Source organism: Streptomyces sp. NPDC057877 (assembly GCF_042796855.1).
In the GTDB taxonomy this organism is placed as follows: domain Bacteria; phylum Actinomycetota; class Actinomycetes; order Streptomycetales; family Streptomycetaceae; genus Streptomyces.
On sequence record NZ_JBHVMS010000005.1, the window covers coordinates 224593 to 339935 of the forward strand.

Here is a 115343-nt window from a genome sequence, read left to right on the forward strand (position 1 = left end):
ATGTCGAGGATGAGACCACCCTTGACGACCTCGATGACGGTACCGGTGACGATCCCGTCCTCTTCCTTGATCTTCTCGATGGTGCCCCAGGCACGCTCGTACTGGGCGCGCTTCTTCGAGAGGATCAGGCGGCCTTCCTTGTCCTCCTTCTGGAGAACAAGGGCCTCGATCTCGTCACCGACGGCGACGACCTCGTTGGGGTCGACGTCGTGCTTGATCGAGAGCTCGCGGCTCGGGATAACGCCTTCGGTCTTGTAACCGATGTCGAGCAGGACCTCGTCCCGGTCGACCTTCACGATGACGCCGTCGACGATGTCGCCGTCGTTGAAGTACTTGATCGTCTCGTCGATCGCGGCGAGGAAAGCTTCCTCGTTACCGATGTCGTTGACCGCTACCTGCGGGGTGGTGGCGGTGGTCTCGGTGCTGCTCGTCATGTGGGAAAGGGCTCCGGTACGGACATTGAAGTCGTAGGTACTGCTTGCGCCGGGAGCCCGTTTCGCTCTGATGAAGCCGGACAGCCAAGGAAGCGCCTCACCAGAAACTAGTGATGGCGCCTCGACAACCGAGGGGACATACAACAGATGCGAGCGCAGCCTGCTACGTCTGAGGTGCGCAGGCCCGCAGCGCAACTTGTAGCATACGGGGGCGGCCGGGCAGGGTCAATGCGCGAAGCCGCCCACCCGGGGCGGATCGCCGCATAACCGGCACGAGAGCCGTCCACCGAGGCCACGCGGGCCGCACTGCGCCCCGCTGGGTCCCCCGCGTGACACCGCCGGAACGGGCTGGACGGAAGAGTACGACGAGGGAGCCGATCATCCAAGAGTCCGTGACGTCCAAGACAGCGACCGGCACCGCGGCGGAGACCGCCGCCGAGCCGGAGGCCACCCGGCGTGCCGCGGGTGTCGCGGAGAGTTCCCGCGCCAACCGCGGCTGGTGGGACCGCAACGCGGACGAGTACCAGATCGAGCACGGCACGTTCCTCGGCGACGACCGCTTCGTATGGGGCCCCGAAGGGCTCGACGAGGTGGAGGCGGAGCTGCTCGGCCCGGCGCAGGAGCTGGCGGGCAAGGCGGTCCTGGAGATCGGCTCCGGCGCGGCGCAGTGCTCGCGCTGGCTGGCCGCGCAGGGTGCCCGTCCGGTCGCCCTCGACCTCTCCCACCGCCAGCTCCAGCACGCGCTGCGCATCGGCGGAACGTTCCCGCTGGTGTGCGCCGACGCCACCGCCCTGCCCTTCGCGGACGCCTCCTTCGACCTGGCCTGCTCGGCCTACGGCGCGCTGCCCTTCGTGGCCGACCCGGTGCTGGTGCTGCGCGAGGTGCGACGGGTACTGCGGCCGGGCGGGCGGTTCGTGTTCTCGGTGACGCATCCGATCCGCTGGGCGTTCCCGGACGAGCCGGGTCCGGAGGGCCTGTCCGTCTCCGCCTCCTACTTCGACCGCACGCCCTACGTCGAGCAGGACGAGGCGGGCCGCGCGGTGTACGTCGAACACCACCGGACGATCGGCGACCGCGTCCGGGACGTCGTGGCCGGGGGCTTCCATCTGGTGGACCTGGTGGAGCCGGAGTGGCCCGCGTGGAACTCCTCGGAGTGGGGCGGCTGGTCCCCGCTGCGCGGGAATCTGATCCCGGGGACGGCGATCTTCGTGTGCGTACGAGACTGAGTGCGTGATCCGCTACGACGCTCTGCACGCCCTTCCCGTACGGGCCGCCCTGCCCGGTCTGACCGACGCCCTGGACGGCCCCGGCACCGCCGTGCTCGTCGCGCCGCCGGGCACCGGCAAGACCACGCTGGTGCCGCTGGCGCTGGCCGGGCTGCTGGGCGAGGGGCCCGCGCGGCGGGTGGTGGTGGCCGAGCCACGGCGGATCGCGGCGCGGGCGGCGGCGCGGCGGATGGCGTGGCTGCTGGGCGAGAAGGTCGGCGAGAGCGTCGGCTACACGGTGCGCGGGGAGCGGGTCGTCGGGCGCCACGCGCGCGTGGAGGTCGTCACGACGGGTGTGCTGCTCCAGCGGATCCAACGGGACCAGGAGCTGGCCGGGGTCGACGTGGTGGTGCTCGACGAGTGCCACGAGCGGCATCTGGACGCGGACACCGTGGCGGCCTTCCTGTGGGACGTACGGCAGACGCTGCGGCCGGAGCTGCGGCTGGTGGCGGCGTCGGCGACGACCGACGCGCAGGGCTGGGCGCGGCTGCTGGGGGACGCTCCGGTGGTCGAGGCCGAGGGGGTCTCGCACCCGGTGGAGGTGGTGTGGGCGCCGCCCGCGCGTGCGGTGCGGCCGCCGCACGGCATGCGGGTCGATCCGGCGCTGCTGGCGCATGTGGCGTCGGTGGTGCGGCGGGCGCTGGCCGAGCGGCCGGGGGACGTCCTGTGCTTCCTGCCGGGCGTGGGCGAGATCGCGCGGGTCGCCGGGCGGCTCGGCGGTCTGGACGGGGTGGACGTCCTCCAGGTGCACGGGCGGGCTCCGGCCTCCGTGCAGGACGCGGTGCTGGCGCCGGGGGCCCGGCGCCGGGTGGTGCTGGCGACCGCGGTCGCGGAGTCGTCGCTGACCGTTCCGGGCGTGCGGGTGGTCGTCGACTCGGGGCTGGCGCGTGAGCCGCGCGTGGACCACGCGCGCGGGCTGAGCGCGCTGACGACGGTACGGGCCTCACAGGCGGCGGGGCGGCAGCGGGCCGGGCGGGCGGGGCGTGAGGCGCCGGGGGCGGTGTACCGGTGCTGGGCTGAGGCTGAGGACGCGCGTCTGCCGCGGTTTCCCGCGCCGGAGATCGAAGTGGCCGACCTGACGGCGTTCGCGCTCCAGGCGGCCTGCTGGGGCGATCCCGAGGCCTCCGGGCTGGCACTCCTGGACCCGCCCCCGGGCGGCGCGATGGCGGCGGCGCGGGCCGCCCTCACGGCGGTGGGCGCGGTGGACCCCGCCGGGCGGGCCACGGAGCGGGGCGCGCGGCTGGCGCGACTGGGACTGCACCCCCGGCTGGGCCGGGCCCTGCTGGACGCGGCTCCCCTGGTGGGCGCCGAGCGGACTGCCGAGGTCGTGGCCCTGCTGAGTGAGGAGCCGCCCCGCGAGTACGGCGACGACCTCGCCGCCGCGTTGCGCGCCGCCCGGCGCGGGGGTGACGCCTACGCGGCGCGGTGGCGGGCGGAGGTACGTCGGCTGCGGGCCGCCGCCGAGGGGGCCTCCGGCGGGAATGAGGGGGCCTCCGGCGGGAATGCGGGCGGCCCGTCGCCGGTGGCTGCCGTGGACTCCGCGCACACGCCCGCTGCGGCGGCGGACGCCGGTGAGGACGGTCGCGTCGGGATCGTCGTCGCTCTGGCCTTTCCCGAGCGGGTGGCCCGGATGGACGGCGGTTCCTATCTGATGGTCTCCGGTACTCGCGCCGAGGTCGGGGAGGGCACCGGGCTGCGGAGTGCGTCCTGGGTCGCGGTCGCCGTGGCCGACCGGCCGCTGGGGAAGGCGCACGCGCGTGTGCGGCTCGCCGCCGTGGTGGACGAGGAGGTCGCCCGGTACGCGGCCGGGGCCCTGCTGGACGAGCGGGACGAGGTGCGCTGGGCCGGAGGGGACGTCGTCGCGCGGCGCGTGGAGCGGCTCGGGGCGGTGGAGCTGGCGGTGCGACCGTTGCGGGACGCCGATCCTGTCCTCGTACGCGAGGCGCTCCTCGAAGGGCTGCGGCGGGAAGGGTTCGGTCTGTTGCGGTGGTCGGCTGAGGCGGGTTTGCTGCGGCAGCGGCTCGCCTTTCTGCGGCGGCACCTCGGGGCGCCCTGGCCGGATGTCTCCGATGACGTGCTGCACGCGCGCGTGGCGGAGTGGTTGGAGCCGGAGTTGGGGCGGGCTCGGCGGCGGGCGGATCTTGGGCGGATCGATGCCGGGGAGGGGCTGGCGCGGTTGCTGCCGTGGGCGACGGGGGAAGCGGCGCGGCTCGATGAACTCGCTCCCGAGCGGATCACCGTACCGAGTGGGTCCAGAATCCGGATCGACTACTCCCATCCCGAACAGCCGGTCCTCGCGGTGAAGTTGCAGGAGATGTTCGGGCTCCAGCGGTCGCCCGTCGTGGCGGGGGTGCCGGTGCTCGTCCATCTGCTGTCCCCGGCCGGGCGTCCGGCGGCTGTCACGGCTGACCTGGCGTCGTTCTGGCGGGAGGGCTACAAGGGCGTACGGGCGGAGCTGCGGGGCCGGTACCCGAAGCATCCGTGGCCGGAGGACCCGGCCACCGCCGAGCCGACCCGGCACACCAACGCGCGGCTCAGGCGGTGACGGGTTCCGGTTCCGCGGGCTGCCGGGCGGGCGGTTCGCCGGGGTGGCGGCCCCGCGCCTCCAGGTAGAGGGAGAGGGCCAGCAGCACGACGCCCAGGGTCAGCAGGCCCCAGGGGAGGTAGGACGTCATCAGCAGGACCAGGGTGCGGTTGGACTTGACCAGGTCCACGGTGTGCCGGATGTAGTCCTCGCGCATCTTCACATGGCCGGAGAACGCGGTGACCTTCTCCCGGCCGCCGAGGAGGGTGCCGCCGCGCAGTTCCTCCTTGTGGATCTCCTCGCCGTAGACGGGCGCGCCGGTGAGCGGTTCGACCCAGAACCTGCGGACGGTGGTGTACCAGCGGGTGGTGCCGGTCTCGGCGACGGACTCGGGAGTGATCCCGTCGACGGGCATCTCCTTGGGGAAGGGCACCTTGGTCCAGGGGATGGTCTGCTCGAAGTAGTAGACCTCGACGCCGCGGAAGTCCTGGGTGCCCCGGTAGTGGATGGGGGCCGTGACGCGGGCCTGGGCGTCGAAGTACTCGTAGTCCCGTTTCTCCGTCAGGAACGGCCACTTGAACTCGATGCCCTCGCGGCGGACCGGGTCGCCGTCGACCATCTCGCCGGTGGCGTGGACGGGCTCCTGGGTGTGGGCGTCGAAGATGTAGCGCTCGGGAATCTTGGAGACCATCTTGCCGTCGGGGCCCTGGACGTAGGACAGGCCGTCCCAGACGACGACGTCCCGGCCCGCCGTCCGTTCGATCCGCTCGGAGGCCTCCACGTCACCGCGCAGTGTCTGCACGATGGTGACCTTGGGGACCTCGCGGGCGCGCATGGTGCCGTAGTCGAGGAGGGTGGCGTTCCGGGCCTCCAGGACCATGTCCTGGTACTGGCTGGGCGGGATCTTGGCGAGGCGCGGGAAGGCGTACCAGCGCAGCAGGGGGGACAGCGCCGCGCAGAACACGGCGAGGGCGAGCAGGATCAGGGCGGTCTTGCGGCGCATCTCCGCCTCCCTCCCAGGGTGGTCACGGATGTGCGGGCACCGTCGTCAGCAAGGGCTTGGGGGATGTCTCGCCCGTGGGTGAGCCAAGGGCGGTGAGGGTGAGGACCAGGGCGAACGCGAGGGCGAGGCCGGTGGCGGCGGCGATCAGGGCGCGCATACGGGACTCCCCACGGACGTCAGCTGACACATCGTCAGGTCTTCGGCACCGTAGCAACGGGCGGGCGAGATGAGAACACGTCGTGCGCACGGCGAAGGGCGCCCGTCCGCTCGGCGGAGGGGCGCCCCGTGCCGGGTGCTCGGCGGGGTTACGCGGTCGGTGAGGCCGAGGGGCTGGCCGACGCGCTGGTGGACTCGCTCGGCGTCGGGGACGGCTCGGGGGCCGTCACGGTCAGTTCGAGGGTCAGCGTCGCGCCGCCGGTGGTGGTGATGCGCAGCAGATAGGTGCCCGCGGTGTCGTCCGCGTACAGCGTCGGCAGCGTCAGCAGTCCGTTGGCGTCGGTCTTCAGGCCGCTCAGGGCGCGTACGGCGGTGCCGTCGGCGTTCTTGAAGTAGGGGCCCTTGTCGTTGGCCGTCGAGTCGTCCGCCGACTTGATCAGGGTCGCGGTGGCCGCCACCCCGTCCGCGACGGCGCCGTTGTACGCGGCCTTCACCTGCACCTGCTCGGCGAACTCGCCGCCCGTCACGCAGGTCAGCGCGGTCTCGCCGACGCGGGTGAGGGTGTCGGCGGCGCGGGCGGTGACGGTGGCGGTGTAGTCGAGGCCGGGGAGCGTCCGGCCGACGACGGCGGCGCGGACGGTGAAGTCGCCGGTCTCCTCGCCCGCCTGGAGCGCGGGGGCGACGGCGACACCGGCGCTGCTGGTGACGACCGTGGCGACGGTCTCGCCGGTGGAGAAGGTGGCGTCGGTGGAGCCGGTGATCGTGAAGCGGACCCGGACCTTGCCGACGGCGGTGCCGTCCTTGGTCTCCGTGCGGGTGCGTATCCGCTCGCCGAAGGGGTCGCCCGCCATGGCGGTGAGCTTCGCGGTGCCCGCGTCCTCCAGGTGGTGGACGGTGTCGGTGGGCGTCGGCGGAGTGGTCGGCGGGGTGGTGCTGGGCGGCGGGGTCGTCGGGGGCGGGGTCGAGCCGCCGCCGGAGGGGGGTGTGCTGGGCTTCGGCGACTCGCTCCCGCGGTCCGGCGAGGACGGGGGCGGGGTGGGGGTGGGGCTGGCCCCGGCCGGGTCGTCGCTGCGGTTGGCGGGCAGGGTGCCGGTGCCGTCCGGGACCTCGTGGGTGCCCTTGCGGTAGTACTCCAGCCACGACAGGACCGTGTTCAGGTAGTCCCGTGAGTTGTTGTAGCTGAGGATCGCGCTGTCGAGGTCGGCCCGCGTGGACAGGTCCCAGCCGAACCGGCACAGGTAGTGCCCGGCGGCGAGTGCGGCGTCGTAGACGTTGTTGGGGTCCTCGACCCCGTCGCCGTTGCCGTCGCGGCCCGCCCACGCCCAGGTGGACGGGATGAACTGCATGGGGCCCACCGCGCGGTCGTACGCGCTGTCGCCGTCGTAGAGGCCGTTGTCGGTGTCGCTGATGTTCGCGAAGCCGTTGCCGTTGAGCTGCGGGCCGAGGATGGGGCTGAGGGTGGTGCCGTTCGCGGCGACGTTGCCGCCGCGGGCGTGTCCGGACTCCACCTTGCCGATGGCGGCGAGCAGTTCCCAGGGCATGTTGCAGCCGGGCTTCGCGTCGCGCAGCTTGGCGGCGGCCTTCTTGTAGGCGTCGAGGACGGTCGCGGGTATGCCCGCCTCGGACTCACCCGTGACGGGCGGGGTGGTGCCGTTGCTCGGCGACGGGGTGGGGCTGTTCAGCGGCGGAAGGTCGGTGTAGTACGGCGAGTTGCCGGTCGCGCTGTCCTCCGCGTAGCCGTCCGGGGTGGGCTGCGCGCCGGTGGTGGACTGTCTGCCGTCCCCGTCGGTGGTCACTCCCGGAGCCTGGGATGCGGACAGTGCGGCGACCGCTGCGGCGGCGACGGCGGTCGTCGCCGCCGTCTTGCGCAGCCTCCTGCCGAATTGCGGCCCCATAGAGTGAACCCCTCCCCTGGACGTCCGAGCGCCCGTTCGTCTGTGATCGCCCAGTGGCTTCTGCCCGGTAGCTCTTGTCGACCCAGGCGACCCTACGACAACTTCCCGCGCGCCGGGAGGCGTTCACGTCCGGTTTTCACCGGTTGGCCACATCCCGTTGGGGCGGCGGTGCCGGGTCAGTTCGCGGGGTCCGGCGTGACCGGGTTTGTCGCCACGAAGACGGTGACGGTGGGGGTGGTGGCATGGGGCCTCGGCAGCAGGGTGAGGAGGAGGGCGAGGTAGCCGCGGGCCAGATCGGCCCAGGGCCGCCGGGGTGGTACGGGGGGCCTGTCCCCTTCTTCCCGCACTTTCCGTACTTTCCGTGCTTGCTGCGCTTGCCGTTCTTGCCGTTCTTGCCGTTCTCGTCGTTCTTGTCGTACGTCCCGCGCCTCCCGGCCGGTGCGGTGCGCGAGCCGGTGCCAGAGATCCGGCGCGGTGTGGCGGAAGGCCGTGGCCGCATCGGTGGGGATGCGGGCGGTGCTCGCGCCGACCGCGCAGGCCGGTACCGGCGGAAGCGGCGCGGGGGCCGCCTTGCGGCTGAGCATGCGTATACCCATGGCGGCATCCTTACGGGCCCGGGGCGGCGGGGGCCCGTCCGCGGGGGCCACCTGAGTGACGCCCTTTCGGGGGCCGGAGGGGTGCCGGACGCCCGGGCGGGGGCCTCGCGCGGATACGCGAGGCCCCTTGGCCACCGGCGTCAGTGCGCCGCCGACTCCCAGTCCGGGCCCACGCCCACCGAGACATCCAGCGGGGCGCGCAGCCGCACCGCCGTGGCCATCTCGTGGCGGACGAGTTCCTCCGCGGCCTCGCGTTCGCCGGGGGCGATCTCCAGGACGATTTCGTCGTGCACCTGAAGGAGCATGCGGGACTTCAGCTTCGCCTCGCGCAGCGCCAGGTCGACATTGAGCATGGCGATCTTGACGATGTCGGCCGCGGTGCCCTGGATGGGCGCGTTGAGTGCCATCCGCTCGGCGGCCTCGCGGCGCTGGCGGTTGTCGCTGTTGAGGTCCGGGAGGTAGCGGCGGCGCCCGAACAGGGTCGCCGTGTACCCCGTCGCCCGCGCCTCGTCGACCGCCCGGCGCAGATAGTCCCGTACGCCGCCGAAGCGCTCGAAGTAGGCGTCCATCAGGGCGCGGGCCTCAGCCGCCTCGATGCTCAGCTGCTGGGACAGGCCGAAGGCCGACAGCCCGTACGCCAGGCCGTACGACATCGCCTTGATCTTGCGGCGCATCTCCGCGTCGACCGCGGCGGGCGCCACGGAGAACACCTGGGCGGCGGCGGTGGTGTGCAGGTCCTCACCGGAGGTGAACGCCTCGATCAGGCCCGCGTCCTCGGACAGGTGGGCCATCACCCGCAGCTCGATCTGGCTGTAGTCGGCGGTCATCAGCGACTCGAAGCCCTCACCGACGACGAAGCCGCGGCGGATCGCCCGGCCCTCGTCCGTGCGCACCGGGATGTTCTGCAGGTTCGGGTCGGTGGACGACAGGCGGCCGGTCGCGGCGACCGTCTGGTTGAACGTGGTGTGGATGCGGCCGTCCGCGGCGACCGTCTTGATCAGGCCCTCGACGGTGACGCGCAGCTTCGCCTGCTCACGGTGGCGGAGCATGATCACCGGCAGCTCGTTGTCGGTCTGCGTGGCGAGCCAGGCGAGCGCGTCGGCGTCGGTGGTGTATCCGGTCTTGGTCTTCTTGGTCTTGGGCAGCGCCAGTTCACCGAAGAGGACCTCCTGGAGCTGCTTGGGCGAGCCCAGGTTGAACTCGTGCCCGGCCGCCGCGTGGGCCTCCTTCACCGCCTGCTGGACGGCGCCCGCGAACATCTGCTCCATGGCCTCCAGGTGCGCCCGGTCGGCCGCGATGCCGTGCCGCTCCATCCGGGCCAGCAGCGCCGAGGTGGGCAGCTCCATGTCGCGCAGCAGATCGGCGGCGCCGACCTCCTCGAGGCGGCCCTCGAATGCCTGGCCCAGGTCGAGGATCGCGCGGGCCTGCACCATCAGCGCCTCGGCCTCGGCGCCGTCGTCCGTGCCGAAGGCGAGCTGGCCGTCGGCCGCGGCGGCAGGCGCCAGCTCGCGGTGCAGGTACTCCAGGGACAGCGCGTCCAGGTCGAAGGAGCGGCGGCCCGGCTTGACGAGGTAGGCGGCGAGCGCGGTGTCCATGGTGACGCCCTCGACCGTCCAGCCGTGCTCGGGGAAGACCCGCATCGCGCCCTTGGCGTTGTGGAAGACCTTCGGGCGGCCCGCGTCGGCCAGCCAGGCGGCCCAGGCCCGCTCGTCGGCCTCGTCCAGCTGGGCCGGGTCGAACCAGGCGGCGGCACCGCCCGCGGCGGCCAGCGCCACCTCGGCCACGGAGCCGTTGCCGAGCGCCCAGGTGTCGACGGTGGCGACGCCGAGGGCCTCCGCGCCGTGCTCGGTCAGCCAGGGGGCCAGCTCGCCGGTGCCGAGCACTCTGCCGTCCAGCTCGACGCCGTCCGCGGCGACCGGCGTCGGCTCGGCCTCCTCCGCGCCGGGGTCGACGGCGAACAGGCGCTCGCGCAGCGAGGGGTTCCTGATCTCCAGGGTGTCCAGGATCATCGCGACGGCCTTGCGGTCGTACGGCGCCCTGCCCAGGTCGGTGACGCCCCGGTCCAGCTCCACCTGCCGCTCCAGCTCGGTGAGGCGGCGGTTGAGCTTGACCGACTCCAGGTGGTCGCGCAGGTTCTGCCCGGCCTTGCCCTTGACCTCCTCGGCCCGCTCGACCAGCTCGGCGAACGAACCGAACTGGTTGATCCACTTCGCGGCCGTCTTCTCCCCGACGCCGGGGATGCCGGGCAGGTTGTCGGAGGGGTCACCGCGCAGGGCGGCGAAGTCGGGGTACTGCGTGGGCGTCAAGCCGTACTTCTCGAGAACCTTTTCCGGGGTGAACCGGGTCAGCTCCGAGACGCCCTTCGTGGGATACAGCACGGTCGTGTGCTCGCTGACCAGCTGGAAGGAGTCCCGGTCGCCGGTGACGATCAGCACCTCGAAACCGGCGGCCTCGGCCTGGGTGGCGAGGGTGGCGATCACGTCGTCGGCCTCGAAGCCGTCGACCGCGAAGCGCTGCGCGTGCATCGCGTCGAGCAGCTCGCAGATCAGCTCGACCTGGCCCTTGAACTCGTCGGGGGTCTTGGAGCGGTTCGCCTTGTACTCGGTGAACTCCTCCGAGCGCCACGTCTTGCGGGAGACGTCGAAGGCCACCGCGAAGTGCGTCGGAGCCTCGTCACGCAGGGTGTTGGCGAGCATCGACGCGAAGCCGTAGATCGCGTTCGTCGGCTGGCCCGTCGCGGTCGTGAAGTTCTCCGCGGGCAGCGCGAAGAACGCGCGGTACGCCAGCGAGTGCCCGTCCATGAGCATCAGCCGGGGACGCTCACCGCCGGAGGTGTTGTCGGTCTTCTTCGATGCTGTCTCTGCCACGTCCCCGATCCTGCCACGCCCCACTGACAGTCGGCCCCACCCGCACCCCGGCCCGGCGGCACCCGCAAGCTTTGCTGGCGCCGGGCGTGCGTCCCGGCCGGTCCCGCTGTCGGTCCGCCGTGCGAGGATCGGAGACGTACCTCACAGATGCAGTACACGCAGTCACGTGCCGTGCACACAGCCGCGCAGTCAAAGGAGAGCGTGCGATGGCCACGAAGCCGCCCCAGGGTGATCCCGTCCAGGACGCGCCGGAGGTCAGTGCCCCCCGGCACGCGGTGGCCGGGGCCACGGCCATCGGGCACTCCCTGCGCGTCGCCCAGCGGCAGATGGGCGTGAAGCGCACGGCGCTGACCCTGCTGCGGGTCAACCAGAAGGAAGGCTTCGACTGCCCCGGCTGCGCCTGGCCGGAGGGCGACCACCGGCACACGTTCGAGTTCTGTGAGAACGGCGCGAAGGCGGTCGCGGAGGAGGCCACCCTGCGCCGGGTCACCCCGGAGTTCTTCGCCGCGCACCCCGTCGCCGACCTCGCGGACCGCAGCGGCTACTGGCTCGGCCAGCAGGGCAGGCTGACGCACCCCATGTACCTCCCCGAAGGGGGTGACCACTACGAGCCGGTCTCCTGGGCGCGCGCCTTCGACATCATCGCCGAGGAGATCACCGCCCTCGGCTCCCCCGACGAGGCCGTCTTCTACACCTCGGGCCGCACCAGCAACGAGGCGGCGTTCCTTTACCAGCTTTTCGCCCGCGAACTGGGCACCAACAACCTGCCGGACTGCTCCAACATGTGCCACGAGTCGTCGGGCTCGGCACTGACGGAGACCATCGGCATCGGCAAGGGCAGCGTCCTGCTGGAGGACCTCCACCAGGCGGACCTGATCATCGTCGCCGGTCAGAACCCGGGCACCAACCACCCCCGCATGCTCGCCGCCCTGGAGCGGGCCAAGGCCAACGGCGCCAGGATCATCACCGTCAACCCGCTGCCCGAGGCGGGCCTGGAACGCTTCAAGAACCCGCAGACCGCCAAGGGCCTCACCACCGGGGCCGCGCTCACCGACCTCTTCCTCCAGATCCGCATCGGCGGCGACCAGGCCCTCTTCCGCCTCCTCAACAAGCTGATCCTCGACACCGAGGGCGCCGTCGACGAGGACTTCGTCCGCGAACACACCCATGGCTACGAGGAGTTCACCGAGGCCGCCCGCGCCGCCGACTGGGAGGCGACCCGCACCGCCACCGGCCTGACCGAGCAGGAGATCCGCCGCGCCCTGGACATGGTCCTCGCCTCGGAGCGCACGATCGTGTGCTGGGCCATGGGCCTCACCCAGCACAAGCACGCCGTGCCCACCATCCGCGAGGTGGTCAACTTCCTGCTGCTGCGCGGCAACATCGGCCGCCCCGGCGCCGGGGTCTGCCCGGTGCGCGGCCACTCGAACGTGCAGGGCGACCGCACCATGGGCATCTTCGAACGCCCCGCCCCCGCCTTCCTCGACGCCCTGGAGCGGGAGTTCGGCTTCACTCCCCCACGCGAGCACGGCTACGACGTCGTACGCGCGATCCGCGCCCTGCGCGACGGCGAGGCGAAGGTCTTCTTCGCCATGGGCGGCAACTTCGTCTCCGCCTCCCCCGACACCGACGTCACCGAGGCCGCCATGCGGCGCGCGCGGCTGACCGTGCACGTGTCGACGAAGCTCAACCGCAGCCACGCCGTCACCGGCGCGCGCGCCCTGATCCTGCCCACCCTGGGCCGCACCGAGCGCGACCTCCAGGGCGGCGGCGAGCAGTTCGTCACCGTCGAGGACTCCATGGGCATGGTGCACGCCTCCCGCGGCCGACTGGACCCGGCGGGCCCGCACCTGCTGTCGGAACCGGCGATCGTGTGCCGCCTGGCCCGCCGGGTGCTCGGCGCGGACAGCGTCGTCCCCTGGGAGGAGTTCGAGAAGGACTACGCGACCATCCGGGACCGCATCGCGCGCGTGGTCCCCGGTTTCGAGGACTTCAACGCGCGCGTGGCCCGGCCCGGCGGCTTCGTCCTGCCGCACGCCGCCCGCGACGAGCGCCGCTTCCCGACCGCCACCGGCAAGGCCAACTTCACGGCCGCGCCCGTCGAGTACCCCGAACTGCCCGAGGGGCGGCTGCTGTTGCAGACGCTGCGCTCGCACGACCAGTACAACACCACCATCTACGGCCTCGACGACCGCTACCGCGGCATCACCGGCGGCCGTCGGGTGGTGCTGGTCAACCCGGAGGACGCCCACGCCCTGAAGATCGCCGACGGGTCGTACGTCGACCTGGTCAGCGAGTGGCGCGACGGCGTCGAGCGCCGGGCGCCCGGATTCCGGGTCGTGCACTACCCGACCGCCCGGGGCTGCGCCGCCGCCTACTACCCCGAAACCAACGTCCTGGTCCCGCTGGACGCCACCGCGGACACCAGCAACACCCCGGCCAGCAAATCCGTCGTGGTCCGTCTGGAACAATCGGCCACCGACTGAGCGTTTGCTCAGCAGGGTGAGTCACCCGACCCGACAGACGACGAACGGAGCGCGGCCCCATGGGCGAGCAGCAGCACGTGAAGTTCCCGAAGGAAGTCATCGACGAATACGCCGCGCTCGGCGTCGACCTCCAGGCCCTCTTCTCGGCCGGTCACCTCGGCACCCGGATGGGCGTGCAGATCCTGGAGGCCTCGGCGGACCGTGTCGTCGGCACCATGCCGGTGGAGGGCAACACCCAGCCGTACGGCCTGCTGCACGGCGGCGCCTCCGCCGTGCTCGCCGAGACCCTCGGGTCCATCGGGTCCATGCTGCACGGCGGCACCTCGAAGATCGCCGTCGGCGTCGACCTGAACTGCACCCACCACCGCGGCGCCCGCTCCGGCCTGGTGACCGGCGTGGCCACGCCCCTGCACCGGGGCCGCTCCACGGCGACGTACGAGATCGTGATCAGCGACGAGGAGGGGCGCCGGGTGTGCAGCGCCCGGCTGACCTGCATGCTGCGCGACGTCAACCGCGGCGACACGGAACGCTTCAGCGGCGGCACGGCCACCTGAGCCCACCCAAAGAGACCACCCCCACCCAAAGAGACCACCCCCGCCCACGAAGAACACCCCGCCCCAAGAGGCCACCCCCACCCAAGGAGACCACCCCGCCCCAAGAGACCGCCCCCGCCCGGCAACCACCCCGACCCCTGGCCCAACTCCCCCTGTACGCCGTAGCGTCGGGGCATGGCAACGGAAGGGGCCCTCCGGACGGGGGCGGCGGCGCTGTTACTGACCCTGCTGTCCACGGGATGCGGCACCGCTGACTCACCGCCGACGTCGGCGGGCACCAGCGCCGCACCGTCCCCCACCCCCACACCCCCCGAAGACCTGTGCACCCGCCTCGTCTCCCACTGGTCCCGCGAGGTCCTGGACAGCGGAACCTACGGCGACTACCAGTCCATGGGCCTGTCGAACGGGCAGTACGAGATCCTGCGCGAGGTCGTGGACGCCGCCCGCGCCGAGAAGCGGCGCCACGGCGCGCAGGCCGCCGACGCGCTGATCGAGCGCCGGGCCCGCGCGGGCTGCGTGGACTGGTACCGCACCGGCGGCCCGAGCGACGGCCCGTGGCAGTGAGCGGCGTCGGCCCCGTCGAGCCCGGCGAGGGCACCCACGTACAAGAACCCGCCCCGCCGCGGCCACGGCGGCCGTCGGCACTGCAGCGGCTGCCCGACCGGCGCCGCCGCGCCCTCCTCGCGGCCCTGACCGCCGCCGCGCTGCTCGCGGGCGGCGGCTACCTCCACGCCACCCGGCCACAGCCGTCGCCCACCCCCGCGCTCCCCTCCCCCGCACCTCTCGTGACCGCCCCGCCGTACCCGTCCCAGGTCGTCGACCTGGTCTATCTGAACGAGACGACCACCGAGGGCACCGACCCGTCGGCGGGCTTCCGCTTCGAGGTGGTGGTGAGCGTGCTGTCCGGCCCGCCGGTCACCGTGACCCGGATCGACCAGCCGTACGCCGGTCTCGCCGTGACCTCGATACCCCGGGCACCTTTTCGGACAGAAGCCGGTTCGTCCCGCAAGATCGCTATCACGATGCGGGTGACGGAATGCGAAAAAGTACCGAGGAACGCCGGACTCCCTTTCCTGGATGTAACTCTACGTAATACGCGTGCAATACAAACCCACAGTTTCATCCTGGGAGCACGCTACGCACAGCACCTCTCGGAGGCCCTGGAGGTAGCCTGCAGCAACAGTTCTCGGTAATCACCAAAACCGCCGAGACCCCTGAACTTCCCCGGCGGGGCCTGGGAGTTCTCACTATTCGGACAGGGCGAATCGGCCGGAATTCCGCGGTTCCACCCACTCAGTACCGCTCTGCATTACGTCGTGTCATAACAAGAGCGTCACAGCCTTGGTCAGGTACTCCTCCACGTTCCCCTCACACGCTTAGAGTCACCGCCAGTCACCGCGCCGTCGGATTGTCACTTCGGCCCAGCGCTCGACTCGGTCGCTTCCAGGGGGAAGGGCCGTGCCAGGGAAAGGACTGACTGATCGTGCGTCAACGTTCGCTCATCGCCATCACCGCCGCGCTGGCGGCGGGAGCACTCACCCTCACCGCCTGCGGCTCGCGCGACGACGACGGCGGCTCGGACTCCGGCAGCGGCGGCACCAAGGTCATCATCGGCGTCGACGCCCCGCTGACCGGCGACCTCTCCGCGCTGGGCCTGGGCATCAAGAACTCCGTCGACCTCGCGGCCAAGACGGCCAACAAGGAGAAGTACGTCGAGGGCGTCACCTTCGAGATACAGGCGCTCGACGACCAGGCACAGCCGGCCTCCGGCCAGCAGAACGCCACCAAGCTGGTCGCCAACGACGACGTCCTCGGCGTCGTCGGCCCGCTGAACTCCTCCGTCGCCGAGTCCATGCAGAAGGTCTTCGACGACGCCAAGCTGGTCCAGGTCTCGCCCGCCAACACCAACCCCGCCCTCACCCAGGGCCAGGACTGGCAGACCAACAAGGCCCGCACCTACAAGTCGTACTTCCGCACCGCGACCACGGACGCCATCCAGGGCCCGTTCGCCGCGCAGTACGTCTTCAACGACGCCAAGAAGAAGAAGGTCTTCGTCATCGACGACAAGAAGACCTACGGCGCCGGCCTCGCCGCCACCTTCTCCGCCGAGTTCGAGAAGCTCGGCGGCAAGATCGTCGGCACCGAGCACATCGACCCCGAGACGAAGGACTTCTCCTCCGTCGCCACCAAGGTCAAGAGCTCCGGCGCCGACGTCGTCTACTACGGCGGCGAGTACCCGCAGGCCGGCCCGCTCAGCAAGCAGATCAAGGCCGCGGGCGCCAAGATCCCGCTCGTCGGCGGTGACGGCATCTACAGCGCCGACTTCATCAAGCTCGCCGGCGCCAGCGGCACCGGCGACCTCGCCACCTCCGTCGGCGCCCCCGTCGAGGAACTGCCCTCCGCCCAGGAGTTCGTCTCCAACTACAAGACCGAGGGCTACAAGGAGGCCTACGAGGCCTACGGCGGCTACTCCTACGACTCGGCCTGGGCGATCATCGAGGCCGTCAAGAAGGTCGTCGACGACAACAACGGCGAACTCCCCGACGACGCCCGCGAAAAGATCACCGCCGCCATGCAGAACGTCTCGTTCGACGGTGTGACCGGCAAGGTCTCCTTCGACGAGTTCGGTGACGCCACCAACAAGCAGCTCACCGTCTACTCCGTCGAAGGCGGCGACTGGAAGGCCGCCAAGTCCGGCACCTACGAAGGCTGAGCCCAGCCGCACCCATCCCCTGAGCCGCGCGGGGCGCTGCACCACTGGCGCCCCGCGCGCACTCACATCCGGCCACTTCCGTCGAATCATCGACACGTCTCGGAGGACATGCGGTGAACGAACTGCCGCAGCAGCTGGTCAACGGCCTGCTACTGGGATCCATGTACGGGCTGGTCGCCATCGGCTACACGATGGTCTATGGTATCGTCCAGCTCATCAACTTCGCCCACGGCGAGATCTTCATGGTGGGCGGCTTCGGCGCGCTCACCGTCTACCTGTATGTACTGCCCGACGGCACGTCCATGTGGGTCGCACTCCCCCTCATGCTCATCGGAGGCGTCATCGTCTCCGTCCTCGTCGCCGTGGGAGCGGAACGGTTCGCCTACCGCCCCCTACGAGGCGCACCACGCCTCGCCCCCCTCATCACCGCCATCGGCCTCTCCCTGGCACTCCAGCAGGCCGTATGGGTCTGGTACCCCGACGCCCGATCCGCGATCACCTTCCCGCACATCGACGGCGGACCCTTCGAGATCGGCAACGTCACCATCCAGACCGGCGACATCTTCCTGATCGTCGCCGCCCCCATCAGCATGGCCTTCCTCGCCTACTTCGTCATGAAGACCCGCACCGGCCGCGGCATGCAGGCCACCGCGCAGGACCCCGACACCGCCAAACTGATGGGCATCAACACCGACCGCATCATCGTGGTCGCCTTCGCCCTCGGCGCCGTCTTCGCCGCCGTCGGCGCCGTCGCCTACGGACTCAAGTACGGCGAAGTGCAATTCCGCATGGGCTTCATCCTCGGTCTGAAGGCCTTCACCGCAGCCGTCCTCGGCGGCATCGGCAACATCTACGGAGCCATGCTCGGCGGCCTCGTCCTCGGCGTCGCCGAGTCCCTCTCCACCGCCTACATCTCCGACATCCCCGGCATGGACCAGTTCGGCAGCCAGTCCTGGGCCAACGTCTGGGCCTTCGTACTCCTCATCCTTGTGCTCCTCCTGCGGCCCCAAGGCCTGCTGGGTGAGCGCGTCGCGGACAGGGCGTGAGACCGATGACCACACAGACCACACCACCGCAGACCCCGCACAAGACCGACACCGGCCGGAACACGGGACTCATCGCCCTCCCGCCACACATCGGCCGCGCCCTGGCCGTCGGCGCCAGCGCCCTGACGATCATCTCCACCTTCCTCGCCTGGACCTGGACCTCCGAATTCCCCGGCGACCTCACCGTCTACGGCTACCCCGGCGGACTCCAGGTCCTCGTCCTCATCGGCGGCCTGCTCACCACCGTGTTCGGCCTCGCCTCCTACGACGTCCGCGGCCTGCGCTGGCTCGTCCCCGCCGGTGCCGACAGCGCCCTCAAACTCACCGCGCTCGGCACCTTCGCCACCGCCTGGTACACCGTCCTGGCCATCACCATCGACCTCGGCGGAACCGTCAACCTCGAACCCGGCGGCTACGTCGTCGCGGCCAGCACCCTCGCCGCCGTCCTCGGCGCACTGGCACTGCCCTACGAGCGGCCCGCCCCCGAACCGTCCGACCCCGACGACACCGCCTGGGAACAGTTCCGGCACACCACCCGGCAGAACCTCAACAGCCTGCGCGCCGCCTTCGCCACCGGACCCACCACGGCACCCACGCGCACACTGCCCCCCTACGCCGAGATCCTCGTCATCGTCGCCACCCTGGCCATCGGCCTCACCGTCTTCACCTACGGCATCGGCACCGAATACGACGAACTCTTCGTCGGCTTCCTCATCACCGCGGGCTTCGGCTTCGCCGCCATCGCCAAGGCCGGACTCCTCAGCCGCATCTCGGCCATCACCGCCAAGCACCGCAACGTGACGATGATCGGCGCCTTCGTCGCAGCCGCCGCCTTCCCGTTCACCCAGTCCGACGACCAGTACGCCACCATCGGCGTCTACATCCTCATCTTCGCCACCGTCGCCCTGGGCCTGAACATCGTCGTCGGCCTCGCCGGACTCCTCGACCTCGGCTACGTCGCCTTCCTCGGCGTCGGCGCCTACACCGCCGCCATGGTCTCCGGCTCACCATCCTCACCCTTCGACGTGCACCTGCCGTTCTGGCTCTCCGCACTCCTCGGCGCCGCCGTCGCCATGATCTTCGGCGTCGTCATCGGCGCGCCCACCCTGCGACTGCGCGGCGACTACCTCGCCATCGTCACCCTCGGCTTCGGTGAGATCTTCCGCATCACCGTCCTCAACATGGACGGCACCTCCGGACCCGACATCACCAACGGCTCCAACGGCATCTCCTCAATCCCCAACCTCAACATCCTGGGCTTCGACTTCGGCGCCGAACACAGCATCGCGGGCTTCACCATCGCCCGCTTCGCCAACTACTTCCTGCTGATGCTGCTGATCACCCTCGTCGTGGTGATCGTCTTCCGACGCAGCGCCGACTCCCGCATCGGCCGCGCCTGGGTCGCCATCCGCGAGGACGAGACCGCCGCCGAAGCCATGGGCATCAACGGCTTCCGCGTCAAACTCATCGCCTTCGCCCTCGGCGCCGCCCTCGCCGGACTCGCCGGAACCGTCCAGGCCCACGTCACCTACACCGTGACACCCGAGCAGTACCAGTTCGCCCACGTGGTCCCGCCCAACTCGGCCTTCCTCCTCGCAGCGGTCGTCCTCGGCGGCATGGGCACCATCAGCGGCCCCCTCGTCGGCGCCGCCCTGCTCTACCTGATCCCCGCCAAGCTCCAGTTCCTCGGCGACTTCCAGCTCTTCGCCTTCGGTCTCACGCTCGTCCTGCTGATGCGCTTCCGACCGGAGGGCCTCATCCCCAACCGGCGCCGCCAGCTCGAATTCCACGAAGAGGCCGAGCCGCCCACAGTCCTCAGCAAGGCAGGGGCCTGACCACCATGACAACCGACACCACCACCCAGACCACCCCCGGCGCCACCACCCCCGGCACCCCCGTCCTCGACGCACGCGGCGTCACCATGCGCTTCGGCGGCCTCACCGCCGTACGCAACGTCGACCTCACCGTCAACAGCGGCGAGATCGTCGGACTCATCGGACCCAACGGCGCCGGCAAGACCACCTTCTTCAACTGCCTCACCGGCCTCTACATCCCCACCGAGGGAGAGGTCCGCTACAAAGGCAACATCCTGCCGCCCAAGTCCTTCAAGGTCACCGCCGCGGGCATCGCCCGCACCTTCCAGAACATCCGGCTCTTCGCCAACATGACCGTCCTGGAAAACGTCCTCGTCGGCCGCCACACCCGCACCAAGGAAGGCCTCTGGTCCGCCCTCCTACGCGGCCCCGGCTTCCACAAGGCGGAAGCCGCCTCCCGCGAACGCGGCATGGAACTCCTCGAATTCGTCGGCCTCGCCAGCAAGGCCGACCACCTCGCCCGCAACCTGCCCTACGGCGAACAACGCAAGCTCGAAATCGCCCGCGCCCTCGCCAGCGAGCCCGGCCTCCTCCTCCTCGACGAACCCACCGCGGGCATGAACCCCCAGGAGACCCGCACCACCGAGGAACTCGTCTTCGCCATCCGCGACAAGGGCATCGCCGTCCTCGTCATCGAGCACGACATGCGGTTCATCTTCAACCTCTGCGACCGCGTCGCCGTACTCGTCCAAGGCGAAAAGCTCGTCGAAGGCGACCCCGCCACCGTGCAGGGCGACGAACGCGTGGTCGCCGCCTACCTCGGAGAACCCTACGAGGACGCCCCCGGCGCCTCCGAGGTCGCCGAAGTGGAAGCCGCCGAAGCCAACGCCGACGCCACCACGGACGCCGCGCCCGGCAAGGAGAACGACCGATGACCGCACTGCTCGAAGTCGAGGACCTCCGCGTCGCCTACGGCAAGATCGAAGCCGTCAAAGGCATCTCCTTCAGCGTCGAAGAAGGCCAGGTCGTCACCCTCATCGGCACCAACGGCGCCGGCAAGACCACAACCCTGCGCACCCTGTCCGGCCTGCTGAAGCCGGTCGGCGGCCAGATCCGCTTCAACGGCAAGTCGCTGAAGAAGACCCCCGCCCACCGGATCGTCTCCCTGGGGCTCGCCCACTCCCCCGAGGGGCGGCACATCTTCCCCCGCATGACGATCGAGGACAACCTCCGCCTCGGCGCCTTCCTCCGCAACGACAAACCCAGCATCGAAAAGGACATCCAGCGCGCCTACGACCTCTTCCCCATCCTCGGCGAACGCAGGAAGCAGGCCGCGGGCACCCTCTCCGGCGGCGAACAGCAGATGCTCGCGATGGGCCGCGCCCTGATGTCCCAGCCCAAACTGCTCATGCTCGACGAGCCCTCCATGGGCCTCTCCCCGATCATGATGCAGAAGATCATGGCCACCATCGCCGAACTGAAGTCCCAGGGCACCACCATCCTGCTCGTCGAACAGAACGCCCAGGCCGCCCTCTCCCTCGCCGACCACGGCCACGTCATGGAGATCGGCAAGGTCGTCCTCTCCGGCACCGGCCAGGACCTCCTCCACGACGAGTCGGTCCGCAAGGCCTACCTCGGCGAGGACTGACACCCACGCCGGTACGACGACGAGGCCCGCGCCTCCCGACCACTCGGGGGGACGCGGGCCTCGCCGTATACGACGACGTCAGTCCTTGGCGGCCTTCTTCTCCTCGGCGTCCTGAATGACCGCCTCCGCCACCTGCTGCATCGACATCCGCCGGTCCATCGACGTCTTCTGGATCCACCGGAACGCGGCGGGCTCCGTCAGCCCGTACTCCGTCTGGAGAATCGACTTCGCCCGGTCCACCAGCTTCCGCGTCTCCAGCCGCTGGCTGAGGTCCGCGACCTCCTTCTCCAGCTCCTTCAGCTGCGTGTACCGCGAGACGGCCATCTCGATCGCCGGTACGACATCACTCTTGCTGAACGGCTTCACCAGGTACGCCATCGCCCCCGCGTCCCGCGCCCGCTCCACCAGGTCACGCTGCGAGAACGCCGTCAGCATCAGCACCGGGGCGATCGACTCCTCGGCGATCTTCTCCGCGGCGGAGATACCGTCCAGCTTCGGCATCTTCACATCCAGGATCACCAGATCCGGCCGGTGCTCCCGCGCCAGCTCCACGGCCTCCTCACCATCACCGGCCTCACCGACGACGGTGTATCCCTCTTCCTCGAGCATCTCTTTCAGATCGAGCCGAATCAGCGCCTCGTCCTCGGCAATGACGACACGGGTCGTCAGCGGAGGCACGTGCGACTTGTCGTCTTCGGGCACGTCTACGGGCTGGGGCGACTCGGGGGCGGTCACTGGGGCGCTCCTTGTTCCGGGGCAGGCAGGTACTGCTCCCAAGAGCCTACCTAGCTGCGGTAAGGTAGTTGGCACAGAGTCGAAGTGAACCTTCGATTCCTTGGGCCCCGGTAGTCCAATTGGCAGCAGACGATGGTCTCAAACACCATACAGTGTGGGTTCGAGTCCCACCCGGGGCACTTTTCCTTCAGATCCAAGGTTGACGCCGACCAAGCGGATGCTTACGTTCTCGTGAACATCCGCTTTTCGCTGCGTGCCGTCACGATCAGTAACACACAGTGGGTGCATGTACGACGTCAGCACACGCGAGCGAGCATTGATGCTGGTCGCCGCTGGGCGCAGCTTGAACTCGGTCAGCAAGGAGACGGGCATATCCCGGGCAGCGATTCGCTCCTGGCGGACCCGTATCGAACCTCGCCGACGTGCAGGTCGCCCCTGCCCCAGATGCCAGGAGACACCCAGCCCGCCTGAGGACCCAGCAGCATACGCCTATCTGCTGGGCCTCTATCTCGGTGACGGCTGCATCAGCGCTCACCGCCGGGGCGTCTACTTCCTGCGAATCGTGTTGGACAACACCTGGCCAGGCATCATCGACGCCTGCGAGGCCGCGATGCGCTCCGTCCGCCCGGATAACAGTGTGTGTCGCGTCAAGAAGCAGGGCTGCGTCGCCGTTACAGGCTCCAGCAAGCACTGGCCCTGCCTCTTCCCACAGCACGGCCCCGGCATGAAGCACCACCGCAAGATCACCCTAGAACCCTGGCAGCAAGCCATCGTCGACGCTCACCCTTGGGAGTTCATCCGCGGCCTCATCCACTCCGACGGCTGCCGCATCACCAATTGGACGACCCGCACAGTCGCTGGCGAACGCAAGCGCTATGAATACCCGCGCTACTTCTTCACCAACAAGTCGGACGACATCCGGAACCTCTTCACCGGCACCCTCGACAACCTCGGCATCGAGTGGACGTCCTGCACGCTCAACGTATCCGTCGCCCGCAAAGCCTCCGTAGCCCTCATGGACGCCCACGTCGGGCCCAAGTACTGACCCCCTACACCGTCTCCTCGCCGATGTGATGCACCCGCACCATGTTTGTCGTCCCCGACATCCCCGGCGGCGAGCCCGCCGTGATGATGACCGTGTCGTTCTGCTCGCAGCGGGCGTACTTGGTCAGCAGTTCGTCGACCTGGTCCACCATGGCGTCCGTGGAGTCGACGTGTGGGCCGAGGAAGGTCTCGACGCCCCAGGTGAGGCTGAGTTGGGAGCGGGTCGCCGGGTCGGGGGTGAAGGCGAGGAGGGGGATCGGGGAGCGGTAGCGGGACAGGCGGCGGGCCGTGTCGCCGGACTGGGTGAAGGCGACGAGGAAGCGGGCGCCGAGGAAGTCGCCCATTTCCGCTGCCGCCCTGGCGACCGCGCCGCCCTGGGTGCGGGGCTTGTTGCTTTCGGTCAGCGGGGGCAGGCCCTTGGCCAGCATGTCCTCTTCCGCGGCCTCGACGATGCGGGCCATGGTGCGGACCGTCTCCACGGGGTATTTGCCGACGCTCGTCTCGCCGGAGAGCATCACCGCGTCCGTGCCGTCGATGACCGCGTTGGCGACGTCGCTGGCCTCGGCCCGGGTGGGCCGGGAGTTGTCGATCATGGAGTCGAGCATCTGGGTGGCGACGATGACTGGTTTGGCGTTGCGGCGGGCCAGTTTGATGGCGCGTTTCTGGACAATCGGCACCTGTTCGAGGGGCATTTCGACGCCGAGGTCACCGCGGGCGACCATGATGCCGTCGAAGGCGGCGACGATGTCGTCGAGGTGGTCGACGGCCTGGGGCTTCTCGACCTTGGCGATGACGGGGAGGCGGCGGCCTTCCTCGGCCATGATGCGGTGGACGTCCTCGGCGTCGCGTCCGCTGCGGACGAAGGACAGGGCGATGACGTCGAAGCCGGTGCGCAGGGCCCAGCGGAGGTCGGCTTCGTCCTTGTCGGAGAGGGCGGGGACGGAGACGGCGACGCCGGGGAGGTTGAGGCCCTTGTTGTCGGAGACCATGCCGCCTTCGAGGACGGTGGTGTGGACGTGGGGGCCGTCTACGGCGGTGACTTCGAGGCATACTTTGCCGTCGTCGACGAGGATGCGCTCACCGGGGGTGACGTCGGCGGCGAGGCCTTTGTAGGTGGTTCCGCAGGTGGTGCGGTCGCCTTGGGTGTTGTCCTCGACGGTGATGGTGAAGGTGTCGCCGCGTTCAAGGAGTACGGGGCCTTCGGCGAAGCGGCCGAGCCGGATCTTCGGACCCTGAAGGTCGGCGAGGATTCCGACGCTGCGGCCGGTTTCGTCGGCAGCCTTGCGCACGCGCTGGTAGCGCTCCTCGTGGTCGGCGTAGCTGCCGTGGCTGAGGTTGAATCGGGCGACGTCCATTCCGGCTTCGACCAGGGCCTTGATCTGGTCGTATGAGTCGGTGGCGGGCCCCAGGGTGCAGACGATCTTCGCTCGGCGCATGTTTCGAGCCTAGGCCTTACCGGTGGGTAGAGAATTGGTGCGGCATGACTACTCAACAACCTTTCAGTGAAGGGGTGTTGACAAGTGTTGAATTGTGCGCCCGGGCGCTCTGATGAGCATGCGATCAGTAATGCGCTCCGGTATTGCGATCCGGTGATGTGGCGCAGTGAGGAAAGGCTTGCAGAGTGTGAGCGAATTCGGCTGCTTTTTCGATGCAGTACGGCTAGAGGGTGGGCGGCGCCATGGTGAAGCGGGCGTGGACGGCGGCGTGGACGTGTTGGCGTTGGGGTTGGAGGTCGAGGGGGGCGGCGGCGGCGTCCTCGGCGGCGGCCGCGTAGGCCATGGAGCGCATACCGGTGGCGACGGGGTGGTAGTGGTCGGGGTTCTCGGCGCCGAGGTCGGCGAGTTCGACGAGGGCGGCGAGGGTGGTGCCGAGGGCTTCGGCGTATGCGCGGGCGCGTTGGACGGCGTCGGTGACGGCCTGTTGGTGGGCGTGCCGGTGGGCGGGTGAGTCGGGGCGCAGGGCCCACCAGGGGCCGTCGACGCGGGTGAGGTCGAGGTCGGCGAGGCGGGTGGTGAGTTCGCCGAGGGCGGTGAAGTCGGTGAGTTCGGCGGTGATGTGGACGGTGCCGTGGTAGGTGCGGAGGCGTTCGCCGCGGCCGTGTTTGGTGAGTTCGGGGGTGATGGAGAAGGTGCCGGTTTCCAGGCGTTCGACGGCGTCGCCGTAGGTCTTGACGAGGTCGAGGGCGGTGGTGTTGCGGTGGGTGAGGTCGTCGAGGGCGCTGCGGCGGTCGCGGCCTCGGGCGTGGACGGTGATGGCGATGCGGGCTGTTTCGGGGTCGACTTCGAGGTGGGCTTCGCCGCGGACGGCGAGGCGGGGGGCTTCGGGGGTGCCGTAGGGCTGGGCGGTGGGTGTGGTCATACGTCCCACTGTGTCAGGGGTGGTTCACAGGTGGGGTCATCAGATCGAAACGTGGTGGGCCTGTTGCTGTTGGTTGTGGGCGGGTCAGAATCTACGCGCGTTATCTACGCGCGTCGTTGGGACCACGCTCCAAGGAGTACGAGCCATGCCGTTGAACCGCCGGAAGTTTCTGAAGAGGTCTGCTGTGACGGGAGCGGGGGTGGCGGTCGCGGGCGCGGCGGCGGCTCCGGCGGCGCAGGCCGCCGCGCGGGGTGGGAGGCCCGGTAAGCGGTACTCGCTGTCGGTGCTGGGCACGACCGATCTGCACGGCCGGGTCTTCAACTGGGACTATTTCAAGGACGCCGACTACGCGGACGCGGCGGGCAACACCCAGGGTCTGGCGCGGATCTCGACCTTGGTGGACCAGGTTCGTGCGGAGAAGGGCCGTCGTAACACGCTGCTGCTGGACGCGGGTGACACGATTCAGGGCACCCCGTTGACGTATTACTACGCGAAGGTCGATCCGATCACCGCCGAGGGCGGGCCGGTGCATCCGATGGCGCGGGCGATGAACGCGATCGGCTATGACGCGGTGGCGCTGGGGAACCACGAGTTCAACTACGGCATCGAGACGCTGCGGAAGTTCGAGGAGCAGTGCGACTTCCCGTTGCTCGGTGCGAACGCGGTGGACGCGAAGACGCTGCGGCCCGCCTTCCCGCCGTACTTCATGAAGACGTTCCGGGTGCCGGGGGCGAGGCCGGTGAAGGTGGCGGTGCTGGGGCTGACGAATCCGGGCATCGCGATCTGGGACAAGGCGTATGTGCAGGGCAAGCTGGCGTTCCCGGGGCTGGAGGAGCAGGCCGCGAAGTGGGTGCCGAAGCTGAAGTCGATGGGCGCGGACGTGGTGGTCGTGTCGGCGCACTCGGGTTCGTCCGGTACGTCGTCGTACGGTGACCAGTTGCCGTATGTGGAGAACGCGGCGGCGAACGTGGCGCGGCAGGTGCCGGACATCGACGCGATCCTGGTCGGGCACGCCCACGTGGAGATCCCGGAGCTGAAGGTCACCAACGACAGGACCGGGAGGACGGTGGTGCTGTCGGAGCCGCTGGCGTATGCGCAGCGGCTGTCGGTGTTCGACTTCGAGCTGGTGTTCTCGAGGGGCCGTTGGAGTGTGGAGTCCGTTTCGGCGAAGGTGCTGAACTCGAACGCGGTCGCCGATGACCCGAAGATCACCAAGCTGTTGTCGGACGAGCACGCGAAGGTCGTCGAGTACGTCAACCAGGTTGTCGGTACGGCGACTCAGACCCTGACGACGGTGGACGCCCGGTACAAGGACGCCCCGATCATCGACCTGATCACCAGGGTTCAGGAGGATGTCGTCAGGGAGGCGTTGGCGGGCACGGAGTACGCGGCGCTGCCGGTGATCGCGCAGGCGTCGCCGTTCTCCCGTACGTCGGAGATCCCGGCTGGTGAGGTGACCATCCGTGATCTGTCGAGTCTGTACGTGTATGACAACACGCTGGTGGCGAAGCTGATGACGGGTGCGCAGTTGCGCGCGTACCTGGAGTATTCGGCGGAGTATTTCGTGCAGACGGCCGCCGACGCGCCGGTGGACGTCGCGAAGCTGACCAACGCGAGCAACCGTCCGGACTACAACTACGACTACGTCTCGGGTCTGTCGTACGACATCGACATCGCGCGGGCGGCGGGTTCGCGTATCAGGAACCTCATGTACGGCGGTGCCGCTCTCGATGACGCGCGGCAGTTCGTGTTCGCGGTGAACAACTACCGCGCGAATGGTGGTGGCGCGTTCCCGCATGTGGCGTCGGTGAAGGAGCTGTGGTCGGAGTCGACGGAGATCCGTACCCGGATCGCGGAGTGGGTGACCGTGAAGGGTGTGCTGGACCCGGCGGACTTCGCGTCGGTGGACTGGAGGCTGACGCGGGACGGTACGCCGGTGTTCTAGTCGGCGGTCGGGTGGGGGCAGCCTCAGATTCCGTCCCTCAGGGGGGTGAGTGTTCTCGCCTCGTACTGGCGTGCGGCCGGGATCTGGGGCTGTCGCTGTTCCAGGCCGAAGGTGGTGAAGGCGGTGCGGTGCGGGAGGGGGTAGGGCTCCTTGCCGGTGAGGGCGTTGAGGATGGTGGCGCTGCGCCAGGCGGCGAGGCCGAGGTCGGGGGTGCCGACGCCGTGGGTGTGGCGTTCGGCGTTCTGGACGTAGAGGTGGCAGCCGGCGGCGGTGATGGCGGGGTCGAGGGCGAGGCGGTGGTGTTCGTCGATGCGGGGGCGGTGGTGGCTGTCGCGGCGTAGGTAGGGGTCGAGGGCGGCGAGGAGGCGGGTGAGGGGGCGTTCGCGGTGGCCGGTGGCGAGGACGACGGCGTCGGTGGTGAGGCGGCTGCGGGTGCTCTGGTGGATGTCTTCGAGGTGGAGTTCGATTTTGGTGGTGGCGATGCGTCCGGCGGTGCGGACGCGGACGCCGGGGGTGAGGACGGCGTCGGGCCAGCCGCCGTGCAGGGTGCGGCGGTACAGCTCGTCGTGGATGGCGGTGATGGTGTCGGTGTCGATGCCCCGGTGGAGTTGCCACTGGCTGGTGAGGAGGTGGTCGCGGACGGGTTCGGGGAGGGCGTGGAAGTAGCGGGTGTAGTCGGGGGTGAAGTGTTCGAGGCCGAGTTTGGAGTACTCCATGGGGGCGAAGGCGGGGGTGCGGCCGAGCCAGTGGAGGCGTTCGCGGCCTGCCGGGCGGTGGCGGAGCAGGTCGAGGAAGATCTCGGCGCCCGACTGTCCTGAGCCGATGACGGTGATGTGGTCGGCGGTGAGCAGGGTGGCGCGGTGGTCGAGGTAGTCGGCGGAGTGGATGACGGGGACGCCGGGTGCGTCGGTGAGGGGGCGCAGCGGGTCGGGGATGTGGGGTTCGGTGCCGATGCCGAGGACGACGTTGCGGGTGTAGGTGCGGCCGAGTGTCTCGGCCTGGCCGCTGGGGTCGAGTTGGGTGTGGTCGACCTCGAAGATGTCGCGTTCGGGGTTCCAGCGGACGGCGTCGACCTGGTGGCGGAAGTGGAGTCCGGGGAGGCTGCTGGCGACCCAGCGGCAGTAGGCGTCGTACTCGGTGCGCTGGATGTGGAAGCGCTCGGCGAAGTAGAAGGGGAAGAGCCGGTCGCGGGCCTTGAGGTAGTTGAGGAAGGTCCACGGGCTGGCGGGGTCGGCGAGGGTGACGAGGTCGGCGAGGAAGGGCACTTGGACGCGGGCGCCGTCGAGGAGCAGGCCGGGGTGCCAGGTGAAGGTGGGTCGTTGCTCGTAGAAGACGGCGTCGAGTTCGGCGAGGGGGTGGGCGAGGGCGGCCAGGGAGAGGTTGAAGGGGCCGATCCCGATGCCGACGAGGTCGCGGGGGGTGTCGGGGGTGGTGGCGGGGCCGGGGGTGGGTTTCATCGGGGGGTGGTTCCTTTTTCGGGTGTCGCTTCTACGAGCGTCGCTTCTACGAGTTGCAGGAGTGCGGCCAGGTCGTCGGGCCCGGTGTGGGGGTTGAGGAAGGTGGCCTTGAGCCAGAGGCGGCCGTGGGCCGGGCGGGCGCGGCCGAGGACGGCGTGGCCGTCGGTGATGAGTTGGCGGCGCAGGGCGGCCACGGTGGTGTCGGGGGCGCCGGTGGGGCGGAACAGGACGGTGCTGATGGTGGGTGGGGCGTGGAGTTCGAGGGCGGGGTGGGCGTCGACGAGCGCGGCGAAGTCGTGTGCGCGGGCGCACACTTGGTCGATGAGTGCCCCGAGGCCGGTGCGGCCGAGTGTCTTGAGGGTGACGGCGATCTTGAGGATGTCGGGGCGGCGGCTGGTGCGCGGGGAGCGGCCGAGCAGGTCGGGCAGGCCCGCTTCGGTGTCGTCGGCGGGGTTGAGGTAGTCGGCGCGGTGGTGCAGGGCGGTGAGGTCGCCGGGGTTCTTGAGGGTGAGCAGGCCCGCGGCGATCGGTTGCCAGCCGAGTTTGTGCAGGTCGAGGGCGAGGGTGTGGGCGCTGTCCAGGCCGGTGAGCAGGTGGCGGTGCTGGTCGCTGAACAGCAGGGGTCCGCCGTAGGCGGCGTCGATGTGGAGTCGGGCGCCGTGTGCTCGGCAGCGGGCGGCGATGGCGGGCAGGGGGTCGATGAGTCCGGCGTCGGTGGTGCCCGCGGTGGCGGCGACGAGGTGGGGGCCGGGGTGTGCGGTGAGGGTGTCGTCGAGTGCGGTGGGGTCGAGGGTGCCGGTGGGGGTGGGGATGGCGACGGGTTCGGGAAGGCCGAGGAGCCAGGCGGCGCGTGGGAGGGAGTGGTGGGCGTTGGCGCCGTGGACGAGCCGTACGGTGCGCCGGGGGTGTGTCTCGCGGGCGAGGAGCAGGGCGAGCTGGTTGGCCTCGGTGCCGCCGGTGGTGACGAGGGCGTCGGCGTGACCGGCTTCGTGGGCCAGGGCGCGGGTGACGAGTCTTTCCAGTTCCGAGGCGGCGGGGGCTTGGTCCCAGGAGTCGAGGGACGGGTTCAGGGCGCTGGTGGCGAGGTCGGCGGCGGTGGCCACGGCGAGTGGCGGGCCGTGCAGGTGGGCGGTGCACAGGGGGTGTGCCGGGTCGGCGGCGCCTTCGGCGAGGGCGTGGACGAGGTGGCGCAGGGCGTCCGGTTCGCCGTGCTGCGGGAGTACGTCCCCTACGGCGTCGCGGAGCCGGGCGGCGGTGGCGTCCGGGCCGCCGGCGGGGAGGGGGCCGCCGCGGGCCCGGGTGCCGGTGCGCAGGGCGTCGAGGACGGTGTCGAGCAACGGCCGCAGTGCGTCGGGGCCGTGGGGGCCTGAGGCGAGGGGCGGCGTGCGCATGGGCTGTCCTCCGGGCGCGGGCAGAGCGGGTCCGCCGGTGGACTCCCAGCTTGTCCGTGGGGGTCGCGGTGCGCCCGGAAAGCGCGGGATCGCTACCCGAAAGGGGGTACCGGGGCGTTGGCCCCCCGCGGTGGCGGCGGGCTGTCACCCGCCGCCGGTGCGGTCCGTCATGCCTCCGTGGACGGCTGCTGTGCCTCTCTGACGCGCAGGGCGCGGGCCAGGTCGTCGAGTTGGTCGATGAGCTTGCGGCGCAGTGCCGGGATGAGGTCGGCGTCGCGCAGGCACTCCTCGCCGTGCCGGAGGGTTTCGGCGTCGACGGCGTGGGCGGGGAAGGCCCAGCGGCCCGCGGCGTCGGCGATGGCGGGGCCGCGGCGGGCGGCGAGGGCGACGGCGTCCTCGTAGTACCGGGCGAGGTACGGGCGGAGCAGGTCGGCCTGTTCGGGCTGCCAGAAGCCGCGGGCGGTGGCGGTGAACAGGTAGTTGGACAGGTCGTCGTGGCTGAACATGGCCTCCCACGCGGTGGCCTTGGCTTCGGGGTCGGGCAGGGCGGCGCGGCAGCGGGCGGCGCCTTCCTGGCCGGTGGCGCTTGGGTCGCGGGCCAGTTCGGCGGCGATGGCGGCCTCGTCGGTGGCGCCGAGGACGGCGAGGCGGCCGAGGATGCGCCAGCGCAGCTCGGGGTCGAGTTCGGGGCCGCCGGGGACGGTGCCGTCGGCGAGCCAGGCGGCGAGGGTGTCGGGTTGGGCGGCGACGTCGATGGCGTGGCGTACGGCGATCAGGCGCAGGCCGGGGTGGTCGCCGTCCTCGGTGCGGCGGATGAGGTCGCGGCACAGGGAGGAGAGGGTGGCGAGGGCGGCGGGGCGGTCCTCGGGCGTGGTGTAGCGGTCGGCGATCTGGGTGGCGGCGAAGACGAGGACGCCCTGGGTGACGGCGAGGTCCGTCTCGTGGGGGAGGTGGGTGCGGGCGGTGCGGAGGTAGGTGGCGGGCGGGAGTTCGCCGTCGCGGACGGCGTCCCTGAGGGCGTTCCACACGACCGCGCGGGTGATCGGGTCGGGCAGGCCGGAGAGGTTTTCGCCGAGGGTGTGGAAGGACTTCTGGTCGAAGCGGACCTTGGTGTAGGTGAGGTCGCCGTCGTTGAGGACGAGCAGGGCGGGGGGCTTGCCGATGGGGTGGCCGCCGTCGGGGTGCGGGACGTCGAGTTCGACGCGGTGGCGCAGGGTGAGGCGGCCCTCGTCGGTGAGGTCCTGGTCGTAGACGCCGACGGCGATGCGGTGGGGGCGGGTGCCGGTGCGGTCGACGGTGAGGGTGCAGACGCCGCCGTCGCCGGGGGTGATCCGGGGGGTGAGGGTGTCGACGCCGGTGGTGCGCAGCCAGGTGTCGGCCCAGGTGTGGACGTCGCGTTCGGTGGCGTCGGCGAGGGAGTCGATGAAGTCGGCGAGGGTGGCGTTGCCGAACTTGTGGCGGGTGAAGTGGTTGTTGATGCCGGAGAGGAAGTCCTTCTCGCCGAGCCAGGTGACGAGTTGGCGGAGGGCGGAGGCGCCCTTGGCGTAGGAGATGCCGTCGAAGTTGAGCAGGGCGGAGGCGGTGTCCTCGACGGAGTCGGGTGCCACGGGGTGGGTGGAGGGGCGCTGGTCGGCGTCGTAGCCCCAGGCCTTGCGGGTGATGCCGAAGTCGGTCCAGGTGTCGGTGAAGCGGGTGGCCTCGGCGGTGGTCTGGTAGCCCATGTACTCGGCGAAGGACTCGTTCAGCCAGATGTCGTCCCACCAGCGCAGGGTGACGAGGTCGCCGAACCACATGTGGGCCATCTCGTGGGCGATGACCATCGCGCGGGTCTGCCGCTCGGTGTCGGTGACGGCGGAGCGGTAGACGAACTCGTCGCGGAAGGTGACCAGTCCGGGGTTCTCCATGGCGCCCGCGTTGAACTCGGGGACGAACGCCTGGTCGTAGGAGTCGAAGGGGTACGGCTCGTCGAACTTCTCGTGGTAGCGGTCGAAGCACGCGCGCGTGACGTCGAGGATCTCGTCGGCGTCGGCGTCGAGGTGGGGGGCGAGGGAGCGGCGGCAGTGGATGCCGAAGGGCAGGTCGCGGTGTTCGGTGCGGATGGAGTGCCAGGGGCCCGCGGCGACGGCGACGAGGTAGGTCGAGATGGGTGGCGTGGTGGCGGCCTGCCAGCGGCCGTCTCCGAGGTGTTCGGTGATGCCGTTGGCGAGGACGGTCCAGCCTTCGGGGGCCGTGACGGTGAGGTCGAAGACGGCCTTCAGGTCGGGCTGGTCGAAGGCGGCGAAGACGCGCTGGACGTCGTCCATGAACATCTGGGTGTAGACGTAGGTCTCGCCGTCGCTGGGGTCGGTGAAGCGGTGCATGCCCTCACCGGTGCGGGAGTAGCGCATGCGCGCGGTCAGGCGCAGTTCGTGCTCGCCGGGGGTGAGGTTCTTCAGGGGGAGGCGGTTCTCGGTGAGGCTCTCCGGGTCGAGCGGGTGTCCGTCGAGCGTGGCGGAGCGCAGTTCGGCGGGCTTGACCTCGACGAAGGTGTCCGTGGCGTCCTGGTCCGCGCGCACGGTGAACCGGATGACGGTCCTGGAGTCGAAGGTGTCGTCGCCGCCCGTGAGATCGAGGTCGATCGTGTAGCGGTGGACGTCGAGGAGCCTGGCACGGGTCTGCGCTTCGTCGCGCGTGAGTACGGACATGCAGACATGCTGCCTGATGGCACTGACAGCGCACAGGGGCGGAGGGGATCGCGGCCGGTTCGGGCGTTATGTCCGGTCCTGGGCGGGGGTTGCGGGTGGGTCGGGGGCGGGGTGCGGGGGCGCTTCCTGGGGGGTGGGGGTGCGCTGGACGGGGAGGCGGGGGTCCGGGCCCCAGGGGTCGGGGGGCCAGGTGTCCGGGGTCCAGGTGTCGGGGGTGGGGAGGTGGGGGCGCAGGGCGCCGTGGGTGCCGGGAGCGCCTGGGAGGGCATGGGCGCTTGGGGCGCCGGAGGGTTGGGGGGCGGGGTCGTTCTTGATCAGGCTGCGCAGTTCGCGGATCTCCTGTTCCAGTGCCAGGCGGCGCTGGTGGGCGTCGTAGAGGTAGCGGACCTTGGTGCGCAGGGTCCAGGGGTCGACGGGCTTGGTGACGAGGTCGGCGACGCCGAGCTGGAAGGCGGTGGCGGCGAGTTCCTGGTCCTGGGCGAAGCCCGTGAGCAGAACGACGGGAATGTGCTGGGTCTGCTCCAGGCGCCGCAGGTAGCGCACGACCTCCAGGCCGCTGATGCCGGGCAGGCGCACATCGAGCAGCAGCAGGCCGACCCGGCCCCGGAGAACCTGTTTGAGGGCCTCGTCCCCGCTGGTGGCGCTGGCGAGCAGGTGGCCGAGTGGGGCGAGGGCGCTCTCCAGCGCGTACAGCGTGTCGTCGTGATCGTCGACGATGAGGATCCTGGCGTCCGGTGGCATGCCCGACCTCCCTCCCGCGCGGGACCCGGGACGCGCCCGGCCGCTGACGGGGAGTGCTCGCCGGTTGACAAGGAGTGCACAGCGCAGCATGCCCCTTACGCGGCCCGCTGTCACGCCCTCCGGGCAACTGCCGAGGTCAATCGGCCACCGGCGCCGAGCCGTTCACGGCGTCCCCGGCGATGCTCTCGTGGTGCCGGATGACCTCGGCGATGATGAAGTTGAGGAACTTCTCGGCGAAGGCCGGGTCCAGTTTGGCGTTCTCGGCGAGCGCGCGCAGCCGGGCGATCTGCCGGGCCTCCCGGGCCGGGTCGGCGGGCGGCAGCTGGTGGGCGGCCTTGAGGTGGCCGACCTGCTGGGTGCACTTGAACCGCTCGGCGAGCATGTGGACGACGGCCGCGTCGATGTTGTCGATGCTGTCCCGCAGCCGGGCGAGTTCCGCGCGGACCGCGGGGTCGACGTCACCGGTTCCGGTGTTGCTGGTGGTCATGGGTGTTCACCCTACGTGGACCTCGGAACGGCTCAGGTACCGATGCCCTCACCGATGCTCTTGTGGAGGCAGACGTCCGCGTGGCCGCCGGGGACACCGGGGATGCGGCCGGTCTCCCGGAAGCCGTGCCGGACGTAGAAGCCGGGGGCCTGGAAGGTGTACGAGGAGACGGCCAGGTCGGTGCAGCCGCGCCGCACGGCCTCGTCCTCGGCGGCGCGCAGCAGTCTGCCGCCCCAGCCCGCGTGCCGTTGGTCCGCGCGCACCCACAGCATGTCGATCGCGCACAGCCCGCCCCAGACGTACGCGGTGAGCCCGCCGACGAGTTCGCCCGCCCCGTCGGTGACGCTGACGGTGAGTCCCTCGGGGACTCCGGCGCCGGTCGCCTCGGCGTTGAAGGCGGTCAGCTCGTCGTCGAGGCGCTGTTCGAGGGCGTCGTCCTTGCCGCCCACATGGAGGTGTTCCGTGGTGGTCACGCACGGATTGTGCCGGAACGCGGGCCGGAGGGCGAGACGATTTCCGGCGGAGCCGCAGGTCGGTCCCCTGGGGTGCTTTCGCGGGTCCCTTGGGGTACGGCTCCGCCGGAGTGGCGGCGGTGTGGTGCGGTGCCTCGTACTGTGAGGCGACCGGGTTGTGGCGGAGCGCCCCGCTGTCGGGCAGTCGCCGCGCCGTCGCGAAGTGGCCGGGCTGTGGTCAGGCCACCGCGCCTTGGCGAAGCGCTTCCCCGGCACGAAGTCACCGCGCCTTGGAGAAGCGCCCCCCCAACACGAAGTCACCGCGCCTTGAAGAAGCGCCCCCCGCCACAAAGTCACCGCGCCTTGAAGAAGCGCCCCCGCCACCAAGTCACCGCCCCGCACCGAAGCGCCCCACCCCCGCGAAGCGCCCCCCACCGCTAGGCACGCCGGTACCGCGAGGCACGCCCGTACCGCGAAGCACCCCCGTCACCCTTAGAGCGCGTCCACCGCCCTCAGAGCGCGTCCGCCGCCCGAGCTATCTGCCCCGCGAACGTGCTGACCTCGGTATAGACGCCGGGCACCCCCGTGCGGGCGCAGCCGTCGCCCCAGCTGACTATGCCGACCTGGAGCCACTTGCCCGCGTCGTCCTTGCGGAACATGGGGCCCCCGGAGTCGCCCTGGCAGGTGTCGATGGCGCCGCGCGGATGCCCGGCGCACAGTTCCTCCTTCGACACCAGCCGGTCGCCGTAGTGCCACTTGCACGCGCGGTCGCTGATGAACCCCACCTGGGCCTTGCGGAGCTTGGTCGTGCCGGTGTTGGCGTTCTCCCGGGTGTCGCCCCAGCCCGCGACGGTGAACACGCCGCGGTTGTGGCGCGTGGTGGTGGCGATCTTCAGCGTGGGCCGGTCGATCGGCCGGGCGAGTTTGATCAGCGCCCAGTCCTTGCCGGTGCCGTTGTAGCCCGGCGCCTGCTTGACCTTGGTCGATCTGACCTTGATCGCGGCGGACGAGTTGAGGTCGGCGACACCCGCCGTGACGGTGATACGGGTGTTGTTGCCGGAACCGTCCACACAGTGCGCGGCGGTCAGTACGACGTCCTTCTTGTAGAGCGCCCCGCCGCAGCCCATCGAGAGATGGACGAGGAAGGGGAACTCACCCTGCGCGGCGGGCGTTCCTCCCACGACACGCGTGGAGGCGGCCTCGGCACTCAGGGGCTGGAGGGAGGCGACCGCGAGGGCCACGGCACCCGTGGCCGCGGCCCGCTTCGCCAGGGACAGGCGCCCTCGGCCCCTGTCACCTTTGGTTGCGTTATGGGTCAACGTACGTCCCTTCGTGGGGGGTTGGGCGGCTCGCAGTATGGGTAGAGGGCGGCGTGCATGACAAGGACCGATGTCACGCCCCCGTGACGGAACCCGACCAGGCAGAATCCGCTCTACCCCTCGTACAGTGGAATCGGGTTCACAGCGTCTTGGGGGTACGGACGTGGCGAACGACGGACCGGTCGAACACGGCTACCCGCATCTGGAGACGGTGCGGGCCGCGATCACCGCGCTGTACAGACGGCTGTCGTACGACACCGTCCAGACGTTCGCGACCAGCGTCCCCCCGGTCGACGTGGCGTTCTGCGACACCGACGACCTCTACCTGGGCGCCCAGCGGGTGGCCCGTGAACTGGTCCGGCACTACCGCCTGCCGGACGCCCGGCTGATCGTCAGCTTCCGTGAGATGACGCACGCGGCGAACGTCGAACTCGCCGCCGGGCCCGAGTACTTCGTGGAGCTGAACGACCGCTTCCGCACCCACCGCCGGGACATCGGCGCGGCCCTCGCCCACGAGATCATGCACGTCTATCTGCACCGGCTGGATCTGTCGTTCCCCGGCACCCGGGACAACGAGATCCTCACGGACACCGCGACGACGTATCTGGGCGCGGGCTGGCTGCTCCTCGACGCGTACCGGGAGGACTCGGCGTCGTCCCAGAAGCTGGGCTATCTCACGCCGGAGGAGTTCGGGTACGTGCTGGCGAAGCGGGCGCTGCTGTTCGGTGAGGACCCGTCGACGTGGTTCACCAGCCCGCAGGCGTACACGGCGTATGTGAAGGGCATGGCCCGGGCCCGCAGGGACGAGCAGCAGCCACCGCTCACCGCGGCGGGCTGGGCGGGCCGCCGCCGCTACGCCCGCGACCGCCGCCACGCCCAGGACCCCCACCACGCCGCCGCGCTGCTGCCGGAGCCCGGCGCCCCGTACGCCTTCACCCCGGACGGACACGGCCCCCTACGCGTGTCGTTCCCCTGCCCGACCTGCCACCAGCGCATCCGGGTGCCGGTACGGGGGCGGGTGCGGGCGCGGTGCGGGTTGTGCCGCACGGTGCTGGAGTGCGACACATAGCCCCCGCGGGCCGCCGCGAGGAGTCGTATCGGCCTACGCCTACGCTCCGTAGACCGCCCCTGGTGGCTCCGCCCGCGCCACCAGCTTCAGCATCGTCTCCCCCACCTCACGCACCCCCCACCGTCCCCCTCTCTCCGCGCCGGGCCCTCTCCGCCACCCCTCCATGACCGTCACCCGGCCCCCTTCCACCTCGAACACCCGGCCGCTCACCCCTGAGCACGCGGCGGATCCCAGCCACACCACGACCGGCGACACGTTCTCCGGTGCCATGGCGTCAAAGGCACTGCCCGGGCCTTCCGGTACGGCCATCGTCTCGGCGAACACCGCTTCCGTCATCCGGGTCCTGGCCACCGGCGCGATCGCGTTGACCTGGACCCCGTACCGCCCCAGCTCCGCCGCCGCCACCAGCGTCAGCCCCAGGATTCCGGCCTTGGCGGCGCTGTAGTTCCCCTGCCCCACGGACCCCAGCAGCCCCGCGCCGCTGCTGGTGTGGACGACCCGGGCGACCGGCGTGCGCCCCGCCTTGGCCTCCGCGCGCCAGTACCCGGCGGCGTGCTTCAGCGGCAGGAAGTGCCCCTTCAGATGGACCCGGATCACCGCGTCCCAGTCGTCCTCCGCCAGATTGACGAGCATCCGGTCCCGCAGGAACCCGGCGTTGCCGACCAGCGTGTCCAGCCCTCCGTAGGTCTCCACGGCCGTCCGTACGAGGGACGCGGCGCCCTCGTTCGTCGCCACGTCCCCGCCGTGTGCGACCGCCTCGCCGCCCGCCGCACGGATCTCCGCCACGACGCGTACGGCGGGACTGTCGGCGTCGGGTGCGCCGTCGAGGCCGACGCCGAGGTCGTTGACGACGACCCGCGCGCCCTCGGCGGCGAAGGCACGCGCGTGTGCGCGCCCGAGGCCGCGCCCCGCCCCGGTGACCACGACGACCCGCCCGGCACACAACCCACGTCGCCCGTCCATCTCACGTCTCCCGTCGTCCGACATGCACGTTCGCCGCGTCCAGGAACACCGGCCGCTCCCCGCCCCCGTGCACCAGCAGGCTCGCCCCGCTGATGTAGGCGGCGGCGCCGGAGGCGAGGAACACCGCCGCCGCGCCGACGTCGGCGGGTTCGGCGAGCCGCCCGAGCGGCACGGTGCGGGCGACGGCCGCGACGCCGTCGGTGTCGCCGTAGTGCAGCGCCGACGACTCGGTGCGGACCATGCCGACCACGAGCGTGTTGACCCGCACCTGGGGCGCCCACTCCACGGCCATCGAGCGGGCGAGGCTCTCCAGCCCCGCCTTGGCCGCCCCGTACGCCGCCGTCCCGGGTGAGGGGCGTCCCCCGCTGACGCTGCCGATCATCACGATGCTGCCCCGCGTCCGCCTGAGGTGCTGGTAGGCGGCGAGGGAGGTGATCAGCGGGGCGGTGAGGTTCAGTTCGATGACCCTGGCGTGCCGCTCGGGCGCGGCGTCGGCCAGTGGGCGGTAGGGCGCGCCGCCCGCGTTGTTGACCAGGACGTCCACCCGGGGCCGGGCGGCGAAGAAGTCCCCGACCGCCGCCGCGTCCCGTACGTCGAGCGGTGCGAACTCCACCCCGTCGAGCGGTACTTCGGGGGGCCGCCGGGCGCAGCTCACCACCTGGGCCCCGGCGTCGGCGAAGGCCCGCGCGATTCCGGCTCCGACGCCCCGGGTGCCGCCGGTGACGACGACGACCCGGTCCCGCAAGTTGTCCACAGGCCGCTTGCCCCTGGCCCGGTCGTCCATGGCCCGGTTATCCACAGGCCCTCCCACGGCCCGTCGGGTGCTGCTAGCTTCGAAGCGTCGCCGCACCTAACAAATGTTTGGTGGAAAGGTAGCTGATGTGCCCATGGGTGTCTCCACCTCGTCCCCGGAAAAGGGGATTTCCGTCGTCACCGTCGACTGCCCGCCGGTGAACGCGCTTCCGGCGCACGCCTGGTTCGCCCTGGCCGAGGCCGTGCGCGCGGCCGGTCGTGACCCCGGCGTGCGGTGCGTGGTGCTGGCCGCCGTGGGCCGTGGGTTCAACGCGGGTGTGGACATCAAGGAGATACAGGCACGGGGCGACAGCGCGCTGCTGGCCGCCAACTCCGGCTGCGCGGCGGCCTTCGCGGCGGTGTACGAGTGCGAGACGCCGGTGGTGGCGGCGGTGCAGGGCCACTGCCTGGGCGGCGGCGTCGGCCTGGCGGGGAACGCGGACGCGATCGTGGCGAGCGAGGACGCCGTCTTCGGCCTGCCCGAGCTGGACCGCGGAGCCCTCGGCGCGGCCACGCATCTGGCCCGGCTGGTCCCGCAGCACCTGATGCGCACCCTGTACTACACCGCGCGCACGATCACCGCCGCCGAGCTGCACGGGCACGGCTCGGTGTGGCGGGTGGTGCCGCGCCCCGGACTGCTCCCGGCCGCCCTGGAGCTGGCCCGCGAGATCGCCGCCAAGGACGGCCGGCTGCTGCGGCTGGCCAAGGCCGCGATCAACGGCATCGATCCCGTCGACGTACGTGGCGCCTACCGCTTCGAACAGGGCTTCACCTTCGAGGCCGCGCTCAGCGGCGTGGCCGCCCGGATCCGCGCCGACTTCGGCAGGGAAGGAAAGGACGCACCCGAGTGAGCGACATGACCACGGCCAGGACCATGCCCACCGGAGCCACAAGGCCCGCCGACAAGACCATGACCGCCGACGAGGCCGTCTCCCGGCTGGCCAGCGGCATGACTCTCGGCATCGGCGGCTGGGGATCGCGCCGCAAGCCGATGGCGCTGGTGAGAGCACTGCTCCGGTCCGAGATCACCGATCTCACCCTCGTCTCGTACGGCGGCCCGGAGGTCGGCATGCTCGCCGCCGCCGGACGCGTCCGCAGGCTGGTGGCCCCCTTCGTCACCCTCGACTCGATCCCGCTCGAACCGCACTACCGCGCGGCCCGTGAGCGCGGCGCCCTCGAGCTGACGGAGGTCGACGAGGCGATGTTCCTGTGGGGTCTGCGAGCGGCCGCGCACCGGCTGCCGTTCCTTCCCGTGCGGGCCGGGCTCGGCTCGGACGTGATGCGGGTCAACCCGGCCCTGCGCACGGTGACATCGCCGTACGACGACGGGGAGACGTTCGTCGCCATGCCCGCCCTGCGCCTGGACGCGGCCCTGGTGCACCTCAACCGCGCCGACCGGCGGGGCAACGGCCAGTATCTGGGCCCCGACCCCTACTTCGACGACCTGTTCTGCGAGGCGGCGGACGCGGCCTACGTGTCGTGCGAACGGATCGTGGAGACCGCGCAGCTGACGAAGGAGGCCCCACCCCAGACCCTCCTGGTCAAACGGCACACGGTCACGGGCGTGGTCGAGGCCCCGAACGGCGCGCACTTCACGTCCTGCGCCCCTGACTACGGCCGGGACGAGACCGTCCAGCGGGAGTACGCGACCACACCCTGGCCGGAGTTCGCCGAGCGGTACCTCCACGAGAGGACGCCATGAGCACGCCCGGGAACACGCCCCGGAACACGCCCCGGAGCACGCCTACGAGCGCCACGCGGAGGACACCCATGAGCGCGACGCGGAGCGAGTACTGCGTGATCGCCTGCGCCGAGGCCTGGCGCGGCGCGGGCGAGATCCTGGCCAGCCCCATGGGTCTGATCCCGTCCGTCGGCGCGCGCCTGGCCCGGCTCACCTTCGCCCCGGAGCTGCTGCTGACCGACGGCGAGGCGCTGCTGACGACGGCGGACGGCACCGTCGAGGGCTGGCTCCCCTACCGCCAGCACCTGGCCCTGGTCACCGGGGGCCGACGCCATGTGATGATGGGCGCGAGCCAGATCGACCGCTACGGCAACCAGAACATCTCGTGCGTCGGCGACTGGGAGAAACCGAGGCGCCAACTGCTGGGCGTCCGAGGTGCGCCGGTCAACACCCTGAACAACCCCACCAGTTACTGGATCCCACGGCACTCCCGGCGGGTGTTCGTCGCGAGGGTCGACATGGTGTGCGGGGTGGGCTACGACCACGCGGGCGGCGCCCGCTTCCACCACGTCCCGCGCGTCGTCTCCGACCTCGGCGTGTTCAACTTCGCGACACCGGACCGTTCGATGCGGCTGGCCTCGCTGCATCCGGGGGTGACGGTCGAGGAGGTGCGGGAGGCCACCGGCTTCGCGCTCGCGGTCCCCGACGAGGTGCCGTACACCCGCGACCCCACCCCGGCGGAGCTGCGGCTGATCCGCGAGGTGATCGACCCGGAGGGCGCCCGCGCGAGGGAGGTGGATCACTGATGGAGACCGCGCTGACCCGGCTGGCCGGGGTCCGTCACCCGCTGGTGCAGACCGGGATGGGATGGGTGGCCGGGCCGCGCCTGGTCTCCGCGACGGCGAACGCGGGCGCGCTCGGTGTCCTGGCCTCGGCGACGATGACCGTGGACCGGCTGCGCGAGGCGATACGCGAGGTCAAGTCCCGTACGGACGCTCCCTTCGGGGTCAATCTGCGGGCGGACGCCTCGGACGCCGCCGACCGGGTCCGGCTGATCGTCGACGAGGGTGTGCGGGTGGCCTCCTTCGCCCTCGCGCCCTCCCCCGGACTGATCGCCGAACTCAAGGAGGCGGGCGTGGTGGTGATCCCGACCGTGGGCGCGCGCCGCCATGCCGAGAAGGTCGCGGCCTGGGGCGCGGACGCGGTGATCGTGCAGGGCGGTGAGGGCGGCGGGCACACCGGCGAGGTGGCGACGACGGTGCTGCTGCCGCAGGTGGTGGACGCGGTACGGATCCCGGTGGTGGCGGCCGGGGGGTTCTTCGACGGCCGGGGCCTGGTCGCGGCGCTGGCGTACGGGGCGGCGGGCGTCGCGATGGGCACGCGCTTCCTGCTGACGTCGGACTCGACGGTGCCGGACGCGGTGAAGACGCGCTATCTGGCGGCGACGGTGCGGGACGTCACGGTCACCAGGGCGGTCGACGGACTGCCCCACCGCATGCTCCGCACGGAACTGGTCGACGCGCTGGAGGACTCCGGCCGTACCCGGGCCCTGGTCCACGCGCTGCGCCGCGCCGCCGCCTTCCGGAGGCTGTCCGGCACGAGCTGGCCGCGGATGATCCGGGACGGGCGGGCGCTCAGGCACGGCAAGGAGCTGACCTGGAGCCAGGTCCTGCTCGCCGCGAACACGCCGATGCTGCTGAAGGCGTCGATGGTGGACGGTCGTACGGATCTGGGGGTGATGGCGTCGGGGCAGGTCGCCGGGGTGATCGAGGATCTGCCGTCCTGCCGGGAACTGGTGGACCGGATCATGGGCGAGGCCGCGGAAACCCTGGGCGCGCTGGCGGAGGGCGGTGCTTCAATGCCCGCATGACAGAGACGATCAAGGAGCCCTGGGGGCTCAGTGTGTTCGGCGCGGGCAGTGTGCGGGTGGAGCCGCAGCTGGTCCGGGTGAAGCTGACGGTGGAAACGCTGGAGCCCGCCCCCGAGCAGGCGTTCCAGGAGGCGGGCGCGGCGGTGGCACGGCTGCGGGAGGTGCTGCGCGGGCACGGGATACCGGACGCCTCGGTGTCGGGTTCCCGGCTGCGGCTCAGCTCGGAGTACAGCGGCTACGGCGGCGAGCGGGAGTTCCTCGGCTATCTCTGCAAGGCGCAGTACGTCGTCGAGAGCGAGGCGCTGGACGGCCTTCAGCAGCTCATCGTGGACGCGGTGGCGGCGGGGGCGCGCGGCATCGACAGCGTCGAATTCGACGTCCACGACAAGCCCGCGCTGCGGGACGAGGCGCGCCGCAGGGCGGTCGCCGCCGCACGCCGCAAGGCCCAGGTCTACACGGAGGCGGCGGGCGTGCGGCTGGGCGCGGTGGTGCACATCCAGGACGTGGACTCCGAGTCGTACGAGTTCCGCCAGCGCCGGGGGCACGGCGGTGGTGGCGGCAGCTCCGCGGGCGACCTGGCGCCGGGGATGGTGGAGGTGTCGGCGGGCGTGGTACTGGGCTTCGCACTCGGTCGCTGAGTCACCTCGCCCATCGCTGGCGCACGGCCTCACAACCGCTCGATGACCGTCACATTGGCCTGGCCCCCGCCCTCGCACATCGTCTGGAGCCCGAACCGGCCGCCGGTGCGCTCGAGTTCGTGCAGGAGGGTGGTCAGCAGGCGGGTGCCGGTCGCGCCGAGGGGGTGGCCGAGGGCGATGGCGCCGCCGTTGGGGTTGACCCGGTCGGGGTCGGCGCCGGTCTCCTTGAGCCAGGCCAGGACGACCGGTGCGAAGGCCTCGTTGATCTCGACGAGGTCGAAGGCGTCGATGGTCATGCCGGTCTTCTTCAGGGCGTGGGCGGTGGCCGGAATGGGCGCGGTGAGCATCCGGATGGGGTCCTCGCCGCGCACGGAGAGGTGGTGCACGCGCGCGCGGGGCGTCAGCCCGTGCTCTTGCACCGCCCGTGCGGAGGCGAGCAGCATCGCCGCCGCGCCGTCGGAGACCTGCGAGGAGCAGGCGGCGGTGATCGTGCCGCCGTCGATGACGGGGTTCAGCGCGGCCATCTTCGCCAGCGAGGTGTCCCGGCGCGGGCCCTCGTCGGCGGTCACGTCGCCGTAGGGGACCAGTTCCCGGTCGAAGCGTCCCTCGTCGATCGCGCGTACCGCCCGTTGGTGTGAGCGGAGGGCGTAGGCCTCCTGGTCCTCCCGGCTGATCCCCCACTTCGCGGCGATCATCTCGGCGCCCACGAACTGGTTCACCGGCTGCTTGCCGTACCGCGCCCGCCAGCCCTCGCTGCCCGCGAACGGTCCCTCGGTCAGCCCGAGGGGTTCGGTGGCCTGGCGGGAGGCGTAGGCGATCGGGATCTGCGACATGTTCTGCACGCCGCCCGCGACCACCAGGTCCTGTGTGCCGGACAGCACGGCCTGCGCGGCGAAGTGCACGGCCTGCTGGGAGGATCCGCACTGCCGGTCGACGGTGACGCCGGGCACCTCCTCGGGCAGTCCGGCGGCCAGCCAGCAGGTCCGTGCGATGTCCCCGGCCTGCGGCCCGACCGTGTCCAGACAGCCGAACACGACGTCCTCGACGGCGGCCGGATCGACGTCCGCGCGCGCGACGAGTTCCTTCAGCACATGGGCGCCGAGGTCGGCCGGGTGCACCCCGGCGAGTCCTCCCCCGCGCCGCCCGACGGGCGTGCGGACCGCTTCGACGATGTAGGCCTCGGCCATGGCGACTCCTGGATGGGTTACGTACGTACGGCGATCCCGTCCAGCACCATCGACAGGTACTGCCGGGCGATCTCCTCCGGGCTGTGCTGTCCGCCGGGCCGGTACCAGGACGCGGCGACCCAGACGGTGTCGCGGACGAAGCGGTAGGTGAGCCGGATGTCGAGGTCGGCGCGGAAGGCCCCTTCGACGACCCCGCGCTCCAGGGTGGACAGCCAGGCCTTCTCGAACCTGCGCTGCGACTCGGCGAGGAACCCGAACCGCTCCTGGGCCACCAGTTGCCTGCTCTCCTTCTGGTAGATCGCCACGGCGGCGCGGTGCCGGTCGATCTCCTTGAACGACTCGGTGACCAGTGCTTCGAGCGTCTCCCGCGGGCCCAGTTCGGCGTCCAGGACGGTGTCGTAGCCGTCCCAGAGTTCGTCGAGGAAGGTGCGCAGGATCTCCTCCAGCATCGACTCCTTGGAGTCGAAGTGGTAGTAGAGGCTGCCCGCGAGCATGCCCGCGTGGTCGGCGATGGTGCGCACGGTGGTGGCGTTGTAGCCCTGTTCGGCGAAGACCTCGGCGGCGGTGCGCAGCAGTTCGCGGCGGCGCGCCGGGGCAGCGGGGGTCACCTGGGGCTTCTTCTTGGTCGGCACGGGGTCCATTGTCGTGGCCGTTCGCCGCTAGGGGTGCTGGCCGCTGACGGAGACGACCTCTCCGGTCAGGTACGAGGAGTAGCCGGAGGCCAGGAACACGATGACGTTGGCCACTTCCCAGGGCTCGGCGTACCGTCCGAGGGCCTCCCGCGCGGTCAGTTCGGCCAGCAGTTCGGGGGTGGTGACCTTCACCAGATGGGGGTGCATGGCGAGGCTCGGCGCGATCGCGTTGACGCGTACGCCGTAGGCCGCCGCCTCGACGGCCGCGCACCGGGTCAGCGCCATGACGCCCGCCTTCGCGGCGGCGTAGTGCGCCTGTCCGGCCTGGGCGCGCCACCCGACGACGGAGGCGTTGTTGACGACGACGCCGCCCCACCCGCCGGTGCGCAGCAGCCGCAAGGCGGCCCTGGTGCACCGGAAGGTGCCGGTCAGGGTCACGTCGAGCACGGTCGACCACTGCTCGTCGGTCATGTCGACGAGGTCGGAGGTCCCGCCGAGCCCGGCGTTGTTGACGACGATGTCCAGCCGCCCGTGCGCGCCCACGGCGGTCTCGAACAGTTCGCGCACCTGGTCCTCGTCGGTGACGTCACACGCCACGGAACACACCGCGCCGGGGAACTCGCCCGCCAGCTTCGCCTGGTACTCCCCGAGCCGCCGCGCGTGCGCGTCGCTGACCAGCACGCGGGCGCCCTCCTCCAGGAACCGGCGCGCGGTGGCCCCGCCGATGCCCGTACCGGCGGCGGCGGTGATGACGGCGGTGCGTCCGGTCAGCAGTCCGTGTCCGGGAACGTACGGCGGTCCCTCGACCGTTGTCATGGCACCACGCTAATCTACCAAACACTTGTTAGGGAAGGCCGCCCGCCCTCCCGCCCGCCATCCCGCCCGCCAGGGAAGCCGCTTGTCAAGGAAGGACGGTGCCCGTGGACCTCTCGCTCTCCCCCGCCGACGAGGCGTTCCGCGCCGAGGCCCGCGCCTGGCTGGCGGCGCGGGTGCCGCCCGTCGCCCTGCCGTCCCTGGAGACCGAGGAGGGCTTCGCCGCGCACCGCGCGTGGGAGGCCGAGTTGGCGGCGGACCGCTGGTCGGTGGTCGACTGGCCGAAGGAGTACGGCGGGCGGGAGGCGGGCCTGATCCGCTGGCTGCTGTTCGAGGAGGAGTACCACGCGGCGGGCGCCCCGGGCCGCGTCGGTCAGAACGGCATCAGTCTGCTCGCCCCCACCCTCTTCGAGCACGGCACCGAGGAGCAGCGGGCCCGCGTCCTGCCGTCGATGGCCACCGGTGCGGTGGTGTGGGCGCAGGCCTGGTCGGAGCCGGAGGCGGGTTCGGACCTGGCGTCGCTGCGGTCGAGAGCGGTCCGCGCGGACGGCGGCTGGCTGCTGACCGGCCAGAAGACGTGGTCGTCGCGGGCGGCCTTCGCCGATCGCGCCTTCGGCCTGTTCCGCAGCGATCCCGAGGCGCCCCAGCCCCATCGGGGGCTGGTCTACCTGATGTTCGACCTGCGCGCCCCCGGTGTCACGGTCCGCCCCATCGCCCGCCTGGACGGCCGCCCCGCCTTCGCCGAGCTGTTCCTGGACGAGGTGTTCGTGCCCGACGAGGACGTGATCGGCGCACCGGGGCAGGGCTGGCGGATCGCGATGGCGACGGCCGGTCATGAGCGCGGCCTGATGCTCCGCTCCCCGGGCCGCTTCCTCGCCGCCGCCGACCGGCTGCACCGGCTCTGGCGCGCGCAGGGCAGTCCGGCGGGCGCCCGCGCGCGGGTGGCGGACGCCCTGATCGGCGCCCGCGCCCATCAGCTGTTCACCTACGCCGCCGCCTGCCGCCATCTCGCCGGGCAGCCGCTCGGCGCCGAGTCCAGCGTGAACAAGGTCTTCTGGTCGGAGTACGACATCGCGCTGCACGAGACGGCCCTCGACCTCCTCGGCCCCGAGGGCGAACTGTCCGGCACCGACTGGTCCGAGCGGTACGTCTTCGCCCTCGCGGGCCCGATCTACGCGGGGACGAACGAGATCCAGCGCGACATCATCGCCGAGCGGCTGCTCGGCCTGCCGAAGGGGCGGCGCTGATGCGGTTCCTGCCCGACACCGAGCAGCGGGCGTTCGCCGCCTCCCTCGACGCGATGCTGTCGGCGGCGGACACCCCGTCGGCCGTCCGCGACTGGAGCCGCGGCGACCATGCCGCGGGGCGCGCGCTGTGGTCCCGTATCGCCGAGGCGGGCGTCTTCGCGCTGGCGGTTCCCGAGGAGTACGGCGGTATGGGGACCCGGCCCGTCGAACTCGCCCTCGCCTTCGTCGAACTGGGGCGGCACGCGGTGCCGGGCCCGCTGGTGGAGACGGTCACCGCGGCGGCCCTGCTCACCGACGCGGCGGACCTGGGCACCGAAGGAGCGCAGGCCAAACGCCTGTTACCCGCCCTGGCCTCCGGCCAGACGATGGCGACGGTCGCCCACGGCAGCCGCTACGCCCTCGACGGCGACGCGGCCACCCTCCCCCTCGCGCTCACCCGCCACGGCCTGCGCCTCGCCCCCGGCCACGGCCCGCCCCGCCCCTCGCTGGACCCGGCCCGCCGCCTGATCCCCCTCGCCCCCGGCGGCGAACTCCTCACGGCCACCCCGTCCGTCGCCCACGCCCTGGTCCTCGCCCGGCTGACCACCGCCGCCCAGGCCCTCGGCGTCGGCCTCACCCTGCTGGAGAAGACGGTCGCCCACGTCAAACGGCGGACCCAGTTCGGAGTCCCCATCGGCTCGTTCCAGGCCGTCAGGCACCGGCTCGCGGACGTCCTGATCACCCTGGAGTTCGCCCGCCCCCTCGTCCTGGGCGCCGCGCTGACGCTGCGCCCCGCGGACGCCGCGGCGGCCAAGGCGAGCGCCTGCGAGGCGGCGTACGGCGCGGCGCGTGCCGCGCTGCAACTGCACGGCGCGATCGGCTACACCGCGGAGTACGACCTCTCGCTGTGGCTGGCCAAGGCCCGCGCCCTGCGCTCGGCCTGGGGTGACCCGGACACCTGCCGGACCGTCGTCCTGGACGGAGGGGACCACACCCAATGAGGCGGCCCCACCCAATGAGGCGGCCCCACCCGAAGAGGCGGCCCCACCCCAAGAGGCGGCCCCACCCGAAGAGGCGGCCCCACCTGAAAGGCGGCCCCACCCGAAGAGACAACTCCACCCCAAGAGGCACCCCCACCCGAAGAGGCGGCCCCACCCCAAGAGGCACCCCCACCCGAAGAGGCACCCCCACCCGATGAGCCCGTCAGGCCAGGATCCCCCGCGCCCGAGCCGCCGCCAGCCACTGCGGGAACTCGCCCACCAGCCGGTCGTACAAGTCCCCGTCGGACACCTTCCGCGGATCCCGCCCGGCGTGGAAGAACCCGGCGTTGTCGACGACCCGCTTGTCCGGCACCGCCAGGTCGTCGAGTCGGCGCAGATAGTCGAACTGCTTGCTGTCCGGGTCCCCGAAGCCGATGAACTGCCAGAACAGCGGGAGCGGGGCCGCCTTGCAGAGATACCGTTCCGCGGCGAGCTTGTTGATCGGCCCGCCGTCGGTCTGGAAGACCACCAGCGCCGGGTCCTCGGCGCCGCTGTCGAGGTAGTGGTCGATGACGGCGTCCATCGCCAGGTGGTAGCTGGTCTTGCCCATGTGCCCGAGCCCGGCCACGATCCGCTCGATCCGCCCCTGGTGGCCGTCGAGGGCGATGTCGGTGACCGCGTCGACGTCCGTGGAGAAGAACACCACCGGTACGGTCCCGTCGTCGTCGAGATGCGCGGACAGCCCGAGCACGCGGTCGGCGAGCGCCTGCACGCTGCCGTCCTTGTAGTAGGGCTTCATGGACCCGGAGTAGTCGACCACGAGATAGACGGCGGCCCGTAGCCCGTCCAGCCCGTGCTTGGCCAGTGAGACACCGGCCTTCTTGTACAGGTCGACGAGCGCGGGCGCGGTCTCCGCCACCTTGCTCAGACTGATCGCGGCCATAGGCGTTCCCCCTCGATCGATGCGGACAGCCCGCAGACAGTGCAGTCCGCCGACAGTACGACAGCCGACGGCCGCCCCTGCGACCACATCGGTCACAGGTGTTCGACAGTTCGTGGGCGCCACCGTCACCACCCGCTACCGGCATCCCACGAAGGAGGGGGCGCGGTCCGTCCGGCGGACCCGGACCGCCTTCGGTGGCCGGATCTCGACGGTGCCCGTGGTGACGTGCACGGGTGAGAGTGACGGATCTGACGGGAGGAGTGGGCTGGTTTCGGCCGTACGGTTAAGGCCATGAAAAGAGCCGGTTGCCTGTTCTTCGCCGTCGTGCCCGTCCTGGTGACGGCGGGGGCCTACTTCGTCCTGCCCTCCGACTCGGAGGCGCCCACCACCAAGGACTCGGTGTCCGCGTCCCAGTCGGCGCGCGACGACGCCAGGGCGAAGGCCGAGCGCAACCAGGAGGCCGAGGAGCGGGCCGCCGACGACAAGCTGATCGCCTCCCTGCCACCAGGGCTGGCCGCGCGGGACAAGAAGGAGATCGCGCACCGGATCGTGTCCACGGCCGAGAACTCCACGCTGGACTGGCGCAGTTCGTACGGCTACATAGAGGACCTCGGCGACGGACAGGGCTACACGGCCGGGATCGCGGGCTTCTGCACCGGCACCCACGATCTGCTCGCCCTCGTCGAGCGCTACACCAAGGCCCACCCGGACAACGGCCTGGCCGCGTACCTGCCCGCCCTGCGCGAGGTCGACGGCACGGACTCGCACGAGGGCCTGGACCCCGGCTTCACCGACGCCTGGCGCGCGGAGGCCGAGGTTCCGGCGTTCCGCAAGGCCCAGGAGAAGGAGCGCGACCGGGCCTACTTCGACCCGGCGGTCCGCCTGGCCAAGCTCGACGGCCTCGGCACGCTCGGCCAGTTCGTCTACTACGACGCGATGGTCTTCCACGGCCCCGACACCGACCCCGACGGCTTCTACGGCATGCGCGAACGCGCCCTGGAGACGGCCGACACCCCGGCGGCGGGCGGCTCGGAGACGGAGTTCCTCAACGCCTTCCTCGACGCCCGGCGCGCGGCCATGAAGTCCAGTGGCAACGAACGGACCACCGACACCAGCCGCGTCGACACCGCCCAGCGCCGCTTCCTGCAAGCCGGGAACCTGGAGCTGAACACCCCGCTGGAGTGGCAGCTGTACGGGGAGACGTACCGGCTGCCGTAAGCCGCCACGGGCACCACACGACCCACGCACACACATGGCGGCGCCCACCCATACGGTCCGGTCGGGGACTGGTGGGTGGGCGCCGTCTGTGTCCCGTACGCCGTTGTACGGAAACGTTCTGGGAAGGGTCCCGTCAGACCGCCAGGGCGCGGTCGGTCGGGCGGATCGGGGCGGGCAGGTCGCTGGCGCCGGTCAGGTAGCGGTCGGTGCCGCGGGCGGCCGAGCGGCCCTCGGCGATCGCCCAGACGATGAGCGACTGGCCGCGCCCCGCGTCACCGGCGACGAAGACGCCCGGGACGTTGGTCTGGAAGTCGGCGTCGCGGGCGATGTTGCCGCGCTCGTCCAGCTCCAGGCCGAACTGCTCCACGAGGCCGTTCTCGCGGTCGGTGCCGGTGAAGCCCATGGCCAGCGTCACCAGCTGGGCGGGGATCTTGCGCTCCGTGCCCGGCTTCTGGGTCAGCTTGCCGTCGACGAACTCGACCTCGACGAGGTGCAGCCACTGGACGTTGCCGTCCGCGTCGCCCTCGAAGTGGGTGGTGGACACGGAGTAGACGCGCTCACCGCCCTCCTCGTGCGCGGAGGTGACCTTGTAGAGCAGCGGGAAGGTCGGCCACGGCTGGTGCGGCGCCCGGTCCTCGCCCGGCCGCGGCATGATCTCCAGCTGGGTCACCGAGGCCGCGCCCTGCCGGTGGGCGGTGCCCACGCAGTCGGCGCCGGTGTCGCCGCCGCCGATGACGACGACGTGCTTGCCCTCGGCGGAGATCGGCGGGCTGACGTAGTCGCCCTCCTGGACCTTGTTGGCCAGCGGCAGGTACTCCATGGCCTGGTAGACGCCCTTGAGTTCACGGCCGGGGACGGGCAGGTCACGGGCGGTGGTGGCGCCGACGGCCAGCACCACGGCGTCGTAGCGCTTCTTCAGGTCGGTCGCCTTCAGGTCGACACCGATCTCGACCCCGGTGCGGAACCGGGTGCCCTCCGCGCGCATCTGCTCGATACGGCGGTTGATGTGCCGCTTCTCCATCTTGAACTCGGGGATGCCGTACCGCAGGAGGCCACCGACGCGGTCGGCGCGCTCGAAGACGGCGACGGTGTGCCCGGCCCGGGTGAGCTGCTGGGCGGCGGCGAGCCCGGCGGGGCCCGAGCCGACGACGGCGACGGTCTTACCGGAGAGCCGCTCCGGGATCCGCGGGGCGACGTCACCGGTCTCCCACGCCTTGTCGATGATCGAGACCTCGACGTTCTTGATGGTGACGGCGGGCTGGTTGATGCCGAGCACACACGCCGACTCGCACGGAGCCGGGCACAGACGGCCGGTGAACTCCGGGAAGTTGTTGGTGGCGTGCAGCCGCTCGGACGCGGCCTGCCAGTCCTCGCGGTAGGCGTAGTCGTTCCACTCGGGGATCAGGTTCCCCAGCGGGCAGCCGTTGTGGCAGAACGGGATGCCGCAGTCCATGCACCGGCTGGCCTGCTTGCTGATGATCGGCAGCAGCGAGCCGGGGACGTAGACCTCGTTCCAGTCCCGGACGCGCTCCTCGACGGGGCGGGACCTGGCGACCTCGCGGCCGTGGTTCAGAAAGCCCTTCGGGTCAGCCATTGATCGCCGCCTCCATCATCTTCTCGTGGGTCTCGGACTCGGAGAGACCGGCTCGCTCGGCGGCGTCCTTGGCGGCGAGCACTGCCTTGTACGTGCTGGGGATGATCTTGCTGAAGCGCTCCACGGCGGCGGGCCACTCGGCGAGCAGCTTCTCGGCGACCGTCGAACCGGTCTCCTCGGCGTGGCGGCGCACCACGTCGTGCAGCCAGTCCCTGTCCGCGTCGTCCAGGGCGTGTACGGCGTCCAGGTTGCCGACGTTGACGTTGTCCCGGTCGAGGTCGATGACGTAGGCGACACCGCCGGACATACCGGCCGCGAAGTTGCGCCCCGTCTCGCCGAGGACCACCGCGTGGCCGCCGGTCATGTACTCGCAGCCGTGGTCGCCCACGCCCTCGGAGACGACCAGCGCGCCGGAGTTGCGGACGCAGAACCGCTCGCCGACCTTGCCGCGCAGGAACATCTCGCCGCCGGTGGCGCCGTAGGCGAGGGTGTTGCCCGCGATGACGCTGTACTCGGCGAGGTGGTCGGCGCCGTGGTCCGGGCGGACCACGAGACGGCCGCCGGACAGGCCCTTGCCGACGTAGTCGTTGGCGTCGCCCTCCAGGCGCAGCGTGACTCCGCGCGGTACGAAGGCGCCGAAGGACTGGCCCGCGCTGCCGGTGAAGGTGATGTCGATGGTGTCGTCGGGCAGGCCCGCGCCGCCGAACTTCTTGGTCACCTCGTGGCCGAGCATGGTGCCGACCGTGCGGTTGATGTTGCGGATGGCGACCTGGGCGCGCACCGGCTGCGCCTCGGTGGCGGAGTCGGCGGACAGCGCGTCGGCGGCGAGCCTGATCAGCTCGTTGTCGAGCGCCTTCTCCAGGCCGTGGTCCTGGGCGACGATCTGGTGCCGCACCGCGCCCTCGGGCAGTTCGGGGACGTGGAACAGCGGGGCCAGGTCCAGGCCCTGCGCCTTCCAGTGGTCGACCGCGCGGGTCACGTCGAGCAGCTCGGCGTGGCCGACGGCCTCCTCGATGGAGCGGAAGCCCAGCTCGGCCAGCAGCTCGCGGACCTCTTCGGCGATGAACTGGAAGAAGTTGACGACGTACTCGGCCTTGCCCGCGAACCGGTCCCGCAGCACCGGGTTCTGGGTGGCGATGCCGACCGGGCAGGTGTCCAGGTGGCACACCCGCATCATGACGCAGCCGGAGACGACGAGCGGCGCGGTCGCGAAACCGAACTCCTCGGCGCCCAGCAGCGCGGCGATGACGACGTCCCGGCCGGTCTTGAGCTGGCCGTCGGTCTGGACGACGATCCGGTCCCGCAGGCCGTTGAGCAGCAGCGTCTGCTGGGTCTCGGCCAGGCCCAGCTCCCACGGCCCGCCCGCGTGCTTCAGCGAGGTCAGCGGGGAGGCACCGGTGCCGCCGTCGTGACCGGAGATCAGGACGACGTCCGCGTGCGCCTTGGAGACACCCGCGGCGACGGTGCCGACGCCGACCTCGGAGACCAGCTTGACGTGGATGCGCGCCTTCGGGTTGGCGTTCTTCAGGTCGTGGATCAGCTGGGCGAGATCCTCGATGGAGTAGATGTCGTGGTGCGGCGGCGGCGAGATCAGGCCGACGCCCGGCGTCGAGTGCCGGGTCCTGGCGACCCACGGGTAGACCTTGTGGCCGGGCAGCTGGCCGCCCTCGCCGGGCTTGGCGCCCTGGGCCATCTTGATCTGGATGTCGTCGGAGTTGACCAGGTACTCGGAGGTCACACCGAAGCGGCCGGAGGCGACCTGCTTGATGGACGACCGGCGGGCCGGGTCGTACAGGCGCTCCGGGTCCTCGCCGCCCTCACCGGTGTTGGACTTGCCGCCCAGCTGGTTCATGGCGATGGCGAGGGTCTCGTGCGCCTCCTGGGAGATGGAGCCGTACGACATGGCGCCGGTGGAGAACCGCTTGACGATCGCCGAGACCGGCTCGACCTCGTCGATCGGGATCGGCTGCCGGTCGGACGTGAAGCCGAACAGGCCGCGCAGCGTCATCAGGCGCTCGGACTGCTCGTTCACGCGGTCGGTGTACTTCTTGAAGATGTCGTAGCGGCCGGTGCGCGTGGAGTGCTGCAGGCGGAAGATCGTGTCCGGGTCGAACAGGTGCGGCTCGCCCTCACGGCGCCACTGGTACTCGCCGCCGATCTCCAGCGCGCGGTGCGCGGGCGCGATGCCGGAGGCCGGGTAGGCCTTGGCGTGGCGGGCGGCGACCTCCTTGGCGATGACGTCGATGCCGACGCCGCCGATCTTGGTGGCGGTGCCGTTGAAGTACGCCGCCACGAAGGCCTCGTCGAGACCGACGGCCTCGAAGACCTGGGCGCCGCGGTAGGAGGCGACGGTGGAGATGCCCATCTTGGACATCACCTTGAGGACGCCCTTGCCGAGGGCGTAGATCAGGTTGCGGATGGCCTGCTCGGGCTCGATGCCGGGCAGGAAGGTGCCCGCGCGGACCAGGTCCTCGACGGACTCCATCGCCAGGTACGGGTTGACGGCGGCGGCGCCGTAGCCGATGAGCAGGGCGACGTGGTGGACCTCGCGGACGTCACCGGCCTCGACCAGCAGGCCCACCTGGGTGCGCTGCTTGGTGCGGATGAGGTGGTGGTGGACGGCCGCGGTGAGCAGCAGCGACGGGATCGGCGCGTGCTCGGCGTCGGAGTGCCGGTCGGACAGGACGATCAGCCGGGCGCCGTTCTCGATCGCGGCGTCCGCCTCGGCGCAGATCTCCTCGATGCGCGCGGCGAGCGCGTCACCGCCGCCGTGCACCCGGTACAGGCCGGACAGGGTGGCGGCCTTGAAGCCGGGCATGTCGCCGTCGGCGTTGATGTGGATGAGCTTGGCCAGCTCGTCGTTGTCGATCACCGGGAAGGGCAGCACGACGGTGCGGCAGGACGCGGCGGTCGGGTCGAGCAGATTGCCCTGCGGGCCCAGCGCGGAGCGCAGGGAGGTGACCAGCTCCTCACGGATCGCGTCCAGCGGCGGGTTGGTGACCTGCGCGAACAGCTGGGTGAAGTAGTCGAACAGCAGCCGCGGGCGCTCGCTGAGCGCGGCGATCGGCGAGTCCGTGCCCATCGAGCCGATCGGCTCGGCACCCGCCTTGGCCATCGGCGCCAGGATGACGCGCAGCTCCTCCTCGGTGTAGCCGAAGGTCTGCTGGCGGCGGGTGACCGAGGCGTGGGTGTGCACGATGTGCTCGCGCTCGGGCAGGTCGCCCAGCTCGATCTCACCGGCCTCCAGCCACTCGGCGTAGGGCTTCTCGGCGGCGAGACCGGCCTTGATCTCGTCGTCCTCGATGATCCGGTGCTCGGCGGTGTCGACGAGGAACATCCGGCCGGGCTGGAGGCGGCCCTTGCGGACGACCTTGGCGGGGTCGATGTCGAGGACGCCGACCTCGGAGCCGAGGACCACGAGGCCGTCGTCGGTGACCCAGTAGCGGCCGGGGCGCAGCCCGTTGCGGTCGAGCACGGCGCCGACCTGGGTGCCGTCGGTGAAGGTGACACAGGCGGGGCCGTCCCAGGGCTCCATCATCGTGGAGTGGAACTGGTAGAAGGCGCGCCGGGCCGGGTCCATGGAGTCGTGGTTCTCCCACGCCTCCGGGATCATCATCAGCACGGAGTGCGGCAGCGAACGCCCGCCGAGGTGGAGCAGCTCAAGGACCTCGTCGAAGGAGGCCGAGTCGGAGGCGTCCGGGGTGCAGATGGGGAAGATCCGGTCCAGGTCCTTGCCGCCGAACAGGTCGGAGACCAGCTGCGACTCGCGGGCCACCATCCAGTTGCGGTTGCCCTTGACGGTGTTGATCTCACCGTTGTGCGCGACGAACCGGTACGGGTGGGCGAGCGGCCACGACGGGAAGGTGTTCGTGGAGAACCGGGAGTGCACGAGCGCGATCGCGGAGGCGAACCGGCGGTCGGACAGGTCCGGGAAGAAGGGCTCCAGCTGGCCGGTGGTCAGCATGCCCTTGTAGACGATGGTGCGGGCCGACAGCGAGGGGAAGTAGACCCCGGCCTCGCGTTCGGCGCGCTTGCGCAGCGCGAAGGCCTTGCGGTCGAGGTCGATGCCCTTGCTGGCGCCGTCCGTGACGAAGATCTGGCGGAAGACCGGCATGGTCGAACGGGCGGTGGCGCCGAGCAGTTCGGGGGCGACGGGGACCTCGCGCCAGCCGAGGACGGTGAGGCCCTCTTCCCCGGCGAGCGTCTCGATACGTGAGACGGCCTCGTCGATTCCGTCCTCCGGCAGGAAGGCGATGCCGACGGCGTAGCCACCGGCCTCCGGCAGCTCGAATCCGGCCACCTCGCGGAAGAAGCCGTCGGGCACCTGGGAGAGGATGCCCGCGCCGTCGCCGGAGTCGGGCTCGGAGCCGGTGGCGCCGCGGTGCTCGAGGTTGCGCAGGACGGTGAGTGCCTGGTCAACGAGAGTGTGGGACGCCTCGCCGGTGAGGGTGGCGACGAAGCCGACGCCACAGGCGTCGTGCTCGTTGCGGGGGTCGTACATACCCTGCGCAGCAGGGCGAGCATCCATGAACGTCCAGTTCTGGCCGTTCGCGGAGTGCTGGGACGGCTGGCGCGGCGTACGCATCGGCTCTCCCGTCGTCGTCAGTGGCTGATGGTCTCTCCGAGGCTCGAAGACCTGGAGGAGCAAGGCGCAAGGGACGACGCTGGCCCTCTGCGTAAGTGCAAAATTTCGTGCAGGTTACATGATGGAGCCGTTCCCGGGAACCGGATACTCCGTTCCAACATGCGGACGCCGCGGGGTGGCGGCGGGGCGCCGCTCGCGGCGGCGGAAGCAATGGGGACCGAAGCGGACAGATCCATGCCCGTCGGCCCGAGGGCGAGGGAAGTGTCGTCGCTGACCCCTCGGGTGCGCGGCAGGCCTCATTGCCCACAGCGCTTACGGCTCATGCCCAGCGGTTAAGCATTCGAAACCACGGGGTAACGACTATTTATGCGGCCCAACGCATAAGTCTGAGCCCGGCTATCCTAGGGCGATCCCGAACAGGCTGCCCAGGACGTACGTCACACCCGCCGCGGCGCCACCGAGCGCGAGCTGTCGCAGCCCGCTGAACCACCAGCTCCGCGCGGTCACCTTGGCCACCACGGCACCGCACGCGAACAGCCCGGCCAGCGCCAGCAGCACCGCGGGCCACAGGGCGCTCGCCCCCAGCAGATACGGCAGTACGGGCAGCAGGGCGCCCAGCGCGAAGGCGCCGAAGCTGGACACCGCGGCGACCAGCGGCGAGGGCAGATCGCCGGGGTCGATCCCCAGCTCCTCGCGGGCGTGTATCTCCAGCGCCTGCTCGGGATCGCGGGACAGCTGCCGGGCCACGTCCCGCGCCAGGTCGGCGTCGACGCCCCGGGACACGTACAGCGCGGCCAGCTCGGCCTCCTCGTCCTTCGGGTGCTTTCTCAGCTCCCGGCGCTCGACGTCCAGCTCGGCCTCGACCAGCTCGCGCTGCGAGGCGACCGAGGTGTACTCACCGGCCGCCATGGAGAAGGCACCGGCGGCCAGGCCCGCGAGCCCGGTCAGCACGATGGCCTGCTGGCCGACCGAGCCACCGGCGACACCGGTCATCAGCGCGAGGTTGGACACCAGACCGTCCATCGCACCGAAGACGGCGGGGCGCAGCCAGCCGCCGTTCACGTCCCGGTGCGTGTGGTTGTCGCGGTGCGCCTCGTGCAGCGCCGCCTCGGTCTCGATGATGGCCATGAGGCCCCCCAGGGAGTTTATTTAGACAAGTTCTACTTCTCGACAACCTCGACACTACGCCTTTGATTCCCTGCCCGCCAGCTAGGAAAGGCTGCGCTAACCTGCGGCTTTACGGTCTGGCGCTCGTATGAGACCTTGATCCATCAGGTGTCGACCGGGTGACGCTGGGCCGCGGACGGCTCGGAGGAATCACCGGAGTGGGACACATCCCCCATGGCATCGATCGCGTGCGTTCCCCCGGTCCCGGCGCCCCGAGACCCCGCCGACCTCCGCGACCGGGCGCGCGGCGCGCTGCTCGGCCTGGCCGTCGGGGACGCCCTCGGCGCCCCCGCGGAGAACCTGAAGCCCTCCGAGATCCGCGCCCGGTGGGGCCGTATCACCGGATACGTCGCCGAGCACCCGGCCGGGACCGACGACACCGAGTACGCGATCTTCTCCGGGCTGCTGCTGGCCCGGCACGGCTCGGCCCTCACCCCCGCCCATGTGGAGGCGGCCTGGCACGCCTGGATCGCCGACCGCGCCGAGGGACCCTTCCGGGGCGCGGGCTTCAGCGAGCGCGGCACGCTGGAGAACCTCCGCCGGGGCCTGGCCGCCCCCATCTCCGCCCAGCACCGGCACGCCTGGAGCGACGGCCTCGCCATGCGCGCCGCGCCCTTCGGCGTCTTCGCCGCCGGACGCCCCGCCGAGGCGGCCCGGCTGGTCGCCATCGACGGCTCGGTCAGCCATGAGGGCGAGGGCATCTACGGAGGTCAGGCGGTCGCCGCCGGGGTGGCCGCCGCGATGGCGGGCGCCCCGACCCATGCCGTGGTCGCCGCCGCCCTCGCCGTCGTCCCCGACGACTCCTGGACCGCGCGCTCCCTGCGCCGGGCCGTGGTGGTCGCCCACCGCGGGGAACGCGCCGTCCGCTCCGCCGTCGTGATCGGCGGCTACCCCTGGACCGACCTCGCCCCGGAGGCGGTCGCCCTGGCCTTCGGCGCGTACGCGGCGGCCGACGGCGACTTCCGGGACGCCGTGCTCACCGCCGTCAACATGGGCCGCGACGCCGACACCACCGCCGCGGTCGCGGGCGCCCTCGCCGGGGCCACCCAGGGCGCCGCGGCGATCCCCGCCGACTGGGCGGCGGCCATCGGCCCGGCCCGCGGCAGCTGCCTGCCGTCGATGGCGGGCCACCACGTGCTCGACGTGGCGGAACTGCTGACACCGGAGGAGTGCGACCCGGTCTGCCACCCGCTTCCCGTACACCCCACGGCACCCGACCCCGAGGCCTACGTGCTCACCCCGGACGAGGAAGAGGTACACCCATGACCCGCCGCACCGAAGGCCTCCTCCTCGGTCTCGCCGCCGGGGACGCCGCCGGATGGCCCGCCGCGCGGCACCGGGCCGCGCGGATGCCGCAGTGGACGCGGCGGCTCACCCGGGAACTGGACACCTTCGCCGAGCACAACGCGACGACCACCCTGCCCGTGCCCATCGCGCTCAACCAGCCCCCGGAGCCGCTGCGGCTCGGCCCCTCCGACGACGCCGAGTGGGCGGCGTTCGCGGCGGAGGCGCTGCTGCGGGCCGGGGACGACGGGGTGCTCGGCGATCTGAGCCGGGAGCGGCGCACCCGGGCCGCCATCGACCTGACCTGGAACGCGGTGGCGAGCGAGGTCGCCGCCGCCGCCGAACGCGCCCCCGAGGTCGAGTCCGCCGTACTCCCGCTGCGCGCCCGCATCTCCGTCCGCGCGGGCCTCGGCAACCTCGCCACCGGCCTGCGCCCGCCCGCCACCGGCCACGACAACCCGCACTACTTCGACGACGCGGCCTGCGTCCGGGCCTGCGTCCTCGCGGTCGCCCACCCCGGCGACCCGGGAGCCGCCGCCGCGCTCGCCGAGTTCGACGCCCGCTACACCCAGGACGGCGACGGAGTCCACGGCGCCCGCGCGATGGCCGCCGCCCTCGCCCTCGCCCTGACCGGCGCCGACCCCGAGGCCTGCGTCACGGCGGCGCTCGCCGAACTGCCCGCCGAGACGGAGATCGGCCGCAACGCCCGGCACGCCCTCCGCCTGGCCGAGGCCTGCGACAGCGCCTTCTCCCTCGTCCCCCTCCTGGAGCACCAGATCGTCGACCACGTCTACAGCTACGGCATCGCCGCCGCCGAGACCGTCCCGGTCGCCCTCGCCCTCGCCACCGCCGCGCGCGGCCGGATCGCGGAGGCGGTGCCCGCGGCGGCCTGTCTGTCCCGGGTCGCCGACTCGGCCCCGGCCCTGGCGGGCGCCCTGACCGGAGCGCTCGGCGGCGCCGCCGCGATCCCCGAGACCTGGCGCACCACCTGCCGCACCCTCTCCGGCTGCGTCCTGCCCCGCCTGACCGGCACCGACCTGGTGGAACTCGCCGAACTCCTGGAAGCCGCACAACCGGCCCCGCCAGGGGGATGATTCCGCACATGACACCCAAGGGAGATGAAAAGCCATCACAAACCCCCCACCCGACGGCGACACTTGACGAGCGCGTCACCGGCGCCCTCGTCGGCGCCGCCGTCGGTGACGCCCTCGGCGGCCCCGTCGAGGGCTACTCCCCCGACCAGATCCTCCAGCGCCACGGCGGCCGGGTGCACGGCATCGTCGGCCCCTGGAACGGCGACGCCTGGCGCACGGCCCGCCCCATCGCCCCGTACCACAAGGGCGACGGCCACATCACCGACGACACCCTGATGACCCACGCCCTGGTACGGGTCTACGCCCGCGTCCGCGACCATCTCGACGCCTACGCCGTCGCCGACCACCTGGTCCCGGACCTGATGACCAACCCGCGCTGGATCCCGGAGCTGGAGGCCGAGGCGCTCCCCCTGCACCGGATCTTCCTCGCCGAGAAATGGCTGGTGACACGGCTCCACTACGGCCATGCCGACCCCCGCGAGGCAGGCGTCGGCAACATCGTCAACTGCGGTGCCGCGATGTACATGGCCCCCGTCGGCCTGGTCAACGCGGCCAACCCGGCGGGCGCCTACACCGAGGCGCTGGACGTCGCGGGCGCCCACCAGTCGTCGTACGGCCGTGAGGCGGCGGGCGTCTTCGCGGCGGCGGTCGCCGCGGCCTGCGCACCGGACGCCACCCCGGACTCCGTCGTGACGGCCTGTCTGGGCCTGGCCAAGGACGGCACCCGGACCGCCATCGAGCGGGTCTGCGAAGTGGCCGCCCGCCACCGCGACTTCGAGTCGGCGCTGACCCCGATCCGGGAAGCCGTGGCCCCCTACGACACGGTCGGCCCCGACTACCGCGCCCCCTCCCTGGGCGCCCGCCGCCCCTCCCGGCTGCACGCCATCGAGGAACTCCCCGTCGCCCTCGGCATGGTCGTGGTCTGCGGCGGCGACTACCGCGGCGCGGTCCTCGGCGCCGTGAACTACGGCCGTGACTGCGACTCCATCGCCACCATGGCGGGCGCCGTCTGCGGCGCCCTCGGCTCACCGGTCCCGGAGCGGTGGTCCAAGCAGGTCGCGGAGGCCAGCCGCCTGGACCTGTGGGAACCGGCCCGCACCCTGGCCGAGGTGACCCGGGAGATCTTCGAGCGGGACGTACGGGGACGCCGTACGCATGAACAGCTGTTCACCGCGCTGGGAGGCACCGCATGCTCCGCCTGACCTGGGTCCAGCCGGAGGACCTGATCGGCCATGAACTCCGCCAGGCCCGTCAGGACGGCCGCGAGCCCACGGCGATCGCCGAACGCTGGCGGGCGGCGGGCGGCCTGGAGGCCCCCACCCGCTCCGGCGCCTCCCCGCAGCCGGTCTCGCGCTACCTGCGCCAACTGGCGGAGGACCTGCTCGACGAACTGGCCGACCTGCCCAGCGCGTTGGCGGACGCCGAGCCGACCGACCTCCCAGGCATCAGGCGCCTGTGCCCGCGCTGGCCGTCGCGCTCGCCCTGCCCGCCGCCCTCCCCGACCCGTCTCGAGGCCGCCTGGCTCGGCCGGGCCGTCGGCTGTCTGCTGGGCAAACCGGTGGAGAAGCTCCCCCTCACCGCCATCCGCGAACTCGCCCGCGCCACCGGCAACTGGCCCCTCACCGCCTACTTCACCGCCCGCGGTGTCCCCCCGGAACTCCTCGCCGCGCACCCCTGGAACCGCCGCTCCGCCGCCACCTCCCTCGCCGAGAACATCGACGGCATGCCGGAGGACGACGACCTCAACTACCCCCTCCTCAACCTCCTCCTGCTCCAGCGCCACGGCACCGCCTTCACCACCACGGACGTGGCCCGCCTCTGGCTGGACGAACTCCCCGCGGGCCGCACGTTCACCGCCGAACGCGTCGCCTACCGCAACCTCCTCACCGGCCTGGAACCCCCGCGCACGGCCCGCTACCGCAACCCCTTCCGCGAGTGGATCGGCGCCCTGATCCGCGCCGACGTGCACGGCTGGACCCACCCCGGCGACCCGGCCGCCGCGGCCGAACAGGCCCACCGGGACGCCACCCTCACCCACACCGCCAACGGCGTCTACGCGGCCATGTTCACCGCGGCCACCATCGCCGCCGCCGCGACCGGCACCCACGACGTCCACGCCTGCCTGCGCACCGGCCTCACGGTGATCCCGCCCGGCTCCCGGCTGGCGGCGGCGATCCGCCACGGCGTCGACCTCGCGCACGCCCACCCGGACTTCGACCGGGTCGTGGACGAACTCCACGCCACCCACGCCGCCACCCACCACTGGGTGCACGCCATCCCCAACACCGCCCTGATCGCCGCCGCCCTCACCCACGCCGACGGCGACTTCACCGGCGCCATCCGCCGCGCCGTCTCCGGCGGCTGGGACACGGACTCGAACGGCGCCACGGCCGGAAGCGTCGCCGCCCTCCTCACCGGCGACCCCGCCGCCCTGCCCACCCACTGGACGGCACCCCTGAAGAACCGTCTGGCCACCTCCGTCGCCGACTTCGACGGCACCGGCTTCGACACCCTCGCCCAGCTCACCGCCGACCTGGCCCGACTCCCCCACAGCCACCCGGAGGCCGCCCGCCCATGAGAACCCCCACGAACCACCCCCCGCTCACCGGCCTGCGCGTCCTGGACCTCGCCACCCTCTTCGCGGGCCCGCTCGCCGCCACCCTGCTCGGCGACTTCGGCGCCGAGGTCGTCAAGGTCGAGCACCCCACGAAGCCGGACCCCTCCCGCGGCCACGGCCCGGCCAAGGACGGCATCGGCCTGTGGTGGAAGGTGCTCGGCCGCAACAAGCGCGCGATCACCCTCGACCTGTCCAAGCCCGGCGGCCGGGCCACCCTGCTGCGCCTCGCGGAGCACGCCGATGTGATCGTGGAGAACTTCCGCCCGGGCACCCTGGAGAAATGGGACCTGGGCTGGCCCGAACTGTCGGCCGTCAACCCCCGGCTGGTGCTGGCCCGGGTCACCGCCTTCGGCCAGTTCGGCCCGTACGCCCACCGGCCCGGCTTCGGCACCCTCGCCGAGGCCATGAGCGGCTTCGCCGCCATCACCGGCGAACCGGACGCGCCCCCGACCCTCCCGCCGTTCGGCCTCGCCGACTCGATCGCGGGCCTGGCGACGGCGTACGCCGTGCTCACCGCGCTCGCCGCCCGGGAGCGCACCGGCGAGGGCCAGGTCGTGGACATGGCGATCATCGAGCCCATCCTGACGGTCCTCGGCCCGCATCCGACCTGGTACGACCAGCTCGGCCACGTCCAGGAACGCACCGGCAACCGCTCCGCCAACAACGCCCCGCGCAACACCTACCGCACCGCGGACGGCGCCTGGGTCGCGGTGTCGACCTCGGCCCAGTCGGTGGCGGAACGCGTGATGCGGCTGGTCGGGCGGCCGGAGCTGATCGACGAGCCCTGGTTCGCCAACGGCGTCGGCCGGGCCCGGCACGCGGACGTCCTGGACGAGGCGGTCGGCGACTGGATCGCCGGGCGCACCCGCGCGGACGTCCTCGCGGCCTTCGAGAAGGCGGAGGCGGCGGTGGCGCCGGTCCAGGACGTCACGGAGGTGCTGACCGATCCGCAGTACCAGTCCCTGGACACGATCACCACGGTCGACGACCCCGACCTGGGCCCGCTGCGGATGCAGAACGTCCTCTTCCGGCTCTCGTCCACCCCCGGCGCGATCCGCTGGGCGGGCCGCCCGCACGGCGCCGACACCGACACCGTCCTGACCGAACTGGGCCTCACCCCGGCCGAACTGACCGCCCTGCGCGCCGAAGGCGCCCTGTGACCACCCCGCTGACCTGGCTCTACGCCCCCGGGGACCGCCCCCACGTCGTCACCAAGGCCCTCGCCTCCGGCGCCGACGTCGTGGTGATCGACCTGGAGGACGCCGTCGCCCCCGACCGCAAGGCCTACGCCCGCGCCGCCACCGCCGACCTCCTCGGCACCGAGCAGCCCGTCCCCGTCCACGTCCGCGTGAACGCCCTGGACAGCCCGCTGGCCGCCGCGGACCTGAAGGCGCTGGCCGCGCTCCCCGGCCTCCGGGGCCTGCGGCTGCCCAAGGTCACCTCCCCCGGGCAGATCGTCCGGGTCGCGGAGGCCACGAGCCCCGGTTGCCCTCCCCTGCACGCCCTCCTGGAGACCGCCCTCGGCATCGAGCACGCCCACGCCATCGCCCGCGCCCACCCCGCGCTGCACGGCATCGCCCTCGGCGAGGCCGATCTCCGCGCCGACCTGGGGGTACGGGACGACGCGGGGCTCGACTGGCCGCGCTCCCGGGTGGTCGTCGCCGCGCGGGCCGCGGGGCTGCCGCCGCCGGTCCAGTCGGTCCACCCGGACACCCGGGACCTCGACGGCCTCGCCGCGAGCTGCGCCCGGGGCCGTGCCCTGGGGTTCCTGGGGCGGGCCGCCATCCATCCACGCCAGTTGCCGGTGATCGAGCGGGCGTATCTGCCGACCGCGCGGGAGATCGAGCGCGCCGAGTCGATCGTCAAGGCGGCGGCGGCCGAGCGGGGCGCGCAGGCCCTCGCCGACGGTACGTTCGTCGACGCGGCGGTGGTGACGGCCGCCCGCCGGACCCTGTCCCTGGCGGCCCGCCGCCGCTGACGCCACACGACGGAGGGCGCCCGGGAGATCCCGGGCGCCCTCATCGTCGTACGACTCTGCCGGTCAGCGCTTCTTCGCCGACCCGGCGCCGTCCTTGGCGTCCTCGTCGGCGTCGGCGGCCCCGGTGGCGTCGGCGGCCTCGGTGGTGTCGGCGGCCTCGGTGGTGTCGGACATGTCCTTCGCGTCGGCCTCAGCGTCGTCGTCAGCGGTGTCGGGAGAAGCATCGTCAGACGTGTCGTCAGGGGTGTCGGAAGCCCCCGGCTCCACCACCGGCTCCCGCCCTGGCCGCTTCCGTGCCGACAGCACGATGTAGACCACGGCGAGCAGGAACACGAACAGCGCGGTCCAGTTGTTGAGGCGCAGGCCCAGGATCTCGTGCGCCTCGTCGACGCGCATGTACTCGATCCAGAAGCGGCCCGCGCAGTACGAGGCGACGTACAGGGCGAAGGCCCGGCCATGGCCCAGCTTGAAGCGGCGGTCGGCCCAGATCACGAGGAGGGCGACGCCGATGCACCACAGGGACTCGTACAGGAACGTCGGGTGGTAGTACCCGGGCACCCGGCCGTCCGAGGAGGAGGTGATGTGCAGGGCCCACGGAAGATCGGTCTCCCTGCCGTACAGCTCCTGGTTGAACCAGTTGCCCCAGCGGCCGATCGCCTGTGCGAAGGCGATACCGGGGGCGACGGCGTCGGCGTACGCGGGCAGCGGGATGCCACGGCGGCGGCAGCCGATCCACGCGCCGAGCGCGCCGAAGGCGATCGCGCCCCAGATGCCGAGGCCGCCCTCCCAGATCTTGAAGGCGTCCACCCAGTCACGGCCCTCGCTGAAGTACAGCTCGTAGTCCGTGATCACGTGGTACAGACGGCCACCGATCAGGCCGAACGGCACCGCCCAGACCGCGATGTCGGCCACGGTGCCGGCCCGCCCGCCACGGGCGATCCAGCGCCGGTTGCCGAGCCAGACGGCCACGAAGACGCCGATGATGATGCAGAACGCGTAACCGCGCAGCGGAACGGGGCCGAGGTACAGCACTCCGCGCGACGGGCTGGGGATGTAGGCAAGTTCCATGGCAGGGTCGACGCTACCCTGCCGGACCCGCCCGACGGTGGGCGGCCCGGCTACGGGTCCATAACAGGCGCGCTCAGCCCTGGGCGGCCTGCTCCACCATCTGCTTCAGCTTCGCCGGGGTCATCGTGCGGTCCTGGACGATGTTCTTCCCGCCGAACAGCACGGTCGGGGTGCCGGTGAAGCCCCCGGCGCGGAAGGCCTCGTTGGACTTGTCGACCCAGCTCGCGTGCTTGCCGTCCTGCACACAGGCGCGGAAGGCGGGGGTGTCGAGACCCTTGACCTTGCCCGCCAGCTCGATCAGCTCGCCGGTGTCGGCGAAGGCGTCGTCGGTCTCCGGGGGCTGCTGGTCGTAGAGCACGTCGTGGTACGGCGTGAAGTGCCCGGCGTCCTGGGCGCAGGCGGCGGCGTTGGCGGCCTGGCGGGAGCCGCTGCCGCCCATGTTGCCGTCGATGATGGTGGCCAGGTGGTACTCGACCTTCAGCTTTCCGGCGTCGGTCAGCTCGTGGATCGTCGAGCGGTAGGCCTGTTCGAAGGACTTGCAGGCCGGGCAGCGGAAGTCCTCCCAGATGGTGAGCGTCGACTTCGCGCCCTCCTGGCCGACCGGGATGGCGAGGCCGTCCTTGCCCAGGGCGCCGGAGGGCGCCACGACCGGGCCCGCCTTGTCGCTGCTGTCGTCCTTGCCCGCGTTCGCCGCGACCACGCCGACGACCGCCGCCAACCCCAGGACACCGACCACGGTCACGCCCACGATCAGTCCGCGCCGCCGCTTCTCCGCGCGCTTCTGCTTCTCACGGTCGACCGCCAGCCGCTCCCGGGCGGTCCGCTTTCCCTCACGGTTCTTCTCGCTCACACCCCGCAGAACGAACCGGGGAGGCGCAACGCGCCTCCCCGGCCCGAGGTCCACCCGTTCGAGGGACCCACAGCGGAAGATCAACCGCGCTATGCCTGTCCGCGCACGCCCTTCGCCAGCTCACCCGCGAGATCGCGCACGGCCTGCACCCCGGCCGCGTCATCGGGGGCGTCCAGCATCCGCTTGACGAAGGCCGAGCCGACGATCACGCCGTCCGCGAAGCCCGCGACCTCGGCCGCCTGGTCGGCGTTGGAGACGCCGAGGCCGACGCAGACGGGCAGCGCGGTGCCGGTGGCGCGGGTGCGTTCCACCAGGTCCTGGGCCTGCGCGCCGACCGACTCACGGGTGCCGGTGACGCCCATCAGCGAGGCGGCGTAGACGAAGCCGCTGCCCGCCGCGGTGATCTCGGCGAGCCGCGCGTCCCTGCTGCTGGGCGCGACCACGAAGACCGTGGCGAGCTGGTGCTTCTCGGCGTGCTCGCGCCACAGCGCCGACTCCTGCACGGGCAGGTCGGGCAGGATGCACCCGGCCCCGCCCGCCTCGGCCAGCTCGGCGGTGAACCGCTCGACGCCGTAGCGGTCGATGGGGTTCCAGTACGTCATCACGAGCACCGGCTTCCCGGTGGCCTCGTGGGTCTCCCTGACCGTCCGCATCACGTCGGCGATCTTGACGCCGCCGCGCAGGGCGATGTCGTCGGCGGTCTGGATGACCGGGCCGTCCAGGACGGGGTCGCTGTGCGGCAGCCCGACCTCGACGACGTCGGCGCCGCCGTCGAAGGCGGCCTTGATCGCCTCGATGCCGCCGTCCACGGTCGGGAACCCGGCGGGGAGGTAGGCGATGAGCGCGGAGCGTCCCTCGGCCCTGGCGCCCGCGAGGGTGTCCGTCAACAGCTGGATGTTGCCGCTCACTTGGCGTCCCCCTCGATCTCGGCGGTGTCGGTGTCGGCGTCCGCGGGGACCTCGGCGTCCGTGTCGTACAGGCCGAAGTAGCGGGCGGCGGTGTCCATGTCCTTGTCGCCACGGCCGGACAGGTTGACCACGATCAGCCCGTCCTCGCCCAGTTCCCTGCCGACCTCCAGGGCGCCCGCGAGTGCGTGGGCGCTCTCGATCGCCGGGATGATGCCCTCGGTGCGCGACAGCAGGCGCAGCGCCTGCATGGCCGCGTCGTCGGTGACCGCGCGGTACTCGCCGCGTCCGCTGTCCTTGAGGTAGGAGTGCTCGGGGCCGATGCCCGGGTAGTCCAGGCCCGCCGAGATCGAGTACGGCTCGGTGATCTGGCCCTCCTCGTCCTGGAGGACGTAGGACCGGGAGCCGTGCAGGATGCCGGGTTCGCCCGCGGTCAGGGTCGCCGCGTGCTCGCCGGTCTCGACGCCGTGCCCGGCGGGCTCGCAGCCGATGAGGCGGACGGCCGTGTCCGGGATGAAGGCGTGGAAGAGGCCGATGGCGTTGGAGCCGCCGCCGACGCAGGCGACCGCGGCGTCCGGGAGGCGTCCGGCGCGCTCCAGGAGCTGGCGGCGGGCCTCGACGCCGATGACGCGGTGGAAGTCGCGGACCATGGCCGGGAAGGGGTGCGGTCCGGCGACGGTGCCGAAGAGGTAGTGGGTGTGGTCGACGTTGGCGACCCAGTCGCGGAAGGCCTCGTTGATGGCGTCCTTCAGTGTGCGGCTGCCGGACCTCACGGCGACGACCTCGGCGCCGAGCATCCGCATCCGGGCCACGTTGAGGGCCTGGCGGCGGGTGTCGATCTCGCCCATGTAGATGGTGCAGTCGAGGCCGAACAGGGCGCAGGCGGTGGCGGTGGCGACGCCGTGCTGACCGGCGCCGGTCTCGGCGATGACGCGGGTCTTGCCCATGCGCTTGGTGAGCAGGGCCTGGCCGAGGACGTTGTTGATCTTGTGGGAGCCGGTGTGGTTCAGGTCCTCGCGCTTGAGGAAGACCCGGGCGCCCCCGGCGTGCTCGGCGAACCGGGGGACCTCGGTCAGCGCCGAGGGGCGGCCCGTGTAGTGGACGAGGAGGTCGTCCAGTTCGCGGGCGAACTCGGGGTCGGACTTGGCCTTGTCGTACTCGACGGCGACCTCGTCGACGGCGGCGACGAGGGCCTCCGGGATGAACTTGCCGCCGAAGGTGCCGAAGTAGCCTTCGGGGCTCGGGAGCTGACCCTCCGGGTCGGGGATGAAGAACTCGCTGGGCATGCGGAAACCTCACGGTGAGTGTTCTGAGGGAAACGAATCGCCGTGGGGGCAGGGGTCGTCAGACGACCAACCGTCGTCGGTGGCTGGTCGCGCCCACGCGACAAAGTCGCGTGGGCGGGTACGGCCCCGTGCCCCTTGCAGGGGCGTGCCATCGCCGTCCGTTGACCTGCCCGGGCTCGTCCCCGATCACGTACCGCACCCGTCGGCCGTGAACCCGGCGCGCGGGCGCGCGGCAGCCGCGGGGGCGGCAGCCGCGGGCCAGGCGGGCGTACGGGTCCCTGGTCGTCAGGGTGATCGGGAGGGTCATCGGGAGAAATCCTAGCGGCGTACGGCCGTCCGGGTCAGCCGCGGCCCTGGCGCAGGGCCGGGTGGGCGCCCGCGGCGACCAGGTCGGCGACGGCGGCCTTGGGGTCGCGGCCGGTGACGAGGGACTCGCCGACGAGGACGGCGTCGGCGCCCGCGTTGGCGTAGGCGATGAGGTCGTGCGGGCCGCGGACGCCGGACTCGGCCACCTTGACGATGCCGTCCGGGATCTCCGGGGCGACCCGGTCGAAGGTCGTGCGGTCGACCTCGAGCGTCTTGAGGTTGCGCGCGTTGACGCCGATGATCTTGGCGCCCGCGTCCACCGCGCGGTCGACCTCCTCCTCGTCGTGCACCTCGACCAGCGGGGTCAGCCCCATGGACACGGCCCGCTCGATCAGCGACTCCAGGGCGGCCTGGTCGAGGGCGGCCACGATCAGCAGCGCGAGGTCGGCGCCGTAGGCCCGGGCCTCCCAGAGCTGGTACGACGTGACGATGAAGTCCTTGCGCAGTACGGGGATGTCCACGCGCGCGCGGACCGCCTCCAGGTCGGCCAGCGAGCCGCCGAAGCGGCGCTGTTCGGTGAGGACGGAGATGACGGCCGCGCCGCCCGCCTCGTAGTCCGCGGCGAGTCCGGCCGGGTCGGCGATGGCGGCCAGCGCGCCCTTGGACGGGCTGGAGCGCTTGACCTCACAGATCACCGTGACGCCCTCGCCGCGCAGGGCGGCGGCGCCGTCCTTGGCGGCGGGGGCCTTCGCCGCGCGCTCCTTCAACTCGTCGAGGCTGACGCGCGCCTGCCGCTCCGCGAGGTCGGCACGGACTCCGTCGATGATCTCGTCGAGCACACTCACGCGAGCGGCCCCCTTCCAGACGGCACAGAATGCGGCACGGAAAAACCTATGGTCACTGCGATGGTATCCGCAGGAGGGCCGAGGCCTCGCATCCGGTTGACGCCGGTCCCACTACCTGGACGTTCACCAAATGATCAAGGATGTAGCCAGCCACCGAACGGCAGGTTCCGGACAACCGTGAACACCAGCAGCAAGGTGCCCAGGGCCCACAGGTGAACCGAGCGAAGCTCGACCCTCGGCGGCCGTCCGCGCGCCGCGCGCACCATCCAGACGGCCCATGCGACGGCGAAGACCGCGTATCCCGCGACGGCCACGGCGTTCGCCTGGAGGGCCGCGGCGAAGTCGCCGTGCACGACGGCGTGGGCGCTGCGCAGGCCGCCGCAGCCGGGGCAGTACAGGCCGGTGTACTGGAGCAGGGGGCAGGCCGGGTAGTGGCCGGGCTCGTTGGGGTCCACGGCGCCGACGTAGGCGAAGGCGGCGGCGATCGCGGCGAGCATTCCGGCGGGGACGGCCAGGCGTCCCGCGACGCTCCCCGCGGCGGGCGGTGTCACCCTCGGGCTGTCGGCGTTCACGGTTGGCATTCTGCCGTGCGCGCGCCGTGAAAGCACCCGAGGGGCGGTACCGGTGTCAGTACCGGTACCGCCCCTCGGGGGAGGTCGTGTCAGCCCTTGGCGGTCGCGCCGTCGGACATCTTGAGGGGCTTGGCCTTGGGGGCGCCCATGCCCATGGCGCGCATGATGCCGCCGACGACGCCGCCGAGGGCGATCACGACCATCCCGGCCCAGAAGCCCAGCGGGTTGTCCGCGACCATGAAGAGGCCCGCCACGCAGAACCCGATGAAGGCGATGATGACACCGGTCCAGGCGGCCGGGGTGTGACCGTGGCTGCTGCCCGCCATTGAATGCTCCTCGTTGCGTGTACTTGGGTGAGCCTGCCGCTCACTGTCCGCTCATCGTCCATTGTCACGTACGCACCCGCGCGGCATGACCGCGGGGCACCCCGGCGGGCACGTGCCGAGGGGGTCAGGCGGGGCCGGCGCCCGTCGTCGGGTCCTCGCCCCGGTCGAGGGCCTTCCAGAGGTCCTCGGGGCGGTCCGGGTCGGTGGGGGCGGCGGCGCGGCGCGGGCGGGGGGCGCCCGAGCGTTCGTAGCGGCCGGACATGGCGGGCCACAGACGGCCGTAGCGCAGGGCGAGGAGCCCGGCGAGGAGGATCAGCGCTCCGCCCGCGGCGGCGACGTACGGCCAGGCGGTGTGGCTGAGGGCGTCCACGGTGGCGGAGGTGTCGCCGGAGGCCTGGGCGGCCTGCTCGTCGAGGGCCGCGCTGTCGGAGGCGCCGAGCAGCGCGGCGACGACGGTGCCGACGCCGCACAGCGCGAGCAGCGCGGCGACCGCGTAGCGGCCGGTGCGGCGGACGGCGAAGACGGCGACGAGGGCGGCGAGGCCCACGATGGCGAGGGCCGCGGGGACGCCGGTGACGTCGCTGCCCTTGGCGGTCAGCGGGAAGGCGCCACCGGCGACGGTCGCGGTGCCCTCCGACCACTGCTGGCGGGTGGCCAGCAGCGCCACGGCCGCGCCGAGCGCACCGCACAGCAGCGCCATGGCGAGGCTTCGGCGACCGGCCCGCGCGGGGGTGGCTTCGGAACGGGGGTGAGGAGCAGCAGTCACGTACTCCACTATGGCGTGCGGCCCGGGCGAACCTTCACCCGGGTTCACGTGAGAAGCGCCCCATTTTCACGCGCGGTTGGTGTCCTGCCGTCCCAGTCGGCCCGCCGTGTGGACCGCGCGGAGCACCGCCGCCGCCTTGTTGCGGCACTCGTCGTCCTCGGCGACGGGGTCGGAGTCGGCGACGATTCCGGCGCCCGCCTGCACGTATGCCGTGCCGTCGCGCAGCAGGGCGGTGCGGATGGCGATGGCTGTGTCGGAGTCGCCCGCGAAGTCCAGATAGCCCACGCAGCCGCCGTACAACCCGCGCCGGGACGGCTCCAGTTCGTCGATGATCTGCATCGCGCGCGGCTTGGGCGCGCCGGAGAGGGTGCCCGCGGGGAAGCAGGCGGTGAGCACGTCGAAGGCGGTGCGGCCGGGGGCGACGCGGCCGGTGACGGTGGAGACGATGTGCATGACGTGCGAGTACCGCTCGACGGACATGAAGTCGACGACCTCGACGGAGCCGGGCTCGCAGACCCGGCCGAGGTCGTTGCGGCCGAGGTCGACGAGCATGAGGTGCTCGGCGCGCTCCTTGGGGTCGGCGAGCAGTTCCTCGGCGAGGGCCTGGTCCTCCTGGGGGGTGGCGCCGCGGCGCCGGGTCCCGGCGATGGGGTGCACCATGGCCTGCCCGTCCGCCACCTTCACCAGCGCCTCCGGGGAGGAGCCGACGACGTCGAAGCCGTCGAAGCGGAAGAGGTACATGTACGGGGACGGGTTGGTGGCCCGCAGCACCCGGTACACGTCCAGCGCGCTGGCGGTGCACGGTGTCTCGAAGCGCTGGGAGGGCACCACCTGGAAGGCCTCCCCGGCCCGGATGCGCTCCTTGATGTCCTCGACGGCCCGCTGGAAGTCGGGGCCGCCCCACAGGGCGGTGTACTCGGGCAGCTCGGAGGGCGGCAGCACGGCGGGCGGCTGGGCGACCGCGCGCGTGAGGTCGGCCTCCATGGCGTCGAGCCGGGCGACGGCGTCGGCGTACGCCTCGTCGACGCCGCTGTCCAGGTCGTTGTGGTTGATCGCGTTGGCGATCAGCAGGACCGAGCCCTCCCAGTGGTCCATGACGGCGAGGTCGCTGGTGAGCAGCATGGTCAGCTCGGGCAGCCTGAGGTCGTCCCGCTCGCCGGGGCCGATCTTCTCCAGGCGGCGCACGATGTCGTATCCCAGATAGCCGACCATGCCGCCGGTGAAGGGCGGCATGCCGTCCTGGTGGGGGGTGTGCAGGGCCTCGATGGTGGCGCGCAGGGCGGCGAGCGGGTCCCCGTCGACGGGGACGCCGACGGGTGGGGCGCCGAGCCAGTGCGCCTGGCCGTCACGCTCGGTGAGGGTGGCGGCGGACCGCACCCCGACGAACGAGTACCGGGACCAGGACCGGCCGTTCTCCGCGGACTCCAGCAGGAAGGTGCCGGGGCGCTCGGCGGCGAGCTTGCGGTAGAGCGCGACCGGGGTGTCCCCGTCGGCGAGCAGCTTGCGGGTGACGGGGATGACGCGGCGGTCGGTGGCGAGCTTGCGGAACGTCTCGAGGTCCATGGCGGCCGACCTTACTGATCCCCGGCGGCCGTGCCGCCGTCCTTGAGCAGCACATCGACGTCGAAGCAGGTGCGCGCGCCGGTGTGGCAGGCGGCGCCGACCTGGTCGACCTGGACGAGCACGGTGTCCGCGTCGCAGTCCAGGGCGACGGACTTCACCCACTGGAAGTGCCCGGAGGTGTCGCCCTTGACCCAGTACTCCCGCCGACTGCGCGACCAGTAGGTACACCGGCCGGTGGTCAGCGTCCGATGCAGCGCCTCGTCGTCCATCCACCCCAGCATCAGCACCTCACCGGTGTCGTACTGCTGGGCGATGGCGGGCAGGAGACCGTCGGCGCTGCGCTTGAGGCGGGCGGCGATCTCGGGGTCCAGGCTGCTGGGCGGAGGCGTGCTGGTCATGTGGCCATTCTGCCGCGCCGCACTGACATCCCCGCCGCGCCGTCCATTGGGCGGACCGCCGCCCCGGTCATAGGCTGACCCCATGTCGACCTTTGCCCAGCGTGAACGGCTCCTTCTCGCCGACCTCCTGGAGACCGCGGGCCCCGAGGCCCCGACCCTCTGTGAGGGCTGGCAGACCCGTGACCTCGCCGCGCACGTCGTGGTGCGCGAGCGCCGCCCCGACGCCGCCGGGGGAATCCTCATCAAGCAGCTCGCGCCCCGCCTTGAGAAGGTGATGGAGGAGTTCGCGGCCAAGCCCTACGAGGAACTGATCCAGCTCATCCGCACCGGCCCGCCCCGCTTCTCGCCCTTCTCCCTCAAGCAGATCGACGAGGCGTCGAACACCGTCGAGTACTACGTCCACACCGAGGACGTCCGCCGCGCCCAGCCCGACTGGACCCCACGCGAGCTGGACCCCGTCTTCCAGGACGCCCTCTGGTCCCGCCTGGAGCGCTCCGCCCGCCTGATGGGCCGCGGAGCCCCCACCGGCCTGGTCCTCCGCCGCCCCGACGGCCAGACCGCCGTCGCCCACCGCGGCGCCCCGGTCGTCACGGTCACCGGCGAACCCTCCGAACTCCTGCTGTTCCTCTACGGCCGCCAGAACGCCGCCAAGGTGGAACTGGACGGTGACGAGAACGCGATCGCAAAGCTGCACGAGGGCAAGCAGCTGGGAATCTAGCCCCGCACGCGTCCCGCCCCGGCCACCTCGGGCGTCTGAGGCGGCCGGGGCGACCTCGGGCGTCTGAGGCGGCCGGGGCGACTTCGGACGTCTGAGGCGGCCGGGGCGGGACGTCAGCCGGGGTTCACCGGACCGGGTGCCCGGCCCCCCGCAACGTCTCCTTCACCTCACCGATCCGCAGATCCCCGAAGTGGAAGACCGAGGCGGCCAGCACCGCGTCCGCGCCCGCCTCGACCGCCGGGGGGAAGTCGGTGAGCTTGCCCGCGCCGCCCGAGGCGATGACCGGGACCGTGACGTGCTGGCGGACGGCGGCGATCATTTCCAGGTCGTAGCCGTCCTTCGTGCCGTCGGCGTCCATCGAGTTCAGCAGGATCTCACCGGCGCCCAGCTCGGCCGCGCGGTGGGCCCACTCGACGGCGTCGATGCCGGTGCCGCGACGGCCGCCGTGGGTGGTCACCTCGAAGGTGCCGGACGCGGTGCGGCGTGCGTCCACCGACAGGACGAGGACCTGGCGGCCGAAGCGCTCGGCGATCTCCTGGATGAGGTCGGGGCGGGCGATGGCCGCCGTGTTGACGCCCACCTTGTCCGCGCCCGCGCGCAGCAGCTTGTCGACGTCCTCGGCGGTGCGGACGCCGCCGCCGACGGTCAGGGGGATGAACACCTGCTCGGCGGTGCGGCGGACCACGTCGTACGTCGTCTCGCGGTTGCCGGAGGACGCGGTGATGTCGAGGAAGGTCAGCTCGTCGGCGCCCTCCGCGTCGTACACCTTGGCCATCTCGACGGGGTCGCCCGCGTCGCGCAGGTTCTGGAAGTTCACGCCCTTGACGACCCGGCCGTTGTCGACGTCCAGGCAGGGGATGACTCGGACCGCCAGGGTCATGGATCCACGGCTCCTAATGCTTCTGATGTCCTCGAAACGCTTCTATTTCTACTTCGACCAGGATGCGCGGGTCGACGAAGCCCTCCACGACCAGGAGGGTCGAGACCGGGCGGACGGCGTCGAAGAACTCCTTGTGGGCCCGGCCCACGTCGTCGACGTCCCGCGCGTGGGTCAGGTACATCCGGGTGCGGATCACCGACTCCACGCCGAGCCCGAACTCACCCAGCGCCTCGATCGCGCTGGTGAAGGCCACCTTCGCCTGTTCGTACGGGTCGCCCTCCCCGTAGAGCACGCTGCCCTTGAAGGACGTCGTGCCCCCGACCAGCACCCGGTCGCCCGCCGCGACGGCGCGCGCGAATCCGAAGGCCTCTTCCCAGGGACTTCCGCTCTGCACGCGCCGTACGGCGTCGCTCGTCATGACGACACAGCCTCCAGGGCCTCTTCCAGGGTGAACGCCTTCGCGTACAGGGCCTTCCCGACGATGGCGCCCTCGACACCGAGCGGGACCAGGCCGGAGAGCGCCCGCAGGTCGTCCAGGGACGACACGCCGCCGGAGGCCACGACCGGGCGGTCCGTCGCCGCGCAGACGTTCTTCAGCAGCTCCAGGTTGGGCCCCTGGAGCGTGCCGTCCTTGGCGATGTCGGTGACGACGTACCGCGCGCAGCCCTCCTTGTTGAGGCGCTCCAGCGTCTCGTAGAGGTCACCGCCGTCGCGCGTCCAGCCGCGTCCGCGCAAGGTCGTGCCCCGTACGTCCAGGCCCACCGCGATCTTGTCGCCGTGCTCGGCGATGACCTTGGCGACCCACTCCGGCGTCTCCAGCGCGGCCGTGCCGAGGTTCACGCGCGTGCAGCCGGTGGCGAGCGCGGCGGCGAGGGAGGCGTCGTCGCGGATGCCGCCGGACAGCTCCACCTTGATGTCCATCGCCCCGGCGACCTCGGCGATCAGCTCACGGTTGTCGCCGGTGCCGAAGGCGGCGTCCAGGTCCACCAGGTGCAGCCACTCCGCGCCCGCCCGCTGCCAGGCGAGGGCGGCCTCCAGCGGGGAGCCGTAGGAGGTCTCCGTGCCGGACTCGCCGTGCACCAGGCGGACGGCCTGGCCGTCACGGACGTCCACGGCGGGGAGGAGTTCGAGCTTCGCGACCATCAGAGGGTTCCGATCCAGTTGTTCAGCAGCTGCGCTCCGGCGTCGCCGGACTTCTCGGGGTGGAACTGCGTGGCCCACAGGGCGCCGTTCTCCACGGCGGCCACGAAGGGCTTGCCATGCGTCGACCAGGTCACCTTGGGGGCGGCCATGGCCGGGTTGTGCGCCTCCAGGCTCCAGTCGTGGACGGCGTAGGAGTGCACGAAGTAGAAGCGCGCGTCGGCGTCCAGACCGGCGAACAGCTCGGAGTCGGCCGGTGCCTCGACGGTGTTCCAGCCCATGTGGGGCACGATGTCGGCCTGCAGCGGCTCGACCGCCCCGGGCCACTCGTCGAGGCCGTCGGTCTCGACGCCGTGCTCGATGCCCCGGGCGAAGAGGATCTGCATGCCGACGCAGATGCCCATCACCGGGCGCCCGCCGGACAGCCGCCGTTCGACGATCCAGTCACCGCGGGCCTCCTTCAGGCCCCGCATGCAGGCGGCGAAGGCACCGACACCGGGGACGAGCAGCCCGTCGGCGTTCATGGCCTTGTCGTAGTCACGGGTGATCTCGACGTCGGCTCCCGCGCGCGCGAGGGCGCGCTCGGCGGAGCGGACGTTGCCGAAGCCGTAGTCGAAGACCACGACCCGCTTGGCCCCTGTGCTTCCGATGCTGCTCAATTCCACACCTCCAGCCGCAGGACGCCCGCGACGAGACACATCGCGGCGCCGATGGAGAGCAGCACGATCAGCCCCTTGGGCATCTGCTGCTTGGCGAACGAGTAGACGCCGCCCGCCAGGAACAGGCCGACGAGGATGAAGGCGGTCGAGACGCCGTTCACAGCGCGCCCTTCGTGGAGGGCAGGATGCCCGCCGCGCGCGGGTCGCGCTCCGAGGCGTAGCGCAGTGCCCGCGCGAGCGCCTTGAACTGGCACTCCACGATGTGGTGCGCGTTGCGCCCGTAGGGCACGTGCACGTGCAGCGCGATCTGCGCCTGGGCGACGAAGGACTCCAGGATGTGCCGGGTCATCGTGGTGTCGTACTCGCCGATCATCGGCGCCATCTTCTCGGGCTCGGTGTGCACGAGGTACGGGCGGCCGGACAGGTCGACGGTCACCTGGGCGAGCGACTCGTCCAGCGGGACCGTGCAGTTGCCGAAGCGGTAGATGCCCACCTTGTCGCCGAGGGCCTGCTTGAAGGCGGCGCCCAGGGCGAGGGCGGTGTCCTCGATGGTGTGGTGCGAGTCGATGTGCAGATCGCCCTCGGTCTTCACCGTCAGGTCGAACAGCCCGTGGCGGCCGAGCTGGTCGAGCATGTGGTCGTAGAAGCCGACCCCGGTCGACACGTCGACCTTTCCGGTGCCGTCGAGGTTTATCTCCACGAGGACCGAGGTCTCCTTGGTCACCCGCTCCACGCGTCCCACGCGGTTCATGCGCTCTGCTCCTTCTTCAACTCACGGACCGCGTCGAGGAACGCGTCGTTCTCTTCGGGGGTCCCGGCGGTGACCCGCAGCCACCCCGGTACGCCGTTGTCCCGGACCAGGACGCCCTTGTCGAGGATGCGCCGCCAGGCCTCGTGGGCGTCGGCGAACCGGCCGAACTGCACGAAGTTCGCGTCGGACTCCGTGACGTCGTAGCCGATCGCGCGCAGCTCGGCGAGCAGGCGGTCCCGTTCGGACTTCAGCTGCTCGACATAGCCGAGCAGGGTGTCGGTGTGCTCCAGGGCGGCCAGCGCGGTCGCCTGGGTGACGGCGGACAGGTGGTACGGCAGCCGGACCAGCTGGACGGCGTCCACGACGGCCGGGTCCGCGGCGAGATAGCCGAGGCGCAGGCCCGCCGCGCCGAACGCCTTCGACATCGTGCGGGAGACGACCAGGTGCGGGCGCCCCGCCAGCAGCGGCAGCAGCGAGTCGCCGTGGCTGAACTCCACGTACGCCTCGTCGAGCACGACGATGGACGGCTTCGCCGCCTGCGCGGCCTCGTACAGCGCGATCACGCTCTCGCGCGGGACGGCGTTCCCGGTGGGGTTGTTCGGGGTGGTGAGGAACACCACGTCCGGCCGGTGCTCGGCGATGGCGTGCTCGGCGGCGGCGAGGTCGATGGTGAAGTCCGCGTTGCGGGGACCGGAGATCCAGCCGGTCCCGGTGCCCCGCGCGATCAGACCGTGCATCGAGTACGACGGCTCGAAGCCGATCGCGGTCCGGCCTGGCCCGCCGAAGGTCTGGAGCAGCTGCTGGATGATTTCGTTGGAGCCGTTGGCCGCCCAGACGTTGGCCAGGCCGACCTCGTGGCCGGAGGTGTTCGTCAGGTACTCGGCGAGCCGGGTGCGCAGCTCGACCGCGTCCCGGTCCGGGTAGCGGTTGAGGTCGCGGGCGGCGTCGCGCACCCGCTCGGCGATCCGCTCGACCAGCGCCTCGGGCAGCGGGTAGGGGTTCTCGTTGGTGTTCAGCCGTACGGGGACGTCCAGTTGGGGCGCGCCGTAGGGGGACTTGCCGCGCAGTTCAGCCCGTACGGGGAGATCGTCGATCCGGGTCACTTGCTCTCGGGTACCTTCCATCCGAACCGTGCCTTGATCGCCGCGCCGTGCGCGGGCAGGTCCTCCGCCTCCGCCAGCGTCACCACGTGGTGCGCGACCTCGGCCAGCGCCTCGCGCGTGTAGTCGACGATGTGGATGCCGCGCAGGAAGGACTGCACGGACAGGCCGGAGGAGTGGCAGGCGCAGCCGCCGGTGGGCAGGACGTGGTTGGACCCGGCGGCGTAGTCGCCCAGCGAGACGGGCGCCCAGGGGCCGATGAAGATCGCGCCCGCGTTGCGCACCCGGTCGGCGACCGCGGTGGCGTCGGCGGTCTGGATCTCCAGGTGCTCGGCGCCGTAGGCGTCGACGACGCGCAGGCCCTCCTCGACGCCGTCGACCAGCACGATCGCGGACTGCTTGCCGGCGAGCGCGGGGACGATCCGGTCGTCGACGTGCTTGCTGGCGGCGACCTGCGGCGCCAGCTCCTTCTCGACCGCGTCGGCCAGTTCCGGGGAGTCGGTGACCAGGACGGCCGCGGCGAGCGGGTCGTGCTCGGCCTGGCTGATCAGGTCGGCGGCGAGGTGCGCCGGGTCGGCCGTGTCGTCCGCGAGGATCGCGATCTCGGTCGGTCCGGCCTCGGCGTCGATGCCGATCCTGCCGGTGAAGTAGCGCTTGGCGGCGGCGACCCAGATGTTGCCGGGGCCGGTGACCATGTTGGCGGGCGGGCAGGACTCGGTGCCGTACGCGAACATCGCGACGGCGGTCGCGCCGCCCGCGGCGTACACCTCGTCGACGCCGAGCAGCGCGCACGCGGCGAGGATCGTGGGGTGCGGCAGCCCGTCGAACTCGGCCTGCGCGGGCGAGGCGAGCGCGATCGAGCCGACCCCGGCCTCCTGCGCGGGCACGACGTTCATGACCACCGAGGACGGGTAGACGGACCGGCCACCGGGCGCGTACAGCCCGACGCGGTCGACCGGCACCCACTTCTCGGTGACGGTGCCGCCCGGCACGACCTGGTTCGTGTGGGTCGTACGGCGCTGTGCGCGGTGGACGAGCCGGGCGCGGCGGATGGACTCCTCCAGGGCCGCGCGGACGGCCGGGTCGAGGGCGTCCAGGGCGTCGGTGAGGGCCTGGACGGGGACCCGGACGGACTCCAGGCGGACGCCGTCGAACTTCTCGGCGAAGTCGATCAGCGCCGCGTCCCCACGATGATGCACGGCCTCGCAGATGGGACGCACCTTCTCCAGGGCGGCCGCGACGTCGAAGTCGGCTCGGGGCAGCAGGTCGCGCAGGGCGGGACCCTCGGGGAGGGCGTCGCCGCGCAGATCGATTCGGGAGATCACAGGCCCAATTCTCGCAGACCCGCGCAGGACGTCGTGCGCGCGTATCAATGGCTGATACAGAGCCCTGTCAACGCCTGGGACCCGCCGCGCGACATTTCCCTCACTTTCTGTGTTCACGACGTCACTCAACGGGCATGAACAGCTGTACGAACCCAAGTGGCGGCACACACGGACGAGGAGGCCGAGCGGCACGTGACGGAAGGGACCCGGGTCGGGGACGTCGGGGACGGGGAACTGGAACTACCGGAAGGACTGACCGCCGCGGAGGCCGGGATGTGGCAGGCCTTCCGCGACGGCAGCATGTACGACCTGCGGGTCGGGGACGCGGACGTCGACGATCCGCACGGCGGACGACCATGGGGCACCGACCGGACCGTGCGCGCCCGCGTCGTGTGCTGGCTGCTCCTCGACGGGCCGCCCGCGCTGGCGGGCCGCGTGTCGTCGCTGAAGCTCACCGGGGTGCGGATCAGCGGCAGCCTGGACCTCGCGGGCGGCACGGTGGTGCCGTACGTCGAGTTCCAGGGCTGCCGCTTCGACGGCGAGGTGCTGCTGCCGGAGGCCCGGTTCACGACCGTACGGCTGGTGAACTGCTCGGTGCCCCGGCTGGAGGCGGCCCGGGTCCAGACGGAGGGCGATCTGCACCTCCCGCGCTGCCGCTTCCACCGCGGCATACGGCTCACCGACGCCCAGATAGGCACGGACCTGCTGCTCAACCAGGCCGTCGTGGACCGGGACCGCGGCGGCCGGTCGATCGCCGCGGACGGTCTGAACGTCGGACAGGACCTCCAGGCCGAGCTGCTGGAGTCGCACGGCGAGCTGAGCCTGCGCGGCGCCACCATAGGCGTCTCGCTGAGCCTGCGCGGCGCCCGGCTGACCAGCCCGTACACCAGACACGCCCTGAACGCCCCGCAGCTGACCGTCGAGCGCACCTTGTACCTCACCCCGGCGGCCACCGGCGGCGCCCAGCTCAACGGCGCCACACCGGCGCGCGGGACCCGGGTACGGGCGTTCGAGTGCCGGGGCGGGGTACGGCTGGACGACGGCCGCTTCGGCGACGCCGTCGACTTCGAGCGGGCGCGGTTCGTGCTCACCGACGAACAGGAACTGTCGCTGCGCCGCGTCCAGGTCCCCGAGCTGCGGTTCCTCGGGGAGCGGCCGGAGCGGGGCCGGGTGGTGCTGTCCGGCGCGCGGATCGTCAACCTCGTCGACCGGGCGAGCAGCTGGCCCGGTCCCGGCCACCTCCAGATGAGCGGCTTCAGCTACGAGACCCTCGTGCCGCGCGGCCCCTTCCCGCTGGCCGAGCGGCTGCGCTGGGTGGCCGCCGCGACCGCCGAGTACCACCCGGAGCCGTACGAGCGGCTGGCCGCCGTACTGCGGTCGAGCGGTGAGGACGAGGACGCGCGCGAGGTGCTGCTCGCCCGGCAGCGGCGCCGCCGCGAGACGCTGCCCCTCGGGCCCAAGCTGTGGGGGTACGCGCAGGACTGGACGGTCGCCTACGGGTACCGGACCGGCCGGGCCGCGGTGTGGATGGCGGTGCTGTGGGCGGCGGGTTCCCTGGCCTTCGCCCGCGCGGGCCGCCCCGGGACCGGCGATTCGTCCGGGAACCCCCCGTGGAACCCGGCGCTTTTCGCCCTTGACCTGCTCCTGCCGGTGATCGACCTGGGGCAGGTCGGCGTCTGGCATCTGGACGGCGGCTGGCAGTGGCTGGCAGCGGCGCTGGTGGTGCTGGGCTGGGTGCTGGCGACGACGGTGGCGGCGGGGGCGACGCGGCTGTTGCGCCGCAACTAGGGCGTAGGGAGGGGGTGGCTGGGACCGGCCGTGGCCGTCGTCATCGGGAATCAGGGCGTCCGGCCGGGCATGCCCGCTCCACCGACCATTAGGCTTTTGCGCCGTGACCATCGTCCGGCTGCCGCTCTTTCCCCTGAACTCGGTGTTGTACCCGGGGCTCGTCCTCCCTCTGAACGTCTTCGAGGAGCGTTATCGCGCCATGATGCGCACGCTGCTGAAGGTGCCGGAGGACGAGCCACGCCGGTTCGCCGTGGTCGCGATCCGCGACGGCCACGAGGTGGCCCCGAGCGCGCCGGGCATGCCCGACCCGACGGCGGTGCCCGACCGGGGACCCGCCGCCGGGTTCGGCACGGACCCCGCCAAGGCGTTCCACGCCATCGGCTGCATCGCCGACGCCGCGACGATCCGGGAGCGGGCCGACGGCACCTTCGAGGTGCTGGCGACCGGTACGACCCGGGTACGGCTGCTGTCGGTGGACTCCTCCGGCCCCTTCCTCACCGCCGAGCTGGAGGAACTCACCGAGGACCCCGGCGACGAGGCGGGCGCGCTCGCGGAGGGGGTGCTGCGGGCGTTCCGGCAGTACCAGAAGCGGCTGGCGGGGGCGCGGGAGCGGTCGCTGGCGACCGGCGGCGAACTCCCCGACGAGCCGAGCGTGGTGTCCTACCTGGTCGCGGCGGCGATGATGCTGGACACGCCCACCAAGCAGCGGCTCCTCCAGGCACCCGACACCGCGTCCCGGCTGCGCGACGAACTGAAACTCCTTCGCGCCGAGACGGCGATCATCCGTAGTCTGCCGTCGTTGCCCGCGTCGGAACTGACGAGGGGCCCGACCAGCCTGAACTGAGAACCGATGGGCAAGATGGCGAAGAAGTCCAAGAAGCAGCAGCAGTCCGGCGGCACGCCCGCCACGGTGGCCCTGACCGCGGCGGGCGCCGCGTACACGCTGCACGCCTACGACCACGACCCCTCCCACCCCTCCTACGGCGAGGAGGCGGCCGAGGCGATGGGCGTCTCACCGGACCGGGTCTTCAAGACCCTGGTGGCCGACGTCGACGGCACCCTGACGGTGGCGGTGGTCCCGGTGGCGGGCTCCCTCGACCTGAAGGCCCTCGCCGCCGCGGTCGGCGGCAAGCGCGCCACGATGGCAGACCCGGCGCTCGCCGAACGCACCACGGGCTACGTCCGGGGCGGCATCTCCCCCCTGGGCCAGCGCAAGAAGCTCCGCACGGTCCTGGACGCCTCGGCCACCGCCCACGCCACGATCTGCGTCTCCGCGGGCCGTCGGGGCCTGGAGGTCGAACTCTCCCCCACCGACCTCACGACCCTCACCTCCGCGACCCTCTCCCCCATCGCCCGCGCCTGACCCCTCGACGAACGCCTGGTCCTCGACTAGAGAAACAGGGCATGTCGAAACGAACTCGCAAACGCAGGTGGCGCGTCAGGAAGCGCCGGGCGAACCACGGAAGGCGTCCGGCGTAGCAGCCGCCGTTGCGGGCAGTCGCGCCGCTGGGGCGATGGGGGTCCCCCTGCTCGAGCGAAGCCGAGAGCTTGGGGGAGGGTGGGCGCAACGGCACCCCCTGAGCGCCGGGCCGCGCGATCCGCCCCCGGGCCGCCGCCGGGCCGCGCGATCCGCCCCGGGCCCCCGCCGGGCCGCACGACCCACCCCCGGCCCCCACCCACGCCAGGCACCCGTCAGAGCTACTTCTGAGGAACCCCGTACGGCTCGACATCCCGGGGCCCGAACAACGCCGTAAGCCCCAGATGCACCACCAGCCCCGCAACAGGCCACGCCAACAACGCCCCCTTCGCCCCCAGCTCCAGCGGCGCGGCGAACGTCACCCCCCGCCCCACATCCTTGGCGTGCCCGATCACGTCCTCCGCGGGCCCGAGCCACACCCCCACCCGCCACGCGAGCACCGCCCCGAGCAGCCCCCCGACCCCCAGCGCGACCACCAGCGGCACACCCCCACGCCGCCGCAGCAGAAAGACGACGACCGCGCTGACCACCCCGAAGCCCAGCGCCAGCAGGGTGAACGTCCCGTCGACCCCGATCCGCTGCTCGCCCTCGTTGTCCCGGAGATAGACGACCCAGCTGCCGTCCACGACGTCCCCCACCAGCGGCACCCGCGGCGCCAGCCAGTTCCACAGCACCCCGAGGAGCACCCCGCCGAGCGCCAGCACCACCGTGACCACGGCGGCCTCGCGCAGTTCGGTCTTCATACCGGGCCCGTCCTGTCCGTGCCCGACGGGCCCGGCGGCCCCACCGGGCGACGGCGGCCAGGCCTCGTACGGCGACGGCTGTTCATGCGGCGGCGGAGGGGGAGTCAACGGAGCGGTCACCCTGACATCGTGCCAGGCCGCACCACGACACGCGTCACCGGACGGCCGCCCGGCGGTACGCCCAGGTCGCCACGGCCAGCGAGATCACCCCGACCCCGGCACACACCGCGAGGTCACCGGCGACCAGCGCCCAGTCCGGGTCCGCCGAGAAGGTGCGCGCGTACGCCTCGACGCCGTACGTCGAGGGCAGCAGGTCACGCAGCAACTGGATCGGCTCCGGCATCCGCTCGGCCGGGAGCACGCCCAGCAGCAGCGCCGCCGACATGCCCAGCTGCCCGAGCAGGGTGGCCAGTTCGGGGCGCGGCGCGAGCAGCCCGAAGGCCGCGCCGAGCCCGGAGAGTGCGGCGCCCGCCAGCGGGATCACCGCCAGCAGGATCCACAGATGGGTCAGCGGCAGCCCGAACAGGACGCAGCCGAACATCGCGGTGACCACGGTCCCGGGCACGGTGAACGACGCGTACGCGCCCGCCGCCCCCAGCACCACGGCCGCGGGCGGCACCGGCAGGGTGGCGTAGTGGTCGAGGCCCCCGGTGGCGCGCAACTGGCCGAAGTACTGCGCGAGCAGGTTCAGCGCGACGTACGCGACGACGACGATGGACGAACCGGCGACCACGGCCTGCGCCTCGCTGCCGCCGTCCACCACGCCCCGCATCATGACCATGATGCCGACGGACTGGAAGGTCGCCACGAACAGCAGCGGAATCCGCGCTACCCGCGCGCGCGACAGCTGGGCGCGGTAGACGGCCACCAGCGACGGCCACAGCCGCGCCCGCGGCCCCAGCTCGGCGGCCGGTGCGGCGTGCTCCTCGACGGCCAGGGCGCTGCCCGGCAGTACCTCCGCGGGTACGACACTCACGTCGCGCTGCTCCCCTTCCCAGGGTTCACGGTCCTGGAGTCCACTACGGACCCGGCGGCCCGTCCGCTCACCACGCTCACCACACTCACGCCTTGACCAGCCCCTGCCGCGCCGCCCCGCCGAGCGCCAGGTACACGTCCTCCAGGCTCGGCGTGGTCAGCGTGAAGTCGTCCAGGGCGGCGAAGGCGGCACCGCCGGTGACGGTGGAGACGACCGCGCGGGCCTCCTCCGGTCCGAGCCGCAGCGTCCAGCGGCGCCCGGACTCCTCGGCGCGCTCGCGCAGCGCGGCGACCTCGGGCACGTCCAGCGGCGCCCGCTCGCGCCACACCAGGTCGACCCGGACCTCCCCGGCGACCTGCTCCTTCAGCCCGGTGGGCGTGTCGCAGGCGATCACCCGGCCGCGGTCCATGACGGCGACCCGGTCGAGGACCGTCTCGGCCTCGATGACGTTGTGGGTGACCAGCAGCACCGTCGTACCGCGTTCGGCGCGCCGCCGGTCGACGGCGGACCACACCGCGCGGCGCGCGACCGGGTCCATGCCGGTGGTCGGCTCGTCGAGGACGAGCAGCGCCCGCTCGCCGACCAGCGCGGTGGCGAAGCAGGCCAGGCGGCGCTGTCCGCCGGACAGTTTCTTGAGCGCCTGTCCGGCGATCGCGGTCAGGCCGAGTTCTTCCAGTACGTCGTCCCGCTCGGCGCGCGCCGAGCGGGCGGCGAGTCCGCGCAGCCGTCCGGTGGTCTCGGCGGCGAGGGAGACGGTCAGTTCGTTGAGGGCGCTGGACTCCTGCCCGAGGTAGGCGAGGATCCGTGAGGCCCGCTCGGGGTGGCGCACGATGTCATGGCCGAGGATCTCCACGCCGCCGCTGTCGGGCCGCATCAGGCCGGTGATCTGGCGTACGAGGGTGGACTTGCCCGCGCCGTTCGGCCCGAGGAGCCCGAAGATCTCACCGCGCCGCACATCCAGCCGTACGTCGTCGGTGGCCCGCACCTCGGGGGTGCCGGGGGTGCCGCGGCGCGCGCGTACGGCGGGGTAGGTCTTGGTCAGCCCGCGCACGGCACACACGACCTCGTCCCGGTCCCGGTGTACCTCTGCCGCGCGTTTACTCACAAGGGACGAGCCTAAGGGGTCCGCGTGCGTCACCCGCGCGCGGGTCGGCCTCCGCGCCCCCTTTCGCTCACGGAGAGTCACGCCGGGGCCACTACTCCGCGGCCGGGGCGGGCTCCGCGGCCGTCGGTACGTCGATCTCCCGCCAGAACCCGGCCCGGATGGCGTACCGGTCGTGTTCGTCGATCTGGTCGTCCTTGTGGGCGAGCAGGCCGAAGCGGGCGGCGTAGCGCAGCAGCTCGCCGTCGACGCGGTGCGGGATGCGCGGGTAGAGCGCGGACAGCCGCTGGAGGTGGATCTGGTCACCGAGCCGGGAGATCCAGCGTCGCGCGAAGACCTGCCCCACCTCGTACGGGTCCCCGCCGACGGTGGTGATGTCCTCCTCCCGGTCGGCCCACCGCTGCTCGGCGGTGGTCAGCTGGGCGAGCGTCGGCATGGAGGCGGCCTCCGGCGGCTCGGAGGCGCCACCGGGCCGGTCCACCCAGCCCTTGTCGGAGGACCAGCGCAGGGTCGCGGTGGGCGGCTGCTGGGCGGTGGTCTGCGGGCCGGGGGCGCGCAGCGCGGCGAGGTCCTTGGGGGTGGGCACGCCCTTGGGTGCGGGGACCCGGTCCTCGGCGGGGCGGGACGCGGTGGCGGTGGCCGCGGCGGGGTGCTGGGACTCGTCGACGGAGGGCTCGCCCGACGCGGAGAGCGCGGACTCGGGCAGCGGCGCGGAGAGGATCGCGGCGATCTCGGGACGCGGCACGGGCGGCGGCGCGCACACCCCGCCGAGTTCCTTCGCGCGGACGGCCTTGGTGATCCAGGCGCGGTCCAGCACCCGCCGCTCGTCGGCCTCGGCGACCAGGTCCTCGGACTGGTTGTAGTCGCCGTCGGCGGCCTGCACGGCCCACAGGTGTACGGCGACACCGTGCTCCTTGGCGGCCATCATCCCCGGCAGCAGATCCCCGTCGCCGGTGACGAGGACGACGTCGGAGCAGGCGCGGTTGCGGGCCAGCTCGGTCAGCTCGGCGTGCATGGCGGCGTCGACGCCCTTCTGCGCCCAGCGCCCGTCGCTGCGGGTGAGGGCGCCGAGCCGGACGGTGACCCGGGGCATCACCCGCAGCCTGCGGTGTTCGGGCTGGGGGACGCGGTCGGGGGCGCCGTCGAACCAGTAGATGCGCAGCAGCTGGCGCTCGGTGTCGGACTCGGCGCGCTCGCGCAGCCCCTGGATGAGGGCGGCGTGGTCGACGGTGATACGGGACCGCGAGGGCTCCCCGGCGAGGAGACTGGCGGCGGCCCCCAGCAGATACCCGGCGTCCACCAGGACGACGCAGCGGTCCACGCGACTCACCCTCTTCCCGGGAGGTTTGCTTTGGGCTTCCTTCGAGTCTGCCCGACCGTGCGGAGGTTAACGGTCCGAACTCGATCTTCGGCGTGGCGTTTCGGGCGGGCGGGTCGCGACCGCCCCTGTCACACACGGTAATTATCCGAAATGCGCCCTCTGTCAGCGTATGTGAATCTGGTCCCGGCTCTGGCCCCCAGATCCCCCACAGGAGGCAGATCACCATGGGCAAGAACAAGAACCGTGAGCGGAAGCAGCCGCAGGCCGAGCGTGTGCCGCAGGACGCACAGCAGTCGGCGGTGGTGTCGTCGGCGGAGGAGCGCCTGACCCAGGCGACGCCGGGCGATGTGGCGCGCAAGGGCCGACAGAAACGCTTCGGCCACAACTGACAGCTGCTAACGGGCGGTTACCGCCCACACAGCCGAGGGGCGCGTCCGCTGCCGGACGCGCCCCTCGCGCACATCGAGTGCCTGGCTCAGCCCGCCAGGCAGGACGGGCCGAGGAGCACCTTCAGATCACCGAAAAGCGCCGGGTCCGGCTTGACGCGGTGCCGGTCCAGCCGCAGCACGGTCGTCTTCGTGGGCCCCTGGAGCTTGATGCGCACCTCGCTGTCGCCCCGGTGGTGGCTGAGGATCTCGCCGAGGCGGCTGACCATGGGCGGGGTGACCCGGGTGGCCGGGATGGTGAGCACCACGGGCGCGTTGGTACCCGCGTTGGACAGGTCGGGGACCTGGAGTTCCATCGCGACCAGCCGGGGCACGTCCTCGCGCTTGTCGAGCCTGCCCTTCACGAACACCACGGCGTCCTCGACGAGTTGGGTCGACACCAGCTGGTAGGTCGCCGGGAAGAACATGCACTCGATCGACCCGGCGAGGTCCTCCACGGTGGCGATGGCCCAGGCGTTGCCCTGCTTGGTCATCTTGCGCTGCAGGCCGGAGATGATGCCGCCGATGGTGACCACCGCGCCGTCCGCGTGCTCGCCTCCGGTGAGCTGGGAGATGCCCGCGTCAGCCTTGTCGGACAGGACGTGCTCCAGGCCGAAGAGCGGGTGGTCGGAGACGTACAGACCGAGCATCTCCCGCTCCTGGGCGAGCAGATACGTCTTCTCCCACTCGTCGGTGGAGAACTCCACGTCGAGCCCGAAGCCCGGCTCGCTGCTGTCGTCCTCGCCCATGCCGCCGAAGAGGTCGAACTGGCCCTCGGCCTCCTTGCGCTTGACCGCGACCACGTTGTCGATCATCGGTTCGTACTGCGCGGTCAGGCCCTTGCGGGTGTGGCCCAGGGTGTCGAACGCGCCCGCCTTGATCAGCGACTCCGTGGTGCGCTTGTTGCAGGCGACCGCCTCGACCTTGTCGAGGTAGTCGGGGAAGGAGGCGTACTTCCCCTTCGCCTTGCGGCTCTTGATGATCGACTCGACGACGTTGGTGCCGACGTTGCGCACGGCCTCCAGGCCGAAGAGGATCACGTCGTCGCCCTGCGCGGCGAAGTTGTGCACCGACTCGTTGACGTTCGGCGGGAGTACCTTGATGCCCATGCGGCGGCACTCGTTGAGGTAGATCGCCGACTTGTCCTTGTCGTCCTTGACGGAGGTCAGCAGGGCGGCCATGTACTCGGCGGGGTGGTTCGCCTTGAGGTAGGCGGTCCAGTACGAGACCAGTCCGTACGCCGCCGAGTGCGCCTTGTTGAACGCGTATCCGGCGAACGGGACCAGCACGTCCCACAGGGCCTGGATCGCCTCGTCGCTGTAGCCCTTGTTCTTGGCACCCGTCTGGAAGATGACGAAGTTCTTCTCCAGCTCCTCGGGCTTCTTCTTGCCCATCACACGGCGGAGGATGTCGGCCTCGCCGAGGGAGTAGCCCGCGATGATCTGGGCGGCCTTCTGCACCTGCTCCTGGTAGACGATCAGGCCGTAGGTGACGTCCAGGACCTCCTTGAGCGGCTCCTCCAGCTCGGGGTGGATGGGCGTGATCTCCTGCTGGCCGTTCTTGCGCAGGGCGTAGTTGGTGTGTGAGTTCATGCCCATCGGGCCCGGCCGGTACAGGGCCGAGACGGCGGAGATGTCCTCGAAGTTGTCCGGCTTCATCAGCCGGAGCAGGGAGCGCATGGGCCCGCCGTCGAACTGGAAGACGCCGAGGGTGTCGCCGCGCTGGAGGAGTTCGAAGGTCGTCGGGTCGTCCAGCGGGAGGCCGAGGAGATCGATGTCGATCCCCTTGTTGGACTTCACCATCTTGACGGCGTCGTCCATGATCGTGAGGTTGCGCAGGCCCAGGAAGTCCATCTTCAGCAGGCCGAGCGACTCACAGCTCGGGTAGTCCCACTGGGTGATGGTGACGTTGTCCGTGTGCCTGACCCAGACCGGGACGTGCTCGGTGATGGTCTCGCTGGACATGATCACGCCGGCGGCGTGCACGCCCATCTGCCGGACCAGGCCCTCGACTCCCTTGGCGGTGTCGATGACCTTCTTCACGTCCGGTTCGTTCTCGTACATCGCCCGGACCTCGCCCGCCTCCGAGTAGCGGGGGTGCTCGGGGTTGGTGATGCCGTCGAGGTTGATGCCCTTGCCGAGGACGTCGGCGGGCATGGCCTTGGTGACCCGGTCGCCCATGGCGTACGGGTAGCCCAGCACGCGCGCGGAGTCCTTGATGGCGTTCTTGGCCTTGATGGTGCCGTAGGTGCCGATCATGGCGACCTTGTCGGCGCCGTACTTCTCGGTCACGTACCTGATCACCTCGACGCGCCTGCGCTCGTCGAAGTCGATGTCGACGTCCGGCATGGAGACGCGCTCGGGGTTGAGGAACCGCTCGAAGATCAGACCGTGCGGGATCGGGTCGAGGTCGGTGATGCCCATCGCGTAGGCGACGATCGAACCGGCCGCGGAGCCCCGGCCGGGGCCGACCGCGATGCCCTGGTTCTTGGCCCACATGATGAAGTCGGCGACCACGAGGAAGTAGCCCGGGAACCCCATCTGGATGATGACGTCCATCTCGTACTCGGCCTGCTTCTGGCGGTCCTCGGGGACGCCGCCGGGGAAGCGGCGCGCCATGCCGCGGCGGACCTCCTCCTGGAACCAGGTGACCTCGGTGTAGCCCTCCGGGATGTCGAACTTCGGCATCAGGTCGCGCTTCTCGAACATGCCGGTGGTGTCGACCATCTCGGCGATGAGGAGGGTGTTGGCGCAGCCCTGCTGCCAGGCGTCCGAGGAGTCGATGGCGTACATCTCGTCGGTCGACTTCAGGTAGTAGCCGGTGCCGTCGAACTTGAAGCGGTCGGGGTCGGAGAGGTTCTTGCCGGTCTGGATGCACAGCAGCGCGTCATGGGCGGACGCCTCGTGCGCGTACGTGTAGTGCGAGTCGTTGGTGACCAGCGGGGGGATGCCGAGCTTCTTGCCGATCTCCAGCAGGCCGTCGCGGACCCGGTGCTCGATCTCGATGCCGTGGTCCATCAGCTCCAGGAAGTAGCGGTCCTTGCCGAAGATGTCCTGGTACTCGGCGGCGGCCTTCAGGGCCTCGTCGAAGTGGCCGAGGCGCAGCCGGGTCTGGACCTCGCCGGAGGGGCAGCCGGTGGAGGCGACGATCCCCTCGGACCACTGGGAGATGGTCTCCTTGTCCATCCGGGGCCACTTCTGGAGCCAGCCCTCCGCGTACGCGTCCGAGGAGAGCCGGAAGAGGTTGTGCAGACCGGTCCTGTTCACGGCCCACATCGTCTTGTGGGTGTAGCCACCGGAACCCGAGACGTCGTCCCGCTTCTGGTGCGGCTGGCCCCACTGGATCTTGCGCTTGTTGCGCCGGGACTCCGGGGCGACATAGGCCTCGATCCCGATGATCGGGGTGATCCCGGCCTTCTGCGCGGAGTGGAAGAAGTCGTACGCCCCGTGGAGGTTGCCGTGGTCGGACATGGCGATATGCGTCATGCCCATCTCATTGCAGGCGTTGAACATGTCCTTCAGCCGCGCGGCACCGTCCAGCAGCGAGTACTGGGTGTGGACGTGCAGGTGCGTGAACGGCGGTTTCGACACGTTCGGCCTCCTAGGAGAACAGTCGGCGACAGGCTGCGGACAGTCTGGGGGGACAGCGTCGAAGTCTATGCCCCGGCACTGACACTCATGGGCCTCATCCACGTACCTTCGGGCGGAGGTCTGTCGGACGGATCCCGAGGGCCGCGGGCACTCCCCCGCGTCCTCGGACGTTACGACGATGACGGCCACCGTCACCCGAGAAGCCAGGCACCAGGAGGCACCCACCGATGTCGGTCCCGCAGCTCAGCGCCGAGCCCCGCGGCGAGGAGATCCTCACCGTCTTCGACACCGCCTTCGGCGAACTGCTCGCCGCCGACCCGGCCGCGTTCCGGGTGAAGTTCCGCAAGATGGCGGCCTCCGCGTTCGCGTTCTACCGGGGCACGGCGAGCCTCTTCTACCACGACCTGGAGACCGAGAAGCGCGACGGCCCGTTCCTGGACGACCGCACCTCGCGCGTGTGGATCCACGGCGACCTGCACGCGGAGAACTTCGGCACGTACATGGACTCCACCGGCCGCCTGATCTTCAACGTCAACGACTTCGACGAGGCCTACGTCGGCCCCTTCACCTGGGACCTCAAGCGCTTCGCCGCCTCGATCGCCCTGATCGGGTACGCCAAGGCGCTCAGCGACGAGCAGATCACCGAGCTGGTGGGGATCTACGCCGCCGCCTACCGCGAGCGCGTGCACGCCCTGGCGACCGGCGCCAAGCGCGACGAGGTGCCGCCCTTCACCCTGGACACCGCCGAGGGCCCGCTGCTGGACGCGCTGCGCGACGCCCGCTCCCTGACCCGCTTCGGGCTGCTGGAGTCGATGACGGAGATCCGCGACTTCGAGCGCCGCTTCGCCCCCGGCGGCGGCTCCATCGAGCTGGACGCGGCCACCCGCTACAAGGTGCTGGCCGCCTTCGACGGCTATCTGGAGACGCTCCCGGAGTCCTCGCTGACCCGCCCCGACTCCTACCGCGTGAAGGACGTCGTGGGCCGCCGCGGCATCGGCATCGGCTCGGCGGGGCTGCCGTCGTACAACATCCTCCTGGAGGGCAACAGCGACGCCCTGGAGAACGACGTCGTGATCTACATCAAGCAGGCCCAGACCCCGGCCGTCTCCCGGCACATCACCGACCCCGCGATCCGCGACTACTTCCTGCACGAGGGCCACCGCACGGTGATCTCCCAGCGCGCCCTCCAGGCGCACGCCGACCCGTGGCTGGGCTGGACCGAGCTGGACGGCTCGGGCCAGCTCGTCGCCGAGGTCTCGCCGTACGCCGTGGACCTGGACTGGGACGACATCGACGACCCGGAGGAGATCGCGGCCGTCGTGGCCGACCTGGGCCGGGCGACGGCGACCATGCACGCGGCGGCGGACGACACGTCCGGAGAATCGCTGGTGCCGTTCTCCACCGAGCGCGCCATCGACGCGGCGATCGCCGCCGACGAGGACGGGTTCGCGCCCCTGCTGGTGGACTTCGCGCACCTCTACGGCGCACGCGCGCGTGCCGACCACCAGATCTTCGTCGACCTGTTCCGCAACGGCCGGATACCCGGTCTGTGACGCGCATGAGCCGCCTCACAGGAACCCTTTAGGAGTCCCTTACGGCGGTCCGTGCCACACTTTCAGCGCGATGGACATATCAGGGACCCAGCTGCGAGCCGTACGCGCGGCGCTGTTCACGGCACTGGTCGTGACGCTCAGCACCGCGTCGCACGTGCTGCTGTCGCGCGTCCCGCTGCCGCTGGGCACCGTCGCCGCGATCGCCGCGGCCGTGTTCGTCCTCGCCTACGCCCTCGCGGGCCGCGTCCGCGGCTTCGGCGGGATCGCGGCCCTGCTGATCCCGCTGGAGCTGGCCGCCGACACGGTCTTCACCGCGGGCCAGCACGCCTGCTACGGCGCGGCGGGCGGCCCGATCGCGGGCCCGCTGCGCTCGGTGGGCCTGGACATGCTGTGCGCCGGTGAGGTCGGCGGCCCGCTGGCCCGGGTCGCCGGGACCGGCCAGGACCGCTTCGCCACCCTGCTGGCCAACGCCCACCCGGGCACCGCCTGGCTGCTCCTCGGCGCCCACGTCGGCGTCGGACTGCTGGCCTCCTGGTGGCTGCACCGCGGCGAGCGTGCCCTGGACCGGCTGCTGCGGGCGGCGGCCACCACCACCTTCCGGCCGCTGCGGCTCGCCGTCGCCGCGGTGCGCGCGCACCGCGCCCCGGCCCGCGTCCGGCTGCCGCGGCCCGCGCGGCGTACGGCTCCCGCCCGCGACCTGCTGCTCACCCACTCCCTGGGACGGCGTGGACCGCCGTGCCGGGTCGTCGCCCTCGGCTGAACCCCAGCGCCAGCGCTGAGCCCCGAGCGGCACACCCGAGCACGACCACCACCCCGTACACCCCCGCGCACCGGTATGCGCGCGTCCCACCCGGAGAACACCATGAGCAAGCGGAACACCCAGGCGTCGAAGCAGGCGGCCCGTGAGCGGCTGCGCGAGGAGCGCGAGCGCCAGGCCAAGCGGGACAAGGTGAGGCGGCAGCTGATCGTCGCCGCCTCGATCGTCGGCGTCCTCGCGATAGCGGGCGGCATCGGCTACGCCGTCGTCCAGAACAACCAGCCCACCAAGTGGGAGGAGGCGGCGAAGGCCACCGTGGTCGCCCCGGCCAACACCTCCGGCAAGGACGGCACCACCGTCCTGGTCGGCGACTCCAAGACCGACAACGTCGTCCACCTCTACGAGGACCCGCGCTGCCCGGCCTGCGCCACCTTCGAGCAGAACATCGGCGAGACGGTCAACAAGGGCGTTCAGGACGGCGACTACAAGCTGTCCGTCACCATCGGCACCTTCCTCGACGGCAACCTCGGCGGCGAGGGCTCCAAGAACGCGCTGAGCGCGCTCGGCGCCGCGCTGAACGTGAGCCCGGAGGCGTTCCTCGACTACAAGGCCGCGCTGTACTCGGCGGAGTACCACCCGGAGGAGTCCTCCGACGACCTGGCCGACGACGCCTACCTGATCAAGATCGGGGACACCGTCGACGCGCTGAAGAACAACAAGAAGTTCCAGGACGCCGTCGAGCAGGGCACCTACGACGCCTGGGCGATGAAGATGAGCAAGACCTTCGACGACACCGAGGACGTCAGCTCCACCCCGACCATCAAGATCAACGACAAGGTGATCACCAACCCGGGCACCGTCGCCGACTGGGAGAAGGCCCTCAAGGACGCGGGCGTCACCGAGTAACGCCCCACCGGGTAGCGCGCGGCACACGGACGGGCGAACTCCCCGGGGTTCGCCCGCCCTTCATGTCCGCGCCCTTACCGAGGGACTTACCGATCAGTAATCTGATCGCCCGTGACCCGTAGCCACAGATCCCACACGGACCCCGACAACCTCGCTCCGCGCCGCCGTACGGTCGTCAAGGCGGCCGCCGCCGGAGCCGTCCTCGCCGCCCCGCTGGCCGCCGCGACACCCGCGCGCGCCGCCGCGGTGGCCCCCGCCTTCCTGCACGGCGTCGCCTCCGGCGACCCGCTCCCCGACGGCATCCTGCTGTGGACGCGCGTGACGCCCACCGCGGAGGCGGTCCCCGGCTCCGGGCTCGGCCCGGACGTGACCGTCTCCTGGACGGTCGCGACGGACCGGGCGTTCACGAACGTCGTCAGCAAGGGCTCGCTCACCGCGACCGCCGCCTCCGACCACACCGTGAAGGCCGACATCCGCGGGCTGAGGCCCGCGACGGACTACTGGTTCCGCTTCTCGGCGGGCGGCACGGACTCCCCGGCGGGCCGCGCCCGCACCGCCCCGGCCGCCGACGCCGCCGTGGCGGGCCTGCGCTTCGGCGTGGTCTCCTGCTCCAACTGGGAGGCCGGGCACTTCGCCGCGTACCGCCATCTCGCCGCCCGCGGCGACCTCGACGCCTGGCTGCACCTCGGCGACTACCTCTACGAGTACGGCACCGGCGAGTTCGGCTCCCGCGGCACCGTCGTACGACCGCACGCGCCCGCGCACGAGATCCTCACGCTCGCCGACTACCGCGTGCGGCACGGTCAGTACAAGACCGACCCCGATCTCCAGGCGCTGCACGCCGCCGCCCCCGCGATCGCCATCTGGGACGACCACGAGATCGCCAACGACACCTGGTCGGGTGGCGCCGAGAACCACACCGAGGGCGCGGAGGGCACCTGGGCCGCCCGGCAGGCCGCCGCCAAGCAGGCCTACTTCGAGTGGATGCCGGTGCGCCCGGCGATCGCGGGCACCACCTACCGCAGGCTGCGCTTCGGCAAGCTGGCCGATCTGTCGCTGCTCGACCTGCGGTCCTTCCGCTCCCAGCAGGTGGCCGTCGGCAACGGCTCGGTGGACGACCCGGAGCGCACCCTGACGGGGCGGGCGCAGCTGGACTGGCTGAAGGCGGGACTGCAGTCCTCCGACACCACCTGGCGGCTGGTCGGCAACTCCGTGATGATCGCGCCGTTCGCCATCGGCTCGCTCTCCGCCGAGCTGCTCAAGCCGCTGGCCAAGCTCCTGGGTCTGCCGCAGGAGGGCCTCGGCCTCAACCCCGACCAGTGGGACGGCTACACCGACGACCGGCGCGAAGTGCTGGCCCATCTGCGGTCCCACGCGATCCGCAACACCGTCTTCCTGACCGGTGACATCCACATGGCCTGGGCCAACGACGTGCCGGTGAACGCGGGCACCTATCCGCTGTCCGCGTCGGCGGCCACCGAGTTCGTGGTGTCCTCGGTGTCCTCCGACAACCTCGACGACGCCCTGAAGGTCCCCGAGGGCAGCGCCTCCGCCCTCGCCGCGCCGGTCATCCGGGCCGCCAACCGGCATGTCCAGTGGGTCGACACCGACCGGCACGGCTACGGCGTCCTGGACCTGACCGCGGACCGCGCGCAGATGGACTACTACGTGCTGTCCGACCGCACGAAGGCGGACACGGCCTCGTCCTGGGCCCGTTCGTACCGCACGCGCAGCGGCACCCAGAGGGTCGAGCGCAGCTACGACCCGGTGTGACCCCGACGAGCCACCGTCGACTTTCAGCCAACCGCGACTCGTTTGCGCGCGGTTAAGGGCAGATCACGTCGCTACGGCGGGTGGTGTGAGCCGCGGTCCGAATACGGACACACCACCCGCCCTGGTCACCGCGCCCGTTACGTCGAGGTCTCAAACTCCGGACGGCCGGTCAGTTCATCTCCCCGATTGCCCCTGTTCGTCGGTTATTTGATTGGGCTTGATCACTCCTCTTCCGGCCTGGTCATGTCCACGTAATCTCCGGGCGGATGGCCAGGAAGACCCCTGTGCCTCCCTCCCCACCGCATCCGCCAGGAGTCAACATGCGTGCGCTTGCCCGGATATCACCCCTTACGAGCAGACGCCTTCTCGGCACCGCCGTCATGGCCGGAACCCTGATGCTCGCTCCGCTGTCGGCCCCCACCGGCATCGCCGCGGCCGGCACCCTGTCGGCCGCCGAGTGCGCCGAGGACACCGACACCCACGCCGCGGCCCGCGAGGCCCGCCCCGGCGCCGGTGAGCACATCGCCGAGCCCAACGAGATCAGCGCCGCCCGCGCCCAGGCGATGGACGCCGACCTGCGCAAGAGGCTCGACCAGCTGCCGTCCGGCCGCCGGGGTCTCAGCGCCGCCGCGGCGACCAGCATCCCCGTGTACTTCCACGTCATCCACGACGGCGCCGCGGGCAAGCTCACCGCCACCGACGTCAACGCCCAGATGAACGTGCTGAACGCGGCGTACGCGGGCCAGGGCAGCGGCAACACCGACTCCGGCTTCCAGTTCACCCTGGCGGGCACCGACTACACCGACAACGCCGCCTGGTACAACGTCGGCTACGGCTCGCAGGAGGAGAAGGCCATGAAGGCCGCCCTGCGCACGGGCGGCGCCAACGCGCTCAACGTCTACACCGCCAACCTCGGCGGCGGCCTCCTCGGCTGGGCCACCTTCCCCAGCTCCTACCGGTCCAGCCCGACCATGGACGGCGTCGTCCTCCTCGACGCGTCACTGCCCGGCGGCTCGGCCGCCAACTACAACCAGGGCGACACCGCCACCCACGAGGTCGGCCACTGGCTGGGCCTCTACCACACCTTCCAGGGCGGCTGCAACGGCAGCGGCGACTACGTCGACGACACCCCGGCCGAGAAGAGCGCCGCCTACCAGTGCCCGGAGGGCCGGGACAGCTGCGCCCGCCAGTCGGGGGTGGACCCGATCCACAACTTCATGGACTACACCTACGACTCCTGCATGTACCAGTTCACCGCGGGCCAGGTGACGCGCATGCAGCAGAACTGGGCGGCGTACCGAGCGGCGGGCTGAGCCCGCTACAGCGTGTCGAGGAAGCCGAGCGCCACCCGCCAGGTGGCCTCGGCGGCCTCGCCGTCGTAGTCCGGCAGACCGGGGTCGGTGTACAGGTGCCCGGCCCCGGCGTACCGGTAGACCTCCACGTCCGCGCCCGCCCTGCCCATCTGGAGATACCAGGCGCTCAGCCAGTCGTCCGTCTCGAACGGGTCCGGCTCGGCCACGTGCAGCTGCACCGGCAGCTCGTCCACGGCGGCGTTCGGCGCGATGTCCGAGGTGCCGTGCAGGAGCAGCAGCCCGCGCGCCTTCTCGTCGCCGAGGGCGAGGGTCTGCGCGATGGACGCGCCCAGGGAGAACCCCGCGTACACCAGGCCCCGCGCCGAGTACGGCGCCGCGGCCAGCACCGCCCGTCTGAGCAGTTCGTCCTTGCCGACCGCGTCCTTGTGGGCCATGCCCTCCTCGACCGTCTCGAAGGTCCGGCCCTCGAACAGGTCCGGCGTCCAGACCTCGTGTCCGGCCGCGCGCAGCCGGTCCGCCGCCGCGCGCACCGCGGGGCGCAGTCCATAGGACGAGTGGAAGAGCATGATGTTCATGAGGCCATGGTGCCAGCCGGGTACGACACCACACCTTCGCTGCCCTACCCCGAACGTTCCCGAAGTCACATGTTCAGTCCCGCCCGACGGCGGTTACGTTCGAAGGCATGGAGAATCTGCTCCGCCCACTGATCGTGGTCGGCGGCTCGGTCGTGCTGACGCTGTTCATCGGCTGGGTCACCGACCGTCTGCTGTGCAAGGCCGACCAACGCCACCCCGAGACCCCGATGTGGGGTCTGCTCAGGCGGGGTCGCATCCCCTATCAACTCGTGCTGTGCGCGGCGCTGCTACGAGGCTCCTACGACTCCGCCGCACTGCTCCAGGAGCACGAGGTCGGCATCGGCCGGGTACTGACGCTGGTGCTGATCGGCGCCGCCGCCTGGCTGGTGATCAGGATCGCGGCGGCGATCGTCGAGACGTCGTACACCCGCTACGCCAGCAACCGCGCCCAGCGCGACCCCGCCCGGGTCCGCCGGGTCCGCACCCAGGTGTCGCTGATCATGCGCGTGGTGGCGGCGATCGTCGGTGTGGTGGCCGTCGCGGCGATGCTGCTGACGTTCCCCGCGATGCGCGCCGCGGGCGCCTCGCTGCTGGCGTCGGCGGGCATCATCGGCATCGTCGCCGGTGTGGCCGCCCAGTCGACGCTCGGCAACATGTTCGCGGGGTTCCAGATCGCCTTCGGCGACATGGTGCGGCTCGGTGACACGGTCGTGGTGGACGGCGAGTGGGGCACCGTCGAGGAGATCACACTGACCTACCTCACGGTCCGCACCTGGGACGAACGCCGGATCACCATGCCGGTGTCGTACTTCACCTCCAAGCCCTTCCAGAACTGGACGCGCGGCACGGCGCAGCTCACCGGTGTCGTCTACTGGCAGCTGGACCACTCGGCGCCGATGGAGGCCATGCGCGACCGGCTCCGGGACATCCTGCGCAACTGCGAGGCCTGGGACGGCCGCGACTACAACCTGTCGGTCACCGACAGCACCCCCAACACCATGGAGGTGCGGGCCCTGATGACCGCCAAGGACGCGGACGACGTCTGGACGGTCCGGGTCACGGTCCGCGAGCAGATGATCACCTGGCTGGTCAAGGAGCACCCCTACGCCCTGCCGCGCGTCAACACCGCTGACGCCGCCCTGCCCAACGGCATCCCCCGGCCGTCCTCCCCCGACGGCGCACCGCGCCGCGCCCACACGACACCGCGGATGGAACGCGGCTGAGCCCCGGAGGGCACGGGCGGGTCAGCCGTAGGTCTCCGCGCGGACCTGGTCGAGGGCCAGCTGGAGGTCCTCGGGGTACTCGCAGGCGTACTCCACCCACTGGCCGTCGCCCGGGTGCTCGAAGCCGAGGCGTACGGCGTGCAGCCACTGCCGGGTCAGGCCCAGCCGCTTGGCCAGCGTCGGGTCCGCGCCGTAGGTCAGGTCGCCGACGCAGGGGTGGCGGTGGGCGGCCATGTGGACCCGGATCTGGTGGGTGCGGCCGGTCTCCAGCTTCACGTCGAGCAGGGAGGCCGCGCGGAACGCCTCGATCAGGTCGTAGTGGGTGACGGAGGGCTTGCCGTCCGCGGTGACCGCCCACTTGTAGTCGTGCTGGGGGTGGCGGCCGATGGGCGCGTCGATCGTGCCGCTGGTCGGGTCCGGGTGGCCCTGGACGAGGGTGTGGTAGCGCTTGTCGACCGTGCGCTCCTTGAACTGGCGCTTGAGCGACGTGTACGCGTACTCCGACTTGGCCACGACCATCAGGCCCGAGGTGCCGACGTCCAGCCGGTGCACGATGCCCTGGCGCTCGGCGGCGCCGGAGGTCGAGATGCGGTACCCGGCGGCGGCGAGACCGCCGATCACCGTCGGCCCGGTCCAGCCCGGCGACGGGTGCGCGGCGACGCCGACCGGCTTGACTATCACGACCACGTCCTCGTCGTCGTGCACGATCTCCATGCCCTCGACGGGCTCGGCGACCACCTGCACCGGCGCGGCGGCCTGTGGCATCTCCACCTCCAGCCAGGCACCGCCGCGCACGCGCTCGGACTTGCCGACCACCGTGCCGTCCACGAGCACCTTGCCCGCCGCCGCCAGCTCGGCCGCCTTGGTACGGGAGAAGCCGAACATGCGGGAGATGGCGGCGTCGACGCGCTCGCCCTCCAGGCCGTCCGGCACGGGCAGGGTACGGATCTCGGGAATCGTGCTCACCCGTCGAGTATGCCGGACGGGTCGGACAGTCCCGTACGAGAGCCCGTCCGCCCGGCCCCGGGGCGCTCAGTCCCTGTGGACGGTCCCGTCCGGGTCGAGGCCCCGGAACGACAGCAGCACGATCAGGATGCCGCCGCACACGATCGCCGAGTCCGCGAGGTTGAAGACGGCGAAGTGCTTGGGCGCGATGAAGTCGACGACCGCGCCCTCGAAGACACCGGGCGAGCGGAAGATCCGGTCGGTGAGGTTGCCGAGCGCCCCGCCGAGCAGCAGCCCGAGCGCGACGGCCCAGGGCAGGCTGTAGAGCTTGCGGGCGAGCCGGGCGATCACCACGATCACCACGGCCGCGATCATCGTGAAGATCACCGTGAAGGCCTCGCCGAAGCCGAAGGCCGCGCCCGCGTTGCGGATGGCCTCGAACCGCAGCCAGTCCCCGATGATCTCGATGGGCTCGTGGCCCTCCAGCTTGGCGACCACAATCATCTTGCTGATCAGATCGAGGGCGTACGCGACGACGGCGACCGCGAACAGCACGGCGATCCGCCGCTTGCCGCGCGGTCGCGCGTCCGGGCCCCGCGGCTCATCCGTGCCGGGCACACCGGCCGTCGCGGCGGTCTCCCCGGCCGCACCGGCCCCCGACGCCGGGCCGCTCCCGTCGGACCGCTCGCCCGACGCCGTGTCGTCGCCGGGTCGCTCCTGCTCGGCCCGCGCCGCGTCCGGAGTGTCCGGCGTACCGATGATCCGCTCCGCCTCTGCCACGTGAGTCCCTCAACCTAGGTGCCTGACTGAGCACGAGGGTACGGCACACCGTGCGGGACCCACGTGCGCGGCTCAGTACCGGCGTTCCTGCTTCTGCTTGCACTCCACACACAGGGTCGCCCGCGGGAAGGCCTGCATCCGCGCCTTGCCGATCGGGTTGCCGCAGCTGTCGCACAGGCCGTAGGTGCCCGCGCCGATCCGTTCCAGCGCGCGCTCGGTCTGGGTGAGCATCTCGCGCGCGTTGGCGGCCAGCGCCAGCTCGTGCTCGCGCGTGATGTTCTTGGCGCCGGTGTCCGCCTGGTCGTCGCCCGCGCCGTCCCCCGAGTCCCGCATCAGGCCCGCCAGGGACCGCTCGATCTCCGCGATCTCGGCGCGCAGCCGGTCCGCCTCGGACACCAGCTCGGCGCGCGCCTCCGCCACCTCCTCCGGAGTCCAGGGGTCCTCACCGGGGCGCACCGCCAGTTCGCCGGGCTCCGCCGCGGCGATCCGCGCCTTGGGGACGGCCGTCTTGGCCGCCGTGACCGTGCCAGGAGTCTTCTTCGCAACCACCGTCGTGGCTCCCGTCTGCTTCGCGGCCTCGGCCACGCCCGCCTTCTTGGCCGTGCTCTGCTTGGCCGTCGTCTTCTTGGCCGTAGTCCTCTTGGCCGCACTCTTAGTGGTGCTCTTAGTGGTGCTCTTAGCGGTGCTCTTCGTAGTGCGCTGGGTGGCGCCCTTGGTCGTGCTCCTCGCCGTGCTCTGGGTGGCGCTCTCGGTGGCGCCCTTGGCCGCCTCCTCGACGGCCGTCCTCTCGGCGGTCGTCTCCTCGGCGACAGCCTTCTTCTTCGGGGCGGCCGTCTTCTGAGCGGCCGTCTTCCTGGCAGGCGCCTTCTTGGCGACCGCCTTCTTCCCGGTCGCCGCCTTCCCGGCGACCGTCTGCTTCTTCCCGGTCCCCGTCTTCTTGGCGACCGACTTCTTCCCAGCAAGCGCCGTCTTCTCCACAGCCGCGGCCTTCTCCGAGGCCGTCGCCGTCTTCTTCGGGGCCGTCGTGCTCTTCTTCCCCGCCACGTCCTCGGCCGCACCTCCGGAGGCCTTCGCGGACCTGCCGGACGCCTGCTGTACGGCGGTCTTCTTCGCCACCATGGCCGCGGCCCCTTCACATATTGTGATCTTGCACGCGAATCGTGCTGGGACGATAAATCGACTTCAGTCCCGCGGCAACGGGGCACGCCGCCCGATTCGCCCGGCCCACGACCCCACCGCGACCGGCATGCATCCGTTGTGCCCAGCTCCCCGCCGGGTAATCCGCGGGGCCGCCCTTCCCGGGATGCGAACGCCCCGACCTGACCATTCGGGTCAAACCGCACCCGGCGGCGCCGCACCGAAAACCGGTCGGCCACTGTCCGCGGGGCGCCGTACACTGGGCGGAGCGAGAAGCGTCGATGGGGACGAGTAGTGTCGTACGCAGCCCAGAGCGACCCGGGGACGGTGTGAGCCCGGGGGTGAGCGCGATGTGAAGATCACCCCGGAGCCGCCGGAAGAAAGCCCGAGCGCAGCGAGCGACGGCGAGTAGACCCGGCATCGCGACCCCAATGAGGGGGCTCACCGGTGCACACCCCGCACCGGAGGGCCAAGGAGGGTGGTACCGCGGGAGCGCGCCGAGGCGGCGCAGGAAAGACACAGCTCTCGTCCCTCCGGACGGAAGGCAGCAAGTCCGCCGGAGGAAGCTCGCTCATGACATCGCCTACGTACCGCCAGGTGCCCGCCCAGGTCGACCTGCCCGCCCTCGAGCACGCCGTGCTCGACTTCTGGCGCGAGCAGAAGATCTTCGCCAAGAGCCTGGAGCAGTCCGAGGGCCGCCCCGAGTGGGTGTTCTACGAGGGCCCGCCCACCGCCAACGGCATGCCGGGCGCCCACCACATCGAGGCGCGCGTCTTCAAGGACGTCTTCCCCCGCTTCCGCACCATGCGCGGCTACCACGTGGCCCGCAAGGCGGGCTGGGACTGCCACGGCCTCCCGGTGGAGCTGGCGGTCGAGAAGGAGCTGGGCTTCAGCGGCAAGCAGGACATCGAGGCCTACGGCATCGCCGCGTTCAACGACAAGTGCCGCGCGTCGGTGACCCGCCACACCGACGCCTTCGCCGAGCTGACGACCCGCATGGGCTACTGGGTCGACCTCGACGAGGCGTACCGCACGATGGACCCCGAGTACATCGAATCGGTCTGGTGGTCGCTGAAGGAGATCTTCGACAAGGGCCTGCTGGTCCAGGACCACCGCGTCGCCCCCTGGTGCCCCCGCTGCGGCACCGGCCTGTCCGACCACGAGCTGGCGCAGGGCTACGAGACGGTCGTCGACCCCTCGGTCTACGTCCGCTTCCCGCTGACCTCCGGCCCGCTGGCGGGCGAGGCGGCCCTGGTCGTCTGGACGACCACCCCCTGGACGCTGGTCTCCAACACCGCCGTAGCGGCCCACCCCGAGGTCGCCTACGTCGTCGCGACCAACGGCGAGGAGAAGCTCGTCGTCGCCGAACAGCTGGTCGGCAAGGCGCTCGGCGAGGGCTGGGAGCCCACCGGACAGTCCTTCACCGGCGCCGAGATGGAGCGCTGGACCTACCAGCGCCCCTTCGAGCTGGTCGAGTTCCCGGCCGAGGCGCACTTCGTGGTCAACGCCGAGTACGTCACCACCGAGGACGGCACCGGTCTGGTCCACCAGTCCCCCGCCTTCGGTGAGGACGACCTCAAGGTCTGCCGCGCGTACGGCCTGCCCGTGGTGAACCCGGTCCGCCCGGACGGCACCTTCGAGGCGGACGTCCCCCTCGTCGGCGGCGTCTTCTTCAAGAAGGCCGACGAGAAGCTCACCGAGGACCTCGGCGCGCGCGGCCTCCTCTTCAAGCACCTGCCGTACGAGCACAGCTACCCGCACTGCTGGCGCTGCCACACCGCGCTGCTGTACTACGCGCAGCCGTCCTGGTACATCCGCACCACGGCCATCAAGGACCGCCTCCTCCAGGAGAACGAGAACACCAACTGGTTCCCGGACACGGTCAAGAACGGCCGGTACGGCGACTGGCTGAACAACAACATCGACTGGGCGCTCTCCCGCAACCGCTACTGGGGCACCCCGCTGCCGATCTGGCGCTGCGAGGACGACCACCTCACGGTAGTCGGCTCCCGCGCGGAGCTGACCGAGCTGACCGGCACCGACCAGTCCGGCCTCGACCCGCACCGCCCGTACATCGACGACGTGACCTTCGCCTGCCCGAGCTGCGCGAAGACGGCCACGCGCGTGCCGGAGGTGATCGACGCCTGGTACGACTCGGGTTCGATGCCGTTCGCGCAGTGGGGCTACCCGTACAAGAACAAGGACCTGTTCGAGTCCCGCTACCCGGCGCAGTTCATCAGCGAGGCCATCGACCAGACGCGCGGGTGGTTCTACACGCTGATGGCCGTCGGCACCCTGGTCTTCGACAAGTCGTCGTACGAGAACGTCGTCTGCCTCGGTCACATCCTCGCCGAGGACGGCCGGAAGATGTCCAAGCACCTGGGCAACATCCTCCAGCCGATCCCGCTGATGGACCAGCACGGCGCGGACGCGGTGCGCTGGTTCATGGCGGCCGGTGGCTCGCCCTGGGCGGCCCGCCGGGTCGGTCACGGCACCATCCAGGAGGTCGTCCGCAAGACGCTCCTCACCTACTGGAACACGGTCGCCTTCCAGGCCCTGTACGCGCGCACGTCGAGCTGGGCCCCGTCCGAGGCCGACCCGGCCCCGGCCGACCGTCCGCTCCTCGACCGCTGGCTGCTGTCCGAACTGCACGCGCTGACCGACCAGGTGACCCAGTCCCTGGAGGCGTACGACACCCAGCGCGCGGGCAAGCTGCTGTCCGCGTTCGTCGACGACCTGTCCAACTGGTACGTCCGCCGCTCCCGGCGCCGCTTCTGGCAGGGCGACAAGGCGGCGCTGCGCACCCTGCACGAGGTCGTCGAGACGGTCACCAAGCTGATGGCCCCGCTGACGCCGTTCATCACCGAGCGGGTCTGGCAGGACCTGGTCGTTCCGGTCACGCCGGGCGCCCCGGAGTCGGTGCACCTGTCGTCGTGGCCGGAGGCGGACCTGACCGCCATCGATCCGGAGCTGTCGCGGCAGATGGTGCTGGTGCGCCGCCTGGTGGAACTGGGCCGGGCCACGCGCGCGGAGTCGGGCGTCAAGACCCGCCAGCCGCTGCGCCGGGCCCTGGTGGCGGCGACGGGCTTCGGCGCGCTCTCCCCCGAACTGCACACGCAGATCACGGAGGAGCTGAACGTCGAGTCGCTCGCCTCCCTCAGCGAGGTCGGCGGCAGCCTGGTCGACACCACCGCGAAGGCCAACTTCCGCGCCCTGGGCAAGCGGTTCGGCAAGCGCGTCCAGGACGTGGCCAAGGCCGTCGCGAACGCGGACGCCGCGGCGCTCTCCCTCGCCCTGCGCGAGGGCACGGCGTCGGTGGAGGTCGACGGGGAGACGATCACCCTGGCCCCCGACGAGGTCATCATCACCGAGACCCCGCGCGAGGGCTGGTCGGTGGCGTCCGACGCGGGCGCGACGGTCGCCCTCGACCTGGAGATCACCGACGAGCTGCGCCGGGCCGGTCTCGCCCGGGACGCGATCCGGCTGATCCAGGAGGCCCGCAAGAACAGCGGCCTCGACGTGGCCGACCGGATCGCGCTGCGCTGGACCGCCGCCGACCCGGAGACCGTGGCCGCCCTCACCGAGCACGCGGGCCTGATCTCCGACGAGGTCCTCGCCACGGACTTCGCCCAGGGTGAGGCGGACGACACCTACGGCTCGGCCTTCTCGGACGAAGGGCTGGCGCTGACCTTCCGGCTGCGCAAGGTGTAGCCGGACGCGGGGCGCGCGCTCACCCGCGCGCCCCGCGCACCTCAGCACACCCAACGCGATCAACGCAATCAACGCAATCAACGCAATCAACGCGAGTAAAAGGGGCGGGCCCCGGATCGGAATCCGGGGCCCGCCCCTTTTGAACGCTGCCGACGACTACGGCGTACTACTGGCCACGCGGGCCGTCAGTTGTCGTCCTCGTCGATGAGGAACCCGCGCATCGGCGAGGGCGCCTGGCCCATCGGCGACGGACCCTGCGGACGCACCGGCGCCATCGGCTGGGTCATCGCGGGCGACATCTGCTGCTGGCCACCGTAGGACGGACCGGCCGGGGCCGGACCGCCGCTGCCCATGCCCTGGTTGCCGCCGTAGGACGGGGCACCCGCACCGGCCGGAGCCATCGAGGGCGCCGGGGACGGCGGCAGGGAGGCCGCGGCCGGGGTGCGCGGCGGAGCGAGCGAGTCGTCCGCCTGGGTCTCCAGCTGGCGCAGCTGCGACTCCAGGTAGGACTTCAGCCGCGTGCGGTACTCGCGCTCGAAGCCGCGCAGATCCTCGACCTTGCGCTCCAGCGTGGCGCGAGCGGACTCCAGGGAGCCCATCGCGACGCGGTGCTTCTCCTGCGCGTCCCGCTCCAGGGCGTCGGCCTTGGCACGGGCGTCCCGCTCCAGACCCTCGGCACGCGAACGCGCCTCACCCACGATCTTGTTGGCCTCGGCGCGCGCCTCGGCGATCGCCTGGTCGGCGGTCTGCTGGGCGAGCGAGAGAACCCGGGCGGCGCTGTCGCCACCGGGGCCCTGACCGGGCATGCCGGGGCCACCGTGGCCCGGACCGCCCATGGGACCGCCCATCGGGCCGGGTCCCATCTGGCCCTGCATCTGGCCCTGCATCGGGCCTTGGCCCATCGGACCCTGGCCCATCGGGCCCTGGCCCATCGGACCGGGACCCTGCGGACCCTGCCCACCCGGGCCAGGGGGCAGCTGCGGAGCACCGCTGGGCAGCTGGGGCGGACCACCCATGGGGCCACCCATCTGCTGCTGCGGCGGGCCCGATATCCCGGCGGGCACCGGAGCGCCGGGACCGCCAGGACCACCGGGGCCGCCAGGCCCACCCGGTCCGCCGGGACCAGGACCGCGCATGCCCTGCTGGGGGTGCTGCTGCTGGTCCTGCTGCTCCGGGGGCTTGCGCATGTTCTGCTGGTTCTGCGCCGCGGCACGAGTGGCGGCGGCCAGCTTGGCGCGCAGGTCCTCGTTCTCCCGCAGAAGACGGGTCAGTTCGGCTTCGACCTCGTCGAGGAAGGCATCGACCTCGTCCTCGTCATAGCCTTCTCGGAGGCGGACGGTCGTGAACTGCTTGTTCCGCACGTCCTCGGGGGTCAACGGCATCTCTTCACCTCAACGTAGTCGTCGGCATTCGGCAAGACGGTAGGTCACATCGCTCACAGCCGGCTCACCACGGAGATCAGGATGTAGACGATGATCATCAGTACGAAGAAGGACAGGTCGAGCGCCACGCCCCCGAGACGCAGCGGCGGGATGAACCGCCGCAGAAGCTTGAGCGGTGGATCAGTGACAGTGTAGGTGGCCTCCAGAACGACCACCATCGCCTTGCCGGGTTGCCATGAGCGGGCGAACTGGAAGACGTAGTCCATGACCAACCGGAAGATCAGCACGATGAGGAAGCACATCAGCGCGATGTAGACGACATCCAGGACCACGCTCATGACTCGTGCTTCCCTCTCCCCTGTTTCCCGTACTTCTACCAGTCGTGCGGTCGTGCGTCTCAGCTCTGGTTGAAGAACCCGCCCTCTGCGATGCGGGCCTTGTCCTCCGCCGTGACATCGACGTTAGCAGGCGACAACAGGAACACCTTCTGCGTCACCCGCTCGATGCTGCCGTGAAGACCAAACACCAAACCGGCCGCAAAGTCGACAAGTCGCTTGGCGTCTGTGTCATCCATCTCAGTCAGATTCATGATCACCGGAGTGCCTTCACGGAAGTGTTCCCCGATGGTACGGGCCTCGTTGTAGGTCCGCGGGTGAAGCGTGGTGATCCGGTAAGGCTCTCGTTCCGACACGACCTTGGGCATGATCACCGGTGCGTTCTTCTCCAGGCTTGCGCGTTCTTGTGTGATGGACGCCACGGGCGCGATGCGCGCCGGACGCCCTGATTCCGCGGCGAGCGAAGCGGATCGGGGGACGGGGTCGCGCGGCGCGGGCGGCTGTACGACTCGTACCCCTTCGTCCCTTTGGGACTGATGTGAGCCGTGCGACTGGTGGGACGGCTCGTGCCGCCGGTGGTCCCGCTCGGGCTCCGGGTCCAGTTCCGGTTCGAAGTCGTCATCGGGGTCGAATCCCCGGCCGTCGTACCCATCGTCCTCCACGAGGCCGAGGTAGACCGCCATCTTGCGCATCGCGCCGGCCATGCTCTGAGTCCTCCGCTCTGTGGTGGATCGGCTGACGACTGCCAAGTGCCCGCGATCCACGAGGTCGTTATGTCCGCCCTTCGACGGTAATGACCATATTTTCTGCTGTGGTCCGACTTCTTGGCGACGTTACCCGAGCCTGCGGCGGACTCCGAGTACCGCGCTGCCGACGCGCACATGTGTCGCTCCGGCCGCCACGGCCTGCTCGAGGTCCGCACTCATTCCTGCCGAGACCATGTTCGCAGCCGGATGGCTTCCGCGCAGGTGGGTCGACAAATCCATCAACCGCTCGAACGCCGCGCGTTCGCGTCCGGCGTACTCCCCGGTGAGCGGGGCGACGGTCATCAGCCCGGCGAGCCGCAGCCCCTCGGCCGCCGCCACGAGGTCGGCCAACTCTTCGATTCCGGCGGGCGCGACACCGCCCCGCTCGCCTCTCGCGCTCTCCCCCGCGTCGAGCGCGACCTGGAGGAGACACCCGACCTGACGCCCGGCGCGCACGGCCTCCCGCGACAGCGCCGTCACCAACTTCGCACGATCGACGGACTGCACGACATCCGCGTAACCCACCACGGAACGCACTTTGTTGGTCTGCAACTGACCAACGAAGTGCCAGGTGAGGGGCAGATCCGAGCATTCGGCGGCCTTGGGCGCCGCGTCCTGGTCGCGGTTCTCGGCGACATGCCGAACCCCCAGCTCCGCCAGGGTGCGCACATCGCTCGCCGGGTAGGTCTTGGTGACCACGATCAGGGTCACCCCGTCACGGCGGCGCCCGGCGGCGGCGCACGCGGCGGCGATGCGTTCCTCCACCTTCGCGAGGTTCGCCGCGAGTTCGTCCTTACGGTCCGTCATGCCCCATCAGTCCAGCCAGACATAGCCCGCGAGCCGCCCGGTGGTGCGGTCGCGGCGGTACGAGAAGTGATCGGCCGACTCCAGCGTGCACACCGGCGACTGCTCCCGGTCGCACACCCCGAGCCGGTCGAGCTGCGCGTGCACCCCGGCGGCCACGTCGACCGCCGGTGTGCCCCAGCTCGTCACGGCGTGCGCCGCCGGTTCCGCCGCGGCCACCTCCGCGCGCATCGCCTCCGGCACCTCGTAGCACCGGCCGCAGACGGCGGGGCCGGTGCGGGCGACGATCCGGGACGGTTCGGCACCCAGTTCCATCATCGCGCGTAGCGCGGCGGGAACGACGCCCTTGACCAGGCCGGGACGGCCCGCGTGCGCCGCGGCGGCGACCCCGGCGACCGGGTCGGCGAGCAGGACGGGCACGCAGTCGGCGGTGAGCACGGCGAGCGCGAGCCCGCGCCCGGTGGTGACGATCGCGTCGGCCTCGGGAACCGGCCGGTCCCCCCAGGGTCCGTCGACCACCGCCACGTCGGCGCCGTGCACCTGGTTCATCCAGACCACCCGGCCAGCTTCGAGACCGAGCGACTTGGCGGCCAGTTCGCGATTGGTGCGTACGGCCTCGGGGTCGTCGCCGACCGCGCCGCCGAGGTTCAGCTCCTCGTACGGAACGGCGCTCACCCCGCCCCACCGGTCGGTGAAGGCGAAGTGCGCGCCGTTCACGGTGCTCTTGCCGGAGCGCTTTCCTATCACTTCAGGAAGTCCGGGACGTCCAGTTCCTCGGCCGCGCTGTCCGTGTAGCTGCGCGACGGCGGCACCGGCGGCTGGGGCTGGATGTCGTTCACCGGCTCCGGGACGGGCTCCGGCTCCTCCTTGGGCTTGACGCTGCCCAGCGAGCCGAAGGTCGGACGGCTCTCGGGGGCGGGCCGCACCGGCGTGGGCTCCTCGCGCTTGGCGGAGGCCGAGCTGAGGACGTTGTCCCGCTTGGCCGGGGGCTGGCCGCCGTCGAACCCGGCCGCGATCACGGTGACCCGGACCTCGTCGCCGAGGGCGTCGTCGATGACCGCGCCGAAGATGATGTTGGCCTCGGGGTGGGCGGCCTCGCTCACCAGCTGGGCGGCCTCGTTGATCTCGAACAGGCCGAGGTCGGAGCCGCCGGAGATGGACAGCAGCACCCCGCGGGCGCCGTCGATGGAGGCCTCGAGGAGCGGCGAGGAGATCGCCATCTCGGCGGCGGCCACCGCGCGGTCGTCGCCGCGGGCCGAGCCGATGCCCATCAGCGCCGAACCGGCCTCGGACATGACCGACTTCACGTCGGCGAAGTCGAGGTTGATCAGGCCGGGGGTGGTGATGAGGTCGGTGATGCCCTGGACACCGGAGAGCAGGACCTGGTCCGCCGACTTGAAGGCGTCGAGGACGGAGACCTGGCGGTCCGAGATGGACAGCAGCCGGTCGTTGGGGATGACGATGAGGGTGTCGACCTCTTCGCGGAGTTCGGCGATGCCGTCCTCCGCCTGGTTGGCGCGGCGCCGTCCCTCGAAGGTGAACGGGCGCGTGACCACGCCGATGGTGAGCGCGCCCAGCGAGCGGGCGATGTTGGCCACGACGGGCGCGCCGCCGGTGCCGGTGCCGCCGCCTTCACCGGCGGTCACGAAGACCATGTCGGCCCCCTTGAGGACCTCCTCGATCTCCTCGCGGTGGTCCTCGGCGGCCTTGCGGCCGACGGCCGGGTTGGCTCCGGCGCCGAGTCCGCGGGTGAGTTCCCGGCCGACGTCCAGCTTGACGTCGGCGTCGCTCATCAACAGGGCTTGCGCGTCGGTGTTGATGGCGATGAACTCGACGCCCTTGAGACCGACCTCGATCATCCGGTTGATGGCATTGACACCACCGCCGCCGACACCGATGACTTTGATGACTGCGAGGTAGTTCTGCGGTGCTGCCACGTCGAAGGCCTCTCGCCTCGAGTTACGTGCCGCCGAATCCCGGGACGCGCTGCGCCCCGCGATGCGACGACTGATGCCGAATGGGACGGTCCGTAGTGCCGACCCGAACCCTAACGCTGAAGTTTAGGGTTACCAGTGTGTCTGTTCCCTGGAGTCTTCTGAACAGGACACTAAGTCGACAAGTGGCGCACGTTCAACGAACACGCCGAACCTCCCGTTTTTCTTTTCACCCTATGTGATCAGGCGTAGCGCTGCCCAACCAGGGTGCTGGCCTGCGCGGATGTGCGTCAACTCCCCGATGACGCCGGGGCGGTGGGAACGCTCACGTCGAAGTGCCGGGCGCCGGGCGCCGCTTTCATCAGAGCGGTGAGGGTACGGGCCTTCGCCGCGCCCTTCTCCGCGCTCCCCCACGCGACGGTCCGGCCGCCGCTCAACTCCAGCGAGATGGCGTCGTAGGAACGGACCTTGACGACCTGGGTGTCCCGGGCGACGGCGGCCGGGAGGGCCGCCGCGGCGCGGACCGCCTCCCGCACCAGCCGACCCTCGCCGAAGCGCCGCAGACTCGCTCCGGCCGAACCCGAGCGGGAGGGCGCCAATTTCAGCAGCGGAACGCCTCTGATTGCTTGTGAAACCGTGGCGAAACGGACACCTTCATCGTCGACTTCGACGAATCCGCCCGCATTGCCGGAATTCTCCATGAGCAGAACCGGGGTGCGCTCGGCGACTTTCAGCCCGATTTCCCGGGGCCAGGAACGGACCACGTCGACCGAGTCAATTCGGGGCAGCTTCCGGCGCAGTCGGCTCTCGATGGCCTCGGTGTCGAGGGAGACGAGCGGCGTCCCGAGGGGGACGTCGGCGGCCTCGCGCACCTGCCCGGACGTCAGCACGCGCGTGCCGGAGACGGTCACCCGCTCCACGCGCAGCCACTGCGAGCCGTAGAACAGCCAGCCGCCGCCCGCGCCGAGCAGCACCAGGGCGAGCGTCAAGATGATGATCGTACGAAGCCTCGGTGGCCGTAGCCGCCGGACGGGAGGCGGGCCGGACGGCTCCTGCTGACGTGCCCCGCGCTCGGCGGTGGTGGGTCCGGCCACGCTTCCTGCCTTCCGTCATGCGTTCCTAGGGCCTGCCGTGCGGATCATGCCGCAGACGCGGGTCAGCACCGCCGATTTCCTGCGTCCTGACCCGAACGCAGGCTCTAGCGGTGTGCACGGGCGGCGGCGATCGCCTCGTACACCATGCCGACGAGGAGTTCGTCGGCGTCCCGGCGGCCGAACTCGCCGGCGGCGCGGGACATCTCGTACAGCCGGTGCGGGTCGGCCAGCACCGGCAGAACGTTCTGCTGCACCCACTCCGGGGTGAGTTCCGCGTCGTCGACCAGCAGTCCGCCGCCCGCCTTGACCACCGGCTGGGCGTTGAGCCGCTGTTCGCCGTTGCCGATGGGCAGCGGGACGTAGGCGGCCGGGAGCCCGACGGCGGAGAGTTCGGCGACGGTCATCGCGCCCGCGCGGCAGAGCATCATGTCGGCCGCGGCGTACGCGAGGTCCATCCGGTCCACGTACGGTACCGGGATGTACGGGGGCATCCCCGGCATCTGGTGCACCTGCGGCAGTTCGTTCTTCGGGCCGACCGCGTGCAGGATCTGGATCCCGGCCTGCTGGAGCCAGGGCGCGACCTGCTGAACGACCTCGTTGAGGCGCCGGGCGCCCTGTGAGCCACCGGAGACCAGCAGCGTCGGCAGGTTGGGGTCGAGCCCGAACGCCGCGCGCGCCTCGGGGCGTACGGCGGCCCGGTCCAGGGTGGCGATGGAGCGGCGCAGCGGGATGCCGATGTAGCGGGCGCCCCGCAGCTTGCTGTCAGGGGTGGAGACGGCGACCTGGGCGGCGTACCGGGAGCCGATCTTGTTGGCGAGGCCGGGGCGGGCGTTGGCCTCGTGGATGACGATCGGCACCCCGAGCCGCTTGGCGGCCAGATAGCCGGGCAGCGCGACATAGCCGCCGAAGCCGACCACGGCGTCCGCCTTGGTGCGCTCCAGGATCTGCTCGGCCGCCTTGATCGTGCCGCGCAGCCGGCCCGGGACGGTGATCAGCTCGGGCGTGGGCTTGCGGGGCAGCGGCACCGCGGGGATCAGCGCCAGCTCGTAGCCCCGTTCCGGCACCAGCCTGGTCTCCAGGCCGCGCTCCGTGCCCAGGGCCGTGATCCCCACGGTCGGGTCCTGCCTGCGCAGGGCGTCCGCGAGGGCGAGCGCGGGCTCGATGTGGCCGGCGGTCCCCCCACCGGCGAGTACGACATGCACCGAAATTCACCGCTCTCCGGACGAGCGCGCCGGGGCGCGCCGTCGCATCGTGTTCCATCTCCGGGGGCTCCGGTCCGACACCGGGCCTCCAGTCCCCCGCTTTCTACCAAAGCGGGGGTGCCGCATCGCAAGCGCCGCCCGCGCAGCGGGCTCGTCCCGCGCGAAGGCGATCAGCAGCCCGATGGCGAACATGGTCGGCAGCAGGGCGGAACCCCCGTAGGAGAACAGCGGGAGCGGGACCCCGGCGATCGGCAGCAGACCGAGCACCGCACCGATGTTGATCACGGCCTGGGCCGTGATCCAGGTGGTCACGCCTCCCGCGGCGTACCTCACGAAGGGGTCCTCCGTGCGTCCGGCCACGCGGATACCCGCATAGCCTAGAGCGGCGAAGAGGGCGAGTACCGACAGCGTCCCCGCCAGGCCCAGTTCCTCACCGGTGACGGCGAAGATGAAGTCGGTGTGCGCTTCAGGGAGTTGGCCCCATTTTTCCACACTCGCCCCGAGTCCGGAACCGAAGAGTCCGCCGGAGGCGAGCGCGTAGATGCCGTGCACCGCCTGCCAGCAGGAGCCGTCGGAGCCCATCTCGGTGGCGCCGATGCAGCCGAAGCGTTCCAGCCGGTTGGAGTTGGTCTTGATCAGCACCGTGCCGATCAGCGCGGCTACGGCCAGTACCCCGATGAACAGACGGGTGGGCGCGCCCGCCAGCCACAGCAGGCCGAACAGGATCGCCGTCAGGATGATCGCCGTACCCATGTCGCCGCCGAGCATGATCAGGCCGAGCAGCATGAAGGCGACCGGGACGAGCGGCACCAGCATGTGCTTCCACTGCGTGAGCAGCCTCTTGTCCTGCTTGCGGGCGAGCAGGTCGGCGCCCCACAGCACCAGGGCGAGCTTGCCGAACTCGCTCGGCTGGAGCTGGAAGGGACCGCCGACGGAGATCCAGTTCTGGTTGCCGTTCACCGCGACCCCTATCCCGGGCACCTGGACCAGGGCCATCAGGAAGACGGCGCCCGCCAGTATCGGGTAGGCCAGCGCCCGGTGCAGCTTCACCGGCATGCGGGAGGCGGCGTACAGGAGTACGCCGCCGAGGGCCGCGGCCAGCAGTTGCTTGCGGAAGAAGTACGAGCCGCCGAGCGACATCTGGAGCGCGGTGATCTGGGAGGCCGAGTAGACCATCACCAGGCCCAGCACGGTGATCAGGAGGCTGCCGCCGAGGATCAGGTAGTACGCGGTCAGCGGCCGGTCCCAGGCACGGCGTGCCCGGGTGGTCAGCCGCGCCACGGGGTTCTCGCGCGGCGTACGGGGCGGAACCGGCCGACGGGCACCCCGCTGCACGGGCGGACGCCCGGTACGGCTACCGGGCATCGCTACCCCCGGGCCGCGCACCGGACGCGGACTGGCCGAGTGGAGCGCATGACCCAGCCGGACCGGACAGACGGGATGAAACGGGCGTGTTCGATGAGCCGGACAGGCCACGAGATCCCGACCGGCCAGGCCCGCCCGGCGTGTCCCCGGTGCACGTTCGTGCCGTATGGCGCTTCGCGCGTCCCACGGTCCCTCCCAAGGTCGCCCGGCAGGCGGCCGGGTCAGGCGCCGAGTTCGCGAACCGCCTCCGCGAACGCGTCACCGCGCTGGTTGTAGTTGACGAACATGTCCATCGAGGCGCAGGCGGGGGCCAGCAGCACCGTGTCGCCCGGCTCCGCGAGCCGCCGCGCCTCCTGGACCGCCTGGAGCATCGCCCCAGTGTCGGTCCGGTCGACGTCGACGACGGGTACTTCGGGGGCGTGTCGCGCAAGGGCCTCACGGATGAGGGTGCGGTCGGCGCCGATCAGGACGGCACCGCGAAGTCGCTGTGCCGACTTGGCGACCAGCTCGTCGAAGGTGGCGCCCTTCGCGAGTCCGCCCGCGATCCACACGATCGGCTCGTAGGCCGCCAACGAGGCCTCGGCCGCGTGGGTGTTGGTGGCCTTGGAGTCGTCGACGTAGGCGACGCCGTCCACGTCGGCGACGTGCGCGATGCGGTGGGCGTCGGGGCGGAAGGCCCGCAGGCCGTCGCGTACGGCCGCGGGCGGCACGCCGAAGGCGCGGGCGAGGGCCGCCGCGGCAAGGGCGTTGGCGATGTTGTGCGGGGCGGGCGGGTTGACGTCGGAGACCTCGGCCAGTTCCTGGGCGTTCTCCTGCCGGTCCTCGACGAAGGCGCGGTCGACCAGGATGCCGTCCACGACGCCGAGTTGGGACGGCGCGGGGGTGCCGAGGGTGAAGCCGATCGCCCGGCAGCCCTCCTCGACGTCCGCCGCGCGCACCAGGTCCTCGGTCGCCTTGTCGGCCACGTTGTAGACGCAGGCGAC

At 71.4% G+C, this 115343-nt stretch carries 102 protein-coding genes, 1 tRNA gene and 1 pseudogene (2 of these 104 only partly in view); 41 read left to right on the forward strand and 63 right to left on the reverse strand.

Translation table 11 applies throughout. The features are described from left to right. Positions 1-434, reverse strand: the 5' portion of a protein-coding gene (gene rpsA, locus ACFVQG_RS16065; protein WP_383382361.1) for a 30S ribosomal protein S1. Its footprint begins 1060 nt before the window's first position; 434 of the gene's 1494 nt are visible here — the first part of the coding sequence; its start codon is at positions 432-434; the stop codon falls past the left edge of the window. Between the two features lie 329 nt (positions 435-763). On the opposite strand from rpsA, the gene ACFVQG_RS16070 reads away from it, so the two are divergent. Both ACFVQG_RS16070 and hrpB read left to right on the forward strand, forming a co-directional pair. Then, positions 764-1660, forward strand: coding sequence for a class I SAM-dependent methyltransferase (locus tag ACFVQG_RS16070; protein ID WP_383382364.1), 897 nt, complete (start codon positions 764-766; stop codon positions 1658-1660). Positions 1661-1664: 4 nt separating this feature from the next. After that, positions 1665-4244: an ATP-dependent helicase HrpB gene (gene hrpB / locus ACFVQG_RS16075; protein ID WP_383382366.1), complete on the forward strand. Its 2580-nt coding sequence runs from the start codon at positions 1665-1667 to the stop codon at positions 4242-4244. On the opposite strand, the gene ACFVQG_RS16080 is transcribed toward hrpB, so the two are convergent. From ACFVQG_RS16080 to polA, 5 genes are all read right to left on the reverse strand, one after another. Next, entirely contained in the window at positions 4234-5226 is a 993-nt protein-coding gene (locus ACFVQG_RS16080) for a DUF3068 domain-containing protein (RefSeq protein ID WP_383382369.1), read from the reverse strand. The two genes, hrpB and ACFVQG_RS16080, sit on opposite strands and share 11 nt — an antisense overlap. Before the next feature lie 22 nt (positions 5227-5248). Next, positions 5249-5383 (reverse strand): SPW_0924 family protein, encoded by a 135-nt coding sequence (locus tag ACFVQG_RS16085; RefSeq protein ID WP_383382371.1) that lies wholly within the window; start codon positions 5381-5383, stop codon positions 5249-5251. A 148-nt stretch (positions 5384-5531) separates the two neighbouring features. Next, complete coding sequence (locus tag ACFVQG_RS16090; RefSeq protein ID WP_383382373.1) at positions 5532-7277, reverse strand: lytic transglycosylase domain-containing protein; 1746 nt, start codon at positions 7275-7277, stop codon at positions 5532-5534. Positions 7278-7453: 176 nt separating this feature from the next. Next, positions 7454-7873 (reverse strand): hypothetical protein, encoded by a 420-nt coding sequence (locus tag ACFVQG_RS16095; RefSeq protein WP_383382376.1) that lies wholly within the window; start codon positions 7871-7873, stop codon positions 7454-7456. Between the two features lie 140 nt (positions 7874-8013). Beyond that, positions 8014-10740 carry a DNA polymerase I gene (polA, locus tag ACFVQG_RS16100; protein ID WP_383382379.1) on the reverse strand — a complete coding sequence of 909 codons (2727 nt, stop codon included), beginning with the start codon at positions 10738-10740 and terminating at the stop codon, positions 8014-8016. Between the two features lie 206 nt (positions 10741-10946). Here polA and ACFVQG_RS16105 point away from each other — a divergent pair, with 206 nt between their 5' ends. The 9 genes from ACFVQG_RS16105 to ACFVQG_RS16145 all read left to right on the forward strand — a co-directional run bounded on the left by ACFVQG_RS16105 (position 10947) and on the right by ACFVQG_RS16145 (position 21001). After that, positions 10947-13226 carry an FdhF/YdeP family oxidoreductase gene (locus tag ACFVQG_RS16105; protein ID WP_383382382.1) on the forward strand — a complete coding sequence of 760 codons (2280 nt, stop codon included), beginning with the start codon at positions 10947-10949 and terminating at the stop codon, positions 13224-13226. A gap of 59 nt (positions 13227-13285) precedes the next feature. Next, on the forward strand, positions 13286-13780 hold the full coding sequence (locus ACFVQG_RS16110) for a PaaI family thioesterase (RefSeq protein ID WP_383382385.1): 495 nt from the start codon (positions 13286-13288) through the stop codon (positions 13778-13780). Positions 13781-13954: 174 nt separating this feature from the next. Further along, complete coding sequence (locus ACFVQG_RS16115; protein WP_383382388.1) at positions 13955-14344, forward strand: hypothetical protein; 390 nt, start codon at positions 13955-13957, stop codon at positions 14342-14344. Beyond that, the gene (locus ACFVQG_RS16120; RefSeq protein WP_383383799.1) at positions 14341-14973 is read left to right on the forward strand and encodes a Tat pathway signal sequence domain protein; all 633 of its coding nucleotides are present in this window, start codon (positions 14341-14343) and stop codon (positions 14971-14973) included. The genes ACFVQG_RS16115 and ACFVQG_RS16120 overlap by 4 nt, the downstream gene beginning before the upstream one ends. Before the next feature lie 290 nt (positions 14974-15263). Further along, positions 15264-16493 carry a branched-chain amino acid ABC transporter substrate-binding protein gene (locus tag ACFVQG_RS16125; RefSeq protein ID WP_383382391.1) on the forward strand — a complete coding sequence of 410 codons (1230 nt, stop codon included), beginning with the start codon at positions 15264-15266 and terminating at the stop codon, positions 16491-16493. A gap of 113 nt (positions 16494-16606) precedes the next feature. Then, the gene (locus ACFVQG_RS16130; protein WP_383382394.1) at positions 16607-17539 is read left to right on the forward strand and encodes a branched-chain amino acid ABC transporter permease; all 933 of its coding nucleotides are present in this window, start codon (positions 16607-16609) and stop codon (positions 17537-17539) included. Between the two features lie 5 nt (positions 17540-17544). Beyond that, on the forward strand, positions 17545-19374 hold the full coding sequence (locus ACFVQG_RS16135) for a branched-chain amino acid ABC transporter permease (RefSeq protein ID WP_383382397.1): 1830 nt from the start codon (positions 17545-17547) through the stop codon (positions 19372-19374). Between the two features lie 5 nt (positions 19375-19379). Further along, positions 19380-20288, forward strand: coding sequence for an ABC transporter ATP-binding protein (locus tag ACFVQG_RS16140; RefSeq protein WP_383382400.1), 909 nt, complete (start codon positions 19380-19382; stop codon positions 20286-20288). Next, on the forward strand, positions 20285-21001 hold the full coding sequence (locus ACFVQG_RS16145) for an ABC transporter ATP-binding protein (RefSeq protein WP_383382403.1): 717 nt from the start codon (positions 20285-20287) through the stop codon (positions 20999-21001). The genes ACFVQG_RS16140 and ACFVQG_RS16145 overlap by 4 nt, the downstream gene beginning before the upstream one ends. Positions 21002-21079: 78 nt before the next feature. Here ACFVQG_RS16145 and ACFVQG_RS16150 read toward each other — a convergent pair whose 3' ends face one another. Further along, the gene (locus tag ACFVQG_RS16150; RefSeq protein WP_383382406.1) at positions 21080-21736 is read right to left on the reverse strand and encodes an ANTAR domain-containing response regulator; all 657 of its coding nucleotides are present in this window, start codon (positions 21734-21736) and stop codon (positions 21080-21082) included. Between the two features lie 104 nt (positions 21737-21840). Between ACFVQG_RS16150 and ACFVQG_RS16155 the strand changes: the two genes are divergently transcribed. Together ACFVQG_RS16155 and ACFVQG_RS16160 are read left to right on the forward strand one after the other, a co-directional pair. Continuing rightward, positions 21841-21915: transfer RNA gene (locus ACFVQG_RS16155), tRNA-Leu, on the forward strand. 107 nt (positions 21916-22022) lie between these two features. Next, on the forward strand, positions 22023-22781 hold the full coding sequence (locus ACFVQG_RS16160) for a transcriptional regulator (protein ID WP_383382409.1): 759 nt from the start codon (positions 22023-22025) through the stop codon (positions 22779-22781). A gap of 4 nt (positions 22782-22785) precedes the next feature. Here the strand turns inward: ACFVQG_RS16160 and pyk are convergent, their stop codons facing one another. Both pyk and ACFVQG_RS16170 read right to left on the reverse strand, forming a co-directional pair. Beyond that, positions 22786-24216, reverse strand: coding sequence for a pyruvate kinase (pyk, locus tag ACFVQG_RS16165; protein ID WP_383382412.1), 1431 nt, complete (start codon positions 24214-24216; stop codon positions 22786-22788). 223 nt (positions 24217-24439) lie between these two features. After that, complete coding sequence (locus ACFVQG_RS16170; protein WP_383382415.1) at positions 24440-25138, reverse strand: SIMPL domain-containing protein; 699 nt, start codon at positions 25136-25138, stop codon at positions 24440-24442. A 145-nt stretch (positions 25139-25283) separates the two neighbouring features. Between ACFVQG_RS16170 and ACFVQG_RS16175 the strand changes: the two genes are divergently transcribed. Next, a complete protein-coding gene (locus ACFVQG_RS16175; RefSeq protein ID WP_383382418.1) occupies positions 25284-27083 on the forward strand; it encodes a bifunctional metallophosphatase/5'-nucleotidase in 1800 nt (599 codons plus the stop codon). Positions 27084-27106: 23 nt separating this feature from the next. Here ACFVQG_RS16175 and ACFVQG_RS16180 read toward each other — a convergent pair whose 3' ends face one another. The 7 genes from ACFVQG_RS16180 to ACFVQG_RS16210 form a co-directional block, all read right to left on the reverse strand. Next, positions 27107-28540: a lysine N(6)-hydroxylase/L-ornithine N(5)-oxygenase family protein gene (locus tag ACFVQG_RS16180; protein ID WP_383382421.1), complete on the reverse strand. Its 1434-nt coding sequence runs from the start codon at positions 28538-28540 to the stop codon at positions 27107-27109. After that, positions 28537-29931, reverse strand: coding sequence for a pyridoxal phosphate-dependent decarboxylase family protein (locus ACFVQG_RS16185; protein ID WP_383382424.1), 1395 nt, complete (start codon positions 29929-29931; stop codon positions 28537-28539). The genes ACFVQG_RS16180 and ACFVQG_RS16185 overlap by 4 nt, the downstream gene beginning before the upstream one ends. Before the next feature lie 167 nt (positions 29932-30098). Further along, positions 30099-32615, reverse strand: a complete 2517-nt coding sequence (gene pepN / locus ACFVQG_RS16190; protein ID WP_383382427.1) for an aminopeptidase N — start codon at positions 32613-32615, stop codon at positions 30099-30101. A 66-nt stretch (positions 32616-32681) separates the two neighbouring features. Then, on the reverse strand, positions 32682-33356 hold the full coding sequence (locus ACFVQG_RS16195) for a two-component system response regulator (RefSeq protein WP_383382433.1): 675 nt from the start codon (positions 33354-33356) through the stop codon (positions 32682-32684). 136 nt (positions 33357-33492) lie between these two features. Beyond that, complete coding sequence (locus ACFVQG_RS16200; RefSeq protein ID WP_383382437.1) at positions 33493-33843, reverse strand: chorismate mutase; 351 nt, start codon at positions 33841-33843, stop codon at positions 33493-33495. A 32-nt stretch (positions 33844-33875) separates the two neighbouring features. Beyond that, positions 33876-34316 carry a GNAT family N-acetyltransferase gene (locus ACFVQG_RS16205; RefSeq protein ID WP_383382440.1) on the reverse strand — a complete coding sequence of 147 codons (441 nt, stop codon included), beginning with the start codon at positions 34314-34316 and terminating at the stop codon, positions 33876-33878. 491 nt (positions 34317-34807) lie between these two features. After that, on the reverse strand, positions 34808-35572 hold the full coding sequence (locus tag ACFVQG_RS16210) for a S1 family peptidase (protein ID WP_383383802.1): 765 nt from the start codon (positions 35570-35572) through the stop codon (positions 34808-34810). A 205-nt stretch (positions 35573-35777) separates the two neighbouring features. Between ACFVQG_RS16210 and ACFVQG_RS16215 the strand changes: the two genes are divergently transcribed. Then, positions 35778-36683 carry a hypothetical protein gene (locus ACFVQG_RS16215; RefSeq protein ID WP_383382443.1) on the forward strand — a complete coding sequence of 302 codons (906 nt, stop codon included), beginning with the start codon at positions 35778-35780 and terminating at the stop codon, positions 36681-36683. A gap of 39 nt (positions 36684-36722) precedes the next feature. Here the strand turns inward: ACFVQG_RS16215 and ACFVQG_RS16220 are convergent, their stop codons facing one another. Then, positions 36723-37646, reverse strand: a complete 924-nt coding sequence (locus tag ACFVQG_RS16220; protein WP_383382446.1) for an SDR family oxidoreductase — start codon at positions 37644-37646, stop codon at positions 36723-36725. 1 nt (position 37647) lies between these two features. Continuing rightward, complete coding sequence (locus tag ACFVQG_RS16225; protein ID WP_383382449.1) at positions 37648-38400, reverse strand: SDR family oxidoreductase; 753 nt, start codon at positions 38398-38400, stop codon at positions 37648-37650. A 133-nt stretch (positions 38401-38533) separates the two neighbouring features. Here ACFVQG_RS16225 and ACFVQG_RS16230 point away from each other — a divergent pair, with 133 nt between their 5' ends. The 5 genes from ACFVQG_RS16230 to ACFVQG_RS16250 all read left to right on the forward strand — a co-directional run bounded on the left by ACFVQG_RS16230 (position 38534) and on the right by ACFVQG_RS16250 (position 42627). Further along, the gene (locus ACFVQG_RS16230) at positions 38534-39289 is read left to right on the forward strand and encodes an enoyl-CoA hydratase family protein (RefSeq protein WP_383382452.1); all 756 of its coding nucleotides are present in this window, start codon (positions 38534-38536) and stop codon (positions 39287-39289) included. 5 nt (positions 39290-39294) lie between these two features. After that, positions 39295-40140, forward strand: a complete 846-nt coding sequence (locus ACFVQG_RS16235; RefSeq protein ID WP_383383805.1) for a CoA transferase subunit A — start codon at positions 39295-39297, stop codon at positions 40138-40140. A 68-nt stretch (positions 40141-40208) separates the two neighbouring features. Next, positions 40209-40925, forward strand: coding sequence for a CoA-transferase subunit beta (locus ACFVQG_RS16240; protein ID WP_383382455.1), 717 nt, complete (start codon positions 40209-40211; stop codon positions 40923-40925). Beyond that, entirely contained in the window at positions 40925-41989 is a 1065-nt protein-coding gene (locus ACFVQG_RS16245; RefSeq protein WP_383382458.1) for an NAD(P)H-dependent flavin oxidoreductase, read from the forward strand. The genes ACFVQG_RS16240 and ACFVQG_RS16245 overlap by 1 nt, the downstream gene beginning before the upstream one ends. Then, positions 41986-42627, forward strand: coding sequence for an SIMPL domain-containing protein (locus ACFVQG_RS16250; protein WP_383382460.1), 642 nt, complete (start codon positions 41986-41988; stop codon positions 42625-42627). The genes ACFVQG_RS16245 and ACFVQG_RS16250 overlap by 4 nt, the downstream gene beginning before the upstream one ends. Before the next feature lie 29 nt (positions 42628-42656). Here ACFVQG_RS16250 and ACFVQG_RS16255 read toward each other — a convergent pair whose 3' ends face one another. Genes ACFVQG_RS16255 through ACFVQG_RS16265 form a run of 3 tightly spaced genes read right to left on the reverse strand, consistent with a single transcriptional unit; the run spans position 42657 to position 45262 of the window. Then, entirely contained in the window at positions 42657-43814 is a 1158-nt protein-coding gene (locus ACFVQG_RS16255) for an acetyl-CoA C-acetyltransferase (RefSeq protein WP_383382464.1), read from the reverse strand. A gap of 17 nt (positions 43815-43831) precedes the next feature. Continuing rightward, a complete protein-coding gene (locus tag ACFVQG_RS16260) occupies positions 43832-44446 on the reverse strand; it encodes a TetR/AcrR family transcriptional regulator (RefSeq protein ID WP_383382467.1) in 615 nt (204 codons plus the stop codon). Positions 44447-44473: 27 nt separating this feature from the next. After that, complete coding sequence (locus ACFVQG_RS16265; protein ID WP_383382470.1) at positions 44474-45262, reverse strand: SDR family oxidoreductase; 789 nt, start codon at positions 45260-45262, stop codon at positions 44474-44476. A gap of 104 nt (positions 45263-45366) precedes the next feature. Between ACFVQG_RS16265 and ACFVQG_RS16270 the strand changes: the two genes are divergently transcribed. Beyond that, positions 45367-46506 carry an acyl-CoA dehydrogenase family protein gene (locus ACFVQG_RS16270; RefSeq protein WP_383383808.1) on the forward strand — a complete coding sequence of 380 codons (1140 nt, stop codon included), beginning with the start codon at positions 45367-45369 and terminating at the stop codon, positions 46504-46506. Further along, on the forward strand, positions 46506-47486 hold the full coding sequence (locus ACFVQG_RS16275) for an acyl-CoA dehydrogenase family protein (protein ID WP_383382473.1): 981 nt from the start codon (positions 46506-46508) through the stop codon (positions 47484-47486). Before ACFVQG_RS16270 ends, ACFVQG_RS16275 begins: the two co-directional genes overlap by 1 nt. Before the next feature lie 202 nt (positions 47487-47688). On the opposite strand, the gene ACFVQG_RS16280 is transcribed toward ACFVQG_RS16275, so the two are convergent. Next, complete coding sequence (locus ACFVQG_RS16280) at positions 47689-48408, reverse strand: vWA domain-containing protein (RefSeq protein WP_383382475.1); 720 nt, start codon at positions 48406-48408, stop codon at positions 47689-47691. 291 nt (positions 48409-48699) lie between these two features. Here ACFVQG_RS16280 and ACFVQG_RS16285 point away from each other — a divergent pair, with 291 nt between their 5' ends. Then, a complete protein-coding gene (locus ACFVQG_RS16285) occupies positions 48700-49626 on the forward strand; it encodes a chitosanase (RefSeq protein WP_383382478.1) in 927 nt (308 codons plus the stop codon). Between the two features lie 133 nt (positions 49627-49759). Here the strand turns inward: ACFVQG_RS16285 and ACFVQG_RS16290 are convergent, their stop codons facing one another. From ACFVQG_RS16290 to ACFVQG_RS16300, 3 genes are all read right to left on the reverse strand, one after another. Beyond that, positions 49760-51220 carry a glutamate synthase subunit beta gene (locus ACFVQG_RS16290; RefSeq protein ID WP_383382481.1) on the reverse strand — a complete coding sequence of 487 codons (1461 nt, stop codon included), beginning with the start codon at positions 51218-51220 and terminating at the stop codon, positions 49760-49762. Further along, a complete protein-coding gene (gltB, locus tag ACFVQG_RS16295) occupies positions 51213-55805 on the reverse strand; it encodes a glutamate synthase large subunit (protein WP_383382484.1) in 4593 nt (1530 codons plus the stop codon). The genes ACFVQG_RS16290 and gltB overlap by 8 nt, the downstream gene beginning before the upstream one ends. A gap of 396 nt (positions 55806-56201) precedes the next feature. Next, entirely contained in the window at positions 56202-56933 is a 732-nt protein-coding gene (locus tag ACFVQG_RS16300; protein ID WP_383382487.1) for a VIT1/CCC1 transporter family protein, read from the reverse strand. Positions 56934-57146: 213 nt separating this feature from the next. On the opposite strand from ACFVQG_RS16300, the gene ACFVQG_RS16305 reads away from it, so the two are divergent. From ACFVQG_RS16305 to ACFVQG_RS16330, 6 genes are read left to right on the forward strand one after another with little or no spacing between them, the layout of a single operon-like run. Further along, a complete protein-coding gene (locus ACFVQG_RS16305) occupies positions 57147-58238 on the forward strand; it encodes an ADP-ribosylglycohydrolase family protein (RefSeq protein ID WP_383382490.1) in 1092 nt (363 codons plus the stop codon). After that, complete coding sequence (locus ACFVQG_RS16310) at positions 58235-59350, forward strand: ADP-ribosylglycohydrolase family protein (protein ID WP_383382492.1); 1116 nt, start codon at positions 58235-58237, stop codon at positions 59348-59350. Before ACFVQG_RS16305 ends, ACFVQG_RS16310 begins: the two co-directional genes overlap by 4 nt. A gap of 8 nt (positions 59351-59358) precedes the next feature. Beyond that, complete coding sequence (locus tag ACFVQG_RS16315) at positions 59359-60552, forward strand: ADP-ribosylglycohydrolase family protein (RefSeq protein WP_383382495.1); 1194 nt, start codon at positions 59359-59361, stop codon at positions 60550-60552. Then, positions 60540-61928, forward strand: a complete 1389-nt coding sequence (locus tag ACFVQG_RS16320; protein WP_383382498.1) for an ADP-ribosylglycohydrolase family protein — start codon at positions 60540-60542, stop codon at positions 61926-61928. Before ACFVQG_RS16315 ends, ACFVQG_RS16320 begins: the two co-directional genes overlap by 13 nt. Continuing rightward, positions 61925-63127 carry a CaiB/BaiF CoA transferase family protein gene (locus tag ACFVQG_RS16325; RefSeq protein ID WP_383382501.1) on the forward strand — a complete coding sequence of 401 codons (1203 nt, stop codon included), beginning with the start codon at positions 61925-61927 and terminating at the stop codon, positions 63125-63127. Before ACFVQG_RS16320 ends, ACFVQG_RS16325 begins: the two co-directional genes overlap by 4 nt. Further along, a complete protein-coding gene (locus ACFVQG_RS16330) occupies positions 63124-63945 on the forward strand; it encodes an HpcH/HpaI aldolase/citrate lyase family protein (protein WP_383382504.1) in 822 nt (273 codons plus the stop codon). Before ACFVQG_RS16325 ends, ACFVQG_RS16330 begins: the two co-directional genes overlap by 4 nt. Before the next feature lie 248 nt (positions 63946-64193). Here ACFVQG_RS16330 and lgt read toward each other — a convergent pair. The 11 genes and pseudogenes from lgt to hisI all read right to left on the reverse strand — a co-directional run. Continuing rightward, positions 64194-65013 (reverse strand): annotated as a pseudogene (gene lgt / locus ACFVQG_RS16335) (prolipoprotein diacylglyceryl transferase); the annotation flags it as partial. A 73-nt stretch (positions 65014-65086) separates the two neighbouring features. Beyond that, a complete protein-coding gene (locus tag ACFVQG_RS16340; RefSeq protein ID WP_383382507.1) occupies positions 65087-65863 on the reverse strand; it encodes a DsbA family protein in 777 nt (258 codons plus the stop codon). Between the two features lie 89 nt (positions 65864-65952). Then, complete coding sequence (gene trpA, locus ACFVQG_RS16345) at positions 65953-66771, reverse strand: tryptophan synthase subunit alpha (protein WP_383382510.1); 819 nt, start codon at positions 66769-66771, stop codon at positions 65953-65955. After that, positions 66768-68054 carry a tryptophan synthase subunit beta gene (trpB, locus tag ACFVQG_RS16350; protein WP_383382513.1) on the reverse strand — a complete coding sequence of 429 codons (1287 nt, stop codon included), beginning with the start codon at positions 68052-68054 and terminating at the stop codon, positions 66768-66770. Before trpB ends, trpA begins: the two co-directional genes overlap by 4 nt. Before the next feature lie 58 nt (positions 68055-68112). Further along, complete coding sequence (trpM, locus tag ACFVQG_RS16355) at positions 68113-68361, reverse strand: tryptophan biosynthesis modulator TrpM (protein WP_383382516.1); 249 nt, start codon at positions 68359-68361, stop codon at positions 68113-68115. 34 nt (positions 68362-68395) lie between these two features. Continuing rightward, positions 68396-69205 (reverse strand): indole-3-glycerol phosphate synthase TrpC, encoded by an 810-nt coding sequence (gene trpC, locus ACFVQG_RS16360; protein ID WP_383382519.1) that lies wholly within the window; start codon positions 69203-69205, stop codon positions 68396-68398. Between the two features lie 134 nt (positions 69206-69339). After that, a complete protein-coding gene (locus tag ACFVQG_RS16365) occupies positions 69340-69786 on the reverse strand; it encodes a DUF2752 domain-containing protein (protein WP_383382521.1) in 447 nt (148 codons plus the stop codon). 80 nt (positions 69787-69866) lie between these two features. Beyond that, entirely contained in the window at positions 69867-70103 is a 237-nt protein-coding gene (locus ACFVQG_RS16370) for an HGxxPAAW family protein (RefSeq protein WP_383382524.1), read from the reverse strand. 124 nt (positions 70104-70227) lie between these two features. Next, positions 70228-70878 carry a TIGR02234 family membrane protein gene (locus ACFVQG_RS16375; protein ID WP_383383811.1) on the reverse strand — a complete coding sequence of 217 codons (651 nt, stop codon included), beginning with the start codon at positions 70876-70878 and terminating at the stop codon, positions 70228-70230. A gap of 57 nt (positions 70879-70935) precedes the next feature. After that, positions 70936-72432, reverse strand: a complete 1497-nt coding sequence (locus ACFVQG_RS16380) for an anthranilate synthase component I (protein ID WP_383382526.1) — start codon at positions 72430-72432, stop codon at positions 70936-70938. A gap of 11 nt (positions 72433-72443) precedes the next feature. Further along, on the reverse strand, positions 72444-72830 hold the full coding sequence (gene hisI, locus ACFVQG_RS16385) for a phosphoribosyl-AMP cyclohydrolase (protein WP_383382529.1): 387 nt from the start codon (positions 72828-72830) through the stop codon (positions 72444-72446). An 82-nt stretch (positions 72831-72912) separates the two neighbouring features. On the opposite strand from hisI, the gene ACFVQG_RS16390 reads away from it, so the two are divergent. Beyond that, positions 72913-73548, forward strand: a complete 636-nt coding sequence (locus tag ACFVQG_RS16390; RefSeq protein ID WP_383382532.1) for a TIGR03085 family metal-binding protein — start codon at positions 72913-72915, stop codon at positions 73546-73548. Between the two features lie 124 nt (positions 73549-73672). Here the strand turns inward: ACFVQG_RS16390 and hisF are convergent, their stop codons facing one another. Genes hisF through hisD form a run of 8 tightly spaced genes read right to left on the reverse strand, consistent with a single transcriptional unit; the run spans position 73673 to position 79403 of the window. Beyond that, positions 73673-74428 (reverse strand): imidazole glycerol phosphate synthase subunit HisF, encoded by a 756-nt coding sequence (gene hisF / locus ACFVQG_RS16395; RefSeq protein ID WP_383382535.1) that lies wholly within the window; start codon positions 74426-74428, stop codon positions 73673-73675. Between the two features lie 13 nt (positions 74429-74441). Next, on the reverse strand, positions 74442-74846 hold the full coding sequence (locus ACFVQG_RS16400) for a RidA family protein (protein ID WP_383382538.1): 405 nt from the start codon (positions 74844-74846) through the stop codon (positions 74442-74444). Continuing rightward, a complete protein-coding gene (gene priA, locus ACFVQG_RS16405) occupies positions 74843-75571 on the reverse strand; it encodes a bifunctional 1-(5-phosphoribosyl)-5-((5-phosphoribosylamino)methylideneamino)imidazole-4-carboxamide isomerase/phosphoribosylanthranilate isomerase PriA (protein ID WP_383382541.1) in 729 nt (242 codons plus the stop codon). The genes ACFVQG_RS16400 and priA overlap by 4 nt, the downstream gene beginning before the upstream one ends. Next, on the reverse strand, positions 75571-76233 hold the full coding sequence (gene hisH / locus ACFVQG_RS16410) for an imidazole glycerol phosphate synthase subunit HisH (protein WP_383382544.1): 663 nt from the start codon (positions 76231-76233) through the stop codon (positions 75571-75573). Before hisH ends, priA begins: the two co-directional genes overlap by 1 nt. Further along, positions 76224-76388, reverse strand: coding sequence for a hypothetical protein (locus ACFVQG_RS16415; RefSeq protein ID WP_383382547.1), 165 nt, complete (start codon positions 76386-76388; stop codon positions 76224-76226). The genes hisH and ACFVQG_RS16415 overlap by 10 nt, the downstream gene beginning before the upstream one ends. Then, positions 76385-76978, reverse strand: a complete 594-nt coding sequence (gene hisB, locus ACFVQG_RS16420) for an imidazoleglycerol-phosphate dehydratase HisB (protein ID WP_383382550.1) — start codon at positions 76976-76978, stop codon at positions 76385-76387. The genes ACFVQG_RS16415 and hisB overlap by 4 nt, the downstream gene beginning before the upstream one ends. Next, on the reverse strand, positions 76975-78081 hold the full coding sequence (locus tag ACFVQG_RS16425; RefSeq protein WP_383382552.1) for a histidinol-phosphate transaminase: 1107 nt from the start codon (positions 78079-78081) through the stop codon (positions 76975-76977). Before ACFVQG_RS16425 ends, hisB begins: the two co-directional genes overlap by 4 nt. Then, on the reverse strand, positions 78078-79403 hold the full coding sequence (gene hisD, locus ACFVQG_RS16430; RefSeq protein WP_383382555.1) for a histidinol dehydrogenase: 1326 nt from the start codon (positions 79401-79403) through the stop codon (positions 78078-78080). Before hisD ends, ACFVQG_RS16425 begins: the two co-directional genes overlap by 4 nt. 192 nt (positions 79404-79595) lie before the next feature. On the opposite strand from hisD, the gene ACFVQG_RS16435 reads away from it, so the two are divergent. The 3 genes from ACFVQG_RS16435 to ybaK all read left to right on the forward strand — a co-directional run bounded on the left by ACFVQG_RS16435 (position 79596) and on the right by ybaK (position 82554). Next, a complete protein-coding gene (locus ACFVQG_RS16435; RefSeq protein WP_383382558.1) occupies positions 79596-81191 on the forward strand; it encodes an oxidoreductase in 1596 nt (531 codons plus the stop codon). A gap of 103 nt (positions 81192-81294) precedes the next feature. Then, the gene (locus tag ACFVQG_RS16440; protein ID WP_383382561.1) at positions 81295-82035 is read left to right on the forward strand and encodes an LON peptidase substrate-binding domain-containing protein; all 741 of its coding nucleotides are present in this window, start codon (positions 81295-81297) and stop codon (positions 82033-82035) included. Between the two features lie 15 nt (positions 82036-82050). After that, positions 82051-82554: a Cys-tRNA(Pro) deacylase gene (ybaK, locus tag ACFVQG_RS16445; RefSeq protein WP_383383818.1), complete on the forward strand. Its 504-nt coding sequence runs from the start codon at positions 82051-82053 to the stop codon at positions 82552-82554. Between the two features lie 335 nt (positions 82555-82889). Here the strand turns inward: ybaK and ACFVQG_RS16450 are convergent, their stop codons facing one another. The 4 genes from ACFVQG_RS16450 to ACFVQG_RS16465 all read right to left on the reverse strand — a co-directional run bounded on the left by ACFVQG_RS16450 (position 82890) and on the right by ACFVQG_RS16465 (position 86810). Next, positions 82890-83531, reverse strand: coding sequence for an AAA family ATPase (locus ACFVQG_RS16450; protein ID WP_383382565.1), 642 nt, complete (start codon positions 83529-83531; stop codon positions 82890-82892). Positions 83532-83565: 34 nt separating this feature from the next. Next, positions 83566-84387 (reverse strand): ABC transporter permease, encoded by an 822-nt coding sequence (locus ACFVQG_RS16455; protein WP_383382568.1) that lies wholly within the window; start codon positions 84385-84387, stop codon positions 83566-83568. Between the two features lie 85 nt (positions 84388-84472). Further along, a complete protein-coding gene (locus tag ACFVQG_RS16460; protein WP_383383821.1) occupies positions 84473-85447 on the reverse strand; it encodes an ABC transporter ATP-binding protein in 975 nt (324 codons plus the stop codon). A 136-nt stretch (positions 85448-85583) separates the two neighbouring features. Next, entirely contained in the window at positions 85584-86810 is a 1227-nt protein-coding gene (locus ACFVQG_RS16465; protein ID WP_383382571.1) for an NYN domain-containing protein, read from the reverse strand. A 224-nt stretch (positions 86811-87034) separates the two neighbouring features. On the opposite strand from ACFVQG_RS16465, the gene ACFVQG_RS16470 reads away from it, so the two are divergent. After that, positions 87035-87199: a hypothetical protein gene (locus tag ACFVQG_RS16470; RefSeq protein WP_383382574.1), complete on the forward strand. Its 165-nt coding sequence runs from the start codon at positions 87035-87037 to the stop codon at positions 87197-87199. Positions 87200-87285: 86 nt separating this feature from the next. Here ACFVQG_RS16470 and dnaE read toward each other — a convergent pair whose 3' ends face one another. Next, positions 87286-90825 (reverse strand): DNA polymerase III subunit alpha, encoded by a 3540-nt coding sequence (gene dnaE / locus ACFVQG_RS16475; RefSeq protein WP_383382577.1) that lies wholly within the window; start codon positions 90823-90825, stop codon positions 87286-87288. Between the two features lie 227 nt (positions 90826-91052). Here dnaE and ACFVQG_RS16480 point away from each other — a divergent pair, with 227 nt between their 5' ends. The 5 genes from ACFVQG_RS16480 (at position 91053) to ACFVQG_RS16500 (ending at position 97127) form a co-directional block, all read left to right on the forward strand. Further along, a complete protein-coding gene (locus ACFVQG_RS16480) occupies positions 91053-92378 on the forward strand; it encodes a DUF2252 domain-containing protein (protein WP_383382580.1) in 1326 nt (441 codons plus the stop codon). 70 nt (positions 92379-92448) lie between these two features. Then, positions 92449-93138: a hypothetical protein gene (locus ACFVQG_RS16485; RefSeq protein WP_383382583.1), complete on the forward strand. Its 690-nt coding sequence runs from the start codon at positions 92449-92451 to the stop codon at positions 93136-93138. 102 nt (positions 93139-93240) lie between these two features. Further along, positions 93241-94041 (forward strand): DsbA family protein, encoded by an 801-nt coding sequence (locus tag ACFVQG_RS16490; protein WP_383382586.1) that lies wholly within the window; start codon positions 93241-93243, stop codon positions 94039-94041. A 111-nt stretch (positions 94042-94152) separates the two neighbouring features. Then, positions 94153-95814, forward strand: coding sequence for an alkaline phosphatase D family protein (locus ACFVQG_RS16495; protein WP_383382589.1), 1662 nt, complete (start codon positions 94153-94155; stop codon positions 95812-95814). A 320-nt stretch (positions 95815-96134) separates the two neighbouring features. Then, entirely contained in the window at positions 96135-97127 is a 993-nt protein-coding gene (locus ACFVQG_RS16500) for a zinc metalloprotease (protein ID WP_383382591.1), read from the forward strand. Between the two features lie 5 nt (positions 97128-97132). Here ACFVQG_RS16500 and ACFVQG_RS16505 read toward each other — a convergent pair whose 3' ends face one another. Next, on the reverse strand, positions 97133-97702 hold the full coding sequence (locus ACFVQG_RS16505; protein WP_383382594.1) for a dienelactone hydrolase family protein: 570 nt from the start codon (positions 97700-97702) through the stop codon (positions 97133-97135). 107 nt (positions 97703-97809) lie between these two features. On the opposite strand from ACFVQG_RS16505, the gene ACFVQG_RS16510 reads away from it, so the two are divergent. Then, positions 97810-98925 (forward strand): mechanosensitive ion channel family protein, encoded by a 1116-nt coding sequence (locus ACFVQG_RS16510; RefSeq protein WP_383382597.1) that lies wholly within the window; start codon positions 97810-97812, stop codon positions 98923-98925. Between the two features lie 21 nt (positions 98926-98946). On the opposite strand, the gene ACFVQG_RS16515 is transcribed toward ACFVQG_RS16510, so the two are convergent. The 3 genes from ACFVQG_RS16515 to ACFVQG_RS16525 form a co-directional block, all read right to left on the reverse strand. Further along, complete coding sequence (locus ACFVQG_RS16515; RefSeq protein ID WP_383382602.1) at positions 98947-99891, reverse strand: RluA family pseudouridine synthase; 945 nt, start codon at positions 99889-99891, stop codon at positions 98947-98949. A 66-nt stretch (positions 99892-99957) separates the two neighbouring features. Next, complete coding sequence (gene lspA, locus ACFVQG_RS16520; RefSeq protein ID WP_383382607.1) at positions 99958-100650, reverse strand: signal peptidase II; 693 nt, start codon at positions 100648-100650, stop codon at positions 99958-99960. Positions 100651-100722: 72 nt separating this feature from the next. After that, on the reverse strand, positions 100723-101769 hold the full coding sequence (locus ACFVQG_RS16525) for a TraR/DksA C4-type zinc finger protein (protein WP_383382610.1): 1047 nt from the start codon (positions 101767-101769) through the stop codon (positions 100723-100725). 591 nt (positions 101770-102360) lie between these two features. On the opposite strand from ACFVQG_RS16525, the gene ileS reads away from it, so the two are divergent. Beyond that, positions 102361-105498 carry an isoleucine--tRNA ligase gene (gene ileS / locus ACFVQG_RS16530; protein ID WP_383382612.1) on the forward strand — a complete coding sequence of 1046 codons (3138 nt, stop codon included), beginning with the start codon at positions 102361-102363 and terminating at the stop codon, positions 105496-105498. Positions 105499-105683: 185 nt separating this feature from the next. Here ileS and ACFVQG_RS16535 read toward each other — a convergent pair whose 3' ends face one another. The 10 genes from ACFVQG_RS16535 to murD form a co-directional block, all read right to left on the reverse strand. Continuing rightward, a complete protein-coding gene (locus ACFVQG_RS16535; protein WP_383382615.1) occupies positions 105684-106880 on the reverse strand; it encodes a DivIVA domain-containing protein in 1197 nt (398 codons plus the stop codon). Positions 106881-106933: 53 nt separating this feature from the next. Continuing rightward, the gene (locus tag ACFVQG_RS16540; protein ID WP_033318070.1) at positions 106934-107218 is read right to left on the reverse strand and encodes a YggT family protein; all 285 of its coding nucleotides are present in this window, start codon (positions 107216-107218) and stop codon (positions 106934-106936) included. A 59-nt stretch (positions 107219-107277) separates the two neighbouring features. After that, complete coding sequence (locus tag ACFVQG_RS16545; protein WP_383382618.1) at positions 107278-107919, reverse strand: cell division protein SepF; 642 nt, start codon at positions 107917-107919, stop codon at positions 107278-107280. A 129-nt stretch (positions 107920-108048) separates the two neighbouring features. Beyond that, a complete protein-coding gene (locus tag ACFVQG_RS16550; protein ID WP_383382621.1) occupies positions 108049-108768 on the reverse strand; it encodes a YggS family pyridoxal phosphate-dependent enzyme in 720 nt (239 codons plus the stop codon). A 6-nt stretch (positions 108769-108774) separates the two neighbouring features. Beyond that, positions 108775-109482 (reverse strand): peptidoglycan editing factor PgeF, encoded by a 708-nt coding sequence (gene pgeF, locus ACFVQG_RS16555; protein ID WP_383383824.1) that lies wholly within the window; start codon positions 109480-109482, stop codon positions 108775-108777. Positions 109483-109508: 26 nt separating this feature from the next. Beyond that, entirely contained in the window at positions 109509-110702 is a 1194-nt protein-coding gene (gene ftsZ / locus ACFVQG_RS16560; protein WP_383382624.1) for a cell division protein FtsZ, read from the reverse strand. Positions 110703-110989: 287 nt separating this feature from the next. Then, positions 110990-111793: a cell division protein FtsQ/DivIB gene (locus ACFVQG_RS16565; RefSeq protein ID WP_383382627.1), complete on the reverse strand. Its 804-nt coding sequence runs from the start codon at positions 111791-111793 to the stop codon at positions 110990-110992. 104 nt (positions 111794-111897) lie between these two features. Further along, a complete protein-coding gene (gene murG / locus ACFVQG_RS16570) occupies positions 111898-112995 on the reverse strand; it encodes an undecaprenyldiphospho-muramoylpentapeptide beta-N-acetylglucosaminyltransferase (protein WP_383382630.1) in 1098 nt (365 codons plus the stop codon). A 6-nt stretch (positions 112996-113001) separates the two neighbouring features. Further along, a complete protein-coding gene (gene ftsW, locus ACFVQG_RS16575; protein WP_383382633.1) occupies positions 113002-114360 on the reverse strand; it encodes a putative lipid II flippase FtsW in 1359 nt (452 codons plus the stop codon). Between the two features lie 221 nt (positions 114361-114581). Next, a protein-coding gene (gene murD / locus ACFVQG_RS16580) for a UDP-N-acetylmuramoyl-L-alanine--D-glutamate ligase (protein ID WP_383382641.1) crosses the window boundary here: on the reverse strand, positions 114582-115343 show its 3' portion. The gene runs 657 nt beyond the window's last position; 762 of the gene's 1419 nt are visible here — the last part of the coding sequence; its start codon lies beyond the right edge, outside the window; its stop codon occupies positions 114582-114584.

Excerpts from the sequence above, each read along its gene's own strand:
- ACFVQG_RS16505 (WP_383382594.1), bottom strand. The coding sequence starts at position 97,702 with ATGAACATCATGCTCTTCCACTCGTCCTATGGACTGCGCCCCGCGGTG.
- ACFVQG_RS16550 (WP_383382621.1), bottom strand. The coding sequence starts at position 108,768 with ATGACGGACCGTAAGGACGAACTCGCGGCGAACCTCGCGAAGGTGGAG.
- ACFVQG_RS16160 (WP_383382409.1), top strand. The coding sequence starts at position 22,023 with ATGTACGACGTCAGCACACGCGAGCGAGCATTGATGCTGGTCGCCGCT.
- ACFVQG_RS16365 (WP_383382521.1), bottom strand. The coding sequence starts at position 69,786 with ATGCCAACCGTGAACGCCGACAGCCCGAGGGTGACACCGCCCGCCGCG.
- ACFVQG_RS16310 (WP_383382492.1), top strand. The coding sequence starts at position 58,235 with ATGACCCGCCGCACCGAAGGCCTCCTCCTCGGTCTCGCCGCCGGGGAC.
- ACFVQG_RS16315 (WP_383382495.1), top strand. The coding sequence starts at position 59,359 with ATGACACCCAAGGGAGATGAAAAGCCATCACAAACCCCCCACCCGACG.
- ACFVQG_RS16230 (WP_383382452.1), top strand. The coding sequence starts at position 38,534 with ATGGGTGTCTCCACCTCGTCCCCGGAAAAGGGGATTTCCGTCGTCACC.
- ACFVQG_RS16510 (WP_383382597.1), top strand. The coding sequence starts at position 97,810 with ATGGAGAATCTGCTCCGCCCACTGATCGTGGTCGGCGGCTCGGTCGTG.
- ACFVQG_RS16220 (WP_383382446.1), bottom strand. The coding sequence starts at position 37,646 with ATGGACGGGCGACGTGGGTTGTGTGCCGGGCGGGTCGTCGTGGTCACC.
- ACFVQG_RS16540 (WP_033318070.1), bottom strand. The coding sequence starts at position 107,218 with ATGAGCGTGGTCCTGGATGTCGTCTACATCGCGCTGATGTGCTTCCTC.
- ACFVQG_RS16490 (WP_383382586.1), top strand. The coding sequence starts at position 93,241 with ATGAGCAAGCGGAACACCCAGGCGTCGAAGCAGGCGGCCCGTGAGCGG.
- ftsW (WP_383382633.1), bottom strand. The coding sequence starts at position 114,360 with ATGCCCGGTAGCCGTACCGGGCGTCCGCCCGTGCAGCGGGGTGCCCGT.
- ileS (WP_383382612.1), top strand. The coding sequence starts at position 102,361 with ATGACATCGCCTACGTACCGCCAGGTGCCCGCCCAGGTCGACCTGCCC.
- ACFVQG_RS16115 (WP_383382388.1), top strand. The coding sequence starts at position 13,955 with ATGGCAACGGAAGGGGCCCTCCGGACGGGGGCGGCGGCGCTGTTACTG.
- trpM (WP_383382516.1), bottom strand. The coding sequence starts at position 68,361 with ATGACCCTCCCGATCACCCTGACGACCAGGGACCCGTACGCCCGCCTG.
- priA (WP_383382541.1), bottom strand. The coding sequence starts at position 75,571 with ATGGTCGCGAAGCTCGAACTCCTCCCCGCCGTGGACGTCCGTGACGGC.
- ACFVQG_RS16240 (WP_383382455.1), top strand. The coding sequence starts at position 40,209 with ATGAGCGCGACGCGGAGCGAGTACTGCGTGATCGCCTGCGCCGAGGCC.
- ACFVQG_RS16370 (WP_383382524.1), bottom strand. The coding sequence starts at position 70,103 with ATGGCGGGCAGCAGCCACGGTCACACCCCGGCCGCCTGGACCGGTGTC.
- hisI (WP_383382529.1), bottom strand. The coding sequence starts at position 72,830 with ATGACCAGCACGCCTCCGCCCAGCAGCCTGGACCCCGAGATCGCCGCC.
- ACFVQG_RS16095 (WP_383382376.1), bottom strand. The coding sequence starts at position 7,873 with ATGGGTATACGCATGCTCAGCCGCAAGGCGGCCCCCGCGCCGCTTCCG.
- ACFVQG_RS16110 (WP_383382385.1), top strand. The coding sequence starts at position 13,286 with ATGGGCGAGCAGCAGCACGTGAAGTTCCCGAAGGAAGTCATCGACGAA.
- ACFVQG_RS16250 (WP_383382460.1), top strand. The coding sequence starts at position 41,986 with ATGACAGAGACGATCAAGGAGCCCTGGGGGCTCAGTGTGTTCGGCGCG.
- ACFVQG_RS16325 (WP_383382501.1), top strand. The coding sequence starts at position 61,925 with ATGAGAACCCCCACGAACCACCCCCCGCTCACCGGCCTGCGCGTCCTG.
- ACFVQG_RS16280 (WP_383382475.1), bottom strand. The coding sequence starts at position 48,408 with ATGGCCGCGATCAGTCTGAGCAAGGTGGCGGAGACCGCGCCCGCGCTC.
- ACFVQG_RS16480 (WP_383382580.1), top strand. The coding sequence starts at position 91,053 with ATGTCGGTCCCGCAGCTCAGCGCCGAGCCCCGCGGCGAGGAGATCCTC.
- ACFVQG_RS16390 (WP_383382532.1), top strand. The coding sequence starts at position 72,913 with ATGTCGACCTTTGCCCAGCGTGAACGGCTCCTTCTCGCCGACCTCCTG.
- ACFVQG_RS16275 (WP_383382473.1), top strand. The coding sequence starts at position 46,506 with ATGCGGTTCCTGCCCGACACCGAGCAGCGGGCGTTCGCCGCCTCCCTC.
- ACFVQG_RS16320 (WP_383382498.1), top strand. The coding sequence starts at position 60,540 with ATGCTCCGCCTGACCTGGGTCCAGCCGGAGGACCTGATCGGCCATGAA.
- hisF (WP_383382535.1), bottom strand. The coding sequence starts at position 74,428 with ATGACCCTGGCGGTCCGAGTCATCCCCTGCCTGGACGTCGACAACGGC.
- ACFVQG_RS16185 (WP_383382424.1), bottom strand. The coding sequence starts at position 29,931 with ATGCGCACGCCGCCCCTCGCCTCAGGCCCCCACGGCCCCGACGCACTG.
- ybaK (WP_383383818.1), top strand. The coding sequence starts at position 82,051 with ATGGCGAAGAAGTCCAAGAAGCAGCAGCAGTCCGGCGGCACGCCCGCC.
- ACFVQG_RS16135 (WP_383382397.1), top strand. The coding sequence starts at position 17,545 with ATGACCACACAGACCACACCACCGCAGACCCCGCACAAGACCGACACC.
- gltB (WP_383382484.1), bottom strand. The coding sequence starts at position 55,805 with ATGCGTACGCCGCGCCAGCCGTCCCAGCACTCCGCGAACGGCCAGAAC.
- ACFVQG_RS16500 (WP_383382591.1), top strand. The coding sequence starts at position 96,135 with ATGCGTGCGCTTGCCCGGATATCACCCCTTACGAGCAGACGCCTTCTC.
- ACFVQG_RS16145 (WP_383382403.1), top strand. The coding sequence starts at position 20,285 with ATGACCGCACTGCTCGAAGTCGAGGACCTCCGCGTCGCCTACGGCAAG.
- ACFVQG_RS16175 (WP_383382418.1), top strand. The coding sequence starts at position 25,284 with ATGCCGTTGAACCGCCGGAAGTTTCTGAAGAGGTCTGCTGTGACGGGA.
- ACFVQG_RS16140 (WP_383382400.1), top strand. The coding sequence starts at position 19,380 with ATGACAACCGACACCACCACCCAGACCACCCCCGGCGCCACCACCCCC.
- ACFVQG_RS16105 (WP_383382382.1), top strand. The coding sequence starts at position 10,947 with ATGGCCACGAAGCCGCCCCAGGGTGATCCCGTCCAGGACGCGCCGGAG.
- ACFVQG_RS16400 (WP_383382538.1), bottom strand. The coding sequence starts at position 74,846 with ATGACGAGCGACGCCGTACGGCGCGTGCAGAGCGGAAGTCCCTGGGAA.
- ACFVQG_RS16545 (WP_383382618.1), bottom strand. The coding sequence starts at position 107,919 with ATGGCCGGCGCGATGCGCAAGATGGCGGTCTACCTCGGCCTCGTGGAG.
- ACFVQG_RS16265 (WP_383382470.1), bottom strand. The coding sequence starts at position 45,262 with ATGACAACGGTCGAGGGACCGCCGTACGTTCCCGGACACGGACTGCTG.
- ACFVQG_RS16090 (WP_383382373.1), bottom strand. The coding sequence starts at position 7,277 with ATGGGGCCGCAATTCGGCAGGAGGCTGCGCAAGACGGCGGCGACGACC.
- ACFVQG_RS16305 (WP_383382490.1), top strand. The coding sequence starts at position 57,147 with ATGGCATCGATCGCGTGCGTTCCCCCGGTCCCGGCGCCCCGAGACCCC.
- ACFVQG_RS16525 (WP_383382610.1), bottom strand. The coding sequence starts at position 101,769 with ATGGTGGCGAAGAAGACCGCCGTACAGCAGGCGTCCGGCAGGTCCGCG.
- pyk (WP_383382412.1), bottom strand. The coding sequence starts at position 24,216 with ATGCGCCGAGCGAAGATCGTCTGCACCCTGGGGCCCGCCACCGACTCA.
- hisB (WP_383382550.1), bottom strand. The coding sequence starts at position 76,978 with ATGAACCGCGTGGGACGCGTGGAGCGGGTGACCAAGGAGACCTCGGTC.
- ACFVQG_RS16380 (WP_383382526.1), bottom strand. The coding sequence starts at position 72,432 with ATGGACCTCGAGACGTTCCGCAAGCTCGCCACCGACCGCCGCGTCATC.
- ACFVQG_RS16470 (WP_383382574.1), top strand. The coding sequence starts at position 87,035 with ATGGGCAAGAACAAGAACCGTGAGCGGAAGCAGCCGCAGGCCGAGCGT.
- ACFVQG_RS16170 (WP_383382415.1), bottom strand. The coding sequence starts at position 25,138 with ATGACCACACCCACCGCCCAGCCCTACGGCACCCCCGAAGCCCCCCGC.
- ACFVQG_RS16235 (WP_383383805.1), top strand. The coding sequence starts at position 39,295 with ATGACCACGGCCAGGACCATGCCCACCGGAGCCACAAGGCCCGCCGAC.
- ACFVQG_RS16255 (WP_383382464.1), bottom strand. The coding sequence starts at position 43,814 with ATGGCCGAGGCCTACATCGTCGAAGCGGTCCGCACGCCCGTCGGGCGG.
- ACFVQG_RS16085 (WP_383382371.1), bottom strand. The coding sequence starts at position 5,383 with ATGCGCGCCCTGATCGCCGCCGCCACCGGCCTCGCCCTCGCGTTCGCC.
- pepN (WP_383382427.1), bottom strand. The coding sequence starts at position 32,615 with ATGTCCGTACTCACGCGCGACGAAGCGCAGACCCGTGCCAGGCTCCTC.
- ACFVQG_RS16535 (WP_383382615.1), bottom strand. The coding sequence starts at position 106,880 with ATGCCGTTGACCCCCGAGGACGTGCGGAACAAGCAGTTCACGACCGTC.
- ACFVQG_RS16245 (WP_383382458.1), top strand. The coding sequence starts at position 40,925 with ATGGAGACCGCGCTGACCCGGCTGGCCGGGGTCCGTCACCCGCTGGTG.
- ACFVQG_RS16300 (WP_383382487.1), bottom strand. The coding sequence starts at position 56,933 with ATGGCCATCATCGAGACCGAGGCGGCGCTGCACGAGGCGCACCGCGAC.
- trpB (WP_383382513.1), bottom strand. The coding sequence starts at position 68,054 with ATGCCCAGCGAGTTCTTCATCCCCGACCCGGAGGGTCAGCTCCCGAGC.
- ACFVQG_RS16485 (WP_383382583.1), top strand. The coding sequence starts at position 92,449 with ATGGACATATCAGGGACCCAGCTGCGAGCCGTACGCGCGGCGCTGTTC.
- ACFVQG_RS16080 (WP_383382369.1), bottom strand. The coding sequence starts at position 5,226 with ATGCGCCGCAAGACCGCCCTGATCCTGCTCGCCCTCGCCGTGTTCTGC.
- ACFVQG_RS16285 (WP_383382478.1), top strand. The coding sequence starts at position 48,700 with ATGAAAAGAGCCGGTTGCCTGTTCTTCGCCGTCGTGCCCGTCCTGGTG.
- ACFVQG_RS16195 (WP_383382433.1), bottom strand. The coding sequence starts at position 33,356 with ATGCCACCGGACGCCAGGATCCTCATCGTCGACGATCACGACGACACG.
- ACFVQG_RS16200 (WP_383382437.1), bottom strand. The coding sequence starts at position 33,843 with ATGACCACCAGCAACACCGGAACCGGTGACGTCGACCCCGCGGTCCGC.
- ACFVQG_RS16290 (WP_383382481.1), bottom strand. The coding sequence starts at position 51,220 with ATGGCTGACCCGAAGGGCTTTCTGAACCACGGCCGCGAGGTCGCCAGG.
- ACFVQG_RS16180 (WP_383382421.1), bottom strand. The coding sequence starts at position 28,540 with ATGAAACCCACCCCCGGCCCCGCCACCACCCCCGACACCCCCCGCGAC.